We start from the raw sequence: 112,677 nt of genomic DNA, 5'->3' as shown, positions 1-112,677 counted from the left end.
GGCTTCGACTCGTTCTGCCCCATCGGCCCCTGGATCACCACCGGACTGGACGTCTCCGACCTGGAGATCCGCTGCGAGGTGGGTCGCAACCCGGAGGAGATGGAGGTACGCCAGCTGGGCCGGACGAAGGACATGGTCTTCGACGTACCGGCCCTGGTGTCCTACATCTCGCACGTGATGACGCTGCTTCCCGGCGACGTGGTGCTGACCGGCACGCCGGCGGGGGTTAGCCCGCTCACGGAGGGGGATACGGTCAGCGTGCGGATCGAGGGGATCGGCGAGCTCACCAATCCGGTGGTGCCCGTCGCCTGATGCGTCCGACGCCCCGTTTTCGCAGGCCACAGGCGTTTCGGGGGGTTGGATTTGGCCCGCTGGTGCGGGGAGGGTAAAGTTCATTCCCGGCACCGCAAGGGGCCAATGGGGTATGGGGTAATTGGCAGCCCAACTGATTCTGGTTCAGTTAGTCTAGGTTCGAGTCCTGGTACCCCAGCGCAACCGCGGATTCGCGAGAATCCCGGACGCTGGATTCTGGCGGAGTTCCGCTCCGCCCCTCGCGGGGGGCGGCAGATGATCTCTGATGGAGTGCAGCTTCCCCGCCCGCCAGGGTGGGGAAGCAAATGAAGTTCTGGCCCCGTCGTCTAGTGGCCCAGGACGCCGCCCTCTCAAGGCGGTAGCGCCGGTTCGAATCCGGTCGGGGCTACAGTGCTGACAGCCCGTCCCACTCCGGTGGGGCGGGCTGTTTCGTGTGCCCGGTGCCTCCGCAAGGCCGTCTCCGCCGCTGCGGACCTCGAGCCCCGGACCCCCTCGTCGCTCACCGTGGGCGGTGCCGCTAGACTACAGCGGCACCGCCCACCCATGGCGGTGAAGCAGGAAAAGTGCCTGGCCCCGTCGTCTAGTGGCCCAGGACGCCGCCCTCTCAAGGCGGTAGCGCCGGTTCGAATCCGGTCGGGGCTACAACACAGAACGGCCCGTCTCGCGCGAGCGAGGCGGGCCGTCCGCTTTCTCCGCAGTCCCGACTCGGGCTCCTGCTCCCCGTGCTGCTGCCCGGCCCGAAGAGCGGTGATGCCCCAGGCGTGGCCCCGGAGAGCGTGATTCGTGAGGCGCGGCCCCGGGAGAGGGTGTGATTCCGAGGCGTCGGCCCGGCGAGCGGTGGTTCCTGGCCAGGCGTCGGCCGGCGAGCGAAGGGGCTCCGTGAGCCTCGGCCCGCCGAGCGGGAGTCCTGAGGTGTGTCGCAGACGCTTTGGAGCTGATGTCGTAAACGACTCATGGGTGCGGTCCGGCGGCCGGCGGCGGGCGGGCCTTCGCCCGTGATCCGTTCACGACATCAGCTCCAAAGTGGGCCGCCACCGGTCCCAGCAGTCGACCAGGCCCGTTGAGCTCGCCCGCCCCGGCCTGCCCCATCTCGGTGATCAAGAGGTTTGCGTCACGTCCGAGGATGGATCCGTACGCAGATCTCCTGGTCGATTTCGGCAGCCGGGTGGGCCAGGCCAGACGCCGGGTGGGTCGGGTGCCGGGTGGGGTGAGGCTGTTCAGGGCCGGGCAGAGCAGGCAGGGCAGGGCAGGGCAGGCAGGGCAGGACGGGCGGGCGGGCGGGGCGGGTGAAGGCAGGGCGGGCGAGCGCGAGGGCCTGGTGGGCGGGCAGGGGTGGGGCTGGCGAGGGGAGAGGCCGGGGGAGGGGGAGGGGCCGGGGGAGGGAGAGAGGCCGGGGGAGGGAGAGAGGCCGGGGGAGGGGGTCAGAGGCCGGAGAGGCGTTGGCCGGCTCGGACGACGGCCATGGCGTGGCGTTCGCCGGGGCGGCGGCCCAGGCGTTCGATGGGGCCGGAGATGCTGATCGCGGCGATCACCCGGCCGGTGCGGTCGCGAATCGGGGCGGAGACGCTCGCCACGCCCGCCTCCCGTTCGGCGACGCTCTGCGCCCAGCCGCGGCGGCGTACCTCGGCGAGGGTGCGGCCGGTGAACTTGGCGCGCGGCAGCAGCGGCATGACCGCCTCCGGGGGCTCCCAGGCGAGCAGGATCTGCGCGGCCGAACCGGCCGTCATCGGCAGTACCGAGCCGACCGGCACGGTGTCCCGCAGACCGCTGGCCCGCTCGGCGGCGGCCACGCAGACCCGCTCGTCGGCGCGGCGCAGGTAGAGCTGGGCGCTTTCTCCGGTGGCATCCCGCAGCGCGGCCAGCAACGGCTGGGCGGCCGTCAGCAGCACGTCCGGCGCGGCGTTGGCCAGCTCGCCGAGCCGGGGCCCCGGACGCCAGCGCCCCTGGGTGTCCCGGACCAGCATCCGGTGGATCTCCAGAGCCTGCGCCAGCCGGTGCGCGGTGGCCCGGGGCAGCTTGGTGCGTTCAACGAGTTCGGCCAGGCTGGCGCCGTCGACACAGGCGGCCAGGATGACCACCGCCTTGTCGAGGACGCCGACACCGCTCATACTGTGTCCCACAAGCCGAAACTTACCTCCCAGAATTTAGGATGTCCAGATGGTGGGAGTCACTCAACCGAGGACCCTGGCCGAGAAGGTCTGGGACGCGCACGTCGTACGGACCGCCGTGGGCGAGCCGGACCTGCTCTATATCGACCTGCACCTGTTGCACGAGGTGACCAGCCCGCAGGCGTTCGACGGGCTGCGCCTGGCCGGCCGCCGGGTCCGCCGTCCCGACCTCACGCTCGCGACCGAGGACCACAACACCCCGACCGGGTACGACGACCCCAGCTTCCGGTCACGCCGCGGTGACCTGCTCACCATCGCGGACCCCACCTCGCGTACGCAGATCGAGACGTTGCGCCGCAACTGCGCCGAGTTCGGCCTGCGGCTGCACCCGCTCGGCGACGAGAACCAGGGCATCGTGCACGTCATCGGCCCGCAGCTGGGGGTCACCCAGCCCGGCATGACCATTGTCTGCGGCGACTCGCACACCGCCACCCACGGCGCCTTCGGCGCGCTCGCCTTCGGCATCGGCACCAGTGAGGTCGAACACGTGCTGGCCACCCAGACGCTGCCGCAGGCCCGCCCGCGCACCATGGCGGTCAACGTCACCGGCCAGCTCGGCCCCGGCGTCACCGCCAAGGACCTGGTCCTCGCGCTGATCGCCCAGGTGGGCACCGGCGGCGGGCGCGGCCACATCGTCGAGTACCGGGGCGAGTCGATCCGCGCGTTGTCCATGGAGGGGCGGATGACCGTCGCCAACATGTCCATCGAGTGGGGCGCCAAGGCCGGTCTGATCGCGCCGGACGAGACGACCTTCGCGTACCTCAAGGGGCGGGCGCACGCGCCGCAGGGCGCGGAGTGGGACGCGGCGGTCGAGTACTGGAAGACGCTCCCCACCGACGAGGGCGCGACCTTCGACGCCGAGGTGACCCTCGACGCCAGCCGGATCACCCCGTTCGTCACCTGGGGCACCAACCCGGGCCAGGGCGCGCCGCTCGGCTCGGCCGTGCCGGACCCGGAGGACTTCGGCACCGACGCGGAGCGGACCGCCGCCCGCCGGGCGCTGGAGTACATGGCCCTGACAGCGGGCACACCGCTGCGCGACCTCGCGGTCGACGTGGTCTTCGTCGGCTCCTGCACCAACGGGCGGCTGGAGGACCTGCGCGCCGCCGCCGACGTGCTGCGCGGGCACCAGGTCGCCGACGGCGTACGCATGCTCGTGGTACCCGGCTCCGCGGCCGTGCGCGAGGCGGCCGAGGCGGAGGGGCTGGACAAGGTCTTCGTCGACGCGGGCGCCGAGTGGCGTTTCGCCGGCTGCTCGATGTGCCTGGGCATGAACCCGGACACCCTCTCCCCGGGTCAGCGCTCGGCCTCGACCTCCAACCGCAACTTCGAGGGCCGTCAGGGCCGGGGAGGGCGCACCCACCTGGTGTCCCCGCCGGTCGCCGCCGCCACCGCCGTGGTCGGCCGGCTCGCCGCCCCCGCCGACCTGTAGAAGGGCAGCCGAGAGATGGACAAGTTCACCACCCACACCGGCACCGCCGTGCCGCTGCGCCGCTCCAACGTGGACACCGACCAGATCATCCCGGCCGTGTACCTCAAGCGGGTGACCCGAACCGGTTTCGCGGACGGACTCTTCAGCGCGTGGCGGGAAGATCCGGCATTCGTGTTCAACGATCCGGTCCATTCCGGGGCGTCGATTCTCGTGGCCGGTCCTGAGTTCGGCACCGGATCATCGCGGGAGCACGCCGTCTGGGCGCTGCGCGACTGGGGCTTCCGCGCGGTGATCTCGCCGCGATTCGGTGACATCTTCCGGGGCAACGCGCTCAAGGAAGGGCTCCTTCCGGTGGAGCTGGAATTGAAAGCCGTCGAGGAGATCTGGGACCGGGTCGAGTCCGACCCGACCACCGAGGTCACCGTCGACCTGGTCGCCCGCGAGGTCCGGGTCGGTCCGGCCAGTTGGTCGTTTCCGCTGGACGACCACAGCCGCTGGCGGCTGATGGAAGGCTTGGATGACATTGGACTCACCCTTCGACACGCCGTGGAGATCAGCGCGTACGAGGCGTCCCGACCGTCGTTCAAGCCCGCCGTGGCATAGCCGTACGCCCGAACGCTCATCGGTTTTCGCCCCCACCGGTCCGCCCGGCGGGGGCGAATCCGTTACGACACAAGGGCTTTTTTCCACCGAATGTTTGTGTCCAGGCAGCACAGGGCATACCGTGCGCGCAGAATGGCTCGCGTCGAGTCAGTTGCACAATCGGGAGGAAGTCGTGAACAAGGCCGAGCTCATCGAGGCGCTCGCCGCTCGCCTGGGGGACCGGAAGACGGCGATGGCGGCGCTCGACGCGGTCATCGCCGAGGTCCAGACGGCGGTCACCAAGGGCGAGAAGGTGGCGATCACCGGATTCGGAGCGTTCGAAAAGCGTGTCCGGGGTGCCCGAACAGCGCGCAACCCGCGTACCGGGGAGGCGGTGAAGGTCAAGAAGACAGCCGTCCCGACCTTCCGCCCCGGCACCGGATTCAAGGAGATGGTGGCCAGCGGCAAGGTGCCCAAGGCCGCCGCGCCGGCGAAGAAGACCACCACGGCCGCCGCCAAGACCACCGGCGCGAAGGCGACGGGGGCCAAGGCAGCCGGTGCCAAGGCAGCCACCGCGAAGAAGACGACCGCCGCGGCCGCCAAGAAGACCACCGCGGCAAAGGCCACCGCGGCCAAGGCTGCCACCACCAAGAAGGCCGCCCCGGCGAAGAAGACCGCCGCGGCCACCAAGACCGCCGCGGCCACGAAGACCACGACGGCGGCGAAGAAGACCACGGCCGCCAAGAAGGCCCCGGCGAAGAAGGCTCCGGCCAAGACCACGGCCGCCAAGAGCACGGCGGCCAAGAAGGCCCCGGCGAAGAAGGCTCCGGCCAAGAAGGCCGCCGCCCGGCGCTGACCTGCGCACGTACGCCCGCGAGGGGCGCCCACCGCACGGTGGGCGCCCCTCGCGCCGTCCCCGGGCCGGTGGGTGCCCCCCCGTTGACCGGAAGCCCGCCACGTGCGCAGAAGTCGCCGGCTCAGAGCTGTTCGGCGGCGACCAGCCGGTCGGCGGCGAAGGCGAGCAGCCAGCCACCGCCCTTCGGGGTGGTGAAGTCGTCGGGCCGCCCGGTCAACCGCTCCAGCGCGCCCGGGATCACCTTGCCCTGGCTGCACACCGCGACCGGCTCGCCGGCGGCGGCCAGTTCCGCCAGCCGGCCCGCGGCGGCCAGCGCGCACTCGTCGCCCAGCTGGCCCGGCCGCGGCTCGTCCAGGTCGCCGTGCACCTCGATCGGCAGGTCGAGCAGGGCGGCCGCCGGGTCGAGGGTCTGCACGCAGCGGCGCGCCGAGGCCGACAGCAACCGGGTGGGGCGGACCAGTGCCACCAGCGGGGCCAGCGCCTCGGCCTGGGCCCGGCCGGTCGCGTCCAGCGGACGCCCGTCGTCCGGGCCGGACCAGGTGGTCCGCTTGCCGGCCTGTGCGTGCCGGACCAGTGCGATCGTCGCGGTGATGCGGGGCAGCGCGGCGAACGCGGCCAGCACCTCCGCGTCGTGCGGGTAGCTGACCAGGCGGACCGCCTCGTCGACGGCGAGCCAGCGCACCTCGTCGACCTCGGTGCCGGGCTGGAAGCCGCCCTCGCCCACCGCCCGCATCGACCAGTGGTCCACCGTCTTCGGCCGGCCCTCGCTGCGGTAACGCACGGTGGGGAGCCGGACCTGCGGGACGGCCCGGACGTCGGTCTCCTCGGCCACCTCGCGGACGGCGGCCAGCAGCGGGTGCTCGCCGTGCTCGAGCTTGCCCTTCGGCAGCGACCAGTCGCCGTAGCGGGGCCGGTGCACCAGGCAGACCCGTACGCCACCGTCGGTGTCCGGCCGCCAGGCCACCCCGCCGGCCGCCCGGATGCCGACTGGTTGCTCCTGCACCATCTGGTCACCCTACGTCCGGGCGACCGCCGCACGGGCCGCTGAGGTTCCTCCGGTGGCACCTCGACGGGGCCCGGACGCGCCCCGGCCGGCCGCCCCGGTCAGCCGGCGGTCCCGCCGACCCGGCGCAGCAACAGTTCCTGCAGGCGCGTCAGCGGCTCCTCGGCAGTGCCGGTACGGCGGGTCCAGGTGCCGTCGCCGGCCAGCTCGAACGCGTCCACGTCGGGGCTGAACGCGGCGGTCAGCACGTGGTCGAGTTCGGCCCGGGCGACCGGGTCGCTCACCTGAACCAGGGCCTCCACCCGCCGGTCCAGGTTGCGGTGCATCAGGTCGGCCGAGCCCATCCAGAACTCCGCGTCGCCGTTGTTGCCGAACCGGAAGATCCGCGAGTGCTCCAGGAACCGGCCGAGGATGGAGCGGACCCGGATGTTCTCCGACAGCCCCGGCACCCCCGGCCGCAGCGTGCACATGCCCCGGATCAGCAGGTCGACGTGGACGCCGGCCCGGGACGCCCGGTAGAGCGCGTCGGTGATCTCCTCGTCGACCAGCGCGTTCACCTTGAACTGCACCAGCCCCGGCATGCCGAGGCGGACGTGCGCGATCTCCCGGTCGATCCGTTCGATCAGGCCGCTGCGGATGCCCTGCGGTGCCACCAGCAGCCGCCGGTACGCCGTCTGCCGGCTGTAGCCGGTGAGCACGTTGAACAGGTCGGTCAGGTCGGCGCCGATCTCCGGGTCGGCGGTGAGTACCCCGAAGTCCTCGTAGAGCCGGGCGGTCTTCGGGTGGTAGTTGCCGGTGCCGATGTGGCAGTAGCGGCGGATCTGGTTGCCCTCCTGGCGTACCACCAGGGCGGTCTTGCAGTGCGTCTTCAGGCCCACCAGGCCGTACACGACGTGGCAGCCGGCGCGCTCCAGGGTGCGTGCCCAGCCGATGTTGGCCACTTCGTCGAAGCGCGCCTTCAGCTCCACCAGCACCACCACCTGCTTGCCGGCGGCGGCCGCGTCGACCAGCGCGTCGACGATCGGGGAGTCGCCGCTGGTGCGGTAGAGGGTCTGCTTGATGGCGAGCACGTCCGGGTCGGCGGCGGCCTGCTCGATGAAGCGCTGCACGCTGGTGGCGAACGAGTGGTACGGGTGGTGCACCAGCACGTCCCCGTCCCGCAGGGTGGCGAAGACGCTGCGCGGCACCTCGCCCTCGGTGAGCCGGGGGTGGGTGGCCGGCACGAACGGCGGGTCCTTCAGGTCCGGCCGGTCGGCCTCGGCGTAGAGCTGCCAGAGCGCGGACAGGTCGAGCAGACCGGGCACCCGCAGCACCTCCTGGTCGTGCATGTCCAGCTCCCGGACGAGCAGCTCCAGCATGTGGTCGGAGATCGAGGCGTCCACCTCCAACCGGACCGGCGGGCCGAAGCGGCGCCGGGCCAGTTCCCGTTCGAGGGCCTGGAGCAGGTCCTCGTCGCGGTCCTCGTCGACCTCCACCTCGGCGTTGCGGGTGACCCGGAACAGGTGGCACTCGACCATCTGCATGCCGGAGAAGAGCTGCCCCAGGTGCACCGAGATCAGGTCCTCCACCGGCACCATCCGCACCCCGGGCTGGTCCCCGGTGACCCGGACGAACCGGGGCACGTTGTTCGGCACCTTGACCCGGGCGAAGAGCTCCGAGCCGCCGTCCGGGTCGCGGACCGTCACCGCCAGGTTGAGCGACCGCCCCGAGATGTACGGGAACGGGTGGGCCGGGTCGACCGCGAGGGGGGTCAGCACCGGGAAGATCTGTTCCCGGAAGTACGCGCGGAGCCGTTCCCGTTCGGGGTCGTCCAGGTCGGCCCAGCGCAGGACGCGGATGTCCTCGGCGGCCAGCTTCGGCAGCACGTCCTCGACGAAGCACGTGGCGTGCCGGGCGACCAGCGCCGCGGCCTTCTCGGCGACCAGCTCCAGCTGGGTGCGCAGCGGCATCCGGTCGCCGCCGCGCACCGGCAGGCCGGCCTGGAGTCGCCGCTTCAGCCCGGCGACCCGCACCATGTAGAACTCGTCCAGGTTGCTGGCGAAGATGGCCAGGAACTTGACCCGCTCCAGCAGCGGGGTGCGCGGGTCCTCGGCGAGCGCCAGCACCCGGGCGTTGAAGTCCAGCCAGGAGAGCTCCCGGTTGAGGAAGCGGTCCTCCGGCAGCGGCGCGGCGGCCCGCGGCTCGCCGTCCGGTCCGGTCGGCGGGGTGGGCCGATCGCCCGGGTCGAGCACCTCGTCCAGCCCGGCCGAGGCCCCGGCGGCGCTGGCGCCGGGGGAGTCGGGCGCGGTAGCGGCGGCACGGGTGCCGCCGCGGCGGCGGGCGCCGTTGCGGGAGCCGGTCGGGTCGGCGGCGTGGGACTGGCCGGCGGGGTGCTCGCGAGGGGTGCTCACCCGCTCATAATCACCCGATCCCGGTTAACGCAAAATGAACTCGGGCCGGTCGGCTTCAGGTCATCGTCGGCAATGTCACCCGGACGACCCCGCCGTCCGGACCGAGGTCCACCCGCAGCCGCTGCCCGAGGCGGAGCAGCCGCAGCCCGGAGGCGTCGAAGGCGTGCGCCGGGAAGGCCAGCTCGGTGCCGTCGTCCAGGAGCAGCACGCCGGTGCGGGTCCGCGCGTCGAAGGTTGCCACCGTGCCCTGCATGCCAGCACCGTACCCTGGGGCGCTCGTCAGCGGGCCGCGGCGAGTGCCGCCGTGCGCGGCCCCAGCCCGAGCCGCCGCGCCGCCGCCAGGTCGGCCGCGGTGTCCACGTCGCGGCGCAGCGAGGGCCACGGCCCGGCCAGCGGCAGCGCCCCGCTCGCGGCGTGCGCCGCCGCGGAGCCGACCCCGAACCGGGGATCCAGGGGCATCCCGGGTGGTGTGGTGAGCAGCACGGTGCCGCTGCCCGGGGAGTCGGCCACGAAGCGGCGTACCCCCGGGTCGTCGGCGGCGGCCCGCAGCGCCGCCGCCAGCTCCGCCGGGCGCAGCGCCGGCAGGTCGGCGGTGAGCCCCGCCACCCAGGCGCCCGCGGCGGCGGCCGCGGCACCGTGGCGGAGCGCGGCGTTCAGCCCGGCCTCCGGCTCGTCCGGCACGATCCGGGCACCGGCGCCGAGCAGCGCCGCCGCCTGCTCGTCGCCGGTCACCACCAGGACCTCGGCGACCGCGGGGCAGGCCCGCACCGCGCGGACCGTGTCGGCCGCCAGAGCCAGCGCCAGCTCCTCGTGGGGTACGGCCGGCAGCGCGCCCCGCAGCCGGCTCTTGGCCGCGCCCAGGCGCTTCACCGGCACCACCACGGTCCACCTCGGCTGACGCACGCGACAATCCTGCCAGCGCCGGCGGCGGTACCCTCACTGGCCGTACCCGGGACGAGCAGGCATGATTTCCGCTGCGGGCCGCACCGGCGGGTGCGGCGCGTGGGTCGGGGCGACGAGGAGGCAGGGTGACACGGCGCAGGAGGCTGGGTTTCTGGCGACGTTTCGCCGTGGCGCTGGTCAAGCCCCTGATGCTGGCCTGGACCCGGCGCACCGGGCGCGGCGCCGAGCAGCTGCGCCGTGACGGCGGCATCATCATCGTGCCCAACCACATCTCGCACGCCGACCCGCTGGTCTCCGCGCACTTCATCTACGATGCCGGCCGCTGGCCGCAGTACCTCGGCAAGGCCAGCGTGTTCCGGGTGCCGGTGATCGGCTGGATCCTGCACCGCTGCAAGCAGATCCCGGTGGAACGCGGCACCGCCGACGCGGTCAAGTCGCTGGACAAGCTGATCGCCGCGCTCGACTCCGGCGGCGCGGTGGTGATCTACCCGGAGGGCACCACCACCCGGGAGCCGCAGTTGTGGCCGATGAAGGGCAAGACCGGGGCGGCCCGGCTGGCGCTGGCCACCGGCGCGCCGGTCATCCCGATCGCGATGTGGGGCCCGGAGAAGCTGTTCGATCCGCGGACCAGCCGCTTCGGTCTGCGGCCCCGCATCCCGGTGACCGTGGTCGCCGGCGAGCCGGTCGACCTGAGCCGGTGGGCGGGCGCCACCCCGACCCGGGTGGTGCTGGAAGAGATGACCGACGAGATCATGTTGAGCCTGCGCGACCTGCTCGCCGGCATCCGGGGTGGCACGCCGCCCCCGCTGTGGGAACGTCCCGCCCGTCCGCGTACTCCCGAGGTGACCGAATGAGCGAGCGGATCGACCAGCGTAGTGCGTCGGTGCCTCATGGTGTTGCCGACCGAAGGGAGGCGACGGCATGAGCGGCCACGTGGCGGTGCTGGGAGCCGGTTCCTGGGGGACCGCCTTCGCCAAGATCCTCGCTGACGCCGGCCGGGACGTGACGATCTGGGCCCGGCGGGAGTCGGTGGCCGAGGCCATCCGGGCCCACCGGCGCAACCCGGACTACCTGCCCGACCTGCGGCTCCCCGAACGGGTCACCGCGACCGGCGAGGCCGCCAAGGCGATCTCCGGCGCCGAGCTGGTGGTGCTCTCGGTGCCCTCGCAGACGCTGCGCGGCAACCTCGCCGACTGGGCCGGCCACCTCGCCCCGGACTCGACCCTGGTCTCCCTGATGAAGGGGATCGAGTTGGGCACCACCAAGCGGATGAGCGAGGTGATCGTGGAGACCGCCGGGGTCAGCCCGGACCGGGTGGTGGTGGTCTCCGGCCCCAACCTGGCCCCCGAGATCGCCGCCGAGCAGCCCGCCGCGACCGTGGTCGCCGGCACCGACGCGCGCCGCGCCGCGCTGGTGCAGTCCTCGATCCGGACGCCGTACTTCCGCCCGTACACCAACGACGACGTGATCGGCTGCGAGCTGGGCGGGGCGGTCAAGAACGTGATCGCCCTGGCGTACGGGATCGCCACCGCGATGGGGTTCGGCGACAACACCCGGGCGATGCTGATGACCCGCGGGCTCGCCGAGACCGCCCGGCTGGGCGTGGCACTCGGTGCCGACCCGATCACCTTCGCCGGCCTGGCCGGCATGGGTGACCTGGTCGCCTCCTGTTCCTCGCCGCTGGCCCGCAACCGCACCTTCGGCGAGCACCTCGGCCGGGGGGAGACGCTGGAGCAGGCGCAGGCGGCGACCCGGCAGACCGCCGAGGGCGTGAAGAGCTGCCTGGCCATCCGGGACCTGGCCCGGGCGCACGGGGTGGAGATGCCGATCACCGAGCAGATCGAGCGGATCTGCCACGAGGGCATGGACCCCCGGCTCGCCGTGGACGCCCTGATGAGCCGCACCGCCAAGCCGGAGTCGTACGAGTGAGCGCTGCCGCGCCGCAGTGGCGGGACGGCACCCGCTGCGTCCGCGCCGGACTGCCGGAGCCTGCGCCGGGGGACCCGTTTCTGCCCGGGCCGGTCTTCGCCGCGCCCTACCACCTCGACCCCTGGGAGGGGCCGGCCGCCGCGGCGAACGGCTACGGCCGGCCGGACAACCCGACCCGCCGGCTGCTGGAATCGGCCATCGGCGAGCTGGAGGGGGGCGACTGCCGCGTCTTCGCCTCCGGGCAGGCGGCCATCACCGGGCTGCTGCTGGCCGTGCTGCGGCCCGGTGACACCGTGCTCCTTCCCGCCGACGGGTACTTCCCGGTGCGCGCCTTCGCCACCGCCACCCTGGAACAGCTGGGGGTACGGGTCGGGTTCGTGCCGACCGTCGGGCCGTACCCGTCGTTCGAGGGCGTCCGTCTGCTGATGCTGGAGACCCCGGCGAACCCCGGCCTGGACGTGGCCGACGTCGCCGCGCTCGCGGGGCGGGCGCACGCCGCGGGCACCCTGCTCGTGGTCGACAACACCACCGCCACCCCGCTCGGGCAGCGCCCGCTGGACCTCGGCGCCGACCTGGTGGTCGCCTCCGGCACCAAGGCGCTGACCGGGCACTCCGACCTGCTCCTCGGCTACGTCGCGGCCCGCTCGGCGGAGCTGCTGGAGACGCTGACCGCCTGGCGCACCACCACCGGTGCGGTCCCCGGGGCCTTCGACGCCTGGCTGGCGCACCGGTCACTGGCCACCCTCGACCTGCGGCTGGCCCGGCAGTCCGCCAACGCGGCGGCGGTCGCCGAGCTGCTCGCCGGGCGGGACGACGTGACCGGGTTGCGCTGGCCGGGGCGGCCGGAGGACCCGGCGTACCCGGTGGCGTCGGCGCAGATGCGGCGGATGCCCGGGGTGGTCTCCTTCGACCTCGGCGACGCCGACCGGGTGGGCCGGTTCGTCGCCGCCGCCCGGCTGGTCGCCGCCGCGACCTCCTTCGGTGGCCTGCACACCACCGCCGACCGGCGGGCGCAGTGGGGCGACGACACGGCGCCGGGCTTCGTGCGGCTCTCCTGCGGGGTCGAGGACACCGCCGACCTGGTCTCCGACATCGCCGCCGCGCTGGACGCCGCCGGGGCGGTCCGTCCGCTATCGTGATGCCGGCCCGCAGGAGGCCCCGACCCGAGGAGGTGAGTCCGATCCGCCCGACAGCAGGAACGGCGCTCCCCTCCGAGTCCCCGTCGCACCGCTAGGCGACGGCCGGGAGCGCCGACGAGCGTTCCCGAAAGGCACCCCATGGCACCGACCACGTTCCACTCCGACCGTACCGCCCTCGTCTCGCGGCTGCGCGCCGCCGGCTGCGTCTACGCCGAGGACGAGGCGGAACTGCTCCTCGCCGCCGCCGACTCCGCCGAGGCGCTGACCGCGCTCGTCGACCGCCGGGTCGCGGGCGTTCCCCTGGAACACCTGCTCGGGTGGGCCGAGTTCTGCGGGCTTCGGGTCGCCGTCGACCCCGGCGTCTTCGTGCCCCGCGCGCGTACCGCCCTGCTGGTGGAGGCCGCGGCCCAGGTTGCCGGGCCGGCGCCGGTGGTGGTCGACCTCTGCTGCGGCTCCGGGGCCACCACCCTGGCGCTCGCCGGGCGGCTCGCCCCCCGCTGGCTCGCCGCCGTCGACGTGGACTCGGCCGCGGTGGCCTGCGCCTGCCGCAACCTCGCTGGCCGGGATGTGCCGGTCCTGCGGGGCGACCTGTACGACCCGCTCCCGCCGGCCTGGCGGGGCCGCCTCGACCTGGTGGTGGCCAACGCCCCGTACGTGCCGACGGAGGCGGTGGCGCTGCTGCCGGCCGAGGCGCGGCTGCATGAGGCGCCGGTGGCCCTGGACGGCGGGGCGGACGGGCTGGCCGTGCTGCGCCGGGTGGCGGCCGGCGCGGTGGACTGGCTGGCGCCCGGTGGCCACCTGGTGGTCGAGATCAGCGACGGCCAGGCGGACGCGCTCTGCGCGTCGATGAGCGCGCTGGGTCTGCTGCCGACGGTGGTGCGCGCGCCGGAGTGGGAGGCCACCGCGGTCACCGCCTGCCGGCCGGGCTGACCGGGCCCACCGGCCGGGCCCACCGGTTTCGCGCGTCGGCCGGTGGGCGGCCCGGCGCGTCGCCGGGTCGTCGCGGTGGATGACCGTTCGCGGCCTGGCGGGTGCGGGAAACGGGAACTAGCCTCGCATCAGGTGCGGGCGGGAGGCGGTGGCGGTGGGCGGCGTGGACGTGCCGGTGGTGGTCGGTCTGGACAATGGCGGCACGAGCGACAACGCCACCGTGCTCACTGTGGACGGCCGTTTCCTGGTCGACGGGCTGCTGGAGATCCCCAGCGAGGTCGAGGCCGGCCCGGAGGCGGCGATCGAGGCGCTGGCCCGCGCGCTGGACGGCGTCCTCGCGCACACCGGCGTGCCCCGCGAGCTGGTGCGGGCGGTGGGGCTGGACACGCCGGGGCCGGCCAGCGCCACCGGGGTGATCTCCTCCCGGGGGTCGACCAACTTCGCCCAGCCGGCCTGGCACGGGTACGACGTGCGCGGCGCCCTGGAACGGCGGCTCGGCCTGCCGGTGGTCTACCACAACGACGGCAACGCCGCCGCGCTCTACGCCCATCACGTCCACTTCGGACCGTACGCGATGGCCCGGTCCTCGGTGTCGGCCATCGTGGGCACCGGGCTGGGCGGCGGCGTGGTGGAGAACGGCCGGGTGGTGACCGGGGCGGCGGGGATGGCCGGCGAGTTCGGGCACGTGCACATCCCGCTGACCGGCCTGCTCGCCCCCGGCCAGCCGGAGCCGACCTGCGCCTGCGGCTTCGTCGGGGATGCGGAGAGCATCGCCTCGCTGACCGGGATCCGGCGCAGCCTGCTGCCGTACTGGCTGGCCCGCCACCCCGGCCATCCGCTCGCGGCCGAGCCGGCCGCCCGGGCCGCCAAGCTGCTGCGGGGGTACGCCGAGCGCGGCGACGAGCTGGCCCGGGAGGTCTTCGCCCAGCAGGCGGCGGCACTCGGCCGGCTGTTCACCATCGCGGCCAACTTCACCGACCCGCACGCGTACTTCGTCGGGGGCGGCGTGGTGGAGGCGGCGCCGGAGTTCCGGGACTGGTTCCTCGCGACCGTGCGCGAGCACACCGTGCTCCGCGCGGAGCAGGCCGCGGTGGCCACCTTCGCGCTGGTCCCCGACCGTGACATGGCCGGCGCGCGGGGCGTGGCCATCGCCGCCCTGGAGACCCTGCGCGCCGCCCCCACCCCCCACCCCACCCTCGCCACCTGACCCCCTGACACCCATCGGGTTGATCAAGAAGTTTGCGTACCGGAACGCGCCGGGCGACAGCGGGTGAAGGTCGTCGCCGTCGGCCGCCGACACGGCGCCGTCCCCGCCGGTGCTGACTGAGCCGACCACGCACCGTATCGGTACGGGTGACTGTTTGCGAGGCAGCTACGCGTCCTCCCGGGTATCACCATCGGCGCGCCGCCACCCACAGTAAGGTCGACCGGGTGAGCGCCGCTGGCGGCTCCGCAGCCGCGTACCGAGAGGTGACCCAGTGACCACCCCAGGCAAGACCCGCGTGGCGATCGTCTTCGGCGGCCGCAGCCCCGAGCACGGCATCTCCTGCGTCAGCGCCGGCAGCGTGCTCGGCGCGCTGGACCCCGACGAGTTCGAGGTGGTGCCGGTCGGCATCACCCGCCAGGGGCAGTGGGTGCTGGCCAGCGGTGACCCGAGCCGGCTCGCCATCGCCGACCGGAAGCTCCCGGAGGTCACCGCCGGTTCCGGCACCGAGGTGGTGCTCCGCGCCGACCCGACCGCGGGCGGCCTGATGGTGCTCGACCCGGCCGAAGGTCCGCGGGCGCTCGCCGACGTGGACGTGGTCTTCCCGGTGCTGCACGGGGCGTACGGCGAGGACGGCACCATCCAGGGCATGCTGGAGATGGCCGACATCCCGTACGTGGGCGCGAACGTCTTCGCCTCGGCCGCGGCGATGGACAAGGAGTTCACCAAGAAGCTCTGCGCCGTCGAGGGCATCCCCGTCGGCCCGTACGCGGTGCTGCGCAACGGGATGACGCTCAGCGAGCGGGACAAGGAGCGGCTCGGCCTGCCGGTCTTCGTCAAGCCGTCCCGGGCCGGCTCGTCGTTCGGCATCACCAAGGTCGACGACTGGGCGCAGCTCGATGCGGCGGTCGCAGGAGCCCGCGAGATCGACACGAAGGTGCTGGTCGAGGGCGCGATCGCCGGCCGGGAGATCGAGTGCGGCGTGCTGGAGGGTGAGGCCGGCGGGGCGCCCGAGGCGTCCGTGCTGGCCGAGGTGCGGGTGGTCTCCGGCCACGACTGGTACGACTTCGAGGCCAAGTACATCGACGACGCCTGCGAGTACGACATCCCCGCCGGGCTGCCGGACGAGGTGACCCGGCAGGTGCGGGAGTACGCCACCCGGGCCTTCACCGCGCTGGACTGCTCCGGCCTGGCCCGGGTCGACTTCTTCGTCACCCCGGAGCTGGACGTCTACCTCAACGAGATCAACACGATGCCCGGCTTCACCCCGACGTCGATGTTCCCCCGGATGTGGGCGGCCTCCGGCCTGGAGTACCCCAAGCTGGTCAACCGCCTGATCCGCACCGCCCTGCACCGCGATACCGGCCCCCGCTGACCCCGCCCCGGCACCCGTACCCCAAAATCGGCCCTCTTTCACGGAGAGAGTGGCCTCCCGTGCGTGGAAGTTCACTCTTTCCGTGAAAGTGTGCCCGGGGTGGGGTGAGTCAGGCGGTGCAGCCGGCGGGGGCGGGGCCGGCGGACGGGACGGAGGCGACGACCACGTCGGAGATCGGGGCGATCCACTGCAACGGCTGGTCGTACGCGCGGGGCACGGTCACCCGGATCGCGGTCTCCCGGTCGACGGTGGTGAGCACGGTGGCGTCGGCCTCCTCGGCCGCGTACCAGCAGACCTTGTTGACCGTCCAGACATCGGCGGTGGCGGGGAAGGACGGCTCCGCGCCGCCGCAGGCCACGGTGAGCGCCGGGTCGCCGTACGCGGCGTTCTGCTCGGCGCCGGCGGTCACCGGACGCTGCGCCAGGTCCCGTACCGACGGCGGCAGCTGCGACATCAGCGCCCGGCAGACGGTGGCCGGGCGGGCGTCCAGCGCCGGGGCGGCCATCTCGACCGGGGCGGTGGACTGCGCGCGGGCGGTGCTGGCGGTCGGGCTGGGCTCGGCGGCCGGGGAGTCCGGTGCCAGCTTGGCGAAGGTGAACCCGGCCACGGCCACCGTCACCGGCACCGCGACCAGGGTGGCGAACAGCGCGGCCCGGCGGGTCGACCGGTCCCGGCCCGGCCTGCGGGCGGCGGTCGGCTCGGCCGGCTTCGCGCCGGCGGTCTGGGAGGAAGTGATCTCGTCCACTTACAGGCGCACCACCGAACATGTGAGGGTGCGGGTGATGCCGGGCACCATCTGCACCTTGCTGACGATGAGTTTGCCGAGCTCGTCGACGGTGTTCGCCTCGGTGAGCACCACCACGTCGTACGGCCCGGTGACGGCGTCGACCCGTACCACGCCGGCAAGGTCCGCGATCAGGCCGGCCACGTCACGCGCCCGGCCGACCTCGGTCTGGATGAGGATGTACGCCTGTACCACGACTCGACCTCCGTCCGTCGCCGCCCGTGGGCGGCCCGAAGGGTGAAACTACCTTACGGAGCAGGCGTGATCCCTATCGGTGGTCGAGGGGAAGCAGTGAGCGAGCGCGGCGAGGGAGTGACATGAGTGTCGCGGGTGTCGGGGAGTTCGGCCTGATCGATCGGGTCACCGCCCGGCTGACGTACGGATCGGGCTGCCTGCTCGGCCCGGGGGACGACGCCGCGGTGGTGGCCGCCCCGGACGCGCGGGTCGCCGCGTCGACCGACGTGTTGGTCGAGGGGCGGCACTTCCGGCGGGACTGGTCCGGGGCGCGGGACATCGGCCACCGGGCGGCGGCGGCCAACCTGGCCGACATCGCCGCGATGGGCGCCACCCCCACCGCGCTGCTGGTCGCCCTCTGCATGCCGGCGGACCTGGAGACGAGCTGGGCGGAGGAGCTGGCCGACGGGCTGGCCGCGGAGGCGGCCACGGTGGGGGCGAGCGTGGTGGGCGGGGACATGTCCGCCAGCCCGACCCTGACCATCGCCGTCACCGCCCTCGGCGACCTCGGCGGCCGGCCGCCGGTGGTCCGCTCCGGGGCGCGGCCGGGGGACGTGGTCGCGGTGGCCGGACGCAGCGGCTGGGCGGCGGCCGGGCTGACCGTGCTCTCCCGCGGGTTCCGCACCCCCCGGCTGCTGGTCGAGGCGTACCGGCGGCCGGAGGTGCCGTACGCCGCCGGGCCGCACGCCGCCCGGCTCGGCGCCACCGCCATGATCGACATTTCGGACGGGCTCCTGGCCGACCTGGGGCACGTGGCGAAGGCCAGCGGTGTCGGCGTCGACGTGCACCGGGACGCCTTCGAGGTGCCCCAGCAGATGCGCGACGCCGCGCAGGCGCTCGGCGTCGACCCGTACTCGTGGATCCTCGGCGGTGGCGACGACCACGCGCTGGCCGCGACCTTCCCCCGGTCGGTGGCCCTGCCGGCGCAGTGGCGGCCGGTCGGCCGGGTGGTGGAGGGCTCGGGCGTCACCGTCGACGGTGAGAAATATGACGGCCCGGCCGGCTGGGATCACTTCCGGTAACGGCCGCTGCCGGTCGTACCCTTTACCGGTGAGTGAGATCGAGATTCGCGCGCTGGGCTTCGACTCGCCGGTGGCGCAGGCGCTGATCCGGGCGGCGCTGGCCGACCTGGGCCAGCGGTACGGCGGCAGCGGCGACGACACGCCGGTCGACGCGGCCGAGTTCGTCCCCCCGCAGGGTGCCTTCCTCATCGCCCACCTGGATGGCGAGCCGGTCGGCTGCGGCGGCTGGCGCAGCCACGGCGACGACACCGCCGAGCTGAAGCGGATGTACACCGCGCCGGCGGCCCGGGGGCGCGGCGTGGCCCGCGCGGTGCTGGCCGCGGTCGAGGAGTCCGCCCGGTACCACGGGCGCAAGCGGATGATCCTGGAGTGCGGCGACAGGCAGCCCGAGGCGATCGCCATGTACACCTCGGCCGGGTACGAGCCGATCCCCAACTTCGGCTTCTACCGGGACGCGCCGGGCTGCCTCTCCTTCGGCCGTACCCTCTGACCCGCGGCCCGGGCCGCTGACGGCCCGGCCGGGGCCCGGCTCAGCCGGGCCGAGCCGGTCGGCCAGGCGGGCGGCGGCCGGGACGGCGTACTGGCCCGCATCCCGGTAGTCGGGCGTCCGGGGCGGGCCAGCGGGACGTCGGTGACCTGTCACCGGGCCGGAGCGGGCGGACCCGGACACGCCAGTACCGACGGACCGTGACGGCCCGCCGGTACTGGCGGATGTTCGAGCTGGGGGCGTTACCGCGTCAGGCGCGGGTGACCTTGCCGGCCTTGATGCACGAGGTGCAGACCTGCATCTTCTTGGTGTTACCGCCACCGGCCGGGGTACGCACCGACTGGATGTTCGGGTTCCAGCGGCGGTTGGTCCGCCGGTGCGAGTGGGACACGTTGTGGCCGAAGCCCGGCCCCTTGCCACAGACGTCGCACACGCTAGCCACGGGATACTCCTGGGATTGAAACGTTCATGAGGTCGCCGGCAGGCGCTGCCCGGGCAACCTGGCCAGGTTACCCGATGGCCCGGGCGCCGGACCAACCGGCCCGGGCGGGCCGGTTCCGATGTGCGGCGGGCCACCGGCCCGGACATCCCGCCCGGCACGCCCGGCGATGGAAGCCGGCCCGGACGTCCCGCCCGGCGATGGAAGCCTGACGAAGGGACGCCGCCATGAGGGTAGTGCTCGCCGGGGCCTCGTGCTGCGCCGGCCGGCGGGGTGGGGGACACGCCGGGGGAGGACGGCCGACCCCGGCGGGTGTCGGTGCGCGACAGTAGGCTTCTGGCCGTGCTGGACACCCTCGACGCCGCCGCGGTGCGCCGGTGGTGCGCGAGTGGGCTCGCCGCGCTGCGACGCCACCAGGGCGAGATCGACGACCTGAACGTCTACCCTGTTCCCGACGGCGACACCGGCACCAACATGGTGCTCACCCTGACCTCCGCCCAGCAGGCGCTGGCGATGGACCTCGAAACGCTTCCCGGGGACGGGCCCACCGCGCACGGGCACGCGCTGCGGCTGATGGCGCGGGGGGCGCTGCTCGGCGCCCGGGGCAACTCCGGGGTGATCCTGTCGCAGATCCTGCGCGGCCTGGCCGACGCGCTCGCCGCCGTCCCCGCCGTCGGCGGCCGGGAGTTGGCCGCCGCGCTGCGCGACGCCGCCACCGCGGCCTACGCGGCGGTCGCCCGCCCGGTGGAGGGGACGCTGCTCACCGTCGTGGCCGCTGCCGCGGCGGCCGCCGAGCAGGCCGACAGCGACGACCTGCGCACGGTGGCCCGGGCGGCGGCGGGAGAGGCGGCCCGCGCCCTGGTCCGCACCCCGGAGCAGCTGCCCGAGCTGGCCCGGGCCGGCGTCGTCGACGCCGGCGGCCGGGGGCTGTGCCTCCTGCTCGACGCGCTGGTCGAGGTGATCACCGGGGAGAGCCCACCCCGGCCGGCGCCGGTGACCCGGGTGGTTCGACCGCCGCTCACCACCATCCGCGAGGCAGGCTCCGAGGAGTACGCGTACGAGGTGCAGTTCCTGCTCGACGCCGACCACGGGGCGGTGGCCCGGATGCGGGCCGAGCTGGCCGCGCTGGGCGACTCGCTGGTGGTGGTCGGTGACGGCGCCTCACCGGCGGCCTCCACCACCTGGAACGTGCACGTGCACGTCAACGACGTGGGCGCCGCGGTCGAGGCGGGGGTGGTCGCCGGCCGGCCGTACCGGATCTCGGTGACCCGCTTCGCCGACCAGACCGCGCCGGCCCCCCGGCCCGGCGCGGCCGCCGACGGCCGGGCGGCGGTGGTGGTCGCGGCCGGCGCGGGCATCGCGCAGCTCTTCGCCGGCGAGGGCGCCATGGTGGTGCCGGGCAACCCGTCCACCGGCGAGCTGGTGGACGCGATCCGCGCCACCGCCGCGGCCCGGGTGGTGGTGCTTCCCAACGACCCGAACACCCAGGCCGTGGCGAGCGCCGCCGCCATGGAGGCGCACCGGCTGGGGGTCAAGGTCAGCGTGGTGCCGACCCGCTCGCCGGTGCAGGCGCTGGCCGCGCTCGCCGTGCGCGACCCGAAGCGGCGCTTCGAGGACGACGTCATCGCGATGGCCGAGGCCGCCGGGGCCTGCCGGTACGCCGAGGTCTGCCACGCCCGCCGCGAGGCGCTGACCGTGGCCGGCCCCTGCCGCCCCGGTGACGTGCTGGCGCTGGTGGAGGGGGAGGTGCACCTGATCGGTGCCGACCTGGTCGACACCTGCGCCGCGGTGGTCGACCGGATGCTGGGCGGCGGTGGCGAGCTGGTCACCCTGCTCATCGGCGCGGACGCCCCCGACGGCCTCGCCGAGGCGGTCCGCGCGCATGTCGGCCGGCGCTGGCCGTTCGTCGAGGTGCAGGCGTACCCGGGCGGCCAGCCGCACTATCCGCTCCTGGTGGGGGTCGAATGACGTCCGAGCCGTCCATGGTGGACACGCCGCTGAAGAAGCTGGTCGGGGAGAAGACGGCCAAGGCCCTGGCCAGCCACCTCGACCTGCACACCGCCGGTGACCTGGTCTACCACTTCCCCCGCCGGTACGACGAGCGCGGCGAGCACACCGACATCCGCTCCCTGGACGTGGGCGAGCAGGTCACCGTGCTGGCCCAGGTGCAGCGCACGGCGGTGCGGCCGATGCGCCAGCGCCGGGGCAACCTGCTGGAGGTGACCGTCGGCGACGGCTCCGGCGGCGTGCTCACCCTGACCTTCTTCGGCAACCAGGCGTGGCGGGAGCGGGAGCTGCGCCCCGGTCGCTGGGGGCTCTTCGCCGGCAAGGTCACCGAGTTCCGGGGCAAGCGGCAGCTCAACGGCCCGGAGTACGTCCTGCTCGGCGAGGGCGGCGACGCCGAGGCGGCGGCGAACGAGGAGATCGAGGAGTTCGCCGGGGCCCTGATCCCGGTCTACCCGGCCGCCGCGGCCGTGCCGACCTGGGTGATCGCCCGCTGCGTCCGGGTGGTGCTGGACACCTTCACCCCGCCCGACGACCCGCTGCCGGTGCCCGTGCGGGCCAGCCGCAACCTGGTCGGCATCGGCACCGCGCTGCGGGAGATCCACCGCCCGTCCAGCAAGGAGGAGCTGTACCGGGCGCGACGCCGACTCAAGTGGGACGAGGCGTTCGCCGTGCAGCTCACCCTGGTGCAGCGCAAACACCGTGCCGCCTGCTGGCCGGCCCGGCCCCGGCCGTCGAAGCGCGGCGGGCTGCTCGACGCGTTCGACGCCCGGTTGCCGTACGAGCTGACGACCGGCCAGCGGGACGTGGGCGTCGAGATCGCCGCCGACCTGGCCACCCCGCACCCCATGCACCGGCTGCTGCAGGGCGAGGTGGGTTCCGGCAAGACGGTGGTGGCGCTGCGGGCCATGCTCCAGGTGGTCGACGCCGGGGGGCAGGCGGCGCTGCTCGCCCCGACCGAGGTGCTCGCCGCGCAGCACCACCGGGGCATGCTCGACCTGCTCGGCCCGCTGGCCATGGCTGGTGAGCTGGGCGCGGCCGACGACGCGACCCGGGTGGAGCTGGTCACCGGCTCGCTGGGGGCGGCGGCCCGGCGGCGAGCCCTGACCGAGGTCGCCGAGGGGCGGGCCGGCATCGTGCTCGGCACCCACGCCCTGCTCTACGAGGGGGTGGACTTCGCGGATCTCGGCCTGGTGGTCGTCGACGAGCAGCACCGGTTCGGCGTCGAGCAGCGGGACGCGCTGCGCGCCAAGGCCGACCAGCCGCCGCACGTGCTGGTGATGACCGCGACTCCGATCCCGCGCACGGTGGCGATGACGGTCTACGGCGACCTGGAGACCTCCACCCTGTCCCAGCTGCCGCAGGGCCGCTCGCCGATCGCCTCGCACGTGGTGCCGGCCGCGGAGAAGCCGGCCTTCCTGGACCGGGCCTGGCGCCGGCTGCGCGAGGAGGTGGCCGCCGGCCACCAGGCGTACGTGGTGTGCCCGCGAATCGGTGACGGACCGGCAACGGAGGAGGAGCCGCCGCGGGAGGACGACAACGGGCGGCGGCCCCCGCTGGCCGTGACCGAGGTGGCGCCGCTGCTCGCCGAGGGGCCGCTGCACGGGCTGCGGATCGGCGTCCTGCACGGCCGGCTGCCGGCCGACGAGAAGGACGCGGTGATGCGCTCCTTCGCCGACGGCGACCTGGACGTGCTGGTCGCCACCACCGTGGTCGAGGTCGGCGTCAATGTGCCCAACGCCACCGTGATGATCGTGCTGGACGCCGACCGGTTCGGCGTCTCCCAGTTGCACCAGCTGCGCGGCCGGGTGGGTCGGGGCACCGCCCCCGGGATCTGCCTGTTGGTGACCGAGGCGGCCGAGGGGTCCTCGGCCCGGGACCGCCTCGACGCCGTGGCTTCCACGACGGACGGTTTCAAGCTGGCCGAACTGGACCTGGAACAGCGCCGGGAGGGCGACGTGCTCGGCGCCACCCAGTCCGGGCGCCGCTCCCACCTGCGGCTGCTGTCGCTGCTGCGCGATGCCGATCTGATCCGCGACGCCCGCGCCGAGGCGATCGCCCTGGTCGAGGAGGACCCGGAGCTGGAGCGGCACCCGGCGCTGGCCGTCTCGGTCGCCGTGCTGGTGGACGAGGAACGGGCGGAATACCTGGAGAAGGGGTGACCGGCGGGTCAGGCTGCCGGTCCTGTCCGAGGGGCGCCGGCCACCCCGAACCACTGTCGAGCTCCCTTTGGAGCTGATGACGTCAACGATTCAGGCCGTGCCGCCTGGTCCCCGATCGGCTCGGCCCCGGCTTGCTCCGTGACGGAGCCCCCGAGGCCGACGGCGCCGACGTCCCGTGCCCGCCTTGGCGCATTCGCCCCGGCGAATCGTTCACGTCATCAGCTCCAAAGGGCGTGCGAGTGGTGTCTGGCCCGGCCTCTGCGGGCGCGCTCAGCGAGACGCTCACCGACCGGGCCCGCCAACGGCGTCGCGCCGACATCCACCCCCCGGGGAACGGCGCGAGGGCGCGCCGACCGGTCGGTCGACGCGCCCTCGGCTTCAGGCAGGTGGTGCTCAGGCGGTGAAGCGCACCCGGCGGCGGCGGGCCACCACGAACAGGATCGCGCCCGCGGCCAGCAGCACGACGGCGCCGGCGGCGATGCCACCGGTGGCGGCGCCGGTGAGCGGGAGGCTGCCACCCTCACCCTTGTCGCAGTTCTTCGGCTGGGTGTACTCGATGGTCTCGGAGCCCTCGACCACGTCGTAGGAGACGGTGACCTTCAGGCCCTGGTACGCGTCGAAGCTGACCGAGCTGGTCTTGCCCGGGGTCGACTCGAGCTTCTTGGTGACGCCCTTCTCCGTGGTGAGCGTGGCGGTGAAGGGGATGCCCTTCGCCGGGTTCTCCACGATGAAGGTCATCTCGTCGCAGGTCTCCTCGAGCCGGAACACCGGCTCCTCCGGCTCGCTCGGCGGCGTGGTGGTGGCCGGGCTGGACGGCGACGCGGTCGGGCTGCCGCTGGTCGACGGCGACGGGGTGGCCTCGGGGGTCTTGGTCGGCTCCGGGGTCTTGGTCGGCTCCGGGGTCGGCGACTCGGCCGGGGCGCAGTCGCCAGCGGGCTTCGCGGTGACGGTGCGCTCCTCGGTGATGATGCGGTCGCCCCGCTCCCACCGGGCCTCGACGGTCAGCTTGAGCTCCGGCAGCTCGCCGGTGAAGGTGTGCGACTGGGTGCCGGTCAGCGGGCCGTCGCCCTTCTTGGGGAGCTTGGCGTTCAGCGCCAGGGCACCGGTGAAGTCGCCCGGGACGGTCGACTCGAGCTTGGTGATGGTGCCCTCGAGGTCGGTCTCGCTGTTGCCGACGGTCCAGTTGACGGTGACCTTGCCGTCCGGCTGGGCGCAGTACGTGCCCGAGGGCTCGGGGTGGTGGGCCATGGCGGGACCGGCGACCGTCGCGACGCCGGCGAGGCCGATCAGCGTGCCGGCGGCGATCGCCGCGACGCGCCGGAACTTCAGGCGGTTCACGTGTACTCCTGACGGGGGGAGGTTCGCGGGGTGTGCGGCTGGGAGGCGGGAGTCGGCGCGACCGAGCGGTCGTGGCTCAGCGGGGCCTCCCTGGGGCCGCGGGCGCGCTCGAGCGAGCACGTGCGCGCCGAACGACCATACCGACGGGTAGCGGACCGCCCCGAACCCGGACGAGTTCGTTGCCGTTTCGAGATTATCGATCTACCAAGCGTCACCGGACGGTTGCACATCTCCATCGTGGACGACCGGTACGCGTGCGGGCGCGCCGACCGGTCGGTCGGCGCGCCGGCAAGGGACCACAGTGGATCAGGCGGTGAAGCGGATCCGTCGGCGTCGCGCCACGACGAAGAGCACCGCGCCGGCCGCCAGCAGGGCAAGTGCCACCGCGGCGATGCCGCCGGAAAGTGATCGTCGGGCCACCCGGCCGGGACGCACGGTGTCGACCGGGTCGGCCCGCCCGTCGCGTAGCGTCATCTCCATGAGCAGGGGGAGACCGTGACCCGGATCGTGGCCGGCACGCTCGGCGGCCGGCGGATCGCCGCGCCGCCCGGCGCCGGCACCCGACCCACCTCCGACCGGGTCCGCGAGGCGTTGTTCAGCGCGGTGCAGGCCGAGATCGACCTGGTCGGCGCCCGCTTCGCCGACCTGTACGCCGGGTCCGGCGCGGTCGGGTTGGAGGCGCTCTCCCGGGGCGCCGAGCACGTGCTGCTGGTCGAGTCCGACCCGCGTGCCGCCCGGGTGATCAGGGAGAACGTCGCCGTGCTCCGGGCCGCGCCGGCCGCCCGGCTGGTCGCCGGCAAGGTGACCGGCGTGCTCGCGGCCGGTCCCGGCGACGAGCCCTACGACGTGGTCTTCGCCGACCCGCCGTACGCGGTGTCCGACGCCGAGATCACCGCGATGCTGGCCGCCCTGGTCGCGCACGACTGGCTCGCCCCCGACGCCCTGGTGGTGGTGGAGCGCTCCGGCCGTACCGGCCCCGTCGCCTGGGTGGAGGGCATCACCGGCGAGCGCAGTCGCCGTTACGGCGAGACCACGCTTTGGTACGGTCGCCGATCATGAGACGTGCGGTATGTCCCGGCTCGTTCGACCCGGTCACCAACGGACACCTCGACATCATCGGACGGGCCAGCCGGCTCTTCGACGAGGTGATCGTCGGCGTGCTGGTGAACCAGTCGAAGAGCGGCCTGTTCACCGTCGAGGAGCGGATCGCCATGCTCCGCGAGGTGACCTCCTCGTACGACAACGTCCGGGTGGAGTCCTTCCGCGGCCTGCTGGTCGACTTCTGCCGGGCGCAGGAGGCCAGCGTGCTGATCAAGGGCCTGCGGGCGGTCAGCGACTTCGACTACGAGTTGCAGATGGCCCAGATGAACATCGGCCTCGCCGGGGTCGAGACGCTGTTCATGCCGACCAACCCGCTCTACTCGTTCCTCTCCTCCAGCCTGGTCAAGGACGTGGCGAAGTGGGGCGGCGACATCTCGGCGCACGTGCCCGACCGGGTCCGCGCGGAGCTCCAGGCCCGCCTCGGTCCGTCCGCCCGCGGCTGACCGCCCCCCGCGCGACACGACGCGCCGGGGTGGATGGGGCGAGGCTCGCCCGCACACGACATCATGAGTGGAGCGGGAATCCGGCCGTAGCCCGCATCATGGAGGTCGGCCGACGAACGACAGGAGTGAGGGCCCGTGGACCCGCTCGATCGCATCGACGAACTGATCGCCCTGGTGGAGCAGGCCCGTTCCGTCCCGATGTCGCGGAACAACTGCATGGTCGACCGGGGCGAGATGATCGAGGCCCTGGACGAGCTGCGCGTCGAACTCCCCGCCGACCTGCGCCGGGCCGCCGCGCTGCTGGAGGAGCGGGACAAGATCATGGAGGCCGGCAAGCGGGAGGCCGACCGGATCATCAGCGAGGGTGAGGCGGAACACGCCCGCCTGGTCTCGGTGAACGAGATCACCGTGTCGGCGGAGCACGAGGGGGCCCGGATCATCGCCGAGACCCGGGCCGAGGCGCAGCGGCTGCGTGAGGAGGTCGACGACTACGTCGACACCGCGCTGGCCAACTTCGAGCAGTTCCTCACCCGGGCGCTGGCCTCGATCGAGCGTGGCCGGGACAAGATGCACGCGCTGCGGGAGATCGGCACCTTCGGTGGGGACGAGGCGGAACGCCCGCTACCCTTCTGAGCGGCACCTCACCAGCCGACATGCTCAGGTGGGCGTCGCCCCCGGTTCGACGGTCCGGTGGTCGCCCAGGTAACCTTTTTTGTCGGCCTCTCACCGGCCGGAGTCTGACTATGCCCAAACGCTCGCCATCGACACTCAACCCCAGGTCGCCGCTGGTCCTCGACACGAGGGACCTGCCGCGCCGGCCTGGCGCGTTGCGTACGGTCAAGCGGGTCGCCCCGGCACCGGCGGACCTCGGCGTGGAGTTGATCGGCGTGCCGGAGGGCGCGGACCTCGACCTCGACCTGAGGTTGCAGTCGGTGTCCGAGGGCGTGCTCGTCTCCGGGACCATCAGCGGTCCCGTCCGGGGCGAGTGCGGGCGGTGCCTGCGCGAGATCAACGACTCGGTGGTCGTGAATGTCCAGGAGCTGTACGCGTACGAGAACAGCACCACGGACGACACGACCGACGAGGACGAGGTGGGCCGGATGCAGGGCGATCTGATCGACCTGGAGCCGGCGCTGCGGGACGCGGTGGTGCTGACGCTGCCGACCAACCCGCTCTGCCGGGAGGACTGCCCAGGGTTGTGCCCCGAGTGCGGGGTGCACTGGGACGATCTGCCGGCCGATCACAGCCACCAGCAGATCGACCCGCGTTGGGCGGGCCTGTCGCAACTGAACCGTACAGAGGAGTAGGAACCGTGGCCGTCCCGAAGCGCAAGATGTCGCGCAGCAACACCCGGTCCCGCCGGGCGAACTGGAAGGCGGCCGTGGTTGCGACCGTGGCCTGCCCGCAGTGCAAGTCGGCCAAGCTGCCGCACACCGCGTGCTCCGTCTGCGGCACGTACAACGGCCGCCAGGTCCTGGACGTCTGAGACCTGGACGCCGAGTGACGCCCCCGACCACGGGTCGGGTGGCGCGCGCACCCTGGCGATCGCCCGGTACCCCGGCTCGCTCCGACGCCGGCCGGCCTGCTCCGGCCGGCGTTGCGGCGGAGCCGGGCACCGCGCGGATCGCCGTTGACCTCCTCGGCGGGGACGATGCCCCCGCCGTCGTGGTTGACGGCGCTCTGCGAGCCGTGCGCGCCGATCCGGACCTGCACCTGCTGCTCGTCGGCCCGACCGAGGTCGCGGCCGCGGTGACCGACGCCCTCACCCCGGCGCAGCGCGCCCGGACCTCGGTCCGTCCGGTGCGGGCCGCCGCCGGTCCCGCGCACCACGAGCCGCGCGCCGACAGCACCGTCCACGCGGCCGTCGCCGCCGTCCGCGACGGCGCCGCCGACGCGCTGGTCTCCGCCGGTTCGACCGGCGCCACCGTCACCGCCGCCGCGCTCGGCTTCGGCCGCTGGACCGACGTCCGCCGGCCGGCCCTGGTGGCCACCCTGCCGGCCGTCGCCGGACCGGTGGTCCTGCTCGACGTCGGCGGCTCCCTGGAACCCCGCCCGGTCACCCTCGCCCGGCACGCCGTGCTCGGCGCCGCCTACGCCGCGGTCGCGCACGCCGTCGACCGGCCCCGGGTCGGCCTGCTGTCGGTCGGCACGGAGGCCGGCAAGGGCGACCGCCCCCGTCGGGCCGCCGACGCCCTGCTCGTCGCCGCGCCGCTGCCCTGCGGGGCGCGCTACGTCGGTCTCGTCGAGGGGTACGACGTCTCCCTCGGCGCGCGCGCTGACGTGGTGGTCACCGACGGGTTCACCGGTAACGTGCTGCTCAAGGCGATCGAGGGCGCGTACGCGATGGCCGGCGGCCCGCCCGCCAGCGGCGGCGCCCCCCGCGCGGCGGCCCTGCTCGGGGTGGCCGGGACGGTGGTGGTGTGCCACGGCGCCGCCGGGGCCGACGACGTCGCCTCCGGGATCGCCCTCGCCGCCCACCTGTGGCGGCGTGGCGCCAGCGACCGGGTCCGCGCGCTGCTCGACGGCACCGCCGTCCCGTCGCCGGCCGGTGACCGCACCAACGAGGTACGCCCGTGAGCGCGCGGACGGGGTTCGCGCCCCCGGCAGTCCCAACGAAGAGGTAAGCCCATGACGAACGACAAGCGACGGCGTGCTCCCGTCGGTCACCTCGAGGCGGCGTTCGGGGTGACGCTCGACCCCGAACTGCTGGAGCGCGCGCTCACCCACCGCTCGTACGCGTACGAGAACGGCGGCCTGCCCACCAACGAGCGGCTGGAGTTCCTCGGCGACTCGGTGCTCGGTGTGGTGATCACCACCGCGCTCTTCCGCAACCACCCGGACCTGCCCGAGGGGCAGCTCGCCAAGCTGCGGGCCAGCGTGGTGAACATGCGCGCCCTGGCCGACGTGGCGCGTGGCCTGGGGCCGGACGGGCTCGGCGCGTACCTGCTGCTGGGCAAGGGCGAGGAGAGCACCGGCGGCCGGGACAAGGCGAGCATCCTCGCCGACACCCTGGAGGCGCTGCTCGGTGCGATCTACCTCCAGTACGGCCTGGACACCGCCGCCATCGTCATCCACCGGCTCTTCGACCCGCTGATGGCGGAGTCGGCCGGCCGGGGCGCCGCGCTGGACTGGAAGACCAGCCTCCAGGAGCTCACCGCCGCGCTGGGGCTGGGCGTCCCGGAGTACCGCATCGAGGGCACCGGGCCGGACCACCTCAAGACCTTCACCGCCTGGGTGGTGGTGGCCGGCAACCGCTACGGCGGGGCCGAGGGGCGGAGCAAGAAGGAGGCTGAGCAGCGGGCGGCCGACGCGGCCTGGCGGGAGCTGACCGAGCAGGCCGAGCGGGAGCAGGCCGAGCGGGCGGCGGCGGAGACCGGTGCGGCCACCGACCCCGCTGAGGCGGGGCTGGGTCGTGCCTGAGCTGCCGGAGGTCGAGACGGTCCGGCAGGGCCTGGCCCAGTGGGTCACCGGCCGGCGGATCACCTCGGTCCAGGTGCGCCACCCGCGCGCCGTCCGCCGGCACGTCCCCGGCGCGGCCCACTTCGCCGACGTGCTGGCCGGCCGCACCGTCACCGACGTACGCCGGCGCGGCAAGTACCTCTGGCTGCCGCTGGACAGCGGCGACGCCCTGGTCGGTCACCTGGGGATGTCCGGCCAGCTGCTGCTCCAGCCGGTCGGGGCGGCCGACGAGCTGCACCTGCGGGTCCGGTTCCGGTTCGCCGACGACGGTCCGGAGCTGCGCTTCGTCGACCAGCGCACCTTCGGCGGCCTCTCGGTCAGTGAGGGCGGCGCCGAGCTGCCCACGGAGATCGCGCACATCGCGCGGGACCCGATGGACGAGGAGTTCTCCGACGCCGGGTTCGTGGCGGCGCTGCGCCGGCGGCGTACCGAGGTGAAGCGGGCACTGCTGGACCAGACGCTGATCTCCGGGGTGGGCAACATCTACGCCGACGAGGCGCTCTGGCGGGCGAAGTTGCACGGCGCCCGCCCGACCGACGCGCTGACCGGGCCGGCGGCCACCCGGCTGCTGGGCCACGTCCGGGACGTGCTCGGCGAGGCGATCATCCAGGGCGGCACCAGCTTCGACGAGCTCTACGTCGACGTCAACGGCGAGAGCGGCTACTTCGACCGGTCGCTCAACGCGTACGGGCGCGAGGGTGAGCCCTGCCGGCGGTGCGGCGCGCCGATCCGTCGTGAGTCGTTCATGAACCGGTCCTCGTACAGCTGCCCGCGCTGCCAGCCGAGGCCCCGGGGCGCCCTGAAGGGGTGACCCCGAGCCGGCTCGGGGTTGCGCCGGTGTGCCGCTCCCGGCGTGCCCCCGATTCCGGTCCGATTTGCCCGTCCGTCCCCTCCGGCTGACCCGCAGGGACAGGGTCGGCCGCGTCCGGGACGAGCCGGGGCCGATCCCTGATGTTCCGAACGCCCTTTTTCCCTAGCGTCAGCACCGTCGGCAGGGGGCCGGCGTGTGGAGGGGGGCCCGGGAAATGGGCAGGAGACCGGTGACGGTGCGGTTGGCGCGGTGGAGCGCCGAGCACCCGTGGCGCGCGATCGCAATCTGGGTGGTGTTCGTGGCGGTGTGCTTCGTCGGTGGCAACGCCGCCGGCCTGAAGGAGGCGACGAACGCCGACCAGGCGGTCGGGGAGTCCGGCCGCGCCGCCGTGATCGTCACCGACGGCAACTTCCACGACCCGGCGGTGGAGAACGTCCTGATCACCCCGCGGGCGGGGACGCTGGACCAGGCCGCAGCGAAGAGCGCGGCGGCCGACGCCGCCGAGAAGCTCCGCCAGGTGACCGGGGTCGCGTCGGTGGGGACGCCGGTGCCGTCCCGGGACGGCGGCGCGCTGCTGCTGCCGATCACCATGTCCGGCGAGCCGGAGGACGCGGCCGACCGGGTGCAGCCGCTGCGCGACGCCACCGCCGGAGTCCAGGACGCGTACCCGCAACTGCGGGTCGAGCAGGTCGGCGGGCCGTCGATCAACCAGGCGCTGAACGAGACCCTCGGCGAGGACTTCAAGCGGGCCGAGCTGCTCAGCCTGCCGGTCACCCTGGCCATCCTGATCATCGCGTTCGGCGCGCTGATCGCCGCCGGCGTGCCGGTGCTGCTGGCGCTCTCCTCGGTGGCCGCCGCGATGGGCCTGTCCACCCTCGCCTCGCACCTGGTGCCGGCCACCGACACCACGGCCAGCGTGATCCTGCTGATCGGCATGGCCGTCGGTGTCGACTACTCGCTGTTCTACGTCCGGCGGGAACGGGAGGAACGGGCCAAGGGGCGCTCCGGGCTCGACGCCGTGGAGATCGCGGCGGAGACCTCCGGGCACGCGGTGGTCGTCTCCGGCTTCGCCGTGATGATCTCGATGGCCGGCCTGCTGCTCGTCAACGACGCGGTCTTCTCCTCCCTCGCGGTCGGCTCGATTCTGGTGGTCGCGGTCGCGGTGGCCGGCTCGCTGACCGTCCTGCCAGCGCTGCTGGCCAAGCTCGGCCGCTGGGTCGACCGGCCCCGGGTGCCGCTGCTCTGGCGACTCACCGCCGCTCGCACCGGGCGGGACGGCAAGCCGGCGAGGCCGCGCTTCTGGCCGGCCGTGCTGCGCCCCGCGCTGCGGGCGCCGCTGGCCACCCTGGTCGCCTCGGTCGGGCTGCTGCTCGCCCTGGCCGCGCCTGCGCTCGGCATGAAGCTGCAGTTCCCCGACATGGCGGACCTGCCCCGCACCACGCCGGCCATGCAGGCGTACGACCGGCTCACCGCCGCCTTCCCGAGCACCGGCACCAGTCACCAGGTGGCCGTACGGGCGCCGGCCGAGCAGGCCGACCGGGTGCGCGCCGCGCTGACCGACCTCGCCGGACGGGCCGGGGCTGACCCGCTGTTCGCCCCGGTCGAGGCGGACGGCCCGAAGATCGAGGTGTCGGCCGACCGGCGGGTGTCGGTGCTGGACCTCGCCACCCCGTACGCCGGCCGCTCCGACGAGGCGGCGCGCTCGCTCGACGAGCTCCGTGACGACCTGCTGCCGGCGGCGATGACGGGCATCCCCGGCGTCGAGTACGCGGTCGGCGGCGAGGTCGCCGGCAGCCAGGACTACTCGAAGCACATCGAGGAGAAGCTGCCGATCGTGATGGCCTTCGTGCTGGCGCTGACCTTCGTGGTGATGGTGCTGACGTTCCGCTCGGTGGTGATCGCGCTCACCTCGATCGTGCTCAACCTGCTCTCCGCCGGCGCCGCGTACGGCCTGCTGGTGCTGGTCTTCCAGAACACCTGGGCGGAGGGGCTGCTCGGCTTCACCTCGATGGGGGCGATCGTCACCTGGCTGCCGCTCTTCCTGTTCGTGGTGCTCTTCGGGCTCTCCATGGACTACCACGTCTTCGTGGTCAGCCGGATCCGTGAGGGGGTCCGGGCCGGCCTGTCGAACCGGGAGGCGGTGGCGTACGGAATCACCTCGTCGGCGGGCGTGGTGACCAGCGCGGCGATCGTCATGGTCGGGGTGTTCGGGATCTTCGCCTCGCTCAGCACGATCGACATGAAGCAGCTCGGCGTCGGGCTGGCCGCCGCGATCCTGCTGGACGCCACGATCATCCGGGCGGTGGTGCTGCCGTCGCTGATGACGCTGCTCGGGAAGGCCAACTGGTGGGCCCCGCGCTTCCTGCGGGAGAAGCCGGTGACCTCGCCGGCCGACCCGCCGGCCCCGAGCCCGGAGCTGGTCGCCGTCCGCTGACCGGACGCGTCGAGGGCCCGGACCACCGCGGTCCGGGCCCTCGGCGTGCCTCCACCGCCAGACTGTTCCGGGCGGACTACGGGGCCGGCGGCGCTGGTCAGGGGAGCTGGCAGGGGTCGCGCCAGGCGTCCAGGGACCGCGTCTTGCGGATGGAGGCGAAGCCGTACCCGACGGTGGTCAGGCAGAACGTCGCGGTGTCGCCGGTGTACTCGACGTGGAAGACCGGTTTGTCCGCGTCGGCGAACGGCAGCAGCTTGGCGCAGGCCTTCAGCCGGACGCACTCCTCGTTGACCGCGAAGTCGAAGTCGGGTGCGAGCGCCGCGACCTGGCCCAAATCGTTCATCAGCCCGGGGGAGAGGTCGAGGGAACGGGCCAGCACGGCCAACTGGCGGTTGAACGTCAGCTGGTCGTCGAAGCCGAGCGGGAAACCGGAGCGGTGGGCGTACCCGTCGGCGTCGGCCAGCGCCACCGCGCCGAACCCCTTGCCCCGGCAGAGCCGGAACCGGTCGGCCAGCACCGGCTTCAGCACGTCCCACCGGCGTACGTCGAGCCAGCGGCGCTGCGCCCGGCCGGTGGCGGCGCCCCGGACCGCCGCCGGGAAGCGGGTGACGTCCGGGTCGGTGTCGGCGTACGACCCGACGTGCACCTGGCAGACCAGCCGGCGGTCCCGCCGACGTAGGGCGGTGGTGTCGGCGGAGGTGGTCCGTACCGGGTCGAGCAGGAAGACGTCCGCCGCGACGTCGGTGTCGACCGGACCGTCGAGCTGCCACTGCCACTGCCACCGGTGGGCGTACTCGGCCGGCCACTGGGTCGGCGCGCCCGGCGGGACCAGCGGGGCTTGGCAGGCGTACACCGGGGTGAGCAGGGTGAGCGCGACGGCGGCCGGCAGCGCCCGGCGGATCCCGCGCCGGGTGGGCGGTCGCCGGCCCGCGGCGGCCGGCAGCGGCCCGCCCCGCCTCGCGGGCGCTGGCAGCCGGATCCGCATCGGCAGCTCCCGGGTCGTCGGGCGGCACTGCGCCGCCCGCGCGCCGTGCCATTCCGCGCGGCGCGCCTCACCCGGTCAAACGAAGCGCCCCCGCCGACGACGCGGTCGCGTCGTCGGCGGGGGCGCCCGCGGTACGCCTCACCGCGGTGCGGCGAAGACCTGGGTCCAGTACGGCCCGTTGCTGCTCGCCACGCCCACGCCGATCTCGGTGAACGCGCAGTTGAGGATGTTGGCCCGGTGCCCGGGGCTGGTCATCCAGGCGTCCATCACCGCGGCCGGGGTCTTCTGGTTCCAGGCGACGTTCTCGCCGTAGGTGCGCCAGGTGTAGCCGACCCGGTCGATGCGGTCGCCGGCGTCGCTGCCGTCGCTGCCGGTGTGCGACATCTCCTGGTGGTCGGCCTGGTCCTGGCTGTGCCGCTGGGCGGCGAGCATCAGCTTGTCGTCGACGCCCAGCTTCCCGCAGCCGGCCTTGGCCCGTTCGGCGTTGACCAGGTCGACGACCTGCTGGGCCTGGCTGCTGACGCCGGGGCTGACGGAGTTCGCGGTGCCGCCGCCGGTCCGCGCGGCGCTCTGCCGGGACGGGGCCGTGGTCCGCGTCGGCGCGGGCGTCGGCTTGGCCGTCCTGCTCGCCGACGGGGTCGGGCGGGCCGTGGCCGGCGTGCCGGTCGGCGAGGTGGTGGCGGTGGCGGTGGCCGCCAGGGCGTCGGCGGGGGCGCCGGTGTCGGTGTCGGGCGCCAGCGGGGCGGCGGCCACGGTGTCGTCGACGGAGGCCGGGTCGGCCTCCCCGCCGTTCCCACCGGGCAGCGCCAGGGCACCCACGCCGAGGCTCACCACCAGCGTGGCGGCCGCGGCGGCGCCCCCGATGACCAGCGTGCGCGGGAAGCGGCTCCGCTGCCGGTGCCGGCCCTGTCCCGCGACGGGCGGATCCGCGTCCACGGCCCGCAGGCCGCCCGTGCCGTGCCGCCAGTCGCCGGGGGGCAGGAACGGGGCGCCGGGCGCGCCCGGGTGCGCCGCCGGGTCGAGGCGACCGGTCGGCGGGGCGGCCGGGGTCGGGTCGGGCCCGGCGTACGGCGGGCCGGCCGGCCCGGTGGGCCACTGCGCGGTCGGGGCGTCCGCCAGGTCGTCGCCGGGCCGCTCCGGCTCGTCTCCGAAGAGGTACGCCGAGCGTGGCTCGGGACGGTCGGTCAGCCAGGCCGGCGGCTCGTCGGTCGGCGGGTGCGGGCGCCGGCGAGCGCCGTCCGGGTCGATCGGGTCGGTCCAGCCGTACACGCCTGTCGCCTCCACGGAGTCGGTTGTGGGCCGGGATGACGCTATGGGCGCGCCCTGAACTGCGGCAATGTGGCTAAGGAAGAGTTAAGGCGATGCCGACTCACGTAGTGACCGTACGCACATTTCCCGGCGTACAGTTAAGGAGTCCGGACAGAGCGTGTCCGAGCCTTGCGGCCCCCGGCAAGTGGACAGGGTAGACGTGGAGATGATCTACGGCCTGCGGGAACTTGACGAAGAGGGGGGTGTCGGCTCAATATGTAGGTGTCGCCAGTCGCGCCCAGTCATGCCCGGATTATGCCGGCGTGGCAGTCGCGGACAGTTATTGGGCGCGCGTTGGCCGGCCTTCCGGCAGCGCATATCAAGGAGTCAGCATGGCGAAAGCCCTCTACGGCCACGTAGGTGCAGCGTCCGACCGACGTCTGCTCGACGAGGTCACCCATCTGCGGGCCAGGGTTCAGGCACTCGAGTTCGAGATCACGCGGCTGCGTGCCGACAACGATCGGCTCGCTGCGGCCGCCGCGGAGGCTGACGACCTCCTCCGGCTGGCCGAGCCGGCCCTGACCTGATCCACGGGATCTGGAAAATCCACGGGGTCTGGAAAAACTGAATCGCACCACCGCAAAAACGCGCGCCGACACTTATGTGCCGGCGCGCAGCTCTGTCTCCCGTGTTTTTCCGCCCGCAAATTCCGCGATCTTGTCTGGGACGCCGTCGTCATTCGCCGGCCGATCCGCCCGCCGTCGCCGCCGTCCGGGGCGGGTCGCGTGCCGACGGGCCGCCGCCGAGGGGTTAGTCTGCGGGTTCACCAGGTCCGCGTAGCCGGCGACGGTACGGCGGCCACCGGACGAGGATCGAGAAGGTGCATCTCAAGAGCCTGACGGTGAAGGGGTTCAAGTCCTTCGCCTCCGCGACGACGCTCAAGCTGGAGCCCGGGATCACCTGCGTGGTCGGCCCGAACGGCTCCGGCAAGTCCAACGTCGTCGACGCCATCGCCTGGGTGCTGGGCGAGCAGGGCGCCAAGGCGCTGCGCGGCGGCAAGATGGAGGACGTCATCTTCGCCGGCACCGCCGGGCGGGCGCCGCTGGGCCGGGCCGAGGTCACTCTCACCATCGACAACACCGACGGCGCCCTGCCGATCGAATACACCGAGGTCTCCATCACCCGCCGGATGTTCCGCTCCGGCGAGAGCGAGTACGAGATCAACGGCGACTCCTGCCGCCTGCTGGACATCCAGGAGCTGTTGTCGGACTCCGGCATCGGCCGGGAGATGCACATCATCGTCGGTCAGGGCCGGCTCGACGGCATGCTGCACGCCAAGCCGGAGGACCGGCGGGCGTTCATCGAGGAGGCGGCCGGCGTCCTCAAGCACCGCAAGCGCAAGGAGAAGGCGCTGCGGAAGCTCGACGCGATGCAAGTGAATCTCAACCGCGTGACCGACCTCACCGCCGAGCTGCGCCGCCAGCTCAAGCCGCTGGGCCGGCAGGCCGAGGTGGCCCGCCGGGCCGCTGCCATCCAGGCCAACCTGCGCGACGCCCGGCTGCGGCTGCTCGCCGACGACCTCGCCACCCTGCGTACCACCCTGGACCGGGAGATCGCCGACGAGACCGCGCTGCGCGAGCGCCGCGAGCAGGTCGAGGCCGAACACACCGAGGTGCAGGCCCGCCTGGGCGAGCTGGAGGCGGCCCTGGCCGAGGACGCGCCGCTGCTCGCCGCCGCCCAGGACACCTGGTACAAGCTCTCCGCCCTCCAGGAGCGGTTCCGCTCCATCGAGCAGCTCGCCCGGGAACGGCTGCGCCACCTGAGCGCCACCGGCGACGATGAGCGGCCCGGCCGCGACCCGGACCAGTTGGAGGCCGAGTCGCAGCGGGTCCGCGAGCAGGAGGAGGAGCTGCGCGCGGCGCTCACCGAGGACCAGATCCGGCTGGCCGAGGCGGTGGAGCACCGGCAGGAGCTGGAGCGGCAGTTGGCCGCCGCCGAGCGGGAGCTGGTCGCCGCCGCCAAGGCGATCGCCGACCGCCGGGAGGGCCTGGCCCGGCTCACCGGCCAGGTCAACTCGGCACGGGCCCGCACCACCAGCGCCGGCGAGGAGATCGAGCGGCTCTCCGCCGCCCACGCCGACGCGCTGGCCCGCGCCGAGAAGGCCCAGGCCGAGCTGGACGCGGTGGCCGAACAGTCCACCGAGGCGGACCGGGACAACGCCGAACTCGACGAGCGGCACGCCGAGGCGGTCGCCGTGCACGAGAAGGCCCAGGCCGCCGTGCGCTCCCTCGCCGACGCCGAGCGGGCCGCCGAGAAGGACGCCGCCACCTGGAAGGCCCGCGAGGAGGCGCTCGCCCTGGGGCTGCGCCGCAAGGACGGCGCCGGTGCGCTGCTCGCCCGTGCCGGCGAGGTGCCCGGCCTGCTGGGCAGCCTGGCCGGCCTGCTCACCGTCGCCCCCGGGCACGAGGCCGCCCTCGCCGCCGCGCTCGGCGGGCTCGCCGACGCGGTCGCGGTCAGCGGGGTGGACGAGGCCGTCGAGGCGATGCGGCTGCTCAAGATCTCCGACGCCGGGCGGGCCGGCCTGCTGGTCGGCAGCCCCGCCGGCCCCGGCATGGACGGCCCGGCCGACGCCCTGCGCCCGAAGCTGCCGGACACCGCCCGCTGGGCGCCCGACCTGGTCGAGTGCGCCGCCGAGATCCGCCCGGCCGTGCACCGGGCGCTGCGCGACGTGGTGCTCGTCGACGACCTCGCCGCCGCGGCCGAGCTGGTCGCCGACAACCCGGAACTGCGCGCGGTCACCCCGGACGGCGACGTGGTCGGGGCGTACGCGGCGGCCGGCGGGTCGGCCAAGGCGCCCAGCTACATCGAGGTGCAGGCCGCCGCCGAGGAGGCCCGCGCCAACCGGCTCACCGCCGAGCGGACCAGCGCCGAGCTGCGCGGGCAGCTGGTCGACGCGCGGGCCGAGGTGGCCGCCGCCAAGGAGGCGGGACAGCACGCCGCCGCCGCCAAGCGGGAGGCGGAGAGCCACCGCAACGCCGCCGCCCGCCGGCTCGCCGAACTGGGCGCCGCCGCCCGCTCCGCGAAGGCGGAGACCGACCGGCTCGGTGAGTCCCGGTCCCGCGCCGAAGCGGCCCGCGAACGCGACCTGCTCGCCCTGGCCGAGCTGGAGGAGCGGCTGCGGCTGGCCGAGGACACCCCGCTCGACGTCGAACCGTCCACCGAGGAGCGCGACCAGCTCGCCGCGATGGTGCCCCGGGCCCGGCAGAACGAGATGGAGGTCCGGCTCGCGGTGCGTACCGCCGAGGAGCGTGTCTCCTCGATCGCCGGCCGGGCCGACTCGCTGGCCCGGCAGGCCACCGCCGAGCGGGCGGCGCGGGAACGCGCCGCGGCCCGGCGGGCGGCGCGGACCCGCGGCGCGGCCATCGCCCGGGCGGTGGTGGGCGGCGCCCGCGAGGCGCTCACCCGGCTCACCGCCTCGATCGCCGCCGCCGAGGAGCACCGCGACGCGGTGGCGCGCGAACGCGCCGCCCGCGAGGCCGAGCTCCACGAGGTACGCGGCGCGGCCAAGCGCTTCGGCGCGGAGCTGGAACGGCTGACCAGCCAGGTGCACCGTGACGAGGTGGCCCGCGCCGAGCAGCGGCTGCGCATCGAGCAGCTGGAGGCGAAGGCGGCCGAGGACTTCGGCCTGGACGTGGAGACCCTGGTCGCCGAGTACGGCCCGACCCAGCTCGTCCCGCCCACCCAGGTGGACGTCGCGGTGGCCGAACGCGACGCCCTGCCGGTGCCCGAGCCGGTCCGCTACGAGCGGCCGGTGCAGGAGAAGCGGGCCGCCAAGGCGGAACGGGAGCTGGCCCTGCTCGGCAAGGTCAACCCGCTCGCGCTGGAGGAGTTCGCCGCGCTGGAGGAGCGCTACAAGTTCCTCTCCGAGCAGCTGGAGGACCTGAAGGCCACCCGGCGGGACCTGCTCACCGTGGTCAAGGACGTCGACGACCGGATCCTGGAGGTCTTCGCCAGCGCCTTCGCCGACACCGCCCGGGAGTTCGAGCAGGTCTTCACCGTGCTCTTCCCCGGCGGCGAGGGCCGGCTGATCCTCACCGACCCGGAGGATCTGCTCGCCACGGGCGTCGAGGTGGAGGCCCGCCCGCCGGGCAAGAGGATCAAGCGGCTGTCGCTGCTGTCCGGCGGCGAGCGGTCGCTGACCGCGGTGGCGATGCTGGTGGCGATCTTCCGCGCCCGGCCCAGCCCGTTCTACATCATGGACGAGGTGGAGGCGGCCCTCGACGACGTGAACCTGGGCAGACTGATCACGCTGCTGGCACAGTTGCGGGAGAAGAGTCAGCTGATCGTCATCACGCACCAGAAGCGGACGATGGAGATCGCCGACGCGCTCTACGGCGTGACCATGCGCAGTGGGGTCACCCAGGTGATCAGCCAACGGCTCAACCGGGCCGACGAGGACGAGCGGCCTGGCCGCGGCGAGGAGAACGGGTAGTGGCTCGGGAACGCGCGACGGCGCTCCTGCTGGACTTCGATGGCGTGCTGCGCCGCTGGGACCCGGCGGTGGCTGCCGGTGTCGAGCGGGAGTACGGCCTCTCCCAGGGGGTGCTCGGCGAGATCGCCATGCAGTGGGGGCGGCTCCAGCCGGTGTTGACCGGCCGGGTAAGCCACGCCGAGTGGATGACCAGCGTGGCGGACTCGCTGACCGAGTCGGTGGGCAGCCCGGAGCGGGCCCGTGCCGCGGTCCAGCGGTGGCAGCGCTACCGGGGCGAGGTCGACCCGGAGGTGCTGGTGTTCGTCCGGGAGGTCCGCGCGGCGGGCGTCCGGGTCGGGCTGGCCACCAACGCCACCGACCTGCTCGACGCCGACCTGGCCGGGCTCGGCCTGGTCGGCGAGCTGGACGTGGTGGTCAACTCCTCGGTGATCGGCGTGCACAAGCCGGCGAAGGAATACTTCCAGGCGGCCTGCGAGGCGCTGGAGACCCCGCCGGCGCGGGTGCTCTTCGTCGACGACGAGGACTGGGCGGTCCGCGGCGCCCGCGCCGCCGGCCTGTCGGCGCACCGGTGGAGCGGCCCGGCCGACCTGCGCTACCTGCGGGCGGCGCTGGCGTACTGAGGCCGCTGACCCCGCTCGGGGAGCACCTGCTGCGGGCCGGGTGCGGCAGCTGACCGGCGCCCGGCGGCGGGAGAGGTCAGTCGCCGGTGACGCCGTCGATGCGCTCGCGGACCAGGTCGGCGTGGCCGTTGTGCCGGGCGTACTCCTCGATCATGTGGACGTAGACCCAGCGCAGGTTGAAGATGCGCTTCTTCGGGCCCACCTCGGTGAAGGTCTCGTCGAGGGAGCGGCCGGCCGCGGCGGCGCGGGCCAGTGCGACCTCCCGGTGCCAGGTGGCGAAGTCGGCCTCGGCGTCGGCGTTGCTGACGTCGTGGTCGGCGTCCGGGTCGTCCGGGGTGAAGTAGGGGTAGTCGACCTTCTCGCCGGCGAAGTTCTCCCGGAACCACCAGGCCTCCACCTCGGCGAGGTGGCGGACCAGCCCCAGCAGGGTCAGCCCGGACGGCTCCACGCTGGGTGTGCGCAACTGCTCGGCGGTCAGCCCGGCGCACTTGAACAGCAGGGTCTGCCGGTGGTAGTCCAGCCAGCCCTCCAGCATGGTGCGCTCGTCGCCGACGGTGGGTTCGGGGGTCCGGTCGATCTGCGGTGCTCTCCAGGTCATCCCGACATCCTGGTCGTCGGGTGCGACGCCGGCGAGTGGTTATCAGGGCACCACGACGACCGGCCACCGGCCGGTGCGGACCAGCCGGGTGGCGACCGAACCGACCAGGCGGTGGCCCGCCTGCTCCGACGCCCCGACCACCACCAGGTCCGCCCGGGTCTCGTCGGCCGCCTCGCACAGTTCGGTGTACGCGTCGCCCCGCCGGCAGAGGAAGGTGATCGGCAGGCCGAACTCCTGCGCGCCCTGCCGGCACTCCCGGCGCAGCTCGGCGACCAGCTCGTCGTGGGTGCGCTGCATCGCGCCGGCGTCCACGCCGGGGATCAGCGTGGTGAAGCCGGGCGGTGAGCTGACGAAAACGACGACCAGTGCGGAGCCCTGCCGGCGGGCCAGGCCGCTCGCGTACCAGGCGGCCCGTTCGGAGGTGCGGCTCCCGTCCACCCCGACGAGCACCACTCGGGGCCCGTCGGTGCCGCGCTCATAGGGCAGCGGGCGGGTCTGCGGGCCGTACTCCTCGCGGTCCACGGAGGTCCTCACGGTGTCACTCCTTGATGCCGGTCCGGACCATGGAGGCCCCGCCACCGGCCGCGACGGTCGACTCCCGCTCGACCTCGTCGGCCGGCGCGTCGCCGGTGTGCCGGCGCAGCGGCACTTCCTTGATGAAGCAGACCGCGATCAGCGCGATCAGCCCGAACGGTGCGGCGACCAGGAAGATGTCCCCGGCGCCGTGGCCGTACGCCGACTCCACCACCGCGCGGATCGGGGCGGGCAGGGTGTGCACGTTGGGCAGGGCGCCACCGCTGCCGGAGCCGGAGGCCGGGATGCCCAGGTGGGCCAGGCCGTCGGCGATGTAGCCGGTGACCTTGTGGCCGAGCACCGCGCCGAGCACCGAGACGCCGATCGCGCCGCCGAGGCTGCGGAAGAAGGCGACGGCCGAGCTGGCCGCGCCGAGCTCGTGCGCGCCGACGGTGTTCTGCACGGCCAGGACGAGGTTCTGCATGGTCATGCCGACCCCGATGCCGATCAGCGCCATGTAGCTGCTGAGCAGCCAGTAGTTGGTGTCCGCCCGGAGCGTGCCCATCAGCGCGAAGCCGAGGGTGAGCAGGGCCGACCCGGCGACCAGGTAGCGCTTCCAGTGCCCGGTGTTGGTGATGATCCGGCCGGTGAGCGTGGAGGAGATCAGCAGGCCGACGATCATCGGCAGGGTCATCAGGCCGGACATGGTCGGGCTCTGGCCGCGGCTGATCTGGAAGTACTGGCCGAGGAAGACCGAGGCGCCGAACATGCCGACGCCGACCGCGATGCTGGCGACCACGGCGAGGGTGATGGTGCGGTTGCGGAACAGGTGCGGCGGGATCATCGGCTCGCTGGCCCGGTTCTCCACCCGGACGGCGAGCACGCCGAGCAGCACCGCGCCGGCCACCATGACGGCGGACTGCCAGGAGATCCAGTCGTACCGGCTGCCGGCGAGGGTGATCCAGATCAGCAGCAGCGAGACGGCGGCGGTGATCAGGGTGGCACCCCACCAGTCGATCTTCGCCTTCCGCTTGACCACCGGCAGGTGCAGGGTCTTCTGGAGGACGACCAGGGCGAGGATGGCGAACGGCACGCCGACGTAGAAGCACCAGCGCCAGCCGAGCCAGGAGGTGTCCACGATCACGCCGCCGATCAGCGGGCCACCGATGGTGCCGACGGCCATCACCGCGCCGAGGTAGCCGCTGTAGCGGCCCCGCTCGCGGGGCGCGATCATCGTTGCCATGATCACCTGCGCCAGCGCGGTGAGGCCGCCGGCGCCCACGCCCTGGAGCACCCGGCAGGCGATCAGTTGCCCGGTGGACTGTGAGAGGCCGGCCAGCACGGAGCCCAGCACGAAGATGGCCAGGGAGAGCTGGACCAGGACCTTCTTGCTGGTCAGGTCGGCGAGCTTGCCCCAGATCGGGGTGGTCGCGGTGGTCGCCAGCAGCGTCGAGGTGACCACCCAGGTGTACGCGGACTGGCCACCCTTCAGCTCGGTGATGATCCGCGGTAGCGCGTTCGAGACGACCGTCGAGGAGAGGATGGCGACGAACATGCCCAGCAAGAGGCCGGAGAGGGCCTCCAGGATCTGCCGGTGGGTCATGTCGACGGCGGTCGCCCGGGTGGGCGCTGGCGCCTGGGTCATCGTGGCTGCCTCCGGTGGGAGTAGAGAAAGAGTTGCTTCGGGCAACCGTACGGCTTAGTTGCCTCGAGCAACAACTTGAGAAGCGGCGGCCTTGTTCCCGGTCCGACGGCTCAGCCCAGGCCCTCGTTGAACCGGCGCAGCAGTTTGGCGAACTCCGTCACATCCCGTTCGGACCAGTTGTCGAGCTTTTCCCGAAACTGCCCGAGGCGCGCGGACCGGGCCGCGTCGAACCGGTGCTGCCCCTCCTCGGTGAGCCGGAGCAGGGACGCCCGCCGGTCGGTCGGGTCGGGGTCACGACGGACCAGCCCCAGCCCCTCCAGCCCCTGGATCTGCCGGCTCAGCGTGCCCTTGCCGATGCCCAGCCGGGCGGCGAGGTCGGTCAGCCGGATCGAGTCGCACCGGCGCAGCCAGAGCAGCAGCCCGTACGCGTTCGGCTCCAGGTCGGGGTGCACTCCCCGGGCGATCTCCCAGGAGATCACCCGCCCACGGCGCAGCAGCGCGGTCACCTCGTGCTCCACCGCGCGTAGGATCTCCGGCTGCTGCTCGTCCACGGCACAGAGCGTACGGCGGCCGGCTCAGTTCCCGCCGGCCAGTCGCTGCCGGGCGACCTCGCGCAGGTGGCCGTCGCCGGTGGTGCCCTCGATCAGCACCTCGGCGGCGCGGCCGGTGTGCGTCAGGGTCGCCACCGCGTTGCCGAAGTACGGCCCGGCCAGCTTCCGCCAGCGCACGGTGGGCCGGCGTACCCCGGCGGAGCGCGCGAGGGCCCGGGTGGCCGCGGCCGGCCCGGGAGACCAGCCCAGCTTCATCAGCGGGCGCATTCCGGCCGGCACCTGGTTGTGGATCGGGGAGCAGGTCAGCTGGTGCACCGGGGTGCGCACCGAGGGGTCGTCGAACCGGGCCCGTGCCACGTACGAGTGATGCACGTCTCCGGAGAGCACGCTGATCGAGGCCGGCGGCGCGTACGCCGGGCCGGCGCCGACCCGCTCGCCCGTCCCGCCCGGGGCGCCGCTGCCGAGCCGGGCGAAGAGCGCGCCGAGCGCCTCGAAGGAACGGCTGAACGCGCCCCAGTGTTCCAGGTCACTGGCCCGGCGGAGCTGCTCGGACAGCTTCGCCAGCCACGGCCGGCGGGAGTCGGCGAGCCGCTCGTTCCATGCCTCGACGTGGTGGATGCCCGGGGGCAGCAACCAGGGCAGCGAGGCACCGACCACCAGATGGTCGTAGACCCCGTGCGCCCGGTCCAGGAACCAGGCCCACTCGCCGGGCGGCAGCATGGCCCGGTTGCCGGGTTGCAGCACCCGGCTGCACCGGTTGTCCAGCATCACCAGGCGGGTCCGCCCCAGGTCGAGGGCGTAGCTCCACTGGTAACTGCGGACGCGCCCGGGCGAGCGCGTCCAGTGAGCGGAGCGAGCCCCGCAGTCGGGAGCCGAAGACCAGCTCTGTTCGGTGTCGTGCACCTCGTCGGCCTCGGCGTCCACCCGCTCGCCGAACTCGCGCAGCACGTCGGTGGCGTCCTCGGCGGTGACCACCTTGGCGTAGAGCGGGTCGTCGGCGATCTCGTCCGGGGAGAGGTTGCCCAGGTGCTGGTAGACCCAGTACGAGGCGAGGCCACTGCGGATCCGCTCGGCCCACCAGGGCTGCCGGCGCATGTCCGCCCGCCAGGACGCGGAGGTGTTCCAGTCGTCGATGACCTCGTGGTCGTCGAAGATCATCACGCTCGGCACGGTGGAGAGCAGCCAGCGGATCTCCGGGTCGCGCCAGGACTCCAGATAGAGCTTGGTGTACTCGTCGAAGCTCACCACCTGCGTCGCCGGGGCGTCCTTCGGCCGCCGCCGGCGCCGCTTGAGCAGCTTGCGTACCGTGGGCGAGGTCACGTCGGCGTAGACCTGGTCGCCGAGCAGCATCAGCAGGTCGGGCCGGCCGGCCGGGTCCGGGTCGGCCATCAACCGCCGGGCGTACGCGTCGAGCGCGTCCGGGGGCAGCCGCCGGGTGGTGGCGTGCTGGGTCGCCTCCCGGCAGGAGCCGAAGATCAGCCTGACCGGCTGGTCCCGATCGTCCGCCGCCCGGGTGCGGATCACGCTGGCCGGGAAGCCGCTCTCCCGTACCGGCCAGGCGACCTCGCCGTCGAGCAGCACCTCGTAGCTGGTGGCGCTGTCCGGGGTGAGCCCTTCGACCACCACCAGCGCGTAGTGGTGGTCGTACGCGGAGAAGGTCGGCGCGGAGCCGGCGGCTCCGCCGGCCGTGCGAACGGTGACCACGGCGGGCGCATTGGTCTCGACCCAGACGGTGGCCCGCGTGCCGACGACCCGCCGCAGCAGGGGGCCGATGAGCAGGCGTGGGGCGGGCATGGCGAGACCTCCGAGGTGGGCGGACTTCAGCTTTACTACCCCGCCGGCGGTCGCCCCACTGCTGGCTGTGGCCGAGCCTACCGCCGGCGACGGCCGACGCCACGGGGTGCGGTCGATGAGACGCGGTCGCCGGCATCTGACAGGATTTCGGCATGACGGAATACCTCCTCGTCGCACTCGCCCTGCTCGGTGTGCTGATCCTCGGCGGCCTCAGCCTGGTGGTGCCCCGGCTGCGCCGGCGCCCCGAGCCGCCGCTGCCCGAGACCGAGGTCGAGACCCGGGCCGAGGAGGACCTCGCCGGTCCGCCCGTCGAGGCGCCCGAGGCCGAACTCTCCACCGGCGTCCTGGTCGAGCCGCCGCTGGTCGAGGTGCCCCCGGCGCCGCTGGAGGTGCCCGAGCCGACCGCCGGCCGGCTGGTCCGGCTGCGCTCCCGGCTGTCCCGCTCGCAGAACGCCCTCGGCAAGGGCCTGCTCGGCCTGCTCAGCCGCGACCACCTCGACGAGGACGCCTGGGAGGAGATCGAGGACAGCCTGATCACCGCCGACGTCGGCATCGACGCCACCCGCGAGATCGTCGACCGGCTGCGCGAGCGGACCCGGGTGCTCGGCACCCGGTCGGCCACCGAGCTGCGCGCGCTGCTCGCCGCCGAGCTGGTCAACGCCCTCGACCCGAGCCTGGACCGCTCCCTGCGGACCACCCCCAAGGACGGCCTGCCGGCGGTGCTGCTGGTGGTCGGCGTCAACGGCGCGGGCAAGACCACCACCTGCGGCAAGATCGCCCGGGTGCTGATCGCCGACGGCTGGACCGTCACCCTCGGCGCGGCCGACACCTTCCGGGCCGCCGCCGCCGACCAGCTGCAGACCTGGGGCGGCCGGGTGGGCGCGGAGACCGTCCGCGGCCCGGAGGGCGCCGACCCGGCCAGCGTCGCCTTCGACGCGGTCCGCCGGGGCATCGATGCCAGCACCGACACCGTGCTGATCGACACCGCCGGCCGCCTGCAGAACAAGATCGGCCTGATGGACGAGCTGGGCAAGGTCAAGCGGGTGGTGGAGAAGCACGGCCCGATCGACGAGACGCTGCTCGTCCTGGACGCCACCACCGGCCAGAACGGCCTGGAACAGGCCCGGGTCTTCACCGAGGTGGTCAATGTGACCGGGGTCGTGCTGACCAAGCTCGACGGCACCGCCAAGGGCGGCATCGTGATCGCCGTGCAGCGTAAGTTCGGCATCCCGGTCAAGCTGGTCGGGCTGGGCGAGGGCGCGGACGACCTGGCCCCGTTCGACCCGGCGCAGTTCGTCGACGCGCTGCTCGGCACCGAGCCGCTCGCCCGGGACGCGTAATCTCGCAGTGACGACTGACGATCGCGCGTTCGCCGGGTGGCGTGACCCTCGCCACGCGCCGCCGGCCCTGGGGAGACCGTACGTGACCTCGCAGGAGATCCCGCTGCACGGCGGGAACGTGAGCACCGTGGTCCGGGTCGGCGACACCGTCCGGCGCAACGCCGGCCCGTGGACGCCCTCCGTGCACGCCCTGCTGCGCCACCTGGAGTACGTCGGGTTCACCGGCGCCCCCCGTGCCCTCGGCATGGACGAGCGCAACCGGGAGGTCCTGTCGTACCTGGAGGGGGAGTGCGGGGAGTACCCGCTGGCCCCGCACTGGGTCACCGACGAGGCGCTGGTGACGGTGGCGACCATGCTGCGGATGTTCCACGACGCGCAGTACGGCTTCGCCCCGCCGCCCAGCGCGGTCTGGCGCTCGTTCGGCCCGCCCCCGCCGGACACCGAGGTCATCTGCCACCACGACGCCGCCCCGCACAACGTCATCTGGCGGCCGGACGGCACCCTCGGGCTGATCGACTTCGACCTCGCCTCGCCCGGCGCCCGGATCTACGACGTGGCGTACGCGGCTTGGACCTGGGTGCCGATCTTCTCCGACCGGGACTCGATCACGCTCGGCTGGAAGCACCCCGACCGGCCGCGCCGGCTGCGGCTCTTCGCCGACGCGTACGGGCTGATCCCGCGGGACCGGCACCGGCTGATCCGGACCATCCGCAAGCGGATCGTCGACCACGTCGAGGGGATCCGCCGGATGGCTGCGGCCGGTGAGCCGGCGTTCGTGCGGATCGTGCACAAGGGCCACCTCCGTCGCCCCCTGCGCGACCTGCGGCTGCTCGACTACGAGCGCCACGCCCTGGAGTACGCCCTCCGCTGAGGCTCTCTCCCCGCCCCTGCACGCACTTTCACGGAAAGAGTGGCTATTTCACCTGAAATAGCCACTCTTTCCGTGAACGAGGGCGGCTTGGCGGCGGTGCGGGGTTCTTCACACGCCGGAAACAACCCGTCACGCGCCGGAAATCGAGCGGTGTCGGTGAAGGAAACAGGGGGCGACCAAGCTTCCGCGCAACCGGCGTACGGGCGACGCTGCCCCGAAAGCCGCGAAGGAGGGAACTTCACCTTTAGGAGGCCAGCGTGCCTGAAGCACCGACGATCGACGGCGGCAACACCGTTTGGCTGCTGGTTTCGACCGCGCTCGTGCTGCTCATGACCCCGGGACTGGCGCTGTTCTACGGCGGGCTCAACCGGGCCAAGGGCGTGCTCAACATGATGATGATGAGCTTCTCCGCCATCGGGCTCATCTCGGTTCTGTGGTGGTTCTACGGTTTCAGCGTCGCCTTCGGGACCGACGTGAACGGCTTCTGGGGCGACCCCGGCGCGTACCTCGGCACCAGGACCTTCCTGGCCGAGACCGACCTGTGGGGCGCGACCGCGGAGAACCCCAGCGGCATCGGGGTCCCGCTCTACGTGTTCATGGCGTTCCAGATGGTCTTCGCCGTGATCACCGTGGCGTTGATCAGCGGCGCCATCTCCGACCGGGCCAAGTTCGCCGGCTGGCTGCTGTTCGCCTTCGGCTGGGCCACCCTGGTCTACTTCCCGGTCGCCCACTGGGTGTGGGGCGGCGGCATCATCGGCGGGAAGATCCACGCGTTGGACTTCGCCGGTGGCACGGCGGTGCACATCAACGCCGGCGCTGCGGCGCTCGCCCTGGCCCTGGTGCTCGGCAAGCGGCTCGGCTGGCCCCGGGAGGGCATGAAGCCGCACAACATCCCGCTGGTCGCGCTCGGCGCCGGTCTGCTCTGGTTCGGCTGGTTCGGCTTCAACGCCGGCTCGGAGCTGACCGTCGACTCGGTCGCCGGTCTCGCGTTCATCAACACCCAGCTCGCCACCGCCGCGGCGGTGCTCGGCTGGCTCGCGGTCGAATGGATCAAGGACAAGAAGCCGACCATGGTCGGCGCCTCCTCCGGCGCCGTGGCCGGTCTGGTCGCCATCACCCCGGCCTGCGGCTTCATCGCCCCGTGGGCGTCGGTCCTGCTCGGCATCGTCGCCGGTGTGGTCTGCGCCCTCGCCATCAGCCTGAAGTACAGGCTCGGCTACGACGACTCCCTCGACGTGGTCGGCGTGCACTTCGTCGGCGGCTGGATCGGCTCGCTGTGGCTCGGCCTCTTCGCCACCAACTCGGTCAACGGCGCGATCAGCGACGTGATCGGCGCCTCGGACGGCCTGTTCTACGGCGGCGGCCTGACCCAGCTCGGTCGGCAGGCGCTCGCCGGTCTGATCGTCACCGTCTGGTCGTTCGGCATCGCCTGGGTGCTCGCCTTCGCCATCGAGAAGACCATCGGCTTCCGGGTCCAGGCCGAGGACGAGGTCGCCGGCATCGACGTGGCTGAGCACGCCGAGAGCGGGTACGACCTGTCGTCGACCACCGGCAGTGCCGGCGGTGGGGCGTTCGCGATGGCCGGGCTGACCCCGGGCGCCCCGAAGCCGGCGCCGGACGAGGCCGACCAACCGGCCACCGAGCCGGTCAGCGAGAAGGTCGCCGGTTAACGTTCCTGGAATGGAGGGGTTGGACATGAAACTGGTGACCGCGGTCATCAAGCCGTACCAGCTGGACGCGGTGAAGGAGGCCCTGCACGCCCTCGGCGTGGCCGGCCTGACCGTCAGCGAGGTCCAGGGGTACGGGCGGCAGAAGGGGCACACCGAGGTCTACCGGGGTGCCGAGTACACGGTCGAGTTCCTGCCCAAGATCCGGGTCGAGGTGCTCACCGACGAGATGGACGTCGACAAGATCGTGGACGCGATCGTCGCCGCCGCCCGGACCGGCAAGATCGGCGACGGCAAGGTCTGGGTCACCGGGGTCGAGGAGGTCGTCCGGGTCCGTACCGGCGAGCGCGGCCTCGACGCCCTGTAACCGGAAGGGCCCCGCTGATGACCTCGTCGACCAGGAGCACCGCGTCGGACACCCCCGGATCCACTGACGCCAGCCTCCCGGTCGATGAGGTCGACGGCATCGGCGAAGCGGCCCGGGTCAGGCGCGCGGAAGGGTTCGACGCCTGGCTCGGGTCGCTGCTGCCGTCCCGGGACGGGATCGCGCTGGTCGCCGTCGGCGGCCTCGGGCGGCGGCAGTGCGCCCCGCACGGCGACCTCGACCTGGTGCTCCTGCACGCCGGGGTGCCCGGCGTCGACGAGCTCGCCGCGTCGCTGTGGTACCCCATCTGGGACGCCGGGGTGCGGCTCGACCACTCGGTGCGCACCCTCGCCGAGGCGCTCTCGGTGGCCCAGGACGACGTCAAGGTCGCCCTCGCGCTGCTCGACGCGCGCTTCGTCGCCGGCGACCGGGCGCTCGCCGACTCGCTCACCCGCACCGCCGTCGACCACTGGCGGCGCACCGCCGTCCGCCGGCTCCCCGCCCTGCGGGAGATCACCGAGAGTCGCTGGCGTACCCACGGCGAACTGGCCTTCCTGCTCGAAGGGGACCTCAAGGAGGCCGCCGGCGGGCTGCGCGACGTGGGCCTGCTGCGGGCAATCGCCGCCGCCGGCATCACCGACGCGCTGCGCCCCGCCGTGCGCGCCGCGCACCGGCGGCTGCTGGACACCCGCGACGCCCTGCACCAGCAGGTCGGCCGCCGGGTCGACCGGCTGGTCGCCCAGGAACGCGACGGGGTGGCCGGGCTGCTCGGCCTGCGACAACTCCAGCTCGGCGCGGCTGACGCCGGGCAGCGACCGGGAGTCGTCGTGGACGACGGCGACGCCCTGCTGCGCCGGATCGCCGGGGACGCCCGCACGGTCAGCCACGCCCTCGACGACGCCTGGCGGGCCGCCGACCGGCTGCGCTCCGGCCGCCGCCGCGGCGGCGACGGCCGCCCGGTGCGCCGGCCCGTCGCCCGGGACGTCGTCGAGCACGACGGGGAACTGGTGCTCGCCCGCACCGCCATCGGCGCCCGCCCCGACCCGAGCCTGGCGCTGCGGATCGCTGCCGCCGCGGCCACCACCCGGCTGCCGATCGCCCGGGCCACCTGCGAGTGGTTGGCCGCGTACTGCCCGCCGCTGCCCGCGCCCTGGCCGCCGGCCGCCCGCGCCGCGCTGATCACCCTGCTCGGGGCCGGTCCCGGCCTGGTGCCCGCCTGGGAGACCTGCGACCGGTACGGCCTGATCGACCGCTGGCTGCCCGAGTGGACCCGGCTGCGCAGCCTGCCCCAGCACAACCCGGTGCACCGGTTCACCCTCGACCGGCACCTGGTGCAGACCGCGTACGAGGCGAGCCGGCACACCCGCGCGGTGGACCGCCCCGACCTGCTGCTGCTCGGCGCGTTCCTGCACGACATCGGCAAGGGGCTGCCGGGCGAAGGCGCCGCCGGGCAGGTCGGCCGGCACGAGCCCGCCGTCGCGGACCACAGCGTCGTCGGGGCGCCGCTGGCCGAGGCGATCGCGGCCCGGATCGGGCTGCCCGAGGCCGAGGCGACGCTGATCGGCACACTGGTCCGGCTGCACCTGCTCCTGCCCGAGGTGGCCACCCGCCGCGACCTGTCCGACCCGAAGACCGTCGCCGGGGTCGCCGAGCAGGTCGGCGACCCCACCACCCTGGACCTGCTGCACGCCCTGGTCCGGGCCGACGCGGCGGCCACCGGGCCGGCCGCCTGGTCGGACTGGAAGGGGCGGCTGGTCGCCGAGCTGGTCGCCCGGGTGCGTACCGCGCTGGACACCGGCGCCCTGCCCGCGCCCCCGGCCCCGGACCCGGCGCTGGTGGCGGGGCCGCTGCCGGTCGTACACCTGGCGGAGGACCGGGTGGCGGTGGCCGCGGCGGACCGGCGCGGCCTGCTCGCGACGGTGGCTGGCTGCCTGGCCCTGCACCGGCTGGAGGTGCTCTCCGCGGACGCCTCCACGGTCGACGGCCGGGCCCTGGTCGAGTGCCGGGTGCAGCCGCGCTACGGCCTGGCGCCCGACCCGATCGCGCTCAGTGCCGACCTGCGGCGCGCCGTCAACGGGGATGTCTCGGTCACCCAGCGGCTGCGGGGCCGGGCCCTCGCGCCGCGGGGTGGGGGGGCCGCGCCGCGGGTGGTCTGGCACCGGGAGGCGGCCACCGACGCGGTGCTGCTGGAGCTGCGCGCCGCCGATGCGGCCGGCCTGCTCTACCGGGTCACCTGCGCCCTCGACGAGGCCGGGGCCCAGGTCCGGGCGGCCCGGATCTCCACCCTCGGCGGCGACGTGGTGGACGCGTTCTACCTCGTCGGCGGCTGGCCCTCCGACACCGACCGGGCCCGGCTCGAAGCCGCCGTCCTGGCCGCCGTCTGAGACCTTCCGCGCCGGCCGGAAGCGGTCGAGCGGCGGGCCGGCTACGCCCGCTGGCGTAGTCGCGGAGCCGCCCGCCGGGCGACGCCCGGGAGGCCGCCGGCCGGCACTCTGGTGGCTCGTCGCGACGATGTGGGCCATGCTCGGCGCTGGTGGTGGTGGCCTATCTCGTCGCGTTCGCCGTGGCGGGCGGGTGGTTGCTGCACCGCCGGGACATCGGTTGGACGCGGGGGAGGGACGACATGGACCGGAAGCGCCGCCGCTGGCGGGTGGGGGTCGGCGACAGCGCCCTTGCCCTGGGGATGCTCGCCTTCGGGCTGGTCGGCACCCGCGGCGCCGCCGCGAACGAGGGCGTCGCCGCAGGCGGCGGGACGTACGCGCTGGTGGCGGTCGCCGCGCTGGCGCTGGCCGTACGACGGCGGTGGCCGCTGGTGACGCTGGCGGTCGGCACGCTGGCCGCCACGGCGTACCTGCTGCTCGGCTACCCCTACGGTCCGATCCTGATCTCGTTCTTCGTCGCGGTCTACACGGTCGCCGCGCATCGGCCGCTCCGGCCCGCCGGGGCAGCCTGCGGGGTGGCGCTGCTGGTGCTGCTGAGCTGCGTGTTCGTCGGCGTCCGGCCGTGGGGTCCGATCGGGGCCATGCCGGCCGCGGCCTGGGTGGTGGTGCCGTTCGCGGTCGGTACCACCGTGCGGCTGCTCCGGGAGAGCGCCGCCCGGGACCGTACGGACGAGGCGCGCCGGCTGGCCGACGGCGAGCGGCTGCGGGTCGCCCGCGAGGTGCATGACGTGGTGGGGCACGGCCTGGCGGCGATCCACATGCAGGCGGAGATCGCGCTGCACCTGCTGGCGAAGCGGCCGGAGCAGGCCGAGACCGCGTTGCGGGCGATCAGCCGGACCAGCAAGGAGGCCCTGGACGAGCTGCGGGTGACGCTCACCGTGGTCCGCCGGGACGAGGCGGACGCGCAGCGGGCCCCGGCCCCGGGGCTGGACCAGGTGCCGCAGCTGCGCGACCGGCTGGCCGGCGCCGGGGTCCCGGTCACCGTGACGGTCGACGGGGAGCCCCGCCCGCTGCCGGTGGCGGTCGACCTGGCGGCGTACCGGGTGGTGCAGGAGTCGTTGACCAACGTGCTGCGCCACGCCGGGCAGGCCACCGCCGCGGTCCGGCTCCGGTACTCACCCGCCGAGGTCGCGGTGGAGGTGACCGACACCGGCCGGGGCGCGTCGACCGGGCCCGGGGCGGGCGGCGGGTTCGGGCTGGCCGGGATGCGGGAGCGGGTCACCGCGCTCGGTGGCGTGTTCAGCGCCGGGCCGGTCGCCGGCGGCGGTTTCCGGGTGTACGCGACGTTGCCGGTGGAGGAGGCTTCATGATCAAGGTGTTGCTCGCCGACGACCAGGACCTGATCCGGATCGGGCTGCGGGCCCTGGTGGAGAGCGAGGAGGACCTGAGCGTGGTCGGCGAGGCCGCCGACGGACTGCGCGCCGTCGAGCTGGCCCGCGCCGAGCGCCCGGACGTGGTGCTGATGGATGTCCGGATGCCGGGCGTGGACGGGATCGAGGCGACCCGGCGGATCGTTGCCGACCCGTCGCTGGCCGGCACCCGGGTGGTCGTGCTGACCACCTTCGAGCTCGACGAGTACGTCTTCGACGCGCTGCGGCACGGGGCCAGCGGCTTCCTGACCAAGGACACCCCGCCGGCCGAACTGCTGCGGGCGATCCGCGTCGTGGCCGAGGGGGAGGCGCTGCTGTCGCCCTCGGTGACCCGCCGGGTGGTCCGGGAGTACGCCGCCCGGCCGGCCCGGGTGCTCCGCCCGCACCCCCGGCTGGACACCCTCACCGAGCGGGAGCGGGAGGTGGTGGGCCTGGTCGGCGAGGGGCTGAGCAACGCCGAGATCGCCGATCGGCTGGTGGTCAGCCCGGCGACCGCGCGGACCCACGTCAGCCGGGCGATGGTCAAGCTGGCCGCCCGGGACCGGGCCCAGCTGGTGGTCTTCGCGTACCAGTCGGGGCTGGTCGACTCCTGATCGTCTGGCTGAACGGGGCGTTCGGGGCGGGCAAGACCACCGTGCCCACCGGCGACTACCAGGACCTGGCCGCGTGGCGGCGCCGGGTGGTCCGTTTCGGTGGGCTGGCGGCGAGGAGTGCCCTGGGCGGGTCCGGTGGCCCGGGCCGCACCGCCGCCGGCAATGGGTGGGGTGTCTGGGAGACGCTTTGGAACTGATGACGTAAACGATCGCAGCCGCAGCCGCAGCCGCAGCCGCAGCCGCAGCCGCAGAGGCGGGGCAGAGGACACCGGCGCGGGCGCGGAGGCGGACGGGCGCGCCAGCGCGGGCCTGGGCGCCGGACCGGGCGAGATCGTGGCGGGCTGACCGGCCGGGGCTCGGCCGTGGGATAGGGGTGATTCGTTCACGTCATCAGCTCCAAAGCGTATGAGGCGCTCTCGCCTCCGCGGCAGGACGCGCCCGGCACCCGGCTGTGCGTGCCCGCGGGCTGAGCCGCCGGGCGCCGGTCGTCCCGGCTTCCGCGGCGCGGGATGCGCCGTCCCGTTCCCGGTCGGACGTGTGGCGGGCCGCCGCCTCTCGGCCGGGAGTCCCGAGGTGGCCGAGGCGCTCTCCGGGCGCGTCGAGGTGGAACCGCTGCCGGATCCGGTGGTGGGGTGGCGGCCGGAAGGTGTCGACGCCCTGACCCGCGTGCCGGGCGCGCGGGCGGCCGGGCGGCCGGGCGGCCGGGCCGGAGCGTGGGTGCGGGCGGCGGGCTACCCTAGCTGTGGCCGGTTCCTGCACCCCGGCCGCGTTGTGCCCGCCGTAACACTGACAAACGGGATGTTCGCGTGTTTGACACCTTGAGTGACCGCCTGTCCGGGATCTTCACCAAGCTCCGCGGCAAGGGTCGGCTCACCGACGCCGACATCGACGCCACCGCGCGCGAGATCCGCATGGCGTTGCTGGAGGCGGATGTCGCGCTGCCGGTGGTCAAGGGCTTCATCGCCAACCTCAAGGAACGGGCGCGCGGCGCGGAGGTCTCCCAGGCGCTCAACCCGGCGCAGCAGATCGTCAAGATCGTCAACGAAGAACTGGTCAACGTGCTCGGCGGCGAGGGGCGGCGGCTCCAGTTCGCCAAGCAGCCGCCGACCGTGATCATGCTGGCCGGTCTCCAGGGCTCCGGTAAGACCACCCTCGCCGGCAAGCTGGCCCGCTGGCTCAAGGCCCAGGGGCACCAGCCACTGCTGGTCGCCGCCGACCTCCAGCGCCCCAACGCCGTCGGGCAGCTCCAGGTGCTCGGTGGCCGCGCCGGCGTCGAGGTGTACGCCCCCGAGCCCGGGAACGGCACCGGCGACCCGGTGCAGGTCGCGCGCGCCTCGATCGAGCACGCCAAGCGGGCCGCCCGGGACATCGTCATCGTCGACACCGCCGGCCGCCTCGGCATCGACGCCGAGATGATGCAGCAGGCCGCCGACATCCGCGACGCGGTCGACCCGGACGAGGTCATCTTCGTCATCGACGCGATGGTCGGTCAGGACGCGGTGCGCACCGCCGAGGCGTTCCGCGATGGCGTCGGCATCACCGGTGTCGTGCTGTCGAAGCTCGACGGCGACGCCCGCGGTGGCGCCGCGCTGTCGGTCCGGGAGGTCACCGGGCAGCCGATCCTCTTCGCCTCCACCGGCGAGAAGCTGGAGGACTTCGACGTCTTCCACCCCGACCGGATGGCCAGCCGGATCCTCGGCATGGGCGACGTCCTCACTCTGATCGAGCAGGCCGAGCAGGCCTTCGACTCCGATCAGAAGGAGAAGATGACCGCCAAGCTGATGGGCGGCGAGCAGTTCACCCTGGAGGACTTCCTCGACCAGCTCATCGCGGTCCGCCGGATGGGCCCGATCGCCAACGTGCTGGCCATGATGCCCGGCATGGGGCAGATGAAGGACCAGCTCGCCGAGCTGGACGACAAGCACTTCGACCGGGTCACCGCGATCATTCGGTCGATGACCCCGGCCGAGCGCACCAACCCGAAGATCATCAACGGCTCCCGCCGGGCCCGCATCGCCACCGGTTCGGGCGTCACCGTGATGGACGTCAACCAGCTGCTCAACCGCTTCGCCGACGCGCAGAAGATGATGAAGCAGATGGGCGGCATGATGGGCCTGCCCGGCGCGGGCCGGCGCAAGGCGACCAAGTCGCCGAAGAACAAGCGCAAGGGCACCAAGGGCGGCGGAAGGCCGCGTACCGGGGCGGGCGCCGGGCTGCCGGGCGGCTTCCCGGGCGGCATGCCGCAGCTGCCGCCGGGGCTGGACCCGGGCGACCTGGCCGGTGGTCAGGGCCTGCCGCCGGGCTTCAAGCTCCCGAAGATCGACTTCAACAAGCTCGGCAAGGGCGACGGCAAGCGCTGACCTCGGGCGGCCGGTGCCCGTCGCAGCCACCCAGGGTTGTCCCAGGTCGGCCGGGTGGCGGCCGTGACCGCCACCCGGCGGCGGGTCACCGGTTCGGTGCCGGCTTCGGGGCATTCCGACCCGTCACGGCGTCCAGCCGCGCCTTCTTGTGTTCGGCGCGGCGCCGCTGCCGCGGCGTCAACTCCGGCCGGCCACTCTGCCGCAGGTAGTTGGGCACCCGTCGGTCGTTCGGAATCGACATGCTCATCGGCGGACCTCCTCTTCGGCGCGGCTTCCCACCACCGTTCAACGTGACCGGGTGAGGCGACCCCACCCGGTCCGGGTGAGCGCCGCCCCGGGCGGCGGCGGCCCGCCGAGGCGCGGCGGGGAGTGATCCGGTAGGACTGTGCTCATGGCTCTGCATGTGCGCGGTGTGCTCCTGCCGGACGACGAGGTCCGGGATCTCTGGCTGGTCGGCGACCGGGTCACCTTCGAACCGGTGCCCGACGCGGAGACCGTGGTGGACGGCGGGTTCGTGTTGCCCGGCCTGGTCGACGCGCACTGCCACGTCGGCATCGCCCGGGGCGGTGCCCCGATCACCTCGCTCGACGAGGCCCGCGAGCTGGCCCGCACCGACCGGGACGCCGGGGTGCTGGCCATCCGGGACGCCGGCTCGCCGTTCCCGTACCCCGAACTCGACGACGAGTCGGACCTGCCGCGACTGGCCCGCGCCGGGCGGCACGTCGCTCCGCCGAAGCGCTACCTGCGCGACATCGGCCTGGAGGTCGGCGCGGCGGAGGTGGCCGCGACGGTGGCGGCGCAGGCCGCCGCCGGCAACGGCTGGGTCAAGCTGGTCGGCGACTGGATCGACCGTGGCGTCGGCGACCTGGCCCCGTCATGGGACGCCGACACGATGACCGCGGCCGTCGCGGCCGCGCACGCGGCCGGGGCGCGCGCCGCCGTGCACACCTTCTCCGAGTCGGCCGTGGAGATCATGGTGCGCGCCGGGGTGGACTCGGTGGAGCACGGCACCGGCCTCAGCCCCGACCTGATCGACCTGATGGCCCGGCAGGGCACCGCGCTGATCCCCACGATGATCAACATTCGCACCTTCGGCGGCATCGCCGACCAGGCGCGGGCCAGGTTCCCCGGGTACGCCGACCACATGCTCGCCCTGCGCGACCGCTTCCCCGAGGTGGTCCGGGCGGCGTACGAGGCCGGTGTGCCGATCTACGTCGGCACCGACGCGGGCGGCGGCATCGACCACGGGCTGGCCGCCGAGGAGATGCTGCTCCTGCACGAGCGGGCCGGCATGTCGGCGGTCGACGTCCTCGCCGCCGCCTCCTGGCGTGCCCGCGAGTGGCTGGGCTTCTCCGGCCTGGTCGAGGGTGGCCTGGCCGACCTGGTCGTCTACCCCGAGGACCCGCGCCGCGACCTGCGGGTGGTCCGCGCCCCGTCCCGCATCGTCCTGCGCGGTCGCGTCATCCGCTGACCACAGCCGCCGGCGCGGCTCAGCTCACGACCAACAGGTACTTCGCCCGCACCGAGAACTCGCCGCCGTCGGTGCCGCCGAAGGTCAGCTCGTGCTCGCCCGGGGCCAGCGGCGGCACGCTCGCCCAGAGACCCCAGCAGGTGACCGGGTACGGCCGCGACCGGCCGGTGACGGCGTTTCGGACGGCACCCCGTACCTCGAAGGGGGTCGGCGTGCCGATGGTGTCGAGCGCCACCCGCTCGTCGTCGAGCTTGGCGTGCCCGGTGGCCCCGCCGACCACCGGCACCTCGCCCGGGGCGGAGCCGACCTGCCATATGTTGAAGGCGGGGAAGAAGAGCGGCCGCCCGGCGGGGATCACGCAGCGCCGCCGCACCGTCCCGCCGTACGTGCCGGCCAGGAACCAGACGTCGTCGGGCTGGTGGTGCCCGGCGTCCTCGCCGGTCGTGTCGTGGATCGGGTCCGTCATCGGCCCGTGCGCCGCCAGCCAGCGCACCCAGCGCGCGACGAGGCCCTCGGGCGAGGACGGCGGGTAGGGCAGCGGTGCCGGCTCGGCGGCACGGCGGGAGAACAGGGAGCGCAGCGGAGACATGGCCGCAGATGCTAGCGCGCTGGTCAACTGCCCCGCCCGGTCGGGATCCCGGTACCCGGCCGCGGTACGGGCGCGCCCGATCGCGGTGCCCACCGGGCGGAGCATAGGATGTGCCCTCATGGCACGCGTGCTCACTCCCCGTGCGGAGGACTTCCCCCGCTGGTACCAGGACCTGATCGCCAAGGCGAAGCTGGCCGACAACGGCCCGGTCCGCGGCACCATGGTCATCCGACCGGCCGGCTACGCCATCTGGGAGCGGATGCAGGCCGAGATGGACGCCCGGATCAAGGCGGCCGGCGCGGAGAACGCTTACTTCCCGCTCTTCATCCCGGAGAGCTACCTCAAGCGCGAGGCCGAGCACGTCGAGGGCTTCTCGCCGGAACTCGCCGTCGTCACCCACGGTGGCGGCAAGCAGCTCGCCGAGCCGGTGGTGGTGCGCCCCACCAGTGAGACGGTGATCGGCGAGTTCATGGCCAAGTGGGTCGACTCGTACCGGGACCTGCCGCTGCTGCTCAACCAGTGGGCGAACGTGGTCCGCTGGGAGCTGCGCCCCCGGATCTTCCTGCGCACCAGCGAGTTCCTCTGGCAGGAGGGGCACACCGCGCACGCCACGCGGTCCGACGCCCGGGCCTACGCGCGGCGGATCCTGCACGAGGCGTACGAGGACCTGATGGTCAACGTGCTGGGCATCCCGGTGGTGGTCGGCCTGAAGACCGCCCGGGAGCGGTTCGCCGGCGCGACGGCCACCTATACCTGCGAAGGCATGATGGGCGACGGCAAGGCGCTCCAGCTGGGCACCAGCCACGAGCTGGGGCAGAACTTCGCCAAGGCGTTCGACATCAGCTACACCTCCGCCGAGGGCGGCCGGGAGCACGCCTGGACGACCTCCTGGGGCACCTCGACCCGGATGCTCGGCGGCCTGATCATGTGCCACGGCGACGACAACGGCCTGCGGGTGCCGCCGAAGCTGGCCCCGGTCCAGGCGTACGTCATGGTCGTCAAGGACGGCGAGGGTGTAGGCGAGGCGGCGGCCAAGCTCCGCGACGCGCTGCGCGACGCCGGCGTCCGGGTCGCGCTCGACGACCGCACCGACACCCCGTTCGGCCGCCGGGCCGTCGACGCCGAGCTGCGCGGCTATCCGGTACGCGTCGAGGTCGGCCCCCGCGACCTGGCCGCCGGCAACGCGGTCGTGGTCCGGCGTACGGACGGCTCGAAGGCCCCGACGCCGGTTGCGGACGTGGTCGGCGCGGTGCTGGCCGCGTTGGAGGCCGACCAGCGGACGCTGCACGACCAGGCCCTCGCCCACCGCCAGTCGCGCACCGTCGAGGTGTCGACGCTGGCCGAGGCGATCGAGGCGGCGGCCACCGGCTGGGCCAAGGTGCCGTGGTCGGCGGTCGGCGTCCAGGGCGAGGCCGAGGCGAACGGTCAGGGCGTCACCGTGCGCTGCCTGCTCCGCGCCGACGGCTCGGTGCCCGACTCGGAGGACGAGCCGGACCTGGTCGCCATCCTCGCCCGCGCCTACTGAGGTGCGCCCGGGCGGTCCCGCCGACCGGTTCGCGCCGGGGCGGCTGATCCTGCACCGCAACGTGCGGCACGGCCGGATCGGCTGGGTCCGGCCGGGCCGGGTGGTCAGCGACGACGAGCGCGGGCTGCTGCTCTGGATCGCCCGGGACTCCCCGGTGGCCCACGAGGTCACCGAGGCCGGCCTGGGGATGCGGGCGATGCCGTTCGCCGAGTGGATCTCCTCGTCCTACCGGCTGGCGCGCGGTCGGTGGAACGGCCCGCCGCTGCTGAAGTTCCTGCCCACCGGGGCGGCCCACTCGGTCTGGTGGTTCCGGGACGCGCGGGGGCGCTTCGCCAGCTGGTACGTCAACCTGGAGGAGCCGGGCGTCCGCTGGGACGACGGCGCGGTCGCCGGGGTGGACGTGGTGGACCAGGACCTCGACGTGGTGGTGTACCCGGACCGCAGTTGGCGGTGGAAGGACGAGGACGAGTTCGCCGAGCGGCTCGCCTTCCCCGACGACTACTGGGTGGCCGACGAGGCGGCCGTGCGGGCCGAGGGGAAGCGGGTGATCGCCCTCGCCGAGGCGGGGGAGTTCCCGTTCGACGGCGCCTGGTGCGACTTCGTCCCGCCCGCCGACTGGGACGTACCGGACGAACTGCCCTTCGGCTGGGACCGCCCGCCGGTCCGCTGACCGTGTCCCTCGTCACCCGCCCGTCGGGCAGGGTGACCCGCCCGGGTCCGGTGTGAGAGATCGGCGCCGGATCTGGCAGAATGGGTCGCTGGTATCCGGCGCGCGTCCGGCGCCCTCTAACCCGGGCGCGTCGCCAGTCCACCGAGCAGTCTCCGGCCCAACCCCACTGTGCCGGTCGGCGCTCACCCGTGCACCGCCCGTACCGGGCCGGTGAGATCGCAACAGGAGCGAAACAACTGTGGCCGTAAAGATCCGGCTCCTGCGGATGGGCAAGATCCGCAACCCGCAGTACCGCATCGTCGTCGCCGACTCGCGCACCAAGCGCGACGGTCGCGCGATCGAGTTCGTCGGCGTGTACCAGCCGAAGGAAGACCCTTCGGTGATCGAGGTCAAGTCGGACCGGGTCCAGTACTGGCTCTCCGTCGGCGCGCAGCCGAGCGAGGCGGTGCAGCGCCTGCTGGAGCTGACCGGTGACTGGCAGAAGTACAAGGGCCTGCCGGCCCCGCCGCCGCTGAAGGTCGCCGCCGAGCGCGCCGACCGCAAGGCGGCGTACGAGGCCGAGGCGAAGGCCGCCGCCGGCCTGGCCGAGGCTCCGGCCAAGCCGGCCAAGAAGGCCGCCAAGGCCGAGGCGCCGAAGACCGAGGCGCCGGCCGAGGCCCCGGCCGCTGCTGCCGACGCCGGTGAGCAGGCCTGACATGCCGCTGCGTCCCGCGCTGGAGCACCTGGTCAAGGGCATCGTGGACCACCCGGACGACGTGCGTGTCCGCATGGTCGACTCCCGTCGGGGCAAGCGGCTGGAAGTCCGCGTGCACCCGGAGGACCTCGGTACCGTGATCGGGCGGTCCGGCCGGACCGCCAAGGCACTGCGCCAGGTGATCGGCTCCATCGGTGGACGCGGAGTACGCGTCGACATCGTCGACGCGTACTGATGCTGCTCATTGTCGGCAGGATCGGCAAACCGCACGGCATCCGCGGTGAGGTCACCGTGGAGGTGCGGACCGACGAGCCCGAAGCGCGTTTCGCCTCCGGCGCGGTGCTGCGCACCGAGCCGGGGGCGACCGCCCCGGCCAACCCCGCGCCCGGCCCGGGCGTGGCGTTCCGGGTTCCCGCGGAGCTGACCATCGAGTCGGCCCGCTGGCACCAGGGCCGGATGCTGGTCGCCTTCGAGGGCATTGGAGACCGGGAGGTCGCCGAGGCGCTGCGCGGCACCCTGATCGGCGTGGACAGCGCCGACGTCGCCCCGCCGGAGGACCCGGAGGAGTTCCACGACCACCAGCTGGTCGGCCTCGCCGTGGTCACCCCGGACGGTGAGCAGCTGGGCGAGGTGGCCCGGATCGACCACGCCCCCGCCTCGGACCTGCTGGTCGTGCGCCGCCCCGAGGGGCGTACCGCGCTGATCCCCTTCGTCACGGCGATGGTCCCCGAGGTGGACCTCGCCGGCGGTCGCGTCGTGGTCGACCCGCCGGCCGGGCTGCTCGACCTCTGAGACCGGAGCCACCCCCCATGCGCGTCGACGTCGTGTCGATCTTCCCGGAGTACTTCGCCCCGCTGGACCTGTCGCTGATCGGCCGAGCCCGGGAGAACGGCACGCTGCGGCTGGCCGTACACGACCTGCGGAGCTGGACCCACGACGTGCACCGCACGGTCGACGACACGCCCTACGGCGGCGGCCCGGGTATGGTCATGCGGCCGGAGCCCTGGGGTGCGGCGCTCGACGCCCTCGCCCCCGACGAGCTCGGTCCCGACGGCCACACCCTGCCCCGGCTGCTGGTGCCCTCGCCGGCCGGCGTCCCGTTCACCCAGGCCATGGCCCACGAGTTGGCCGCCGAGTCGCACCTGCTCTTTGCCTGCGGCCGGTACGAGGGCATCGACCAGCGGGTGCTCGACCACGCCGCGACCCGGATGCGGGTCACCGAGGTCTCCCTCGGCGACTACGTGCTCTTCGGCGGCGAGGTGGCGGTGCTGGTGATCCTGGAGGCGGTCACCCGGCTGCTGCCCGGGGTGCTCGGCAATGCCGGCTCGCTGGACGAGGAGTCGCACGCGCACGGGCTGCTGGAGGCCCCGATGTACACCAAGCCGGCGACCTGGTGCGGGCACGAGGTGCCGGAGGTGCTCCGCTCCGGCGACCACGGGCGGATCGCCCGGTGGCGGCGCGACGAGGCGCTGGCCCGCACCGCCGCCCGACGGCCCGACATGATCGCCGCACTGCCCCCGGAGTCCCTGGACAAACGGGACGTCGCCGCGTTGGGCCGGGCCGGATTTCAGCTGCCGCCGGGGGATGTGGCAAAGTAGGGGGGTTGCCGCATCCGCCCGCGCCCGCGGGGGGCTGCGAGGATCCCCGACCGGGGTCGGCCCGCCGACCACCACCCGGAGATCAGAATCACCCATCCGCGCACCGAGTGACGGTGCGCCGTGAGCCTCACGAGGACGCAGCGATGAACATCCTGGACGCCCTTGACGCCCAGTCGAAGCGGACCGACCTCCCCGACTTCCGTGCCGGTGACACCGTCAAGGTGCACGCGCGGGTCGTCGAGGGCAACCGGTCCCGTGTCCAGATCTTCCAGGGCGTCGTCATCCGCCGCCAGGGTGGCGGTCTGCGCGAGACCTTCTCGGTCCGCAAGGTCAGCTTCGGTGTGGGCGTGGAGCGGACGTACCCGATCAACGGCCCGGGCATCGACCGGATCGAGATCGTGACCCGCGGTGACGTCCGTCGCGCCAAGCTCTACTACCTGCGCGAGCTGCGCGGCAAGAAGGCCAAGATCAAGGAGAAGCGGGAGAAGCAGCCCAGCTGACTTCCCGCTCGCCACGCCACCTGAGCTGCGCCGATGTCGTATCGACCAGATCGCATTACCCTGGTCGTACGGGCGCAGCGGGGCAGCGACGCCGCGACACTGGTCACGGCATACGAATGTCCACTACCGCCCGTGGAGCCTCGACGAGGCTCCCGGGCGGTAGTGTCGTTTCTGCGGACCGGGGAGTGGCGTGGTGCAGGTGCTTGACTCAGACGGCACAGTCGATCCGTGGCACCGGCGGACCCGGCGCCCCCGCCGGCAGATGCCGCTCTGGCAGGAACTCCCACTGCTGCTGGTCGTCGCCTTCTGCCTCGCCGTGCTGATCCGCACCTTCCTGCTCCAGGCCTTCTTCATCCCCTCCGGCTCGATGGAGGACACCCTCCTCATCGGCGACCGGGTGCTGGTCAACAAGGTCGTCTACGACGTGCGCGACCCGGTGCGCGGCGAGGTCGTGGTCTTCCGCGGCACCGACCGGTGGGTCGCGCAGGAGGTCCAGGGGCCCGAGCCCGGTTTCGCCGGCAAGGTCGGGCGTACGCTCGGCGACCTGGTCGGGGTCAGCCGCCCCGGCGAGAAGGACTTCATCAAGCGGGTCATCGGCGTTCCCGGCGACCGGGTGAAGTGCTGCGACGACCAGGGGCGCGTGCTGGTCAACGGCATCCCACTCGACGAGCCGTACGTGATCCGCAACTCGCCGCTGGACGTGCCGCCCAACCCCCGCGAGTGCCGGTCCCGGCGCTTCGAGGAGGTGGTCGTCCCCGCCGGCCAGATCTTCGTGATGGGCGACCACCGGCTGGTCTCACAGGACGCCCGCTGCCAGGGCCCGGTGCCGATCGACAACCTGGTCGGCCGGGCGTTCATGGTGGTCTGGCCGTCCCAGCGGTGGACGTCGTTGCCAGTGCCGGCGACCTTCGACAAGCTCTCCCGGCCGGCCGCCGCCCCGGCCGGCCCGCCGGGGCCGGTCGAGCCGACCCCGGTGGGCGGTGTCGCTCTCCTCCTTCCGGTGGCGGCCCTGATGTCCGTTGTCGCGCGTTCCGGACGATCAGCCCGCGCCCGGGGACGTAGGCTCCACCCGTGATTGACGAGCAGACCGAGAAGCCCCGCAGTTCCTTCTGGAAGGAGCTGCCCATCCTCCTGGGCGTGGCGATCCTGGTGGCGGTGCTGGTCCGTGCCTTCGTGCTGCAGACCTTCTTCATCCCGTCCCCGTCCATGGAGAACACCCTCAAGATCGACGATCGGGTGCTGGTCAACAAGCTGGTCTACGACTTCCGGTCGCCGCACCGCGGCGAGGTGGTCGTCTTCAAGGCGCCGACCGAGTGGAGCGGCAACCCCGCGGGCGAGGACTTCATCAAGCGGGTGATCGGCGTCGGCGGCGACCACGTGGTCTGCTGCGACGACGACAAGCTGGTGATCAACGGCAAGCCGCTCGACGAGCCGTACATCTATTCCGCCGACGGCCAGCGGGACAAGCCGGCCGACCAGGAGTTCGACATCACCGTGCCGGAGGGGCGGCTCTGGGTGATGGGCGACCACCGCTCCGCCTCCGGCGACTCACTGGAGCACTGGCAGCGGTCCGATCGGAACATCGACAGCGCCACCATTCCCGAGGACCGGGTCGTCGGGCGGGCCTTCACCGTCTTCTGGCCGGTGAACCGGGCCACCTGGCTCACCGTCCCGAAGCAGTTCGACGGCATCCCCAACTCGTAGCGGCCGCGAGCCCGCCCCGGGCGTGGCCGTTCGTCACCGGCGTCTGGCAGGCTGGGGCGGTGACCGTCTACACCCCTCGCCGCGCGGCCCGGGTGCTGCTCGTCGACGCGGGCGGCCGGGTGCTGCTCTTCAGCGGCTGGGACCCGTCCCGCCCCGACCACCGGTACTGGTTCACCCCCGGCGGGGGGCTCGACCCGGGGGAGACCGCGGCCCAGGCCGCCGCCCGCGAGCTGGCCGAGGAGACCGGGCTGCAGCTGACTCCCGCCGAGCTGGGCGCGTCGGTCTGGTCGGAGACGGTCGAGTTCCCCTTCGACGGCGTCCGGTACCGGCAGGAGCAGGAGTTCTTCCTGGTCCGGGTGCCGGGCTGGGAGGTGGACACGGCGGGCTTCACCGACGTCGAGCGGGCCAGCGTCTCGGGGCACCGCTGGTGGTCGGTCGACGAGCTGACGGCGACCGGCCAGCGGTACTACCCGGCGGACCTGCCCGCCGTGCTGACCCGGGCCCTGGCCGGCGCGGGCGCCGCCGGCGGGGGTGCGCCGTGCTGACGCCTCCGCGCACGGTGGTGCGCCGCGACGGTGGGCTCTACGCGCTGGAACGGGCCCTGCAACGGCGGGGCTTCCGGCACGTGGCCGGCGCCGACGAGGCCGGCCGGGGCGCCTGCGCCGGGCCGCTGGTCGCCGCCGCCGCGGTGCTGCCCGAGGGGCGGCGCGGTGAGATCGAGGGGCTGGCCGACTCCAAGCTGCTCACCCCGGCCAGCCGGGAGCGGGTGTACGAGGAGGTCGTCACCCGGGCCCTGGCGTACGCGGTGGTGGTCATCCCGGCCGAGGAGGTCGACGCCCGGGGCCTGCACGTGTGCAACCTGGCCGCGATGCGGCGGGCCCTGGCGTCGCTGACCACCCGACCGGAGTACGTGCTGACCGACGGCTTCGGCGTGGACGGGCTGGACGTCCCGGGGCTGGCCGTGTGGAAGGGCGACCGGGTGGCCGCCTGCGTGGCGGCGGCTAGCGTGCTGGCCAAGGTCACCCGGGACCGGATCATGGTGGAGCTGGACGGGCGGTACCCGGGCTACGGCTTCGCCGAGCACAAGGGGTACATCACGGCCGAGCACACCGAGGCGCTGCGCGAGCGCGGCCCCTGCGTCGAACACCGGTTCTCGTACGTCAACGTGGCCGCCGTGTCCGGCCGCGCCGGCCAGCCGCCCCGGTCCCGGCGCCCGGTCGGCGGGGCCGTGACCGAGCCGATGGAGCGCTTCGAGGCGTCAGGGGGTACCGTCGGCGTGGCGTTGGGCGAGCAGCCTCGGCCTTCGGCGCCGGTGGGGGAAGATGTGGTCATGGAAGGCGGAGTGCGATGAGCGCGGAAGATCTCGAGAAGTACGAGACCGAGATGGAGCTACAGCTCTACCGGGAGTACCGCGACATTGTCCGCCAGTTCTCCTACGTGGTGGAGACGGAACGCCGCTTCTACCTCGCCAACCAGGTCGACCTGCACGTCCGCAACTCCGACGGCGAGGTCTACTTCGAGGTCGAGATGCACGACGCCTGGGTGTGGGACATGTACCGCCCTGCCCGGTTCGTCAAGAACGTCCGGGTGATGACCTTCAAGGACGTCAACGTCGAGGAGTTGGAGAAGCCCGACATCTCCCTCCCCGCCGACTCCGGCTTCGGCGGCTGACGACCGCCCAAGCCCCACCGGCGCCCCACCCGCCGGCCCGCGTGACCCCTCTCCCGACTGCCGCCGTGCGCGCATCCGGCACGGCGCCCCGCGTCCACCCCGCGCGAGACGGGCGCGCCGTGCGGCGGTGCGCCGCCGCTGTCAGTCGGCGAGGACCACGACCTCGACCCGCTGGACGAGGTTGTTGGCGAACCCGCCCCGGTTCCACGGCTGCTCGACCGGCTGGGTCCGCCCCGACGCGTCGGTCGCCCGGGCGCCGAGAACATACCGGCCCGGGCGCGGCGACCACTCGTACCGCCAGCGCCGCCAGGACCAGTCCCCGCCGCGGGGCGGGTCCACCGTGGCCGGTGCCCAGGTCGTCCCGCCGTCGGTGGTCACCTCCACCGAGGTGACCGGCGCGTGCCCGGACCAGGCCCGACCGTCCACCGTGCACGGGCCGGGACGCAGCACCCGGGTACGGGACATGAAGTCCGGGAACCCCGGCGGTCGGACCAGGGCCCGCGGCTCGATCCGGGTCACCGGCTCGCCCGGGTCGTCGGCGTCCCGGCGCAGCCGGTAGGCCACGGCGTTCTGGTAGCCGTCGAACTCCCCGGGCAGCACGGTGATGCTCCGCAGCCACTTCACGTGCGCCATGCCGTACCAGCCCGGCACGATCAGCCGCAGCGGCGCGCCGTGCTGCGGCAGCAGGGGAGCGCCGTTCATCTCGTACGCCAGCAGCACCTCCTCCCGCAACGCGTCGGCGACCGGGAGGGCGCGCTGGTAGTCCTGCTCGACACCGCGCTCGACGCCGTGGTCGGCCCCGGTGAAGACGACGTCCACCGCCGCTGCGGCGATGCCGGCCTCACGCAGCAGCGGCGCCAGCGGCGTGCCGGTCCACTCGGCGTTGCCGACGGCCTCCACCAGCCAGGGCTGGCTCACCGGGCGCGGGTGCAGCAGCGCCCGGCCGTTGCCGGCGCACTCCAGCGTGACCTGCCGGGTCACCCGGGGACGCGAGCGCAACTCGTCCAGCCCGAGGATGAGCGGCACGCGTACCGCACCGTCGACGGTCAGCGCGTGGGTGGCCGGGTCGACATCCGGGATGTCGTAGTGGATGAGCAGGTAGTGCAGGCCGGCCGGGGTGACGTCGTAGCGCAACGCCTCCAGCGGGATGCCGTGGTTGCGGGCGGCCAGTTGCAGCTCCTCGGCGCTGAACGCCTCGTCCGGCCCGGCCACCCGGGAGGGCCGGCTCACATCGTCCACGGTGGTCACGGTGGCCTCCCCGCTCTCTGCCCTCGGCATGTGGGCTCAGCCTAGTGGCCGCCCCGGTCCAGGGTCCGGCGCCGGCGCCGGCGCGGCTCGTCCCGTCGACGGCAGGGCATTCGTGGGTGGGGGTCCCTGCCGTCGGCGACACGGACCCCCACCGCATAGCAGATCGACCCGCTCGCCGGGCGTCATCCACAGGGCGGGCCGTTGTCCACAGCGGACGTGCTGTCGGGGTCGCTCGACGGCCGGTGCGGGCATGCTGCGGGTATGCGGAGAGCACTGCGGGCGGCGACGGTGTGGTTGGCGGTCCTGCTGGTCCTCGGCCCGCCCGGCGGCGCCGTCGCGTCGGATGTCACCCGGGCCCGGCTCGACGCTCCCGGCGCGCTGGTCGTGGGCGCGCGGACCGGTGCCGGTGCCCTGTCGCCCGGCACCCCTGGGCAGCGGGTCGACCGCCGGCCGTCGGCGCTCGGCGCGGCACGGACCCTGGGCGCGGCGGCCGGCTCCCCGGCGTTCCGGTGGCCGCTCGACGGCACGCCACGCCCGGTGCGGCCCTTCGATCCGCCACCACGGCCGTGGCTGCCCGGCCACCGCGGGGTCGACCTGGCCGGCGCCACGGGGGCCACCGTCCGCGCGGCCGGGGCCGGGACGGTGCTCTTCGCGGGCATGGTCGCCGGCCGGCCGGTGGTCACCGTGGGACACGCGGCGGGCCTGCGGACCACCTACGAGCCGGTCCGACCCGACGTACGCCCCGGCGACCCGGTCCGGCCCGGTGCGCCGCTCGGCGTCCTGCTGGCCGGGCACCCGGGCTGCCCCGCCCCGGCCTGCCTGCACTGGGGGCTGCGGCGGGGCGTCGACTACCTCGACCCGCTGGCCCTGCTCGGCCTCGGTCCGGTCCGGCTGCTTCCGGTGCACGACCCGACCGGCCCGGCTGCCGGTCGGACGGCACGGGCCGCCTGCCGATGTGGCCGGCGCGGGCAGTCGCCGGGATCAGCGCCGGGCGAGCAGCGGGGGCAGCCGGACGGCCAGCCGTTCGTACTCCTCGGCGGAGTTGTAGACCTGCGCGCAGAGCCGTAGCCAGCCCCGACCGTCCCAGGCCATCACCGCCACCTCGGTGGCGAGCCGCTCGGCGATCCGGCCCTGCAGGGCCCTGGCGGTGTCGAGGGTGGTGGCGACGCCCGGCGGCAGCGGCACTATCCGCATGGCGACCGCCGGCCCGCCCGGGTTGGGCAGGTCGGTCGGCGCCACCCCGAGCGCGTCCCCGACCACCCGTTGCCCGTACGCGGCCAGCGCCGCGTTGTGTGCGCGTACCCGGTCCAGCCCGAGGCTGCGCAGCGTGTAGAGCCCGGCCGGGGCGCTGAGCCAGCTCGTGTAGTCGAGGGTCGCCTGCCACTCCACGTTGCCGGGGAAGCCGGCCCCCTGCTCCCAGGAGACCACCAGCGGCTCGATCCGCTCCCGCCACGGCGAGGCGACCACCAGCACGCCGGTGCCCCGCGGGGCGAACGCCCACTTGTGCAGGTTGCCCACCCAGAAGTCGGCGCCGACGCTGCTGACGTCGACCGGGAGCATGCCGGGCGCGTGCGCCGCGTCCACCAGCACCGGTACGCCCCGCTCGCGGGCCACCTGCGCGACGGCCGCGACCGGGAAGAGCCGGGCGGTGGGGGAGGTGAGCTGGTCGACGACGAGCAGTCGGGTCCGCCCGGGCCGCAGGCCGGCGCGGACGATCTCGACGACCTCCTCGTCGGTGGCAGTCAGCGGCACCCGCAGCGCGCGGGTCTGCGCGCCGGTGCGGCGGCACTCCCGCTCGATGCTGAAGCCGACCGCGCCGTACCCGTGGTCGGTGGTGAGCACCTCGTCGCCGGCACCCAGGCCGAGGGACTGGAGGACCACCGCGACCCCGGTGGTGGCGTTGCCGACCAGCGCGGTGCCGTCCGGATCGGCGCCGAGGAAGGTGGCCAGGTGCCGCCGGGTGTGGGTGAGCCGGTCGACCAGCCCCTGGGTGAAGAAGCGCAGCGGGTTGGACTCCATCTCGTCGCGCAGCCGCTGCTGCGCTCGCTGCACGCTGACCGGCACCGCGCCGAACGCGCCGTGGTTGAGGTAGCTGACCGCCGGGTCGAGCGAGAAGAGCAGTCGGGCCCCGGGGATCGGCTCGGGCGGCCGGGCGACGGTCACGCCGTGATCATATCCGTCGACGGATCAACCGTCGTCGGTTCGCGGTCCTCCCTCGCCGGTCAACGGCACCGGTGGCGGCCCTCCTCGCGCCGTACGCTGGTCAGGCCGGCCCGGCCGGGCGGGCGCGCCGTGGGTCAGGCGCGCGGATGTGCCTGCCGGTACGCGGCCCGCAGCCGCTCGACCGAGACGTGCGTGTAGATCTGCGTGCTGCCGAGCGAGGAGTGCCCCAGCAGTTCCTGCACGGCGCGCAGGTCCGCGCCACCCTCCAGCAGGTGGGTCGCCGCCGAGTGCCGCAGCCCGTGCGGGCTGACCCGGGGCAGTCCGAGGGACTCCGCGTACCCGGCGACGATCCGGCGCGCCGTCGTCGGGTTCAGCCGTCCGCCGCGCGCGCCGAGCAGCAGCGCGTCCCCGGAGCCCGGCACCGCCACCGCCGGCCGCCCCGATCGCAGCCAGTCGTCGATCGCCCGTTGCGCCGGCACCCCGTACGGCACCGACCGCTCCCGGTCGCCCTTGCCGAGGACGCGGATCACCCGGCGGCCGTGGTCGACGTCGCCGACGTCCAGCCCGCACGCCTCGCTGACCCGCACCCCGGTGCCGTAGAGCAGTTCCAGCAGGACCCGGTCGCGCAGCCGCACCGGGTCGTCGGCGGGGGTCGCACCGTCGGCGTGCCCTGGATCGTCCTGCCGGGTGGGCCCGGTCGGATCGGTGGGCTGGGTCGGGTCGTCGCGTCGCGTCGCCGAGCGGGGGGCGGTCGCGCCGTGCCGGGCTCCGTCGGTGGGCTCGGTGGCCTCGGTGGGCTCGGTGGGCCGGGTGGAAGCCGGGCGGGGGCCGGGGGCCTCGACCAGCGCGGCGGCCTGGTCGGCCCGCAGCACGGTGGGCAGGTCGCGGTGCGCCCGTGGACTGGACAGCGGAGCGGCCACGTCGGTGGGAAGCACGCCCGCGCGGTGCCCCCAGGCGCTGAAGGTCCGTGCCGCCGCCGCCCGGCGGGCCAGCGACGTCCGGGCCGCGCCCAGGGTCCGCTGCTTGGCCAGCCAGCTGCGCAGCACCGTCAGGTCCAGCTCAGCCGGCTGGGAGCAGCCCATCCGTACGGCGTGGTCGAGCAGCGAGACCAGGTCGGCGACGTACGCCCGCACGGTGTGCGCCGAGCGGTTGTGCACCCGGGCCAGGTGGTCGGCGAAATCGTCCACGGCCTCCCGCATCGCTGGCGGCAGCGCCTGGTGCGCCGCCCGGGTGGCCCGTCCGCCGCCCGTCATCGCCGGTCCCGCGCCGCCCGGGAGCCGGCCGCGACACCGCGGAACCTCGGCACCGTATGACGTCCACCTGGCACGGGCTCAGCGTAGGCGCGCGCCGCCCGTTCGGCACACCGCCGTCGGTGCTGGCCGGTGGTGGCGTGGACGGGGAGACTGGAGGCAGGGACGGTGCGTGCCCCGTCGCCCGGTGGCGTCGGCGGGGGACACCGACGGGAGGAGGGGACCGCTCATGGGCCTGGACGTCGTCCTCTACCGGCTGGTACGTGGCGGCCCCGGCCGTCGGCCTTCCTCCGTCGCCGCGCAGGTGGTGCCCGATCCCGACGACCTGCTGCTCGACCTGCTCAGGCGGGGCCGGGGCGGCGGACGCACCCCGACGCTGGACCGGATCGACCCGCTCGGTGAGCTCGTGGTCGGGGCGGAGCGGGCACCGCAGCTGCTGGCCGAACTGGACCGCCTGGTCGAGGCCGCCCGCACCCCGGCCGAGACCGCACAGGTGCGCCGGGTCGCGGTGCTGGTCAGCCGGTGCGTACCCGGACGCGACCTGGAGATCCGTTTCGAGGCGGACTGAACCCGGTCACCGCCCGGCATCCCGCGCCGGATCGGCGGGGGTGCGCGCCGACTTCGGGGGCCGCGCCAGGGCGTACCCGCCGTCCCGGCGGAGCACCATCGACAGCTCCTCCAGCAGGGAGAGCTTGCGCATCGCCGTACGCACGTCGACCCCGGCCCGCGCGGCGAGCGCGTCGAGCCCGACCACCCCGCGCCGGGGCAGCGACTCCAGCACCATGGTCGCCTCGTCGTCGAGCAGGTCACCCGGGCGCTCCGGTCCCCGCGCCAGCGGGGCGAGGTCGGCCCCGATCCGGCCGACCTCCTCCAGCACGTGCGGCACCCCGGTCACCAGCCGGGCGTGCGGCTGCTCCCGCAGCACCTCGTGCGCTCCGACCGACATCGCCGAGGTGACCGGGCCCGGCACCACCATCGCCCGCCGATCCATGGCGATCGCCCGGTTCACCGTCTGGGTCGCGCCGCTGCGGGCCGCCGCCTCCACCAGCACCGTGCCCCGGGTCGCGGCGGCGATCACCCGGTTGCGGATCAGGAACCTCGGCCGCAGCGGTTCGGCGCCGGGCATCCACTCGCTCACCAGCAGCCCGGTCTCGGCGATCCGGTCGAACAGGGCGGCGTTGCCCATCGGGTAGGGCCGGTCGACGCCGCAGGCCAGCACGGCCACCGTCAGCCCGCCGGCGGTCAACGCGCCCCGGTGCGCCGCCGCGTCGATGCCGTACGCCCCGCCGGAGACCACCGTCCAGTCCCGCTCGGCCAGCCCGTACCCGATTTCGGTGGCGACGTGGAGGCCGTACCCGGTGGCGGCCCGCGCGCCGACCACCGCGACCGAGCGGTCCAGCGCCTCGCCGAGCGGCCAGCCGCCGCGTACCCAGAAGCAGAGCGGCGGAGCGGTCTCCAGGTCGACCCGCCGGCTCACGCCGGACAGCACCAGCCGGTGCAGGTCGTCCAGGCGGGCGGGCCACTCCTCGTCCTCCGGGGTGAGGACGCGGGCGCCGATCCGCTCGGTGCAGGCGAGCGCGTCGGCGGCGACGGCGCGGGCGTCCCCGGCGGCCGTGCGCGCCGCCACCGCCGTGCGCAGGCTCGTCTCCGGCGCGCCTCCGTCGAGGAGCAGGTCCAGCGCCGCCACCGGGCCGAGCTGCTGGACCAGCCGGTGCACCCACCGGGTACCCGGCTCGGCGAGCCAGGTCAGTGCCACCCGCGCCAGCAACCGGTCCTCGCTGGTGCTCATGCTCCCTCTCCCGTCCTCAGTTGGATGGCCTCCAGCACGTCCTCGCGCTGCGGCCGGGCCCGGCCGTCCAGGTCGGCGATGGTCCAGGCCAGGCGGATGATCCGGTCGAAGCCACGGGCGGACACGGCCCCGGAGTCCAGGCGGCCGCGCAGCTCGGCGGTGTCCCGGGCGGGCAGCCGCCAGGGCGGCCGGCGCAGGTACGGGCCGGGGATCTCGGCGTTGAGCTTGCGGCCCACCGGCGCCCAGCGGACGGCCGCCGCCCGCCGGGCCGTGGCGACCCGGGCCGCCACGGTCGCCGACGACTCGCAGGCGGCGGCCGCCTCCATCAGCTCCGCCGCCCGCACCGGCAGCAGCTTCACCTGCACGTCGATCCGGTCCAGCAACGGCCCGGAGAGCCGGCCCAGGTACCGCCGCCGGGCCAGCGGGCTGCACTCGCAGTACGCGTCCCCGCCGGGCTTCGCACAGGGGCAGGGATTGGCGGCCAGGACCAGTTGGCTGCGGGCCGGGTACTCGGTGCCGCCCCCGCTGCGGGCGAGCTGGATCCGGCCGTGCTCCAGCGGCTGCCGCAGCGCCTCCAGCGCCCCCTTGCTGAACTCGGGCGCCTCGTCGAGGAAGAGCACGCCGCGGTGGGACAGCGAGACCGCCCCCGGCCGGGCGAGCCCGGACCCGCCGCCGACCAGGGAGGGGACGGTCGCCGTGTGGTGCGGCGCCTGGAACGGCGGCCGGCGCAGCAGTCGGCCGCCCGGCGGGAGCAGCCCGGCGATCGAGTGCAGCGCGGTGACCTCCAGCGCCGCGTCGTCGTCCAGTTCCGGCAGGATCGAGGGGAGCCGCTCGGCGAGCATGGTCTTGCCCGCGCCGGGCGGCCCCAGCAGGGCGAGGTGGTGCCCGCCGGCGGCGGCCACCTCCAGCGCCCGCCGGCCCAGCGCCTGCCCGGCCACCTCGGCCAGATCCGGGCCGTCGGCAGGGGGCAGCGCCGGCGTGGCGGGTGGCTCGATCAGCGGGCTGCCGTCGCGGACGAAGCTGACCAGCCGGTGCAGCGTGTCGACCGCCCGAACCCGGATCCCGGGGATGACCGCCGCCTCGGCGGCGTTCTCCACCGGGACGACCACCCGGTCCCGCCCGGCACGCGCCGCGGCCGCCACCATCGGCAGCACCCCGCGCACCGGCCGGACCGTACCGTCCAGGCCCAGCTCGCCGAGGACCACCACGCCGTCCAGCGGCACCAGCGGCAGCTCTCCCGAGCCGCCCAGCACCGCCGCAGCGATGGCCAGGTCGAACGCGGAGCCGTACTTGGGCATCGTCGCGGGCAGCAGGTTGAGGGTGATCCGCCGGTTGGGCCAGCGCTGACCCGAGTTGACGATCGCGGCCCGCACCCGGTCGCGCGCCTCGTGCAGGGCGGTGTCGGGCAGCCCGGAGATGACCACCGCCGGCAGGCCCGGAGCCAGGTCGGCCTCCACCTCGACCAGGTGGCCGGTGACCCCGACCAGGCCCACGCTGAACACCTTGGCGTAGCTCACGCCGTCACCCCGCGCGGCAGGACCGACGTCCGCATCAGAACGCCCCCTTGAGATGTTCGACGTGGGCCGCGCCGGCGGGTGGCAGCCGGACCGCCAGCACGTCGAAGCGCACCTCGTCGGCGCTGACCCCGGTCTCGGCCAGCCAGCGGGCGGCGAGCCCGCGCAGTCGGCGGGCCTTGGTCGGCACGACCGCCTCGGCCGGGGTGCCGTAGTCGTCGGTGCGTCTGGTCTTCACCTCGCAGAAGGCGAGCACCGGGCCGTCCCAGGCGATGATGTCGATCTCCCCGTCCGGGCAGCGCCAGTTGCGGGCGACCGGGCGCAGCCCGGCCCCGATCAGGTGCCGGACGGCGCACCGCTCGCCGTACGCGCCGACCGCCTGGTTCCGCTTCGTCATGCCGGTCAGGGTGGTCCGCCCGGTGCCCGTGCCGTGGCCTCCGGGGCGCTGTCTGTGGACGACGAGGCGACCTGTGGACGAGCGGACGATCATGGGTGCCACGTGGTATGGGCCACGTGCGGGCGGCTGGCCGGGACACCGAAACGCGTCCGCCGGGCGGTCCGGCCCCGGGAGGGACGAATGGCGCTGGTGGGATGGGTCGCATACGGTGCCGGACGTGGACGCACGACGGAGCTATCCCGAAGATCAGGAGCAACGCTGGTACCCCGCCGGGGCTGAGCGCGGCTACGGCGAGCCGGACTGGCGCAGCGCGGGCGAGTCCCACCTGCGCGACGACGAGTTCCCGGCCCCGGAGCAGCGCGGCGCGGAGGAGGACCGGTTCGCCGAGCAGGGCGGCGCGGGACGGTACGGCCAGACCGGGCGTTACGGCGCGGCCGACCCGCTCGGTGACCCCCGGGGCGAGTCCGAGGGATACCGCCCGACCCGCTCCCGGCGGGCGGACGACCCGGACGTCTCCGGTGAGCTGCCCGGCGACCGCCCCGGCCGGCGGGCCGCCCGGGAGAACCCCGACCCGCTCTCCACCACCGGCGCCGGCCCGCTGAGCGGCGTGGAGGCGGGGGACCGGCCGGATCCGGTGCGGTCGGCCCCGCTGGGCGGGTACCCGATCGTCGAGCCGGGCCGCCCCGCCGAGCCGCCCCATCCGCTGGAGATGCCGACCGGTCCGATGCCCTCGGTCACGCCCCGCCTGGACGGCCCGGTGGGCCCCGAGGCTGCGTACCGTCCGGGAGGCGTGCCCTCCGACGGCGTCTACCGGACCCGCCGGCCGGCGCTGGCGGTCCTCCTCGGCGCGTTGGTGGTGGTCTTCGAGCTCCCCGCGCTGCGGGTGCTGCTGCACGGCCTGACCCGCGAGCCGGTCTCCGCGTCCCACGTCGTTGTCGGCACGTTCCTGGTCACCGGGCTGCCGATCTTCGCCGCCGGCCTGTACGGGCTGCGCACCGGCGGCCTGGCGATGGCCGACGGCGCGCGGGGCTGGCTGCGCCCGCCGACCGCCTACCTGACCGTCGGGCTGGTGCTCTTCCTGGCCGCCGCGCTCGCCGCCCGCTGACCCGGCGGGGCGCCGTTGGAGACTCCACGGGCCGGGCCAGCGGGGGGCGAATCAGGCTCCGGTCCCGGTCCCGGTGGCGGACAGGTCGGTCGGCGTGTCGGGTCCGGATCAGCGACCGGATCATGGGCCCGGTGGTGCGCACCCGGCGAGCGACGGTCGGGTGGGTTCGCGCACCCGCCAGCCCGGCGGCGGGACAGGGGCGTACACTGGTCGACTGGCGACCGCCTCGCGCGGTCGACCTCGCGCGCCCTCTCCACTGATCTGTGGGGCGACGGCCTCCCTGGTCCCGATCCTGATCGGGCCCACCAGGGCCGGCGACCAGGCGCCAGGACGCCCGGCCACCGGCCGGGCGTGACAACCAGGGATCTTGAGGAGTACCCACCATGGCCGTCGTGACCATGCGTCAGCTGCTGGAAAGCGGTGTCCACTTCGGGCACCAGACCCGGCGCTGGAACCCGAAGATGAAGCGCTTCATCATGACGGAGCGCAACGGCATCTACATCATCGACCTGCGCCAGACCCTCGACTACATCGAGAAGGCGTACGACTTCGTGCGGGGGACCGTCGCCGAGGGTGGCAGCATCCTCTTCGTCGGCACCAAGAAGCAGGCCCAGGAGGCCATCGCCGAGCAGGCGACCCGGGTCGGCCAGCCGTACGTCAACCACCGCTGGCTCGGCGGCATGCTGACCAACTTCCAGACGGTGTACAAGCGCCTTCAGCGGATGAAGGAGCTGGAGGCCCTGGGTGACCTGAGCGGCACCGCCGCCGGTTACACCAAGAAGGAGACCCTGCAGCTCTCCCGCGAGAAGATCAAGCTGACCCGCACCCTGGGTGGTCTGCGGGACATGCAGAAGCTCCCGGCCGCGATCTGGGTGGTCGACACCAAGAAGGAGCACATCGCCGTCGACGAGGCCCGCAAGCTGGGCATCCCGGTGATCGCGGTGCTGGACACCAACTGCGACCCGGACGAGGTCGACTTCCCGATCCCGGGCAACGACGACGCGATCCGCTCGGCCGAACTGCTGACCAAGGTCGTCGCTGCCGCCGTCGCCGATGGCCTGATCGCCCGCTCCGGCCGTCGTCGGGGCACCGACGAGAAGCCCGAGCCGGGCCAGGTCGGCGCCGACGAGCCGCTGGCCGAGTGGGAGCGCGAGCTGCTCGAGGAGCCGAAGAAGGCCGACGAGCAGCAGCCGGCTGAGCAGCCGGCCGAGCAGCCGGCCGAGCAGCCGGCGACCGCCACCGCGGAGTGACCGCACCGTCGTTTCCCCACCGTCCGTTTTCCCGGACGGTGGGGAGCGGCGGGTACGCCGGGCACATCCGGCTCGGATCCGGGTAACCGGCACCCAGACCATCCCACCGCAGTTCCGACATCGAAGAGAGAGTCATGTCCAACTTCACCGCCGCGGACGTCAAGAAGCTCCGCGACCTCACCGGCGCCGGCATGATGGACTGCAAGAAGGCGCTGACCGAGGCCGAGGGCGACTTCGACAAGGCCGTCGAGATCCTGCGTGTCAAGGGCGCCAAGGACGTCGGCAAGCGGGCCGGCCGCACCGCCGCCAACGGCCTTATCGCCCACTCCGGCCAGGCGCTGCTGGAGCTCAACTGCGAGACCGACTTCGTCGCCAAGAACGACGCCTTCATCGAGCTGGCCCAGCGCCTGGTCGAGCACGGCGAGCGCAGCGGCGTCGGCACCGCCGAGGAGCTGCTCGCCTCCGAGCTGGACGGCAAGACCGTCGCCGACCTGATCCAGGAGCAGTCCGCCAAGATCGGCGAGAAGCTGGTGCTCAACCGCTTCGCCAAGCTCGACGGCACCACCGCCGTCTACCTGCACCGCAAGAGCCAGGACCTGCCGCCGGCGGTCGGCGTGCTCGTGCAGTACGCCGGCAAGACCGACGAGGCCGGTGACGCCGACGCCCGCGCGGTCGCCATGCAGATCGCCGCGATGCGGCCGAAGTACCTCACCCGGGACGAGGTGCCGGCCGAGGTCGTCGAGTCCGAGCGGCGCATCGCCGAGCAGACCGCCCGCGAGGAGAACAAGCCCGAGGCGGCGCTGCCGAAGATCGTCGAGGGCCGGGTCAACGCCTTCTACAAGGACTACGTCCTGGTCGAGCAGTCGTCGGTCGCCGACAACAAGAAGACCGTGAAGCAGGTGTTGGCCGACGCCGGCATCGAGGTGAACCGTTTCCTGCGGTTCGAGGTCGGTCAGGCCTGAGCCGCCGAATCGGGCGTGTGACGCGCCCGTGGGCAGGGAACGTCAACGAGGAGGCCGCTGGTGTACGTGACAGGCACCGCGGCCTCCTCGTCACATAGGGTCTGCGGTACGCGGCGCGCAGGACGTGCGCGCGGGGAAGGGCGGGGCGGATGACGCAGGTTGTGAGTGAGCGGAGCCTGGGAGCGGACGACCCGACGGCGCCGCCGCCCGGGCGGGCCCGCCGGGTGGTGCTGAAGCTTTCCGGTGAGGTCTTCGGCGGCGGGGCGATCGGCGTCGACCCGGACGTCGTACAGGCCATCGCCCGGCAGATCGCCACCGTGGTCCGCCGCGGCGTGCAGGTCTCGGTGGTGGTCGGCGGTGGCAACTTCTTCCGTGGCGCCGAGCTGCAGAAGCGCGGCATGGACCGGGCCCGGGCCGACTACATGGGCATGCTCGGCACCGTGATGAACTGCCTCGCCCTCCAGGACTTCCTGGAGAAGGAGGGCATCGAGACCCGCGTGCAGAGCGCGATCACGATGGCCCAGGTCGCCGAGCCGTACATCCCGCTGCGCGCCATCCGGCACCTGGAGAAGGGCCGAGTGGTGATCTTCGGCGCGGGCGCCGGGATGCCGTACTTCTCCACCGACACGGTCGCCGCGCAGCGCGCGCTGGAGATCCGCGCCGACGTGGTGCTGATGAGCAAGAACGGCGTGGACGGCGTCTACACCGCCGACCCTCGGATCGACCCCTCCGCCAGCAAGTTCGACTCGATCACCTTCTCCGAGGTGCTGCGCCGCAACCTGCGGGTGGCCGACGCCGCCGCGTTCAGCCTCTGTATGGAGAACGGCCTGCCGATGCTGGTCTTCGGCGCCCAGGGCGACGACACGATCATTCGCGCCGTCGGCGGCGACAAGATCGGTACCCTGATCACCGCCTGAACTCCCCCGGCCGACCGCTGCGGCGGTCCTCCGACAGACACCAGCAGAGCCCACCACGAGTAACAGAAGGAGGCGAGGAGACCGGTGATCGACGACACCCTCCTCGAGGCCGAGGAGAAGATGGAGCGTGCCATCGAGCACGCCAAGGAAGAGTTCGGCGCCATCCGCACCGGCCGCGCCAACGCCGCCATGTTCTCCAAGGTCGTCATCGACTACTACGGCACCCCCACCCCGCTGCCCCAGATGGCGTCCATCGGGGTTCCCGAGCCGCGCATGGTCATCATCAAGCCGTACGACAACTCGCAGATCAACGCCATGGAGAAGGCGATCCGCGACTCGGACCTCGGCGTCAACCCGAACAACGAGGGCAACCAGCTGCGCATCCTGCTCCCGCAGATGACCGAGGAGCGCCGCCGCGAGATGATCAAGGTGGCCCGGCACAAGGGTGAGGAGGCCAAGGTGGCCATCCGCAACATCCGTCGGAAGGGCAAGGAGGAGCTGGACCGCCTCGTCAAGGACGGCGAGGTCGGCGAGGACGACGGCCGCCGCGCGGAGAAGGAACTCGACGACCTGACCCAGCGGTACGTCGCCAGCGTCGACGACCTGGTCAAGCACAAGGAGACCGAGCTGCTCGAGGTCTGAGCGGCGCCGGCCCCCAGTCAGACGCGACCTGCCACGGCACCGGTGGGCCGCCGCCGGCACCGGCGGTGGCACACCGGTGCCGCGTCGTTGCAGACGGGCAGCGGCCCGGGTCGCGCCAACGACCGGCCAGCCGGCAACGACCGGCCATCCCGCCGGCAACGATCGGGCAGCCGGCAACGACCGGTCACCCCGCCGGTAACCGGCCAGCTCCGTCGGCCGGCGTCGGCGCGCCTGCGCCGGCCTGCGCCCGGCGGCCGGCCACCTCGGCTGGGCCGGGCCGAGCGCGGGGGCGCGTGCCGGAGCCCGGCGGTCCATCGTCCGCCGTGCCGGGGCGGCCCGTGCAGTAGGCTCGGCACGATTCCCGGGCCACCGCGCGGTGAACGGCGGGAATCGGCCGGCCGTCGGGCCGGTCAACCGGACGAACAGTCACGCGTGTAGGGGATGGTCTTGGTCTTGCGTCATGTGGTGGAACTCGTACCGTCTCCGCTCGGTGCGTGATGTCCCACCTCGACCCCTACGGCGGCACCGAGCCTCGCGGCTGGGACCGGCCGGAGCGTCCCCCGGCGCTGCCCTGGCCCGAGCGCGACGTCGAGCCGTGGACCCGGCAGGCCCGGCCCGACCTGTACGCCGGCCCGCAGGCCCGCCCCGGCCGGTACGACGAACCGGACGTCGACCCGGGTGACGACCGGTACGACCCCGGCTATGACCGGCGTCCGGGCCATCCGACCGGTGCCCGTGGCCCCGCTCGCCGGCTGCCCGACGACGACATGCCCACCTCGCAGCTTCCCCCGGTCCGGGACGACGACCTGCCCACCGCCCAGTTCGCCGTGGTGGGCGTCGACGAGGCGGCGACGGAGCCGCAGCGGCCGTCGGGGCGGCGACAGCGCGGCCGGCGCCGGGCCGGCGCGGACCGGCCGGCGACCCAGCAGCCCGCGCCGAGCCGGGCCGGCCGGAACCTCCCGGCCGCCATCGCGGTCGGCGTCGGGCTCGGCGCCGCCATCCTGGTGCCGCTCTTCTTCTACCCTCCGGCGTTCCTCGCCGTGGTGGCCGCCGCGATCGGCGTGGGCAGCTGGGAGATGGCCCGGGCGGTACGCCGCAGCGGCGCGCACCCGCCGCTGGTGCCGCTGATCGCCGGCGGGGTGCTGATGATCGGGCTGGCCTGGTACGCCGGGCCGGACGCGCTCAGCCTGGGTCTGCTGGTCACCGTGCTCGGCACGATGATCTGGCGACTCGGCGACGGCCCGGCGGGCTTCCAGCGGGACCTCACGGCGGCCACCCTGATCGCGGTCTACGTGCCGTTCCTCGGCGGTTTCGCGGCGCTGCTCGCGGCGACCCCCGACGACGGGCACCTGCGGGTGCTGGCGACCCTGGTCGCCGTGGTGCTCTCCGACACCGGCGGGTACGCCGCCGGGGTGTCCTTCGGCAAGCACCCGATGGCGCCCTCGATCAGCCCGAAGAAGTCCTGGGAGGGCTTCGCCGGGTCGGTCTGCGCGGCGGCGGTCGGCAGTGCCGTGCTGATCTGGCTGTTCTTCGACGTGCCGCCCTGGTGGGGTGCGCTGTTCGGGGTCGCGGTCTCCGGCGCGGCGGTCCTTGGCGATCTCGCCGAGTCCATGATCAAGCGTGACCTGGGCGTGAAGGACATGAGCAACCTGCTGCCCGGGCACGGCGGCCTGATGGACCGGCTCGACTCGATCCTCTTCGCCGTCCCCACCGCGTACCTGCTGTTGGCGGTCCTCGTGCCGGTGGCGGGTTGAGGCGTGAATCACGCCCGGCAGACCGCGTCGGCCGCCCGGCGAGGGTCGATTCGGCACCTCCGGACGGGTGTGTTCCGCGGCCGGCGTGACAGACTGGACCGGCCATGACGAGCCTGCCTGTGATCCCCGTAGACCCCGACGCTCCCGGGCGCCGGCCCGCGATGCCGCCCCGCCACCTCGCCGACCTGGACCTGCCGGGCCGGCAGGCGCTGGTGACCGAGTTGGGCGAGCCGGCCTTCCGCGCCAGGCAGGTCTCCAACCACTACTTCGGCCGGCTGGTGCGCGACCCGGAGTTGATGACCGACCTGCCGGCGGCCACCCGGGAACGGCTGGCCGGTGCGCTGCTGCCCAAGCTGCTCAACCCGGTCCGCGAGCTGGCCTGCGACGACGGCGCCACCCGCAAGGCGCTGTGGCGGCTGCACGACGGCTCGCTGGTGGAGAGCGTGCTGATGGGTTACCCGGACCGGGTGACCGTCTGCATCTCCAGCCAGGCCGGCTGCGGCATGGCGTGCCCGTTCTGCGCCACCGGCCAGGCCGGGCTGACCCGTAACCTCTCCACCGCCGAGATCGTCGACCAGGCGGTCTACCTCGCCGGCGTCGCGGCCTCCGGCGCGGTGGCGGGGTCGCCGCCGCGGCTGTCGCACGTCGTATTCATGGGCATGGGCGAGCCGCTGGCGAACTACTCCCGGGTGGTCGCGGCGATCCGTCGGCTGGTCGCGCCGGCCCCCGAGGGGCTCGGGCTGTCGCAGCGGCACGTCACCGTGTCCACGGTCGGCCTGGTTCCGGCCATCCGCCGACTGGCCGGCGAAGACCTCTCAGTGACTCTTGCGCTGTCGCTGCACGCGCCCGATGATGATCTGCGCGACGAACTCGTGCCGGTCAACCAGCGCTGGAAGGTAGCCGAGGTGCTGGACGCAGCGTGGGACTACGTGGCCCGGACGGGGCGGCGCGTGTCGATCGAGTACGCGATGATCAAGGACGTGAACGACCAGCCGTGGCGGGCGGACCTGCTCGGGCGGTTGCTGGCCGGCAGGTTGGCCCACGTGAACCTCATCCCACTCAACCCGACACCCGGCAGTCGCTGGGACGCGAGCTCGAAGCCGGTCGAGCGGGAGTTCGTCCGGCGTCTCCGCGAGGCCGGGGTGTCCACGACGGTGCGGGACACCCGGGGGCGCGAGATCGACGGCGCGTGCGGGCAGTTGGCTGCCGCCGAGGACAGGGACACCGACGCGCCGCGCGGGCGTGACCGGGCGTAGCGAACGAGACCAGGAGACATAGTGGCGAGTCAGGGTCAGCGTTTCCGGCGTAAGGCGCTTCGCCGGGGATACAAGGTTGACGAGGTGGACGCCTTCCTGGACCGGGTCGAGGCGACGCTCGCCGGCCAGCCGATTGGCGCGCCCGTGGCCTCCCAGGAGGTCCACGACGTCGTCTTCCGGGTCCGCTTCAACGGCTACGACGAGTGGCAGGTCGACCTGCACCTTGACCGGGTCGAGCGGCAGCTGGCCGAGCTGGAGGAGCGCAGCGGCCGCGGCGCCGACCCGCGGGGCGCCGACCGCCTCGGCCCGCCGATGCGCGACGATCACCGGGGCCTGTCGCCGGTGCCGCAGCCGATGCCGCCGCGCCCCATGCCGACCCAGGCCGGCCCGGGGGACCGCTACGGCAACCGGTACGACGAGCCCACCGGCGCCTTCGCCGGCGGGTACGACGCTCCCCGGGGCGGGTACGACGCTCCGCGCGGCCCGGCCGGGCCCGGCCCGGGCGGCCCGATGGGTCCGGGTGCCCCGATGGGGCATGGCGGCCCGCCGCAGCGCGGTCTGCCCGCCGGTCCGGGCGGCTACGGTGCGCCGGAGGAGCCGCGGTTCGACGGTTTCGAGGCGGGCCGGCACGGCCGCGCCGACATGACCGCCGAGATGCGGATGTCGGAGCGCGACATGCGCGACATGCGCGGACGTGGCCCGGCCGGCCCGCCGATGCAGCAGCCGGCGCTGGGTGGCCCGCCGATGGCCGGCCCGCCGATGCAGCAGCCGGCGCTGGGTGGCCCGCCGATGGCTGGCCCGCCGCCGATGGCCGGCCCGCCGGTGGGCGGCCCCCCTATGGTGGGCCCGCCGATGGCCGGTCCGCCCGGCAGCGACCTCTACCGGGTCGACCAGATCCGGCGCAGCTTCCAGGTGCGGCGTTTCGGCAGCGGGTACGACCCGGACCAGGTGGACCGCTTCTTCGAGGCCCTGCTCGGCGGCATGCAGGGCCGCAACCCGATGCCGGTGAACCCGAAGGACCTGGACACCCTGCGCTTCGGGCTGGTCCCGGGCGGCTACTTCGAGGCCGAGGTCGACGCCGCGCTCAAGGACGTGCAGGACATCCTCTTCGGCCGCTGACCGCCGCGCGACGAGAACCGACCGCGACGAAGGGCCTGCCGCGACGAGAACCGACCGCGACGAAGGGCCCGCCCCCGGCCGGGGGCGGGCCCTTACGCGTGTCTGGTCCGGCGCGTCGGTCGGGTCAGGACCGCAGGCCGTTGCGGCGCAGCACGACGTCGCCGACGACGATTGCCAGCAGCAACAGGGCCAGGCCGATCAGCCAGATGTCCTCGACCCTGCCCTCGTGGTTGCCGCACAACATCGCCAGCAGCGCCAACGCGGAGAGCACCGCGCCGATCCGTCCGGCTTTGCGGTGCCCGGGCTTGTGCTGATCTGGCGCGGTTACCGGCTCGCTTCCTGCCACTGTCGGTCCTTCCCTCGCGATCGGATCTCCGGTTAGTCTGGCACGCCCCGTGCTGGGCCCGGCGCAGGGTCCGGCCTGATGGGGGTACGCGGACGGGGACACCGCCGGGCGGCCCGGGCCGATGGACCCCACCGCGGGTGGGGCGGAAGGCTCTACCGGCGTCGCGGGTCGTCGACCACACTGCCTCCGGTAGCGTTCTGACGTACACCTTGATTGTCGTTTTGAGGGGGACTGCGGTGCGAGTGACCGGTACGGGACATGCCAGCATGCGGATCGACACGGCCGCGGGCAGCATCCTGTGCGACCCGTGGGTCAATCCCGCCTACTTCGCCTCGTGGTTCCCCTTCCCCGACAACTCCCAGCTCGACTGGGCGGCCCTGGGCCAGGTCGACTACCTGTACGTGTCGCACCTGCACCGCGACCACTTCGACGCGAAGCACCTGCGTGACTTCGTCTCGAAGGACGCCACCGTCCTGCTCCCCGAGTTCCCCACCTCGGAGATGGAGGACGAGCTGCGGGCGCTGGGCTTCACGAAGTTCCTCAAGGCCCCGAACGAGCAGGTCGTGGAGCTCGACGGCGGGCTCAAGGTCATGATCCAGGCGCTGACCAGCCCGACCGACGGCCCGATCGGCGACTCCTCGCTCTGGGTGGAGTACGACGGGGTGCGGCTGCTCAACCAGAACGACGCCCGGCCGACCGACCTGAGCGTCTTCGCCGAGCTGGGTCACGTGCACGCGCACCTGCTGCAGTTCTCCGGCGCGATCTGGTACCCGATGGTCTACGAGCTGCCGCAGGCGGCGAAGACCGCGTTCGGCAAGCAGAAGCGGGACCGGCAGTTCGACCGCACCTGGCGCTACATCGACGACGTGAAGGCCGACCACGTCTTCCCGATCGCCGGCCCGCCATGCTTCCTCGACGACGCCCTGTGGCAGTTCAACGACATCCACGGCGACGAGGGCAACATCTTCCCCGACCAGTCGGTCTTCCTCGCCGAGTACGCCAAGGTCGGCGGCACCAACGGCATCGTGCTGCTGCCGGGCAGCGTCGCCGAGGTGACCACGGAGGGCGCGACCACCACCCACCCGGTCCCGGTGGAGGAGTTCTTCGCGAACAAGGTGGCGCACCTGGCGGAGATGCGGGAGCGCAAGCGCCCGATCATCGAGGCGGAGAAGGCGTCCTGGCGGCACCCCGAGGTCGACGTGCTCGGCGAGATGAAGCGCCGGATCGAGCCGCTGCTGGACGAGTCGATCTACCTGGCCAAGGGGGTCGGCGGCCCGGTCCGCTTCGACCTGGTGGGCTACGACGGTGACAGCGTCGAGTCGATCGTGGTGGACTTCCCGGGCAAGGAGGTCCGCCCGTACGCCGACGAGAAGGTTCGCTACCGTTTCCGCACCGACCGGGCGCTGATCGAGCACCTGCTGCACATCGGCGAGGTGGACTGGGTCAACTCCCTCTTCCTCTCCTGCCGCTTCTCGGCGGCCCGGATCGGCCAGTACAACGAGTTCGTCTACGCCTTCTTCAAGTGCCTGTCGGAGGAGCGCCTCCAGTACGCCGAGGGCTGGTACGACGAGCACGAGCGCACCACCGACGCCGAGGACATCACCCTCGGCGACTGGGTGGTGCAGCGGCGCTGCCCGCACCTGAAGGCGGACCTGACCCGGTTCGGCATCGTCGAGGGCGACCAGCTCACCTGCCAGCTGCACGGCTGGAAGTTCGACCTGGCCAGCGGCCGCTGCCTGACCAGCGTCGGCCACAAGGTCCGCGCCCACCGGGTGGACGCCGAAACCCCCGTCCCCGCCGCCGAGCCGCTCACCTAACCCCACCCCCCACACCGCTCCCACGCTCTGCACTTTCAGAGAAAGAGTGGCTATCGGCCGACGAATAGCCACCCTTTCTCTGAAAGAGGCGGGCGCGAAGGGGGGTGGTGGGGCGCGGTCAGCGGTTGAGGTCGGCGAGGATGCGGCGGGCGGCGTTGTGGCCCGCGGCGCCGATGACGCTGCCGGCCGGGTGGCAGCCGGCGCTGCCCGCGTAGACGCCGTCGACGCCGGTGGCGTACGGCATGCGGTCGGTGAACGAGACGGTGTTGTCGACGTGGTGGATGTGACCGCCGGTGATGCCGAAGTGGGCCTCGATGCCGGGCGGGGGCAGCGGCACCGCGTCGGCGATCAGGTCGGCGGTGCCGGGGGCGTACCGCTCGCAGATGTCGACCAGCCGGGAGACGTAGCCGGGCAGGGCCTCGTCCCAGGTGGTGCCGGCCAGCTCGTACGGCACGGACTGGACGAAGAGCGCCGACGAGTGGTGGCCGGCGTCGTCGGAGAGCGACGGGTCGACGGTGGTGTGCAGGTACCACTCGATGGTCGGCTCCTCGGGCAGCCGCCCGGCCTGCACGTCCGCCCACATCGCGCGCAGCGCGGCCATCGGCGCCTCACCGCCCCCGCCGACCAGCGAGGCCGAGCCGGGCAGCAGGTGGATGGTGGAGCCGAACGGGCTCGGCGCGCCCTCGGGCAGGCAGGAGAAGCGGGGCAGCCCGGTCAGCGCCAGGTTGAGCTTGAGCGTGGTGCCGGGGCGGCGGACGGCCGCCATCCGCGCGCCGAGCGGCGCCGGCAGCGCGCCGTCGGGCAGCAGGTCCATCAGGCGGTACGGGTCGCAGGCGCCGAGCACCACGGGGGCGGCGACGTGCCGGCCGTCGGCGAGCCTCACCCCGCTGGCCGCGCCGCCCTCCAGGGTCACCCCCGTCACCGGCGTACCCGTGACGATCGTGGCCCCGGCGGCGCGGGCGGCCTCGGCGAAGGTCCGCGAGACGGTGCCCATGCCGCCCCGGGCGATCATCCAGGTGCCGCCCGCGCCGGGCAACCGGCACATGTTGTGCACCAGGAAGTTGTGCCCCGTGCCGGGGTCGTCCGGGCCGGCGTTGAGGCCGGACAGGCCGTCGGTGACCGCGTACATGCTGACCAGCAGCTCGGAGCGGAACTCGAAGCGGGCCAGGTGGTCGGCGACCGAGCCGCGCACCAGGTCGACGAAGACCTGCCGCAGGGCCGGGCGGACGTACCGCTCGGCGGTCTCCTCCACCGGCAGCGGCTCGGCCAGCCAGGCCGGTGCCAGGTCCTCGCGCAGCTGGGCCAGTTCGGCCTGCATCGCGTCGTCGGCGGCCACGTCGGCGGGGGAGAAGAACTCCGTGAGCTGCCGGCGGGTCGTCGCCGTGTCGCTGCCGAAGAGCAGGTACGGCGAGCCGAGCCCGCCCGGCGTGGGCAGGAAGTAGTGCGGGTCGCGGCGCAGCACCGGGATCCGCACGTCGAGCGTGGCGAGCAGTTCCGGCGGCATCAACCCGAGCAGGTACGACCCGGTGGAGTGGCGCAGTCCGGGCACCTTCGGGAACGGGTTCTCGGTGCGGGTGGCCCCACCGATCACCTCCGCCGCCTCCAGCACCAGCACGTCCAGCCCGGCGCGGGCCAGCAGGACGGCCGACACCAGCCCGTTGTGCCCGGATCCGACGATCACGACGTCGGCGCGGGCCGGCAGCTCATTCGCTTCGCTCATGCCCGGGCAGCCTAGTGCGGCGGGGCCCGCAGCGGGAGGGCTTCAGGCGCGGCTGGCGCGCCAGCGGCTCAGGGCCAGGGTGGCGGAGTAGCCGGCCAGCACGATCACGTGGAACAGGTAGAGCCAGAGCAGCACCGCGACGCAGGCGCCGATCTCGTCGAAGCCGCCGAAGGGCGCCCCCAGGTCGAGCGGGAGCGAGGCGAACAGGACGAAGCCGTGCAGGAAGCCGGAGAGGTTCGCCGCGGTGAACGAGCCGAGGGCGAGGGTGGACAGCCAGTCCGGGGAGTCGGGCCCGACCACCCGGAACACCCACATCAGCACCGGCGTGAGCACCAGCCACACCGCCAGGAACGACAGCACCACGCCGAGCGCGCCGATCCAGCCGCCCTGGCGGACCAGGCGGGTGGTGGTGGGCAGGGCGATCAGGATCGACAGCAGCAGCGCCGGGGCCGGGGCGAGCAGCGGCAGCAGCAGCAGGCGGCCCCGCCAGCCGACCAGAGACTCCTCGGTGTGCGAGGCGGCCACCGAGACGAACGCGCGGCGTAGCCCCTCACCGTAGAGCGACGCCGGCAGCAGGGAGGCCAGCGCGAGCAGCGGGGTCAACTCCACCCCGGCCGCGACCAGCGCGTCCACCGCCCGGGGCGCGCCGATCGCGTTCGGCAGCGTCTCCACCGCGTACGAGGTGAGCCGGCGGACCCGGTCCCCGCCCACCAGCAGCGAGGTCAACCAGATCGCCAGCAGTGCCACCGGAACCACGGCGATCCCGCCGTAGAAGGTGATCGCGGCGGCGTGCAGCGAGAGGTCCCGGCCGCGTACCGGCCGGAACGCGGCGCTGGTGATCCGCTTTGTGCGCTGCCATGCGTCGCCCATCGCGACCTCCTTCCCGCTCGCGGGCCCGGGCACGCATTACGATCCGGCGGCATGACGGTGCTCACCACGGAACGTTTGGTGTTGCGGGGCTGGACCGACGCCCGGGCGGATCTGGATCGGATCTTCGACATCTACTCGCGTACCGAGATCACCCGCTGGCTGCCGCGGACGGCGTGACGGAGACCGATGACATCGAGGTGGGCTGGCACCTGCACCCGGACTCCTGGGGGCACGGGTACGCCACCGAGGCGGCCCGCGCGGCGCTGGCCCGCGAGTTTGCCGCCGGTGCCCGGGAGGTGTACGCGGTGGTCTCGCCCGGCAACGACCCGTCGATGGCGGTCGCCCGTCGGCTCGGCATGACCCACCTGGGCCGCCGCACCGGCTGGTACGGCGGCGAGGTGCTGGAGACCTTCGTCCGCCGCGCCGACGCCTGACGCCAGCGGGGTAGCGACGGTGCCGCGCGGACCGTATCGGCCCTCGCCGTGATGATCCGTTTCGACACCCAGCCGGACCGGCAGCGGCTCGCCGCCGCCCTGGGTCGCCGCGGCGGTGGTCGCGGCGCTGCCGTCCCCGCTGGTCCTGCGGGCCCTGGTCCGCGCTGGAAGCCGGTACCAGGTGTTCCCGGTGCCGATCGACGGCCTGGATCCGGGGCAGCGGGCCGAGCTGTACGCCTTCCTGCGCGGCCGGGGGCTGCTCACCGTGGAGCCGACCGTGGAGGGCCCCTCGGTCGCGCCGGCCGGGCCCGGTGGCCCTGATCGGGCTGACCACGGAGGGTAGCGACCGCCGGCCCGGACATGCCCGTGAGTGCGATGACTGTGAGGCATAAAGATGCCTCTCAGGTATATCGCTCACCAGGCATACGTCGTCCTTCGTGCGACACGCACCGCGGGGGCAGCGGAGGCGGACCGGCTCCCGCCGTGATCATCAAGTTCGACGCCGTCTGCGACCGGGACCGGCTCGCCGTCGCGCTGCGGCCGGCCATGCAGCCCGTGCTCGTGCGTGTTCGGTTGCGGTTCCCCGGGAGTGCGGCCTTCTTCGTACGACTGGTGCGGGAGCGTCGACCGCCGGAACTGAGCGCGACCTGAGTGCCGGCCGGCTCTGCCGTCCAGGTGACAACGGGGCCTGAGCAGTCACCTGCTCAGGCCCCGTGGCTGTATGCGGGGAACGAGGGCTCAGCCGAAGGACTTGACCGCTCTCCAGTCGTCTCCCAGGACGATCTTCGCCGGAGCCCACATGCTGGTGGTGGACGGGTGGTAGATACGGATCTGCCCGTCCGACCCGAACCGAGCCCAGAGGTCGGGTACCCGGTTCACCGCGATCCGCGAGCGTTCGGTAGGCATCGAGGAGCGGCAGTGCTTCACGCACGACGCACTCGGCCAGCTGACGACGGCGTGGACGGCGAAGGACCAGGATTCCTGCGGTATCGGCCCGGTCGGCACGGACGACACCCGCAACGTGGCGGCCGGACGTGACGGTTCCGGCTACTGGCAGGAGTACGAGTACGACCTGCTCGGCAACCGTACGAAGCTGGTGGAGAAGGACCTCACCGGTAACACCGCCAAGGACGCCGCCACCACCAGCTACACCTACGGCGAGGCCGACGGCAGCCAGCCCCGCACGCTGACCAAGGTCAGCAAAAACTACGTCACCCCGGCCGGCACGGCGGTCACCGCCGAGGCGGAGCGGCTCTACGAGCTGACCGGTGAGACGAAGTCGGTACGTCCACACGTACTATGTAATCGCCGGCAACACCCCGGTCCTCGTCCACAACTGCGGCGAGGCGGCCGATGATTTGCTTGACTTTGCGGATGATGCTCTGAACATGGCTCCAGAAGTGCGCCCGAACGTTGCGACTAAGATTACCTCCGCAGGCGGAGCGCAAGTCCGGTTCGCCTATGCGACGGATACGCGGACAGGAGTTATGCCTCCGCAAACCGCGCGAGCTGTGGCCAATTCAAGTCATCATGGCGGGTGTGGGGAAGTTGGATGCGCTATTCAGTTCGAGGAAGCGGGCATTCCTTTTGACGGATCGACATTTCAGTCGGTCAGGATTGGTGGAGGCGGCAGGGGGAACGCCTACCCGCTTGAGGACCATGGCAGCCTGATTGGCCCGTGTCCAGCCTGCCAGCGGTTCTTGCCCCTCGTAGGCGGAAGAGGGTAGGCAATGTCTCTTCCGCCAGAGCTGCGGGCAGCGCTACAGAACTTGCGCAAGATCCGTTCCGAAAGGCCGGTTGGCGATTACGATCCAGAATCCTGTGCTGTCTGGCGAGACCGGATTGCGGATGCCCTGGAATCGCTGTCAAATGTTCTGTTGTATGACGAAGATCGTCGCAAAGCCGTTGCCGAATCGATAGCAGCGCGCGATGAGGCGGCGAATATTCGCGCCGAAATGAATAAGCCAACCTGACTTGTAGGTGATTTATTGTGAGTCGTCATTTCAGGCTCATCGAGCGCAAGCCGGGGCGATTACGTATGGTAGCGAACGGCTATCGCGGGATGCCGCCGTGTGCTCGGGTTGCCGTCACGGTTGCCGTCACAGGCTTGCGCAACATGTGCATGTATCGATGACCCGGCCCGGCGGCAGGATCGTTGCCGGCGGGACTTCCGTTGGCGCGCCGCGTAGCGGTGCGGCGTCGATCGCCGGCGACGCCTCGTTGGCTGCCTGGTTCGGCGATCGTTGCGGCCTCGGCCTGGTGGATCGGCCCCCGCTTCTGGTCGCTGGTTCGTGTTGATGGGCGTGCGCGTGGGGCCGTAGGCCGTAGCGCGTGCGCGCGGCCCGGCGCAAGCCGGGCCGCCTTGATACCTGTAGAGCCAGTTTTGAGCCAGCCGGATCTTGGCGTGCCGGTTGAGCTATGCGATGGCGGAGATGTCCCCGTCGTCGAAGTAGATCGCTTGGTGGAGGCGCCCGCCGAGGGCGGCGGCGTATCGGGCGAGCACGTCCTGCCCGGAGATCTTGCCTTGCTCGATCTGTGATACGCGGCCCTTGGTGACGCCCATGCGGTCGGCAACCTGCTGCTGGGTCAGCCCCCGGGTGCGGCGCACCTCGGCAAGGCGGTGTCCAACGACGGTGGTGAGTAGTTCCTGCTTGCCGGCTTCGACGGCCTGCTCACCCCCGGCGCGCTCGACGTGGGCGGGGCGGATGTCCTTCCAGCGGACGTAGCTGCTCATGGCTGGCGGCCCTCCTCCTCGGCGCGTTCTTTCAGGTAGATCTCGTAGCGTTGCTCCGCCAAGGGGACGGCTTCGCGGTACCAGTCGTTCCACCGCCCGGTTTTGTCTCCGGCGACCAGCAGGATGCTGGAGCGCCACGGGTCGAAGACGAACAAGATCCGTACGGTGCCGGGGCGTAGCTCTTTGAGGTTGGCGATGGTCGAGCCATGGATCGTGTCGACCAACGGCCGGCCAAGCCCAGGTCCGGCCTCGGCGAGGGTGTCGATGGCTTGCACGACGCGGGCGTGCGCGGTCGGGTCGAGGGCGTCGAGCCAGTCGCGTACCTCGTTGACGAGGTAAATCTCCCACTCTTCGCCGCGCACTCGCTGAGTATAGCGGACGGTAAACCCGGGCGGCCTGGCCGAGAGGCGGATGCCGCACCGAAGGTTGGCGACCTGTCGACATCTTGGGGGCGCTGGTCCCCGCTTGTCTGCCCAGGTTGCCGTCAGCGTCGCCGTCAACATCGAGGAACGTGGAAACGATGCGCTTCTGCCCGAACAGGAAGACCAGGTGAGGCGCATGACTACGTAGCGTTACCCGGGAGAGATCCCACACGTGCTATGTGATCGCCGGGGAAACCCCCGTGCCCGTGGCGAACAGGACCGCGCGGCCCGATGTGTTGAGCGCGAGGACGGCCGACCGCTCCGGGTCCAGCCCCGACTGCAGGCCGCGGCGGTACCTGGTCACGACGAACAGGGCGTAGTCGACCCCAACGCCAAGGCCGATCAGCGCACCGAGAACCGGCGCGAGGCCGGTCACGGACATCAGGTGGCTGAGCGGCGCCATGAGCATCAGGCCGCTGCCCACGCCTGCCACCGCGGTCACGATCGGCAGCGCCATCGCGACCAGCGACCCGAACGCGACGAGCAAGATGACCGCAGCCGCGACGATGCCGATCAACGACGCGATCGACGTCGGCGCCGTCTCGGTGTTCGAGATGGCCCAGCCGCCAAGCTCAACCGCAAGGCCCGGCTCCCGGGCAGCCGTCGCCACCGCGATCACCTGGTTGATGTCGGCCTTGTCCAGGTCGTCTGCCGCCTTGGTGAAGTTCACCGTGGCGTACGCGGTGCGCCCGTCCGGGATTATCTGGATCTCGCCGCCTGGCAGGTATGGGCTGGCGACCGAGGCCACCTCGGGCAGGTGCGACACCCGCGCGAGCATCGCCGACATCCGCTGCTCGATGGCGGAATCTTCGACGCTGCCGTGGCTCACCTGCCAGACGATCCGGTCGGAGTCGCCCGCGTGGGCCGGCGCCGATCGCAGCAGCAGTTCCTGGGCGCTGCCGGAACCGGTGCCCGGCAGTGTGAGCGAGTTGTCATACGACGTCTTCACCGCCTGCGACATCACCGCCAAGCCGATGACCAGACCTATCCATGCAGTGATCACCATGAAGCGGTGTCGGTAGCACCAGCGCGCAAGAGCTGGCAGAATCGTCCATTCCTTTCGATTCGGCTCTCATCGTCTGGGTCGCAGTCGCCCCAGTCGCCGGCCAGCCGCAGCGATTGCGCAAGGCGTTACCGCGCCATCGGCTGCGCTTCCGGCTTCGCCTACTGCGTTGGCAGCAGATCGGTCGTGGATGGTGAGGGCGGCTGCTTACCGTCCCGGTATCTGGGCGGGGTGAACTGTCCGCCTACCCAGGAGTCTCACGTCTGCGCTGGCAGGCATTGCGGCTTGCCGGACATGGCGAAATAGATGCGCTGCGCCGCGTCGCTACTGGGCTCCGAGCACGGAACTGGTGAAGCTGAGCAGAAGCGCGGCGGTCCGCGGCGGATCCTCGATCATGGGTGTGTGTCCAGCACCCGGCACCAACTCGACTCTCGTGCCCGCGACGGCGCGGTATTGGTCGGCGGATGAGGATGGAAACCTCTGGTCCTGCTCGCCGAAGATCACCAGCAGTGGCTTGCCGAATCCCGTGAGCCGATCCGGGAGCGGACGCTGGTTCAGATAGTCGTCGGACGCGTTCGATGTCGCGGTGAGCGCGTGGTAGGTCAAGCGGCGCGTATCGTCGACAAGCTCCTGCGGGATGTTCTTGAAACCTGGCGCGAACCCGGAGCTCATACCCCGGCGGACGATCCCGTCGGTCCGAATTCGCCACAGTAGTTGCCCCAGCACGGGGGTGAAGACGAGATTGCCGACGGCCCCGGAGGAGACGAATGCGTCCAAGCTGGGTCCGGTGTCGATGAGTGCTATCGCGGTCACCAGGTCGCCTCGTTGCTCGGCGAGGACGGTGGCGACGTAGCCGCCTGTGGAATGGCCGACGACGATGGCGTGCTTGACGCCGAGCTGGTCCAGTGCCTGGCCGACCCGGTGTCCTTGCTGTTCCATCGCGTAGACGTCGCCGGCCGGTTTGGCGGACCGGCCGTGCCCGAGCAGGTCGATCCGGATGACGCGATAGGAGGTGGCCAACATCGGCACCACCGGATCCCACGAGCGGAGTGAGCTGCCGGTCCCGTGGATCAGTACGAGGGCCGGGGCGTCGTGGGGGCCATCCTGGCTCACGTAGATGTTCCCACCGTCGACGGGCAGGGTCGAGTTCCCGGCGGCGTCGGCCTCCTGCCTATCCACAATCACCGTGTTTCCCAGGAGCAGCCCGACGACGGCGAGGAGGACTGCCGAGGCAACGATGCGGCGCCGTCGGCGCTTAGCCGTAGGTCTCGGGTGCGTTCGGGCAAGAGATCGCATGATCCAGCATTCCTTTCGGTTCGGCTCCCCATCGTCCGGGTCTCAACCGGCCGGGGTCGTCGGCCAGCCGCAGCGATTGCCCAGGACGTACCGCGCCATCCGGTGCGGCTTGCAGGCCTCGCCTACTGCGTTCGCAGTAGATCGGTTATGGGCGGCGAGGGCGGTTGCTTACAGTCCTGGTATGTGGGCGAATGTGTGGAGCAGGCTGATGGCCAGGCAGCAGCTGCTGCTGTTCTCGGCGATCATGTCGATGGTGCTGTTCGCGGTGGTGACGATCCCCGCCGATGTCCGGCATGCGCTGAATTCTCACCAGCCGCTGATCTGGGCGGTGTCCGTCGTGGTCTACGCGGTCTTGGTGGCGTGCCGGCGGTTCCCGATCGGCATCGTGGCGGTCGCCGTCATCGGGTCAGTTGTGCTGATGGCGGACGGTATGGCCTACCCGCTGACCTTGCCAGCGGTCTTCTACGCGCTGTACTCGATTGCGCTGGGTTCCGGTCAGGTGCGGACGCTCGCGGTCGGCGTCGCCGTCAAGGTGGTCCTGGTCTCCGCCTCGCTCATCACCCATCCCGGCATCACGGGCTTCGTCGTGCTGCTGTGGGCGGCGCTGGCGGTGACCACCGGCTTCGCCGCCCGTAGCCACCATGCCTACGTCGCCGAAGCCGACGAGCGCGCCAGGCGCGCCGAGCAGGCCAGGGAGGACGAGGCGAAGCGCCGCGTTGCCGAGGAACGGCTGCGGATCGCCCGGGAACTGCACGACGCCGTCGGGCATCATGTCGCCCTGATCAACGTGCAGGCCGGCGCGCTGGCCTGCCTGCTCGATGACGAGGACCGGTCGCAAGCCAGGGAGTCGGTCGCGCACATCCAGCGGGCCAGCGAGGAAGCCCTCGAGGACCTGCGGCTGACCGTCGGGCTGCTACGCGAGCCCGGCCTGGAGCCGGCGGAGCCGGCGGAGCCGGTGCCGGGACTTGACCAACTCGAGGAGCTGATCTGCTCATTCGCCGGCGCGGGCCTGCGGGTCACCCGCGAGGTGACCGGCCAGGCCAGGCCGTTGCCCGAGGCGGTGGAGCTGACCGCCTACCGGGTCATACAAGAGTCGCTGACCAACACCCGCAAGCACGCGGACTGCGATACTGCGATGGTGCGGCTCGGGTACGCGCCAGGGGCGCTCACGCTGACGGTCGAGGACGAGGGAAAGGCGGTCACCCAGGGCGGCCGGCGCATGCCCGAAGGGCACGGCATCGTGGGCATGCGAGAGCGGGTGGCTGCCCTGGGCGGACGGCTGTCGGCAGGGCCGGGGCCCGAGGCAGGCTACCGCGTCATCGTCGAGCTTCCGCTGCGAGCGGCCGGGATCGAGGGCTCGTGACTGGGGCCGCGCCCGCCTCGCCGGCGTCCGCCGCCACGGCGCCGACCCGAGTGGTCCTCGCCGACGACCAGGAACTTATCCGCGCGGGCCTGCGGCTGGTGATCGACCGTGCGCCAGGGCTGACAGTAGTGGGCGAGGCGGCCACCGGCCACGACGCGGTCCGGGTCGCCCGCGAGGCACGTGCCGACGTCGTCTTGATGGACATCCGGATGCCGGACCTTGACGGGCTGGCCGCTACCCGGCGGATCGCCGCTGACGACAGCCTCGCCCGGGTACGGGTGCTGATCCTGACGACGTTCGAGATCGACGAGTACGTCTTCGAGGCGCTGCGGTCGGGGGCCAGCGGGTTCCTTGGCAAGGGCGCGCGCCCGGACGCCCTGATCGACGCGATCCGCACGGTCGCCCGCGGCGACGCGCTGCTTTCGCCGTCCGCCACCCGGGGCCTCATCACCAGGTACCTCACGCTGCACGACAGCGAACCGGCCCACCCCTCGCCGCTGCTTGCCACCCTCACCGACCGCGAGCGCGAGGTGGTAGCCCTGGCCGCCGACGGGATGTCCAACACGGACATCGCCCACCAGCTCACGCTCAGCCCGCTCACCGTCAAGACCCACGCCAACCACGCCATGACCAAGCTCGGGGCGCGCGACCGCGCGCAACTCGTCGTGCTCGCCTACCAGACCGGCCTGGCCCGCGCCCCACGCCCCCGGCCGTGAACTACCGCGTCGCCGCGAGGCCGACCCCGAGCACCGTGCCAGGGTACCGCGGCGGGGGAAGCGCGGCACCGCCGATAATCAACAGCAATATCCCGAGCGATTCCCGCCGTCGCGGTTGTTGCCGTCATCGCAGTCCGACCGCCCGTTGTCGCGGCGGTGTGCATGCCCACCTACACCGCTGGGCTGCCCAGGACACAGACCGTGGACGCCACCACCTTCGACTACGACCCAGCCGGACGCCTCACCTCCACAATCCTGCCGACCACCAACGGATACACCGAAACCCGCAGCTACGACCGCGCCGGGCGTCTCGCATCGGTGGCCAGCGTCCACCCCACCAACGGCGCCCTCGCCCACTAATGCGTCTACGAGGCCGGCGGTCCGCAGACGATTATGTGTCTCAAGGCCGGATGGGCAGGGTGGTGACTCGGGCTTCGTCACCGGCGGCGCGTCCAGCCGATGAACCGGGTGAAGTAATCGGCCGGGTCGACGTCGCCGGCCCGGACACGCAGCGCGTCGGCGATCGCGTCGTGCATGAGCAGGCACAGGTAGACGGCCAGCGCCGGACGGTCGTGGGCGTACTCCTGCCGGAGGCGCAGCTTGGCGGGTGGGCAGGGCCAGGCGGCGGCGCACGCCCGGCAGCGCCAGCTGGGCCGGGCGGCGACGTGCCGGTCGAGTTCGGCGGGAGACACCGACGCGCTGGTCACCGTCGGCCGCCGCGCGTCGGTGAGCGGAGCGCGGCCACCCGGACCAGCGCCGTGCGGGGCTGGCTACCACGGGCCTCGCTCCCGTCGGGCCGAATCTCCACGCCAGTCAGCTCGATCCATTCCAGCCCCGGGTGGTCGACGCCGGCCGGCGCCTCGGTGATCCGCAGCCGCAGCGGCCCGGTGCCGTAGCAGTAGTCGGCCTCGCCGATCGGGACCACCTGGCCGACCGACACGAGGGAGGCGCGCTCCGGCCGCGTCACCGGCGACCTGCGTCCGCCCGGTACGCCTGTCCCCGGGTGATCAGACCCGCCGCGCCGACCCAGTGCACGGCCGTGGGGCCGTTCCACAGGCGGTTACGCGGCGTGGGCAGCGCCGGCCGCGCCGGTGGTGGTGCCTCCTCCGGTACGACCGTGTGCCGGTCGGGGCAGGGCCACCGCAGCCCGCAGGTGCAGTACCGGCCCCAGCGGGACCAGTCGCGGCGGTGCCGGGGTGCCAGCGGCACAGGTCTGATCGGTTTGCCCATTTGCTGATTCCTTCCTCGCGCCTGTTCACACTCTGCTGTGGACACGACTACGGTCGGAAGGTGGCGCAGGGCCTCAGCGCCGGTTGTGCCGGCTGGCCGGAAGCGCGTGGCGGGCGTGTGGCGCTCGGTGAGCGGCGTGTGGTGGAGGTGTGATGGGCGACAGCCCGATGTCGACGCTGGAGTTCCTCGGTGCGGAGCTGCGGCGGGCGCGCAAGGAGCGCGGGCTGAGCCAGGAGGAGCTGGCCCAGCGGATCAGCTACTCGTCCTCGCTGGTGGGGATGGTGGAGATCGGCCACCGCACGCCGTCCCAGGACTTCATCGCCCGGGTCGACGCGACGCTGGAGGCCGGTGGCCTCTTCGAGCGGCTACTTACCCTGGTCAGGGCCGACGCCGCGCCACCGTGGCTGCGCGAGTGGATCAGCGTGGAGCGGGAGGCGACGCTGATCCGCTGGTTCGAACCGTCCCTCATCCCCGGCCTGTTGCAGACCGAAGGCTACGCCCGCGCGGTGCTCGAATGGGGTGGGTTGCTTCGGGTGCCAGAGATCGAGCAACGGCTCACGTCGCGACTGGACCGGCAAGCGGTGCTGACGGCAGAGAATGCGCCCCAGTTCATCGCATTGGTGGACGAGGTCGTCCTGCGCCGGCGAGTCGGAGAGCCAGCCCTCATGATCGAGCAGTTCGAGCACCTGTTGAGGGTCACCGAGTTGCCGCACGTCCACCTGCATATTGTGCCGACAGGAACAGGGGCCCATGCAGGTTTGGCCGGCCCGTTCATCCTCGCGAGGACTCCAGAAGGGTCGGAGGTTGCGCACCTTGACAACCAGCTCCGGGCACACGTGACGGACAACCCGGAAGACGTTGATACCCTTCAGCGCAAGTGGGAGGCCGTGCGTGGCGAGGCGCTGCCCCGCCGGGCCTCCCAGGAACTGATTCGGGAGCTGACGAAGTCATGGACCTGACCGGCGCGGTGTGGCGCAAGTCGACCCGTAGCGGTAACGGTGGCTCCACCTGTGTCGAAGTGGCGACCAATCTGCCCGCGGTGGTGGGGGTTCGGGACAGCAAGGATCTGCATGGTCCGGTGCTTACGTTCGCGCCAGCCGCCTGGGCCGTCTTTGCTCACGCCGCCGCCACCGGCAGCTTCAACGCTCACAAGGCGTAGGCACCAGCCTCAGCGGGCTGGGTGGACAACTCCGAGGCAGGGTGAGGTATGGACGTGCTTGGTGCGATCTGGCGCAAGTCCACCCGCAGCGACAACGGTGGCTCCACCTGTGTCGAGGTGGCGACCAACCTGCCGTACGTGGTGGGGGTGCGCGACAGCAAGGACCGGCAAGGACCTGTTCTCACCTTCGCGACCGAGGCGTGGGCTGCCTTCGCCCACGCCGCTGCCCACGACAATCTCACCATCCAATCCTGACCAACAGGTTCCATGCCCGCCGGGTTGCCCTTCTTCCTCCGCGTCGACCTCCGGAACCGGGTCCCCATCATCGCCCTGTTCGCGCTGATCGAGGGCGAGTACCGGCCGGTGTCCGCCGCCGGGGCGGGCACTCCGTTCGTCATGCGGGAGCCATTCGACCTCACCATCGATCCGGCAGTCCTGCTAGGCGAGGAGGCGCCCCCGGAGCATGCCGACGGGGAGGGCTGAGGCTCCCAGCGGGCGCACAGTGACGCCGGGGCAGAATGGCCGCGTGACAACTCCCCGAGACCTGGTCCTGCTCGGCTCCACCGGTTCGATCGGCACCCAGGCCATCGACATCGTCAAGCGCAACCCGGACCGGTTCCGGGTGGTGGCGCTCGGCGCCGGTGGCGGCAACGTCGAACTGCTCGCCGCGCAGGCCCTGGAGCTGGGCGTGGACGCGGTCGGGGTGGCGAAATCCTCCGCCGCGCAGGACCTCCAGCTGGCCTTCTATGCCGAGGCGAGCCGGCGCGGCTGGGCCACCGGGGACTTCCGGCTGCCGAAGATCGTCGCCGGCCCGGACGCCATGACCGAACTGGCGCAGTGGCCCTGCGACGTGGTCCTCAACGGGGTGGTCGGCTCGCTCGGGCTCGCGCCGACGCTGGCGGCGCTGCGCGCGGGTCGTACCCTCGCCCTGGCCAACAAGGAGTCGCTGGTGGCCGGCGGCCCCCTCGTGCGGGCCGCGGTGACGCGGCCGGGGCAGATCGTGCCGGTGGATTCGGAGCACTCGGCCCTCGCCCAGTGCCTGCGCGGCGGGACGCGCGGCGAGGTGCGGCGGCTGGTCGTCACCGCCAGCGGCGGCCCCTTCCGGGGGAAGCGGCGCGACGAGTTGACGCAGGTCACACCCGCGCAGGCGCTTGCGCACCCCACCTGGAACATGGGGCCGGTCGTCACCATCAACTCCGCCACCATGGTCAACAAGGCGCTGGAGGTGATCGAGGCGCACGAGCTCTTCGACGTGCCCTACGCCGACATCACCGTGATGGTCCACCCACAGTCGGTGATCCACTCGATGGTCGAGTTCGTGGACGGCTCCACCCTCGCCCAGGCCAGCCCGCCGGACATGCGGCTGCCGATCGCGCTCGGCCTCGGCTGGCCGAACCGGGTGGGTGACGCCGCCGCCGCGGTCGACTGGACGAAGGCACACACCTGGGAGTTTGCCCCGCTGGACGACGAGGCGTTCCCGGCGGTCGCCCTGGCCAAGGCCGCCGGCGAGACCGGCCGCTGCCGCCCGGCGATCTACAACGCGGCGAACGAGGAGTCCGTCGCGGCGTTCGTCGCCGGCCGGCTGCCCTTCCTCGGCATCGTCGACACCCTCCGGCGAGTGCTGGAGGAGGCTCCCGATTTCGGTGAACCAGGTACCGTCGGGGACGTGCTCGCGGCCGAATCGTGGGCGCGCGCGCATGCGCAGGAGATCATCGTGGGGTCGGGGAAGGAAGCCTGATGCTCTATCTGCTCGGGGTGGTGGCGATCGCCCTGGCGATCCTCATCTCGGTGAGCCTGCATGAGGCGGGTCACATGCTGACTGCCAAGGCGTTCGGGATGAAGGTCACCCGCTACTTCGTCGGCTTCGGCCCGACCCTCTGGTCCTTCAAGCGCGGTGAGACCGAGTACGGCCTGAAGGCCATCCCGCTCGGCGGCTTCTGCAAGATCGTCGGCATGACGCCGCAGGACGACGACGTCGAGCCGGGCGACGAGCACCGGGCGATGTGGCGCTACCCGGTGTGGAAGCGGACGATCGTGATGTCCGCCGGCTCGGTCATCCACTTCGCCCTCGCCGTGATCGCCATCTGGCTCGCCGCGATGTTCATGGGCCTGCCGAACAAGGACATCCCCAACCCGCTGCCCGCGCACATCAAGGTCGTGGACTGCGTCATCCCCACCGACGCCCCGCGCGAGTGCGCCCCCGGCGACCCGGTGAGCCCCGCCAAGCAGGCCGGGCTGCGCGACGACGACAGGATCCTCGCGGTGAACGGCACCGCAGTCGCCGACTACACCGCCCTGGTCAAGGCCGTCCGCGACCTTCCGCCGGGCAAGCCGGCCACCATCCGGTACGAGCGCGACGGCGTGCCGGGCGAGGTCCAGGCCAACCTGGCCGCGGTGCAGCGCAAGCCGCTGGACAACCCGGAGGGCGCCCTGGTCACCGTCTCCGCGCTCGGCGTCGCCGGTCCCGCGCTGCCGCCGGGCGTCCCGGCCACCGTCACGTACGGGCCGGTCGAGGCGATCCCGGCCACCGCCGGCTACACCAAGGACCTCGCCGTCGGCACGTACGAGGCGATGAAGCGGATCCCGGAGAAGGTCCCCGCCCTCTGGACCGCCGTCACCGGTGGCGAGCGGGACAAGGACACCCCGATCAGCGTGGTCGGCGCCAGCCGGCTCGGCGGCGAGGCGCTGGCGAACGGCTTCTGGGAGATGCTGCCCCACCTGTTCATCTCGCTGAACTTCTTCGTCGGCGTGTTCAACCTGCTGCCGCTGCTGCCGCTGGACGGCGGGCACATCGCCATCGCCTGGTTCGAGCGGGTCCGCTCCTGGCTGTACGCCCGGATCGGCCGCCGCGACCCGGGCCGGGTGGACTACATGAAGCTCATGCCGCTCACGTACGCGGTGATCCTGGTCGGTGGCGCGTTTACGCTGCTCACCGCCACCGCGGACATCATCAACCCGATCACGCTCTTCTCAAGGTGAGTGCCTGAAGTGACCGCTGTCAGTCTCGGTATGCCCGCCGTGCCGCCCCCGTCGCTCGCCCCGCGCCGGGCCAGCCGCCAGATCATGGTCGGCTCGGTGCCGGTCGGTGGGAGTGCGCCGGTCTCGGTGCAGTCGATGACCACCACCCTCACCTCCGACGTCAACGCCACCCTCCAGCAGATCGCCGAGCTGACCGCGTCCGGCTGCCAGATCGTCCGGGTCGCCGTGCCCAGCCAGGACGACGTCGAGGCGCTGCCGGCGATCGCGCGCAAGTCGCAGATCCCGGTGATCGCCGACATCCACTTCCAGCCGAAGTACGTCTTCGCCGCGATCGACGCCGGCTGTGCCGCGGTCCGGGTCAACCCGGGCAACATCCGGCAGTTCGACGACAAGGTCAAGGAGATCGCCAAGGCGGCCGGTGACGCGGGCGTGCCGATCCGGATCGGCGTGAACGCCGGCTCGCTGGACAAGCGGCTGCTCGCCAAGTACGGCAAGGCCACCGCCGAGGCGCTGGTCGAGTCGGCGCTCTGGGAGTGCTCGCTCTTCGAGGAGCACGGGTTCCAGGACATCAAGATCTCGGTCAAGCACAACGACCCGGTGGTCATGATCCGGGCGTACCGGCAGCTCGCCGAGCAGTGCGACTACCCGCTGCACCTGGGGGTGACCGAGGCGGGGCCGGCGTTCCAGGGCACCATCAAGTCGGCGGTCGCCTTCGGCGCGCTGCTGGCCGAGGGGATCGGCGACACGATCCGGGTCTCCCTCTCCGCGCCGCCGGTCGAGGAGATCAAGGTCGGCAACCAGATCCTGGAGTCGCTGGGCCTGCGCGAGCGCGGCCTGGAGATCGTGTCCTGCCCGTCCTGCGGCCGGGCCCAGGTCGACGTCTACAAGCTCGCCGAGGAGGTCACCGCCGGCCTGGAGGGGCTGCCGGTGCCGCTGCGCGTCGCCGTGATGGGCTGCGTGGTGAACGGCCCGGGTGAGGCCCGCGAGGCCGACCTCGGTGTCGCCTCCGGCAACGGCAAGGGCCAGATCTTCGTCAAGGGCCAGGTCATCAAGACCGTGCCCGAGGGGCAGATCGTCGAGACGCTGATCGAGGAGGCGCTCCGCCTCGCCGACGAGATGGGCGCGGAGATCCCCGAGGAACTGCGCGACCTCGTCCCCGGCGCCACCGTAACCGTCCACTGACCGACCCCGTCCCCGGCGCCGCCCCGACGCACGACGCGAACGCACCTACAGCGACGGAGTGGCCATTCCGAGAGGAATGGCCACTCTTTCTCTGTACGAGGGCGTCCCGTGCCCCGGAGGGCGGCGGCGGTCACTCGGATTCGGCGAGGATGGCGTAGAGCTTGCGGCGGGTCTCGTCGAGGACCTGGGCCGCCCGTTCGCGCTGGTCGTCGGTGCCGGTCATCATCACCTGGCGCAGCGCGTTCATCGCCTGCGCCCCGGCGTCGCGGATGTCGTGCCAGCTGTTGACGGTGTTCTCGGCGAACTCCGCCCAGGGCGGGGTCTGCGCCGCGGTGGCGGCCTCCTCGCGGCCGGCGTCGGTGACGGCGAACCGCTTCCGACCCCCGGTGGAGGAGTCCGTGCTGGCGGCGATGACCCCCTCGTCCTCCAGCAGTTGGAGGGTCGGGTAGATCGAGCCCGGGCTGGGTCGCCAGGCCCCGCCGGTGCGGGAGTCGATCTCCTGGATCATCTCGTACCCGTGCATCGGCCGCTCGGTGAGCAGGGCCAGCACGGCGCCGCGGACGTTCGGTCGGCGTCCGCGGCCCCGACCCCGGCCGCCCCGGCCGCCGCCCCAGCCGCCGTGCCCGTGCGGGCCGGGCGGGAAGCCGAACCCGCGTCGACGGGCCTCGTGCATCGCGTGGAAGTGCTGATGGAATGTCATGCCATGATCCCTTCTCGGACTGTCGTTGATGCATCGACGATATATCGGCAATGTGTCATCGACAAGGCCGGGGATGCAAACCGTACGTACGTCTTGTTAGAGTGTCGGGCGTGCGACTGCTCCCCGAACCGGGCCCGGCCCGGACCCTCGCCCTCTCCGCCCTGGTCAACACCGTCGGCCGGGGCACCTGGCTGACCGTCAGCGCGCTCTTCCTCACCCGTTCGGTCGGCCTGTCGGTGAGTCAGGTCGGCCTCGGCCTCACCGTCACCGCACTGGTCGGCCTGGTCGCCAGCACCCCGATGGGCTACCTGGCCGACCGGCACGGCCCGCGCGGCATCCAGCTCGCCGCGCTGGTCGCCTCCGGCGCCTGCACCGCCGCCCTGGTGGCCGTCCGGTCGTTCCCGGCGTTCCTGGTGGTCGGCGTGCTGATGGCGGTCGCCGACGCCGCCAGCCGGGGCGCCCGGGGCGCGCTGATCGCCGGGGCGGTCCCCGCCGACCAGCGGGTCCGTACCCGGGCCTGGCTGCGTGCCGTCACCAACGTCGGGATCTCGGTCGGCGCCGTGGTCGCCGGCGTCGGGCTCGCCGCCGACACCCGGGCCGCGTACGTCGCGCTGATCCTGCTCAACTGCGTCACCTACCTGCTGGCGGCGGCGATCCTGCTCCGACTGACGCCGGTCCCGCCCGTTCCGGCACCCGCGCACGGGCCGCGGCTGATCGCGCTGCGGGACCGCCCGTTCCTGGCCTTCACGATGCTCGACGGGCTGATGTCGATGCACTTCGGGCTGCTCAACATCGCCCTGCCGCTGTGGATCGCCGACCACACCACGGCCCCGCACTGGCTCATCTCGGCCTGCATGCTGGTCAACACAGTGACGGTGGTGCTCTTCCAGGTCCGCGCCTCGCGCGGCACCGAGGAGCTACCCGGGGCCGCGCGGGCCGCCCGGCGGGCCGGCGTGGTCATCGCGGTGGCCTGCGCGATCTTCGCTGCCAGCGCCGGCGTGCCGACCCCGGCCGCCGTGGCGCTGCTGCTGGCCGGGGCGCTGGTGCACGTGGTCGGCGAGCTGTGGCACGCGGCGGCGGGCTGGGGCATCTCCTTCGGCCTCGCCCCGGCCCGGGCGCAGGGTCAGTATCAGGGCGCGTACGGGATGGGCATGCAGCTCGGCGGGATGGCGGCCCCGGTGGTGGTGACCAGCCTCGCGGTCGGCTGGGGCGCGCCCGGCTGGCTGCTGCTCGGCGGGTTGTTCCTGCTGCTCGGCGCGCTGGTGCCGCCGGTCGTGCGGTGGGCGGCGCGGAGCCGGCCGGCCGAGCCGGTGACCGAGCCGGTCACCGTCTGACCCGGTCGGCCGGCGCGCTGCCGCCCCCATCTGGCAGGCTGGTAGCCGTGCTGACGGTGCCGGTACGCCAACTGGGGGAGTCGGAGCGCCGCGCGGTCGAGCGGCTGCTCGACCTCGACCCGTTCGCGGGCGCGCAGGTCGCCGAGCGGATCGCTGCCCGTGGCCTGGCCTGGTGGCGGGCCGAGGGGCGGATCCTGGGGTACGGAACCCGGCGCAACCTGGAGTCGATCTGCTGGCTGGGCGGCAACCTCACCCCGGTGCTCGCCTCGGAGCCGGCGGTCGCGGCCTTCGCCGAGCAGCTCGCCGCCGAGGAGCGCCTCTGCTCCTCGATCGTGGGGCGGGCCGACGCGGTGCTCGGCCTCTGGGACCGGCTCTCGGTGCACTGGGGCCCGGCCCGGGACGTACGCCCCAACCAGCCGCTGCTGGCCACCGACGCGCTGCCCCCGGTGCCCGCCGATCCGCAGGTGCGCCAGGTGCGCGGCGGTGAGATCGACCGGCTCTTCCCGGCGGCGGTGGCCATGTACACCGAGGAGGTCGGCGTATCGCCGCTGGCCGAGGACGGCGGGCGGACCTACCGGCGGCGGGTGACCGACCTGGTACGGGCCGATCGGGCGTACGCCCGCTTCGTCGACGGCCGGGTGGTCTTCAAGGCCGAGTTGGCGGTGGTGACCCGGCGTACGGCCCAGGTGCAGGGGGTCTGGGTCGCGCCCGAGTGGCGGGGGCGGGGGATCGCCACGGCGGCGATGGCGGCGGTGGTGCGCGACGCGCTGCTCCGGGTGGCCCCGACCGTGAGCCTCTACGTCAACGACTTCAACCTGCCCGCCCGCCGGGTGTACGAGCGCTGCGGCTTCCGGCCGGTCGGCACCCTGGCCACCGTGCTGTTCTGACGCGACCCCTCCCGCCGGGCATGGCGGGGATCACGCACTCGGACCGCCTCCCCGGCGCTGCTCGGCATCGTCCGGCGGGTCGCCCAGACCTGAGCGGGGCGGGCCGCGTCGCAGGCCGGGGGCGGTCGGGGGCGCGGTAAATGCGTTTGAATAGTCGCGGCCGGAGGACCAGGCTGGGCGTACCGCCACCCCGAGTCCGGAGGGACCCTCCCATGCGCCTGCTCCGTGATCTCTGGGCCACCGCGCCCCGCCGCATGGCGGTCGTGGTCGTGCTGATCGTGCTCGGCGCCGCCGGCCAGGCGGCCGCGTCGGCCCTCGCCGGCCCGGTCCTGGTGCACCGCTCGGCCGCCTTCTTCGCCGCGCTGGTGCTGGCGCTGGTCGCCGCCGTCGTCAGCGATCTCGTCATCGGCCTGCTGATGGCGGGGCTCACCGCCGACTGGTCCGCCGACGTGCGCCGCCGGCTGTGCCGGGTGGCGCTCGGACAGGACCTGACCACCCTGGAGACCACCCCGGTCGGCGAGCTGCTGGACCGCATCGACAACGACGTCTACCAGGTCGCCTCCGAGCTGCGGAACACCGGCGTACGACTCGTCCAGGGGCTGGCCGTGTGCCTGCTGGCCACGGTGAGCGCCCTGTTCGTCTGGTGGCCGGCCGGTGTCGGCATGGTCGTGCTCACCGCGCTGCTCGCCGTCGTGCTGCGCCGCCCCACCGCGCGCATCGCCCCCGCCCGGATGGCCGAGGAGGAGGCCTGGTCGGACCTCGCCGCGGTGATGGAGGAGGCGGTGCACGGCCAGGACGACGTCCGGACCAGCCTGGCCCGGCCGTACGTGCTGCGCCTCTATGCCCGGCGCGCCGCCGAGGTGCTCGCCCGGTGCCGGCGGGTGTTCCTGATGTCCGCCCGGGTCACCACGATCGCCGCCGGCGTGATCCGCGCCGGCATCGCCGCCGTGGTCCTCGGCGGGGCCTGGGCGCTGGCCACCGGCCGCATCGACGGCGCCCGGCTGACCGCGATCTGGCTGCTGGTCATCGCCTTCGGGGCCACCGTCGAGCACCTCGCCCGCTGGGTGCCCCACCTCCAGTACGCGCTCGGCGCGTGGGCCCGGGTGCAACTGCTCTCCGACGCCCGCCAGGAACCCGCCGGCGGCACGGCCCCGGCCGACGGCGACCTGACCGTCCGCGGGCTCACCTTCCACTACTCGAACACCGGCGACGGCGAGCGGGGGCCGGCGCTGCGCGACATCCGGCTCACCTTCGCCCGCGGCCGGTCGTACGCGCTGGTCGGGCGGACCGGGTCGGGCAAGTCCACGCTGGCCAAGGTGCTCACCCGCGCGGTCGACGTGCCGCGCGGCACGGTCTTCCTCGGCGACACCGACCTGGTCGATCTGGACGTCGAGCAGCTACGCCGGTGGGTCGCCGTGGTGCCGCAGCGCACCGAGATCCTGGCCGGGACGCTCGCCGAGAACGTCGCGCTCTTCGACCCCGACCTGCTCGACGACGCCACCCGGGCCCTAGAGGAACTGGGGCTGGCCGGCTGGATCGCCGAGCTGCCCGACGGGATGGGCACGAAGCTGGGCGAGGGCGGGCACGTCCTCTCCGCCGGGCAGGAACAGCTGGTGGCGTTCGCCCGGATCCTGGTCCGTGACCCGCACGTGGTGATCCTCGACGAGGCCACCGCCCGGCTGGACCCGGTCACCGAGACCCGGGTACGCCAGGCCACCGAGCGGTTGCTCACCGACCGGATCGGCATCGTCATCGCCCACCGCCTCTCCTCGGTGCGCCGCTGCGACGAGGTGGTGGTGATGGCCGACGGGGCGGTGCTGGAGGCCGGCCCGCTGCGCGAGTCGGAACGCTTCGCCGAGCTGCTGGCCAGCAGCCACGCCGCCGCGTACGCCCCGGCCGGCGCGGGCCGGGGCGGGGTGGACCTGCTGCCCGGGCCGCGCGACCCGTGGGAGGCCGCCGAGTCGGGCCCCACGCCCGCGGCGGTGACAGCCGACCGGCCGGCCCGGGTGGCCGTGCCGAAGACCGACCCGCCGCCGCTGCCCCCGGCGCCGCCCGCGCGGACCATGCGGGAGATCCTGCGCCTGGCCCTGAACGACCCGCGGTACGGCCTGGTCTCGGTCGGCATGTTCGTCGTCATGTTGCTGCTCGGCCTGGACGGCGCGGTGCTGCCCTGGCTCTGGGCCGACGTGGTGGACGGCGGCAGCCCCTGGCTGCCGGCGCTCGGCATCGCCGCGGCGCTGCTGGTCGTCCTGCCGCTGCCCTTCTACACCAACCTGTGGTTCCCCCAGTGGTGGGTACGCCAGATGCTGCGAATCAGCCTGCGGCTGGTGCACGGGCAGACCGGGGCGCGTCGGGTCAGCGGGCACACCCCAGCCGAGGTGGTGGCCCAGAGCGGCGACACCGAGCGGGTGGTGCAGCTCGCCGACAACCTGGTGGACCAGTTCATCTCGCTGGTGCTCCTGGTGAGCATGACGGTGGTGACCGGCAGCCTCGTGCCGGGACTGTTCTTCGTCGGCACGATGGTGGTGTCCGGGCTGGCCGCGACGCTCTTCGGCCCCCGGTTGGAACGCTCCGCCCGGGGCACGGTCAAGGCCCGGGCCGCGTTCGCCACCGCGCTGGTCTCCTCGCTCTCCGCGGCCCGGACGGTGAAGCTCGCCGGTGCCACCCGCCCCGTGCTCGACCACCTGGCCCTGCTGGACACCGTGCGCAGCGACCGGCAGCGCCGGGAGATCTCGATGCAGGTGTGGGCCCGCTCCACCCCGTCGGTGGCCAGCGGACTGCTGCCGATCGGGGCGTGGGCGCTCTACCTGACCGGTGGGCTCTCCGCGGGCGCTGCGCTGGTGGCGGTCTCCACGCTCGGCGCGGCCCGCTGGTTCGCCTGGACCACGGCGTCGCTGGTCTCGCACTACCCGTCGGCGCGGGTGTGGACCCGGCGCACGGTCGCGATGTCCGGGGTGGGGGCGTACTCGGCGGCGGTGCCCGGGGTGGACCTGGCCGCCGGCACCGCGCCCGCGCCCGTGCCGCCGGCCCGGCGTCCGCTGCGCCGGCTGGAGCTGGCCGGCTTCGGCGCGCTGCACTCCGACGGCACCCTCGCCGTGCGGGAGGTCGACCTGACCGTCGACCGCGGCCAGTTGGTGCTCGTGGTCGGGCCGGTCGGCTCCGGAAAGTCCTCGCTGCTGCGCGCCCTGGCCGGGATCGTGCACCACACCGGCACGCTGCGCTGGAACGGCGAAGCGGTGACCGAGCCGGAGCTGTTCCTCCGCCCGCAGCAGGTGGGGTACGTCGGGCAGCTGCCCCGGGTGCTCTCCGGCACGGTCGCCGACAACATCGCGCTCGGCCACGAGGTCGACGCCGCCGGGGCGGTGGCCACCGCGCAGCTCGACCACGACCTGGCCGCGGCCGGGGGCGGGCTCGGGCTGCTCATCGGCCACAAGGGGACCCGACTCTCCGGCGGCCAGTTGCAGCGCCTGGCGCTGGCCCGGGCGTTGGCGCCGCGTACCGAGCTGCTGGTCGCCGACGACGTCTCGTCGGCGCTGGACGTCACCACCGAGCTGGCACTCTGGGCGGCGCTGCGCGAGCACGGGGTGACCGTGGTCGGTTCGACGTCGAAACGGGCGGCGCTGGTGCGGGCCGACCACGTGGTGGTGCTGCGCGACGGGGCGGTGGCCGCGCAGGGCCCCTGGCGGGAACTGGAGGACGACTGGGGCCACCTGGCCGGCTGACCTAGGGCCCGCTTCCCCCTCGCCGGGTGCCGGCGCGGGGTCGGCACGGGGCGGGGTGGGTCAGAAGGCGCGGGCGTACTGGTCGGGCCAGGCGGGGTGGGCGCCGAGCTTGGCGGCGGCGCGGCGGGGCCAGTACGGGTCCCGCAGCAGTTCCCGGCCGAGCAGCACCAGGTCGGCCTCGCCGCCGGCGACGATCTGCTCGGCCTGCTCCGGCTCGACGATCAGGCCGACCGCGCCGGTGAGCACCCCGGCGTCGCGCCGGATCCGGGCGGCCAGGGGCACCTGGTAGCCGGGCCCGACCGGGATGCCCGCATGGGCGGACGCGCCGCCGGAGGAGGCGTCGACCAGGTCGACCCCGGCGGCGGCCAGCTCACCGGCGAGCACGACGCTGTCCTCGACGGTCCAGCCACCCTCGACCCAGTCGGTGGCGGAGATCCGGGTCAGCACCGGCACCTGTTCGCCGACGGCGGCGCGGACCGCGCGGGCCACCTCCAGGGCGAGCCGCATCCGGGCGGCCCGGTCGCCGCCGTAGCCGTCCGTGCGGTGGTTGGTCAGCGGGGACAGGAACTCGTGCAGCAGGTAGCCGTGCGCGGCGTGGATCTCCACCGCGCCGAAGCCGGCGTCCACCGCCCGGCCGGCGGCGGTGGCGAAGGCGGACACCACGCGGGCGATCCCGGCCTCGTCGAGCGCCGTCGGCTCGCGGTAGTGGGGGAGGAACGGCACGGCGCCGGGACCGACCGGCGTCCAGCCGCCCTCGGTGTCCGGCACGCCGCCGGGCCGCTCCGCCCACGGCCGGTACGTCGACGCCTTGAACCCGGCGTGCGCGAGCTGCACCGCCGGCACCGCGCCCTGCGCGGAGACGAAACCGGTGACCGGCCGCCAGGCGTCGACGTGGGCGTCGGACCAGAGCCCGGTGTCCTGCGGGCTGATCCGCCCCTCGGGGACGACCGCGGTGGCCTCGGTGAGGATCAGGCCGGCGCCGCCGACGGCCCGGGAGCCGAGGTGGATCCGGTGCCAGTCGGTGGGCAGGCCGTCCGGTCCGGCGCTGTACTGGCACATCGGGGCGAGGGCGACCCGGTTGGGCAGGGTGACCGCGCGCAGGGCCAGCGGGGTGAACAGGGAACTCATGTCGTGATCCTCCGTCAGGGGAGTCGGGGAGGGCCCTGCGGGCAGGGCCCTCCCCGATCAACGGTCCGTGCGGAGCCGGGCCGGCCGCGGCCCGGGGCTCAGGCGGGGACGGGGCTCAGCCCGTCCTGCCGGGCCGGCCGCTCGGTCTCCTCGGCGTCGACCAGCTCACGCTTGCCGGCGGAGTCGTACGCGGCCCGGTCCAGGGTGCCCTCCCGGGCGGCGACGATGGTCGGCACCAGCGCCTGCCCGGCCACGTTGGTGGCGGTGCGGATCATGTCCAGGATCGGGTCGATCGCCAGCAGCAGGCCGGCGCCGGCCAGCGGCAGGCCCAGCGTGCTCAGGGTCAGGGTGAGCATCACGATCGCGCCGGTCAGGCCGGCGGTGGCCGCCGAGCCGACCACCGAGACGAAGGCGATCAGCAGGTAGTCGGTGACGCCCAGGTCCACCCCGAAGACCTGCGCGACGAAGATCGCCGCCAGGGCCGGGTAGATGGCCGCGCAGCCGTCCATCTTCGTGGTCGCGCCGAACGGCACCGCGAAGGAGGCGTACTCGCGGGGGACGCCCAGGCGCTCGACGGACCGCTGGGTCACCGGCATGGTGCCCACCGAGGAGCGGGAGACGAAGGCCAGCTCGATCGCCGGCCAGGCGCCGGCGAAGAACCGCAGCGGGTTGAGCCGGCCGGCCGCCACCAGCAGCAGCGGGTAGACCACGAACAGCACGATCGCGCAGCCGACGTAGACGGCGGTGGTGAACTTGGCCAGCGGGGCCAGCAGGTCCCAGCCGTACGAGGCGACGGCGTTGCCGATCAGGCCGAGGGTGCCGATCGGGGCGAGCCGGATCACCCACCAGAGCGCCTTCTGCACGATGGTCAGCACGGAGCGGTTGAACTCGACGAACGGCTCGGCGGCCTGGCCGACGAGCAGCGCGGCGGCGCCGACCACCAGGGCGAGGAAGACGATCTGGAGCACGTTGCCCTCGACGAACGCGCCGACCGGGTTGGTGGGCACGATGCCGGTGAGGAAGTCGATCCAGGAGCCGCTCTTCTTCGGCGCGGTGGCTCCGGCCACGTCGAGGGTGACCCCCTTGCCGGGGTCGGTCAGCAGGCCGATGCCGATGCCGATGCTCACCGCGATCAGCGCGGTGATGCCGAACCAGAGCAGCGTCTTCAGCGCCAGCCGGGCGGCGTTGGCCATGCCGCGCAGGCTGACCACGCTGACCACGATCGCGGTGAAGACGAGCGGCGGGACGGCCAGCTTGAGCAGCTGGATGAAGAGGTGGCCGACGGTGTCGAGGGTGCTGGTGAGCCAGCTCAGGTCGTTGGCGCGGGCGAGGAAGCCGAGCGCCACGCCGAGCACGAGGCCGAGCAGGATCTGCACGGAAAAGGGGATCTTGCGCAGGGCGGAAGCCATGAGGATGCGTCCAAGGTCTGTCAGCGGGTCGGTCGGGGCAGCGTC

General features: G+C 73.3%; 113 protein-coding genes, 3 tRNA genes and 3 pseudogenes (1 of these 119 running past the window's edge). 80 read left to right on the top strand and 39 right to left on the bottom strand.

Annotated features, from left to right (window positions below):
* The 4 genes from ABZ807_RS09230 to ABZ807_RS09215 all read left to right on the top strand — a co-directional run.
* A protein-coding gene (locus ABZ807_RS09230; protein WP_357154632.1) for a fumarylacetoacetate hydrolase family protein crosses the window boundary here: on the top strand, positions 1-312 show its final stretch. It extends 492 nt beyond the left edge of the window; only the last 312 of its 804 coding nucleotides appear in the window; its start codon lies beyond the left edge, outside the window; it ends in the stop codon at positions 310-312.
* 106 nt (positions 313-418) lie between these two features.
* A tRNA-Gln gene (locus tag ABZ807_RS09225) sits at positions 419-490 on the top strand.
* 137 nt (positions 491-627) lie between these two features.
* Positions 628-700, top strand: a tRNA-Glu gene (locus ABZ807_RS09220).
* 181 nt (positions 701-881) lie between these two features.
* Positions 882-954: transfer RNA gene (locus tag ABZ807_RS09215), tRNA-Glu, on the top strand.
* Positions 955-1,733: 779 nt separating this feature from the next.
* On the opposite strand, the gene ABZ807_RS09210 is transcribed toward ABZ807_RS09215, so the two are convergent.
* Positions 1,734-2,420 (bottom strand): IclR family transcriptional regulator, encoded by a 687-nt coding sequence (locus tag ABZ807_RS09210; RefSeq protein ID WP_357154630.1) that lies wholly within the window; start codon positions 2,418-2,420, stop codon positions 1,734-1,736.
* Positions 2,421-2,469: 49 nt separating this feature from the next.
* Here ABZ807_RS09210 and leuC point away from each other — a divergent pair, with 49 nt between their 5' ends.
* The 3 genes from leuC (at position 2,470) to ABZ807_RS09195 (ending at position 5,350) form a co-directional block, all read left to right on the top strand.
* Entirely contained in the window at positions 2,470-3,912 is a 1,443-nt protein-coding gene (gene leuC, locus ABZ807_RS09205) for a 3-isopropylmalate dehydratase large subunit (RefSeq protein ID WP_357154628.1), read from the top strand.
* A 15-nt stretch (positions 3,913-3,927) separates the two neighbouring features.
* Positions 3,928-4,515 carry a 3-isopropylmalate dehydratase small subunit gene (gene leuD, locus ABZ807_RS09200; protein ID WP_357154626.1) on the top strand — a complete coding sequence of 196 codons (588 nt, stop codon included), beginning with the start codon at positions 3,928-3,930 and terminating at the stop codon, positions 4,513-4,515.
* A gap of 172 nt (positions 4,516-4,687) precedes the next feature.
* Entirely contained in the window at positions 4,688-5,350 is a 663-nt protein-coding gene (locus tag ABZ807_RS09195) for an HU family DNA-binding protein (protein ID WP_357154624.1), read from the top strand.
* A gap of 121 nt (positions 5,351-5,471) precedes the next feature.
* On the opposite strand, the gene ABZ807_RS09190 is transcribed toward ABZ807_RS09195, so the two are convergent.
* The 4 genes from ABZ807_RS09190 to cofC all read right to left on the bottom strand — a co-directional run bounded on the left by ABZ807_RS09190 (position 5,472) and on the right by cofC (position 9,646).
* Positions 5,472-6,356 carry an NUDIX hydrolase gene (locus ABZ807_RS09190; protein WP_357154620.1) on the bottom strand — a complete coding sequence of 295 codons (885 nt, stop codon included), beginning with the start codon at positions 6,354-6,356 and terminating at the stop codon, positions 5,472-5,474.
* A 98-nt stretch (positions 6,357-6,454) separates the two neighbouring features.
* On the bottom strand, positions 6,455-8,743 hold the full coding sequence (locus ABZ807_RS09185; protein ID WP_357154618.1) for an RNA degradosome polyphosphate kinase: 2,289 nt from the start codon (positions 8,741-8,743) through the stop codon (positions 6,455-6,457).
* 55 nt (positions 8,744-8,798) lie between these two features.
* Entirely contained in the window at positions 8,799-8,996 is a 198-nt protein-coding gene (locus tag ABZ807_RS09180; protein ID WP_357154617.1) for a cold-shock protein, read from the bottom strand.
* Between the two features lie 26 nt (positions 8,997-9,022).
* Positions 9,023-9,646, bottom strand: a complete 624-nt coding sequence (cofC, locus tag ABZ807_RS09175) for a 2-phospho-L-lactate guanylyltransferase (RefSeq protein ID WP_357154616.1) — start codon at positions 9,644-9,646, stop codon at positions 9,023-9,025.
* A 188-nt stretch (positions 9,647-9,834) separates the two neighbouring features.
* On the opposite strand from cofC, the gene ABZ807_RS09170 reads away from it, so the two are divergent.
* The 6 genes from ABZ807_RS09170 to ABZ807_RS09145 all read left to right on the top strand — a co-directional run bounded on the left by ABZ807_RS09170 (position 9,835) and on the right by ABZ807_RS09145 (position 16,223).
* Entirely contained in the window at positions 9,835-10,500 is a 666-nt protein-coding gene (locus ABZ807_RS09170; RefSeq protein WP_357154803.1) for a lysophospholipid acyltransferase family protein, read from the top strand.
* Positions 10,501-10,567: 67 nt separating this feature from the next.
* On the top strand, positions 10,568-11,575 hold the full coding sequence (locus ABZ807_RS09165; protein WP_357154615.1) for an NAD(P)H-dependent glycerol-3-phosphate dehydrogenase: 1,008 nt from the start codon (positions 10,568-10,570) through the stop codon (positions 11,573-11,575).
* Positions 11,572-12,714: a cystathionine gamma-lyase gene (locus ABZ807_RS09160; RefSeq protein WP_357154613.1), complete on the top strand. Its 1,143-nt coding sequence runs from the start codon at positions 11,572-11,574 to the stop codon at positions 12,712-12,714. Before ABZ807_RS09165 ends, ABZ807_RS09160 begins: the two co-directional genes overlap by 4 nt.
* A gap of 138 nt (positions 12,715-12,852) precedes the next feature.
* Positions 12,853-13,644: a putative protein N(5)-glutamine methyltransferase gene (locus tag ABZ807_RS09155; RefSeq protein ID WP_357154611.1), complete on the top strand. Its 792-nt coding sequence runs from the start codon at positions 12,853-12,855 to the stop codon at positions 13,642-13,644.
* 154 nt (positions 13,645-13,798) lie between these two features.
* Positions 13,799-14,851: an ROK family protein gene (locus ABZ807_RS09150; RefSeq protein WP_357154609.1), complete on the top strand. Its 1,053-nt coding sequence runs from the start codon at positions 13,799-13,801 to the stop codon at positions 14,849-14,851.
* Between the two features lie 271 nt (positions 14,852-15,122).
* Positions 15,123-16,223, top strand: coding sequence for a D-alanine--D-alanine ligase family protein (locus ABZ807_RS09145; protein WP_357154607.1), 1,101 nt, complete (start codon positions 15,123-15,125; stop codon positions 16,221-16,223).
* A 109-nt stretch (positions 16,224-16,332) separates the two neighbouring features.
* Here the strand turns inward: ABZ807_RS09145 and ABZ807_RS09140 are convergent, their stop codons facing one another.
* Positions 16,333-16,959, bottom strand: a complete 627-nt coding sequence (locus ABZ807_RS09140) for a DUF3515 family protein (RefSeq protein WP_357154801.1) — start codon at positions 16,957-16,959, stop codon at positions 16,333-16,335.
* Positions 16,960-16,968: 9 nt separating this feature from the next.
* The gene (locus tag ABZ807_RS09135; RefSeq protein ID WP_013284547.1) at positions 16,969-17,202 is read right to left on the bottom strand and encodes an Lrp/AsnC ligand binding domain-containing protein; all 234 of its coding nucleotides are present in this window, start codon (positions 17,200-17,202) and stop codon (positions 16,969-16,971) included.
* A 122-nt stretch (positions 17,203-17,324) separates the two neighbouring features.
* On the opposite strand from ABZ807_RS09135, the gene ABZ807_RS09130 reads away from it, so the two are divergent.
* Positions 17,325-18,263, top strand: a complete 939-nt coding sequence (locus ABZ807_RS09130; protein WP_357154606.1) for a thiamine-phosphate kinase — start codon at positions 17,325-17,327, stop codon at positions 18,261-18,263.
* Positions 18,264-18,291: 28 nt separating this feature from the next.
* Complete coding sequence (locus ABZ807_RS09125; RefSeq protein ID WP_357154604.1) at positions 18,292-18,753, top strand: GNAT family N-acetyltransferase; 462 nt, start codon at positions 18,292-18,294, stop codon at positions 18,751-18,753.
* Positions 18,754-19,000: 247 nt separating this feature from the next.
* Here the strand turns inward: ABZ807_RS09125 and rpmB are convergent, their stop codons facing one another.
* Positions 19,001-19,192, bottom strand: coding sequence for a 50S ribosomal protein L28 (gene rpmB, locus ABZ807_RS09120; RefSeq protein WP_088963534.1), 192 nt, complete (start codon positions 19,190-19,192; stop codon positions 19,001-19,003).
* Positions 19,193-19,531: 339 nt separating this feature from the next.
* On the opposite strand from rpmB, the gene ABZ807_RS09115 reads away from it, so the two are divergent.
* On the top strand, positions 19,532-21,157 hold the full coding sequence (locus ABZ807_RS09115; RefSeq protein ID WP_357154602.1) for a DAK2 domain-containing protein: 1,626 nt from the start codon (positions 19,532-19,534) through the stop codon (positions 21,155-21,157).
* Complete coding sequence (gene recG, locus ABZ807_RS09110) at positions 21,154-23,355, top strand: ATP-dependent DNA helicase RecG (RefSeq protein ID WP_357154600.1); 2,202 nt, start codon at positions 21,154-21,156, stop codon at positions 23,353-23,355. Before ABZ807_RS09115 ends, recG begins: the two co-directional genes overlap by 4 nt.
* 393 nt (positions 23,356-23,748) lie before the next feature.
* On the opposite strand, the gene ABZ807_RS09105 is transcribed toward recG, so the two are convergent.
* Together ABZ807_RS09105 and ABZ807_RS09100 are read right to left on the bottom strand one after the other, a co-directional pair.
* Positions 23,749-24,693 carry an LPXTG cell wall anchor domain-containing protein gene (locus ABZ807_RS09105; protein WP_357154599.1) on the bottom strand — a complete coding sequence of 315 codons (945 nt, stop codon included), beginning with the start codon at positions 24,691-24,693 and terminating at the stop codon, positions 23,749-23,751.
* A 306-nt stretch (positions 24,694-24,999) separates the two neighbouring features.
* Entirely contained in the window at positions 25,000-25,173 is a 174-nt protein-coding gene (locus tag ABZ807_RS09100; protein ID WP_357154597.1) for a hypothetical protein, read from the bottom strand.
* Between the two features lie 15 nt (positions 25,174-25,188).
* Here ABZ807_RS09100 and rsmD point away from each other — a divergent pair, with 15 nt between their 5' ends.
* The 9 genes from rsmD to ABZ807_RS09055 all read left to right on the top strand — a co-directional run bounded on the left by rsmD (position 25,189) and on the right by ABZ807_RS09055 (position 32,941).
* Positions 25,189-25,752, top strand: coding sequence for a 16S rRNA (guanine(966)-N(2))-methyltransferase RsmD (gene rsmD / locus ABZ807_RS09095; protein WP_357154595.1), 564 nt, complete (start codon positions 25,189-25,191; stop codon positions 25,750-25,752).
* The gene (gene coaD / locus ABZ807_RS09090) at positions 25,749-26,237 is read left to right on the top strand and encodes a pantetheine-phosphate adenylyltransferase (protein ID WP_357154593.1); all 489 of its coding nucleotides are present in this window, start codon (positions 25,749-25,751) and stop codon (positions 26,235-26,237) included. The genes rsmD and coaD overlap by 4 nt, the downstream gene beginning before the upstream one ends.
* A gap of 135 nt (positions 26,238-26,372) precedes the next feature.
* On the top strand, positions 26,373-26,870 hold the full coding sequence (locus ABZ807_RS09085; RefSeq protein WP_357154591.1) for a hypothetical protein: 498 nt from the start codon (positions 26,373-26,375) through the stop codon (positions 26,868-26,870).
* Between the two features lie 110 nt (positions 26,871-26,980).
* Positions 26,981-27,544 (top strand): YceD family protein, encoded by a 564-nt coding sequence (locus ABZ807_RS09080; RefSeq protein WP_357154589.1) that lies wholly within the window; start codon positions 26,981-26,983, stop codon positions 27,542-27,544.
* A gap of 5 nt (positions 27,545-27,549) precedes the next feature.
* Complete coding sequence (gene rpmF / locus ABZ807_RS09075) at positions 27,550-27,723, top strand: 50S ribosomal protein L32 (RefSeq protein ID WP_357154587.1); 174 nt, start codon at positions 27,550-27,552, stop codon at positions 27,721-27,723.
* A gap of 137 nt (positions 27,724-27,860) precedes the next feature.
* Positions 27,861-28,814, top strand: coding sequence for a phosphate acyltransferase PlsX (locus ABZ807_RS09070; protein ID WP_357154799.1), 954 nt, complete (start codon positions 27,861-27,863; stop codon positions 28,812-28,814).
* Positions 28,815-28,865: 51 nt separating this feature from the next.
* On the top strand, positions 28,866-29,657 hold the full coding sequence (gene rnc / locus ABZ807_RS09065) for a ribonuclease III (RefSeq protein WP_357154585.1): 792 nt from the start codon (positions 28,866-28,868) through the stop codon (positions 29,655-29,657).
* Positions 29,650-30,507, top strand: coding sequence for a bifunctional DNA-formamidopyrimidine glycosylase/DNA-(apurinic or apyrimidinic site) lyase (mutM, locus tag ABZ807_RS09060; RefSeq protein WP_357154582.1), 858 nt, complete (start codon positions 29,650-29,652; stop codon positions 30,505-30,507). Before rnc ends, mutM begins: the two co-directional genes overlap by 8 nt.
* A gap of 214 nt (positions 30,508-30,721) precedes the next feature.
* Entirely contained in the window at positions 30,722-32,941 is a 2,220-nt protein-coding gene (locus ABZ807_RS09055) for an MMPL family transporter (protein WP_357154580.1), read from the top strand.
* A gap of 97 nt (positions 32,942-33,038) precedes the next feature.
* On the opposite strand, the gene ABZ807_RS09050 is transcribed toward ABZ807_RS09055, so the two are convergent.
* The gene (locus ABZ807_RS09050; RefSeq protein WP_357154578.1) at positions 33,039-33,926 is read right to left on the bottom strand and encodes an endo alpha-1,4 polygalactosaminidase; all 888 of its coding nucleotides are present in this window, start codon (positions 33,924-33,926) and stop codon (positions 33,039-33,041) included.
* 138 nt (positions 33,927-34,064) lie between these two features.
* Entirely contained in the window at positions 34,065-35,210 is a 1,146-nt protein-coding gene (locus tag ABZ807_RS09045; RefSeq protein WP_357154576.1) for a CAP domain-containing protein, read from the bottom strand.
* Between the two features lie 356 nt (positions 35,211-35,566).
* On the opposite strand from ABZ807_RS09045, the gene ABZ807_RS09040 reads away from it, so the two are divergent.
* From ABZ807_RS09040 to ABZ807_RS09030, 3 genes are all read left to right on the top strand, one after another.
* Positions 35,567-35,761 carry a hypothetical protein gene (locus ABZ807_RS09040; protein ID WP_357154574.1) on the top strand — a complete coding sequence of 65 codons (195 nt, stop codon included), beginning with the start codon at positions 35,567-35,569 and terminating at the stop codon, positions 35,759-35,761.
* Between the two features lie 293 nt (positions 35,762-36,054).
* Positions 36,055-39,666 carry a chromosome segregation protein SMC gene (gene smc, locus ABZ807_RS09035; protein ID WP_357154572.1) on the top strand — a complete coding sequence of 1,204 codons (3,612 nt, stop codon included), beginning with the start codon at positions 36,055-36,057 and terminating at the stop codon, positions 39,664-39,666.
* Entirely contained in the window at positions 39,666-40,286 is a 621-nt protein-coding gene (locus ABZ807_RS09030) for an HAD-IA family hydrolase (RefSeq protein WP_357154571.1), read from the top strand. Before smc ends, ABZ807_RS09030 begins: the two co-directional genes overlap by 1 nt.
* 76 nt (positions 40,287-40,362) lie before the next feature.
* Here the strand turns inward: ABZ807_RS09030 and ABZ807_RS09025 are convergent, their stop codons facing one another.
* The 5 genes from ABZ807_RS09025 to ABZ807_RS09005 all read right to left on the bottom strand — a co-directional run bounded on the left by ABZ807_RS09025 (position 40,363) and on the right by ABZ807_RS09005 (position 45,387).
* The gene (locus ABZ807_RS09025) at positions 40,363-40,884 is read right to left on the bottom strand and encodes a DinB family protein (protein WP_357154569.1); all 522 of its coding nucleotides are present in this window, start codon (positions 40,882-40,884) and stop codon (positions 40,363-40,365) included.
* A gap of 42 nt (positions 40,885-40,926) precedes the next feature.
* Positions 40,927-41,418, bottom strand: a complete 492-nt coding sequence (locus ABZ807_RS09020) for a universal stress protein (protein ID WP_357154568.1) — start codon at positions 41,416-41,418, stop codon at positions 40,927-40,929.
* A 4-nt stretch (positions 41,419-41,422) separates the two neighbouring features.
* Positions 41,423-43,042 carry an MDR family MFS transporter gene (locus tag ABZ807_RS09015; protein ID WP_357154567.1) on the bottom strand — a complete coding sequence of 540 codons (1,620 nt, stop codon included), beginning with the start codon at positions 43,040-43,042 and terminating at the stop codon, positions 41,423-41,425.
* 110 nt (positions 43,043-43,152) lie between these two features.
* Positions 43,153-43,593 (bottom strand): MarR family transcriptional regulator, encoded by a 441-nt coding sequence (locus ABZ807_RS09010; RefSeq protein WP_357154565.1) that lies wholly within the window; start codon positions 43,591-43,593, stop codon positions 43,153-43,155.
* 24 nt (positions 43,594-43,617) lie between these two features.
* Positions 43,618-45,387 (bottom strand): alkaline phosphatase D family protein, encoded by a 1,770-nt coding sequence (locus ABZ807_RS09005; protein WP_357154563.1) that lies wholly within the window; start codon positions 45,385-45,387, stop codon positions 43,618-43,620.
* 152 nt (positions 45,388-45,539) lie between these two features.
* On the opposite strand from ABZ807_RS09005, the gene ftsY reads away from it, so the two are divergent.
* The 8 genes from ftsY (at position 45,540) to ffh (ending at position 56,393) form a co-directional block, all read left to right on the top strand.
* Positions 45,540-46,727, top strand: a complete 1,188-nt coding sequence (ftsY, locus tag ABZ807_RS09000) for a signal recognition particle-docking protein FtsY (protein WP_357154560.1) — start codon at positions 45,540-45,542, stop codon at positions 46,725-46,727.
* A 7-nt stretch (positions 46,728-46,734) separates the two neighbouring features.
* Positions 46,735-47,598, top strand: coding sequence for an aminoglycoside phosphotransferase family protein (locus ABZ807_RS08995; RefSeq protein WP_357154558.1), 864 nt, complete (start codon positions 46,735-46,737; stop codon positions 47,596-47,598).
* 257 nt (positions 47,599-47,855) lie between these two features.
* Positions 47,856-49,268: an ammonium transporter gene (locus ABZ807_RS08990; protein WP_357154556.1), complete on the top strand. Its 1,413-nt coding sequence runs from the start codon at positions 47,856-47,858 to the stop codon at positions 49,266-49,268.
* Positions 49,269-49,293: 25 nt separating this feature from the next.
* Positions 49,294-49,632, top strand: a complete 339-nt coding sequence (locus ABZ807_RS08985) for a P-II family nitrogen regulator (RefSeq protein ID WP_170285500.1) — start codon at positions 49,294-49,296, stop codon at positions 49,630-49,632.
* 17 nt (positions 49,633-49,649) lie between these two features.
* Positions 49,650-52,013 (top strand): [protein-PII] uridylyltransferase, encoded by a 2,364-nt coding sequence (locus ABZ807_RS08980; protein ID WP_357154554.1) that lies wholly within the window; start codon positions 49,650-49,652, stop codon positions 52,011-52,013.
* Positions 52,014-52,162: 149 nt separating this feature from the next.
* Positions 52,163-53,380: a histidine kinase gene (locus ABZ807_RS08975; RefSeq protein ID WP_357154552.1), complete on the top strand. Its 1,218-nt coding sequence runs from the start codon at positions 52,163-52,165 to the stop codon at positions 53,378-53,380.
* Positions 53,377-54,033, top strand: a complete 657-nt coding sequence (locus ABZ807_RS08970; RefSeq protein ID WP_357154550.1) for a response regulator transcription factor — start codon at positions 53,377-53,379, stop codon at positions 54,031-54,033. The genes ABZ807_RS08975 and ABZ807_RS08970 overlap by 4 nt, the downstream gene beginning before the upstream one ends.
* Before the next feature lie 806 nt (positions 54,034-54,839).
* Positions 54,840-56,393, top strand: a complete 1,554-nt coding sequence (gene ffh / locus ABZ807_RS08965; protein WP_357154548.1) for a signal recognition particle protein — start codon at positions 54,840-54,842, stop codon at positions 56,391-56,393.
* Between the two features lie 85 nt (positions 56,394-56,478).
* Here ffh and ABZ807_RS08960 read toward each other — a convergent pair whose 3' ends face one another.
* On the bottom strand, positions 56,479-56,640 hold the full coding sequence (locus ABZ807_RS08960; RefSeq protein WP_357154546.1) for a hypothetical protein: 162 nt from the start codon (positions 56,638-56,640) through the stop codon (positions 56,479-56,481).
* 144 nt (positions 56,641-56,784) lie between these two features.
* Here ABZ807_RS08960 and ABZ807_RS08955 point away from each other — a divergent pair, with 144 nt between their 5' ends.
* The gene (locus ABZ807_RS08955; RefSeq protein ID WP_357154544.1) at positions 56,785-57,864 is read left to right on the top strand and encodes an amidohydrolase family protein; all 1,080 of its coding nucleotides are present in this window, start codon (positions 56,785-56,787) and stop codon (positions 57,862-57,864) included.
* Between the two features lie 19 nt (positions 57,865-57,883).
* Here the strand turns inward: ABZ807_RS08955 and ABZ807_RS08950 are convergent, their stop codons facing one another.
* The gene (locus tag ABZ807_RS08950) at positions 57,884-58,546 is read right to left on the bottom strand and encodes a hypothetical protein (RefSeq protein ID WP_357154542.1); all 663 of its coding nucleotides are present in this window, start codon (positions 58,544-58,546) and stop codon (positions 57,884-57,886) included.
* A gap of 25 nt (positions 58,547-58,571) precedes the next feature.
* Here ABZ807_RS08950 and proS point away from each other — a divergent pair, with 25 nt between their 5' ends.
* From proS to ABZ807_RS08890, 12 genes are all read left to right on the top strand, one after another.
* On the top strand, positions 58,572-59,978 hold the full coding sequence (gene proS, locus ABZ807_RS08945) for a proline--tRNA ligase (RefSeq protein ID WP_357154540.1): 1,407 nt from the start codon (positions 58,572-58,574) through the stop codon (positions 59,976-59,978).
* A gap of 1 nt (position 59,979) precedes the next feature.
* Positions 59,980-60,648, top strand: a complete 669-nt coding sequence (locus ABZ807_RS08940; protein WP_357154538.1) for a DUF402 domain-containing protein — start codon at positions 59,980-59,982, stop codon at positions 60,646-60,648.
* Positions 60,649-60,886: 238 nt separating this feature from the next.
* Positions 60,887-61,342 (top strand): 30S ribosomal protein S16, encoded by a 456-nt coding sequence (gene rpsP / locus ABZ807_RS08935; RefSeq protein ID WP_357154537.1) that lies wholly within the window; start codon positions 60,887-60,889, stop codon positions 61,340-61,342.
* Positions 61,317-61,577, top strand: coding sequence for an RNA-binding protein (locus ABZ807_RS08930; protein WP_357154797.1), 261 nt, complete (start codon positions 61,317-61,319; stop codon positions 61,575-61,577). Before rpsP ends, ABZ807_RS08930 begins: the two co-directional genes overlap by 26 nt.
* Before the next feature lie 2 nt (positions 61,578-61,579).
* Positions 61,580-62,134 (top strand): ribosome maturation factor RimM, encoded by a 555-nt coding sequence (gene rimM / locus ABZ807_RS08925; protein ID WP_357154795.1) that lies wholly within the window; start codon positions 61,580-61,582, stop codon positions 62,132-62,134.
* 17 nt (positions 62,135-62,151) lie between these two features.
* On the top strand, positions 62,152-62,940 hold the full coding sequence (gene trmD / locus ABZ807_RS08920) for a tRNA (guanosine(37)-N1)-methyltransferase TrmD (RefSeq protein ID WP_357154535.1): 789 nt from the start codon (positions 62,152-62,154) through the stop codon (positions 62,938-62,940).
* Between the two features lie 143 nt (positions 62,941-63,083).
* Positions 63,084-63,440, top strand: a complete 357-nt coding sequence (gene rplS / locus ABZ807_RS08915; RefSeq protein WP_357154533.1) for a 50S ribosomal protein L19 — start codon at positions 63,084-63,086, stop codon at positions 63,438-63,440.
* A gap of 190 nt (positions 63,441-63,630) precedes the next feature.
* Positions 63,631-64,515 (top strand): signal peptidase I, encoded by an 885-nt coding sequence (gene lepB, locus ABZ807_RS08910; RefSeq protein WP_357154531.1) that lies wholly within the window; start codon positions 63,631-63,633, stop codon positions 64,513-64,515.
* Entirely contained in the window at positions 64,512-65,144 is a 633-nt protein-coding gene (gene lepB, locus ABZ807_RS08905; protein ID WP_357154529.1) for a signal peptidase I, read from the top strand. Before lepB (ABZ807_RS08910) ends, lepB (ABZ807_RS08905) begins: the two co-directional genes overlap by 4 nt.
* Positions 65,145-65,203: 59 nt before the next feature.
* On the top strand, positions 65,204-65,689 hold the full coding sequence (locus tag ABZ807_RS08900; protein WP_357154527.1) for an NUDIX domain-containing protein: 486 nt from the start codon (positions 65,204-65,206) through the stop codon (positions 65,687-65,689).
* Entirely contained in the window at positions 65,683-66,495 is an 813-nt protein-coding gene (locus ABZ807_RS08895; protein WP_357154525.1) for a ribonuclease HII, read from the top strand. The genes ABZ807_RS08900 and ABZ807_RS08895 overlap by 7 nt, the downstream gene beginning before the upstream one ends.
* Positions 66,492-66,815, top strand: coding sequence for a DUF2469 domain-containing protein (locus tag ABZ807_RS08890; protein ID WP_007075222.1), 324 nt, complete (start codon positions 66,492-66,494; stop codon positions 66,813-66,815). The genes ABZ807_RS08895 and ABZ807_RS08890 overlap by 4 nt, the downstream gene beginning before the upstream one ends.
* A 141-nt stretch (positions 66,816-66,956) precedes the next feature.
* On the opposite strand, the gene ABZ807_RS08885 is transcribed toward ABZ807_RS08890, so the two are convergent.
* A complete protein-coding gene (locus ABZ807_RS08885; RefSeq protein ID WP_357154523.1) occupies positions 66,957-68,093 on the bottom strand; it encodes a sulfite oxidase in 1,137 nt (378 codons plus the stop codon).
* A gap of 231 nt (positions 68,094-68,324) precedes the next feature.
* Here ABZ807_RS08885 and ABZ807_RS08880 point away from each other — a divergent pair.
* Positions 68,325-68,966 (top strand): annotated as a pseudogene (locus ABZ807_RS08880) (M23 family metallopeptidase); the annotation flags it as partial.
* A 78-nt stretch (positions 68,967-69,044) separates the two neighbouring features.
* Here the strand turns inward: ABZ807_RS08880 and ABZ807_RS08875 are convergent.
* Both ABZ807_RS08875 and ABZ807_RS08870 read right to left on the bottom strand, forming a co-directional pair.
* Complete coding sequence (locus ABZ807_RS08875) at positions 69,045-70,226, bottom strand: aminotransferase class V-fold PLP-dependent enzyme (RefSeq protein ID WP_357154521.1); 1,182 nt, start codon at positions 70,224-70,226, stop codon at positions 69,045-69,047.
* Between the two features lie 134 nt (positions 70,227-70,360).
* A complete protein-coding gene (locus ABZ807_RS08870) occupies positions 70,361-71,479 on the bottom strand; it encodes a tyrosine recombinase XerC (RefSeq protein WP_357154520.1) in 1,119 nt (372 codons plus the stop codon).
* A 226-nt stretch (positions 71,480-71,705) separates the two neighbouring features.
* Between ABZ807_RS08870 and ABZ807_RS08865 the strand changes: the two genes are divergently transcribed.
* Entirely contained in the window at positions 71,706-72,044 is a 339-nt protein-coding gene (locus ABZ807_RS08865; protein ID WP_357154517.1) for a hypothetical protein, read from the top strand.
* 6 nt (positions 72,045-72,050) lie between these two features.
* On the opposite strand, the gene ABZ807_RS08860 is transcribed toward ABZ807_RS08865, so the two are convergent.
* Genes ABZ807_RS08860 through ABZ807_RS08850 form a run of 3 tightly spaced genes read right to left on the bottom strand, consistent with a single transcriptional unit; the run spans position 72,051 to position 75,176 of the window.
* On the bottom strand, positions 72,051-73,265 hold the full coding sequence (locus ABZ807_RS08860; RefSeq protein ID WP_357154515.1) for a DNA-processing protein DprA: 1,215 nt from the start codon (positions 73,263-73,265) through the stop codon (positions 72,051-72,053).
* The gene (locus tag ABZ807_RS08855) at positions 73,262-74,782 is read right to left on the bottom strand and encodes a YifB family Mg chelatase-like AAA ATPase (RefSeq protein WP_357154513.1); all 1,521 of its coding nucleotides are present in this window, start codon (positions 74,780-74,782) and stop codon (positions 73,262-73,264) included. Before ABZ807_RS08855 ends, ABZ807_RS08860 begins: the two co-directional genes overlap by 4 nt.
* Positions 74,783-74,816: 34 nt before the next feature.
* Positions 74,817-75,176 (bottom strand): YraN family protein, encoded by a 360-nt coding sequence (locus ABZ807_RS08850; RefSeq protein WP_357154512.1) that lies wholly within the window; start codon positions 75,174-75,176, stop codon positions 74,817-74,819.
* A 180-nt stretch (positions 75,177-75,356) separates the two neighbouring features.
* Here ABZ807_RS08850 and ABZ807_RS08845 point away from each other — a divergent pair.
* From ABZ807_RS08845 to ABZ807_RS08810, 8 genes and pseudogenes are all read left to right on the top strand, one after another.
* Positions 75,357-76,281 (top strand): annotated as a pseudogene (locus ABZ807_RS08845) (hypothetical protein).
* A 383-nt stretch (positions 76,282-76,664) separates the two neighbouring features.
* Positions 76,665-77,531: a 30S ribosomal protein S2 gene (gene rpsB, locus ABZ807_RS08840; RefSeq protein ID WP_357154510.1), complete on the top strand. Its 867-nt coding sequence runs from the start codon at positions 76,665-76,667 to the stop codon at positions 77,529-77,531.
* Between the two features lie 134 nt (positions 77,532-77,665).
* Entirely contained in the window at positions 77,666-78,493 is an 828-nt protein-coding gene (tsf, locus tag ABZ807_RS08835) for a translation elongation factor Ts (RefSeq protein ID WP_357154508.1), read from the top strand.
* A 149-nt stretch (positions 78,494-78,642) separates the two neighbouring features.
* Positions 78,643-79,410: a UMP kinase gene (pyrH, locus tag ABZ807_RS08830; RefSeq protein WP_357154506.1), complete on the top strand. Its 768-nt coding sequence runs from the start codon at positions 78,643-78,645 to the stop codon at positions 79,408-79,410.
* 84 nt (positions 79,411-79,494) lie between these two features.
* Positions 79,495-80,052: a ribosome recycling factor gene (gene frr, locus ABZ807_RS08825; RefSeq protein WP_357154504.1), complete on the top strand. Its 558-nt coding sequence runs from the start codon at positions 79,495-79,497 to the stop codon at positions 80,050-80,052.
* 497 nt (positions 80,053-80,549) lie between these two features.
* Positions 80,550-81,806, top strand: coding sequence for a phosphatidate cytidylyltransferase (locus ABZ807_RS08820; RefSeq protein WP_357154502.1), 1,257 nt, complete (start codon positions 80,550-80,552; stop codon positions 81,804-81,806).
* Between the two features lie 104 nt (positions 81,807-81,910).
* Positions 81,911-83,062 carry a 23S rRNA (adenine(2503)-C(2))-methyltransferase RlmN gene (gene rlmN, locus ABZ807_RS08815; protein ID WP_357154500.1) on the top strand — a complete coding sequence of 384 codons (1,152 nt, stop codon included), beginning with the start codon at positions 81,911-81,913 and terminating at the stop codon, positions 83,060-83,062.
* Between the two features lie 21 nt (positions 83,063-83,083).
* Entirely contained in the window at positions 83,084-84,181 is a 1,098-nt protein-coding gene (locus ABZ807_RS08810) for a DivIVA domain-containing protein (protein ID WP_357154498.1), read from the top strand.
* 124 nt (positions 84,182-84,305) lie between these two features.
* Here the strand turns inward: ABZ807_RS08810 and ABZ807_RS08805 are convergent, their stop codons facing one another.
* Positions 84,306-84,527: a DUF2631 domain-containing protein gene (locus tag ABZ807_RS08805; RefSeq protein ID WP_357154497.1), complete on the bottom strand. Its 222-nt coding sequence runs from the start codon at positions 84,525-84,527 to the stop codon at positions 84,306-84,308.
* 236 nt (positions 84,528-84,763) lie between these two features.
* On the opposite strand from ABZ807_RS08805, the gene ABZ807_RS08800 reads away from it, so the two are divergent.
* Complete coding sequence (locus ABZ807_RS08800) at positions 84,764-86,344, top strand: Rieske 2Fe-2S domain-containing protein (protein ID WP_357154496.1); 1,581 nt, start codon at positions 84,764-84,766, stop codon at positions 86,342-86,344.
* Positions 86,345-86,462: 118 nt separating this feature from the next.
* On the opposite strand, the gene ABZ807_RS08795 is transcribed toward ABZ807_RS08800, so the two are convergent.
* Positions 86,463-88,064, bottom strand: coding sequence for an NAD(P)/FAD-dependent oxidoreductase (locus tag ABZ807_RS08795; RefSeq protein WP_357154494.1), 1,602 nt, complete (start codon positions 88,062-88,064; stop codon positions 86,463-86,465).
* A 42-nt stretch (positions 88,065-88,106) separates the two neighbouring features.
* Entirely contained in the window at positions 88,107-88,934 is an 828-nt protein-coding gene (locus ABZ807_RS08790; protein ID WP_357154492.1) for a YhjD/YihY/BrkB family envelope integrity protein, read from the bottom strand.
* Between the two features lie 51 nt (positions 88,935-88,985).
* On the opposite strand from ABZ807_RS08790, the gene ABZ807_RS08785 reads away from it, so the two are divergent.
* From ABZ807_RS08785 to ABZ807_RS08770, 4 genes are all read left to right on the top strand, one after another.
* A complete protein-coding gene (locus ABZ807_RS08785) occupies positions 88,986-89,111 on the top strand; it encodes a hypothetical protein (RefSeq protein WP_357154490.1) in 126 nt (41 codons plus the stop codon).
* Positions 89,108-89,368, top strand: coding sequence for a GNAT family N-acetyltransferase (locus tag ABZ807_RS08780; protein WP_357154487.1), 261 nt, complete (start codon positions 89,108-89,110; stop codon positions 89,366-89,368). The genes ABZ807_RS08785 and ABZ807_RS08780 overlap by 4 nt, the downstream gene beginning before the upstream one ends.
* Positions 89,369-89,483: 115 nt before the next feature.
* Complete coding sequence (locus tag ABZ807_RS08775; protein WP_357154484.1) at positions 89,484-89,711, top strand: hypothetical protein; 228 nt, start codon at positions 89,484-89,486, stop codon at positions 89,709-89,711.
* 140 nt (positions 89,712-89,851) lie between these two features.
* Complete coding sequence (locus ABZ807_RS08770; protein ID WP_357154482.1) at positions 89,852-90,019, top strand: hypothetical protein; 168 nt, start codon at positions 89,852-89,854, stop codon at positions 90,017-90,019.
* Positions 90,020-90,106: 87 nt separating this feature from the next.
* On the opposite strand, the gene ABZ807_RS08765 is transcribed toward ABZ807_RS08770, so the two are convergent.
* Positions 90,107-90,274: a hypothetical protein gene (locus ABZ807_RS08765; protein ID WP_357154479.1), complete on the bottom strand. Its 168-nt coding sequence runs from the start codon at positions 90,272-90,274 to the stop codon at positions 90,107-90,109.
* Here ABZ807_RS08765 and ABZ807_RS08760 point away from each other — a divergent pair.
* Both ABZ807_RS08760 and ABZ807_RS08755 read left to right on the top strand, forming a co-directional pair.
* Positions 90,246-90,653, top strand: a pseudogene (locus ABZ807_RS08760) (hypothetical protein); the annotation flags it as partial. The gene ABZ807_RS08765 and the pseudogene ABZ807_RS08760 sit on opposite strands and share 29 nt — an antisense overlap.
* Positions 90,654-91,137: 484 nt before the next feature.
* The gene (locus ABZ807_RS08755) at positions 91,138-91,341 is read left to right on the top strand and encodes a hypothetical protein (protein ID WP_357154476.1); all 204 of its coding nucleotides are present in this window, start codon (positions 91,138-91,140) and stop codon (positions 91,339-91,341) included.
* Positions 91,342-91,784: 443 nt separating this feature from the next.
* Here the strand turns inward: ABZ807_RS08755 and ABZ807_RS08750 are convergent, their stop codons facing one another.
* The 4 genes from ABZ807_RS08750 to ABZ807_RS08735 all read right to left on the bottom strand — a co-directional run bounded on the left by ABZ807_RS08750 (position 91,785) and on the right by ABZ807_RS08735 (position 94,823).
* Positions 91,785-92,102, bottom strand: a complete 318-nt coding sequence (locus ABZ807_RS08750) for a helix-turn-helix transcriptional regulator (protein WP_357154473.1) — start codon at positions 92,100-92,102, stop codon at positions 91,785-91,787.
* Complete coding sequence (locus ABZ807_RS08745; RefSeq protein ID WP_357154470.1) at positions 92,099-92,464, bottom strand: type II toxin-antitoxin system RelE/ParE family toxin; 366 nt, start codon at positions 92,462-92,464, stop codon at positions 92,099-92,101. Before ABZ807_RS08745 ends, ABZ807_RS08750 begins: the two co-directional genes overlap by 4 nt.
* A gap of 235 nt (positions 92,465-92,699) precedes the next feature.
* On the bottom strand, positions 92,700-93,530 hold the full coding sequence (locus tag ABZ807_RS08740; protein WP_357154467.1) for an MMPL family transporter: 831 nt from the start codon (positions 93,528-93,530) through the stop codon (positions 92,700-92,702).
* A 321-nt stretch (positions 93,531-93,851) separates the two neighbouring features.
* Positions 93,852-94,823 carry an alpha/beta hydrolase gene (locus ABZ807_RS08735; protein ID WP_357154465.1) on the bottom strand — a complete coding sequence of 324 codons (972 nt, stop codon included), beginning with the start codon at positions 94,821-94,823 and terminating at the stop codon, positions 93,852-93,854.
* Between the two features lie 208 nt (positions 94,824-95,031).
* Between ABZ807_RS08735 and ABZ807_RS08730 the strand changes: the two genes are divergently transcribed.
* The 3 genes from ABZ807_RS08730 (at position 95,032) to ABZ807_RS08720 (ending at position 97,262) form a co-directional block, all read left to right on the top strand.
* Positions 95,032-96,186: a sensor histidine kinase gene (locus ABZ807_RS08730; protein WP_357154462.1), complete on the top strand. Its 1,155-nt coding sequence runs from the start codon at positions 95,032-95,034 to the stop codon at positions 96,184-96,186.
* Positions 96,183-96,902 (top strand): response regulator transcription factor, encoded by a 720-nt coding sequence (locus ABZ807_RS08725; protein WP_357154459.1) that lies wholly within the window; start codon positions 96,183-96,185, stop codon positions 96,900-96,902. The genes ABZ807_RS08730 and ABZ807_RS08725 overlap by 4 nt, the downstream gene beginning before the upstream one ends.
* A 162-nt stretch (positions 96,903-97,064) precedes the next feature.
* Entirely contained in the window at positions 97,065-97,262 is a 198-nt protein-coding gene (locus ABZ807_RS08720; protein WP_357154457.1) for a hypothetical protein, read from the top strand.
* Between the two features lie 77 nt (positions 97,263-97,339).
* On the opposite strand, the gene ABZ807_RS08715 is transcribed toward ABZ807_RS08720, so the two are convergent.
* Genes ABZ807_RS08715 through ABZ807_RS08705 form a run of 3 tightly spaced genes read right to left on the bottom strand, consistent with a single transcriptional unit; the run spans position 97,340 to position 98,132 of the window.
* Positions 97,340-97,609 carry a hypothetical protein gene (locus ABZ807_RS08715; RefSeq protein ID WP_357154454.1) on the bottom strand — a complete coding sequence of 90 codons (270 nt, stop codon included), beginning with the start codon at positions 97,607-97,609 and terminating at the stop codon, positions 97,340-97,342.
* Positions 97,606-97,869: a hypothetical protein gene (locus ABZ807_RS08710; RefSeq protein WP_357154451.1), complete on the bottom strand. Its 264-nt coding sequence runs from the start codon at positions 97,867-97,869 to the stop codon at positions 97,606-97,608. Before ABZ807_RS08710 ends, ABZ807_RS08715 begins: the two co-directional genes overlap by 4 nt.
* Complete coding sequence (locus ABZ807_RS08705; RefSeq protein WP_357154449.1) at positions 97,866-98,132, bottom strand: hypothetical protein; 267 nt, start codon at positions 98,130-98,132, stop codon at positions 97,866-97,868. Before ABZ807_RS08705 ends, ABZ807_RS08710 begins: the two co-directional genes overlap by 4 nt.
* 152 nt (positions 98,133-98,284) lie before the next feature.
* Between ABZ807_RS08705 and ABZ807_RS08700 the strand changes: the two genes are divergently transcribed.
* The 7 genes from ABZ807_RS08700 to ispG are packed head-to-tail and all read left to right on the top strand — an operon-like array spanning position 98,285 to position 103,452.
* On the top strand, positions 98,285-99,091 hold the full coding sequence (locus ABZ807_RS08700) for a helix-turn-helix transcriptional regulator (RefSeq protein ID WP_357154446.1): 807 nt from the start codon (positions 98,285-98,287) through the stop codon (positions 99,089-99,091).
* Positions 99,082-99,291 (top strand): DUF397 domain-containing protein, encoded by a 210-nt coding sequence (locus ABZ807_RS08695; protein ID WP_357154443.1) that lies wholly within the window; start codon positions 99,082-99,084, stop codon positions 99,289-99,291. Before ABZ807_RS08700 ends, ABZ807_RS08695 begins: the two co-directional genes overlap by 10 nt.
* A 48-nt stretch (positions 99,292-99,339) precedes the next feature.
* A complete protein-coding gene (locus ABZ807_RS08690) occupies positions 99,340-99,546 on the top strand; it encodes a DUF397 domain-containing protein (RefSeq protein WP_357154441.1) in 207 nt (68 codons plus the stop codon).
* A 12-nt stretch (positions 99,547-99,558) separates the two neighbouring features.
* A complete protein-coding gene (locus tag ABZ807_RS08685) occupies positions 99,559-99,774 on the top strand; it encodes a hypothetical protein (RefSeq protein WP_357154439.1) in 216 nt (71 codons plus the stop codon).
* 43 nt (positions 99,775-99,817) lie between these two features.
* Positions 99,818-101,029 carry a 1-deoxy-D-xylulose-5-phosphate reductoisomerase gene (gene dxr, locus ABZ807_RS08680; protein ID WP_357154436.1) on the top strand — a complete coding sequence of 404 codons (1,212 nt, stop codon included), beginning with the start codon at positions 99,818-99,820 and terminating at the stop codon, positions 101,027-101,029.
* Positions 101,029-102,270: a site-2 protease family protein gene (locus ABZ807_RS08675; protein ID WP_357154433.1), complete on the top strand. Its 1,242-nt coding sequence runs from the start codon at positions 101,029-101,031 to the stop codon at positions 102,268-102,270. Before dxr ends, ABZ807_RS08675 begins: the two co-directional genes overlap by 1 nt.
* A gap of 9 nt (positions 102,271-102,279) precedes the next feature.
* The gene (ispG, locus tag ABZ807_RS08670) at positions 102,280-103,452 is read left to right on the top strand and encodes a flavodoxin-dependent (E)-4-hydroxy-3-methylbut-2-enyl-diphosphate synthase (protein WP_357154430.1); all 1,173 of its coding nucleotides are present in this window, start codon (positions 102,280-102,282) and stop codon (positions 103,450-103,452) included.
* A 130-nt stretch (positions 103,453-103,582) separates the two neighbouring features.
* Here ispG and ABZ807_RS08665 read toward each other — a convergent pair whose 3' ends face one another.
* Positions 103,583-104,152 carry a PadR family transcriptional regulator gene (locus ABZ807_RS08665; RefSeq protein ID WP_357154428.1) on the bottom strand — a complete coding sequence of 190 codons (570 nt, stop codon included), beginning with the start codon at positions 104,150-104,152 and terminating at the stop codon, positions 103,583-103,585.
* A 110-nt stretch (positions 104,153-104,262) separates the two neighbouring features.
* Between ABZ807_RS08665 and ABZ807_RS08660 the strand changes: the two genes are divergently transcribed.
* From ABZ807_RS08660 to ABZ807_RS08650, 3 genes are all read left to right on the top strand, one after another.
* Entirely contained in the window at positions 104,263-105,486 is a 1,224-nt protein-coding gene (locus ABZ807_RS08660; RefSeq protein WP_357154426.1) for an MFS transporter, read from the top strand.
* A gap of 47 nt (positions 105,487-105,533) precedes the next feature.
* Entirely contained in the window at positions 105,534-106,373 is an 840-nt protein-coding gene (locus tag ABZ807_RS08655; protein WP_357154422.1) for a GNAT family N-acetyltransferase, read from the top strand.
* A 212-nt stretch (positions 106,374-106,585) separates the two neighbouring features.
* The gene (locus ABZ807_RS08650; protein WP_357154419.1) at positions 106,586-110,095 is read left to right on the top strand and encodes an ABC transporter ATP-binding protein; all 3,510 of its coding nucleotides are present in this window, start codon (positions 106,586-106,588) and stop codon (positions 110,093-110,095) included.
* Between the two features lie 60 nt (positions 110,096-110,155).
* Here ABZ807_RS08650 and ABZ807_RS08645 read toward each other — a convergent pair whose 3' ends face one another.
* Complete coding sequence (locus tag ABZ807_RS08645) at positions 110,156-111,223, bottom strand: NADH:flavin oxidoreductase/NADH oxidase (RefSeq protein WP_357154416.1); 1,068 nt, start codon at positions 111,221-111,223, stop codon at positions 110,156-110,158.
* A 98-nt stretch (positions 111,224-111,321) separates the two neighbouring features.
* A complete protein-coding gene (locus ABZ807_RS08640; RefSeq protein WP_357154793.1) occupies positions 111,322-112,620 on the bottom strand; it encodes a dicarboxylate/amino acid:cation symporter in 1,299 nt (432 codons plus the stop codon).
* Positions 112,621-112,677 lie beyond the last annotated feature (57 nt).

It is taken from the genome of Micromonospora sp. NPDC047548, assembly GCF_040642975.1.
Taxonomy (GTDB): Bacteria; Actinomycetota; Actinomycetes; order Mycobacteriales; family Micromonosporaceae; genus Micromonospora.
The sequence above is the reverse complement of the archived record's forward strand: the minus strand, read 5'-3'. Positions and strand labels throughout refer to the sequence as shown.

Coding starts and splice junctions, on each gene's coding strand:
- ABZ807_RS09210 (WP_357154630.1), bottom strand. CDS start 2,420: ATGAGCGGTGTCGGCGTCCTCGACAAGGCGGTGGTCATCCTGGCCGCC.
- leuC (WP_357154628.1), top strand. CDS start 2,470: ATGGTGGGAGTCACTCAACCGAGGACCCTGGCCGAGAAGGTCTGGGAC.
- leuD (WP_357154626.1), top strand. CDS start 3,928: ATGGACAAGTTCACCACCCACACCGGCACCGCCGTGCCGCTGCGCCGC.
- ABZ807_RS09190 (WP_357154620.1), bottom strand. CDS start 6,356: ATGGTGCAGGAGCAACCAGTCGGCATCCGGGCGGCCGGCGGGGTGGCC.
- ABZ807_RS09180 (WP_357154617.1), bottom strand. CDS start 8,996: ATGCAGGGCACGGTGGCAACCTTCGACGCGCGGACCCGCACCGGCGTG.
- ABZ807_RS09170 (WP_357154803.1), top strand. CDS start 9,835: ATGCTGGCCTGGACCCGGCGCACCGGGCGCGGCGCCGAGCAGCTGCGC.
- ABZ807_RS09165 (WP_357154615.1), top strand. CDS start 10,568: ATGAGCGGCCACGTGGCGGTGCTGGGAGCCGGTTCCTGGGGGACCGCC.
- ABZ807_RS09155 (WP_357154611.1), top strand. CDS start 12,853: ATGGCACCGACCACGTTCCACTCCGACCGTACCGCCCTCGTCTCGCGG.
- ABZ807_RS09130 (WP_357154606.1), top strand. CDS start 17,325: ATGAGTGTCGCGGGTGTCGGGGAGTTCGGCCTGATCGATCGGGTCACC.
- recG (WP_357154600.1), top strand. CDS start 21,154: ATGACGTCCGAGCCGTCCATGGTGGACACGCCGCTGAAGAAGCTGGTC.
- ABZ807_RS09100 (WP_357154597.1), bottom strand. CDS start 25,173: ATGGAGATGACGCTACGCGACGGGCGGGCCGACCCGGTCGACACCGTG.
- coaD (WP_357154593.1), top strand. CDS start 25,749: ATGAGACGTGCGGTATGTCCCGGCTCGTTCGACCCGGTCACCAACGGA.
- ABZ807_RS09080 (WP_357154589.1), top strand. CDS start 26,981: ATGCCCAAACGCTCGCCATCGACACTCAACCCCAGGTCGCCGCTGGTC.
- rnc (WP_357154585.1), top strand. CDS start 28,866: ATGACGAACGACAAGCGACGGCGTGCTCCCGTCGGTCACCTCGAGGCG.
- ABZ807_RS09055 (WP_357154580.1), top strand. CDS start 30,722: ATGGGCAGGAGACCGGTGACGGTGCGGTTGGCGCGGTGGAGCGCCGAG.
- ABZ807_RS09050 (WP_357154578.1), bottom strand. CDS start 33,926: ATGCGGATCCGGCTGCCAGCGCCCGCGAGGCGGGGCGGGCCGCTGCCG.
- ABZ807_RS09040 (WP_357154574.1), top strand. CDS start 35,567: ATGGCGAAAGCCCTCTACGGCCACGTAGGTGCAGCGTCCGACCGACGT.
- ABZ807_RS09025 (WP_357154569.1), bottom strand. CDS start 40,884: ATGACCTGGAGAGCACCGCAGATCGACCGGACCCCCGAACCCACCGTC.
- ABZ807_RS09015 (WP_357154567.1), bottom strand. CDS start 43,042: ATGACCCAGGCGCCAGCGCCCACCCGGGCGACCGCCGTCGACATGACC.
- ABZ807_RS09005 (WP_357154563.1), bottom strand. CDS start 45,387: ATGCCCGCCCCACGCCTGCTCATCGGCCCCCTGCTGCGGCGGGTCGTC.
- ftsY (WP_357154560.1), top strand. CDS start 45,540: ATGACGGAATACCTCCTCGTCGCACTCGCCCTGCTCGGTGTGCTGATC.
- ABZ807_RS08985 (WP_170285500.1), top strand. CDS start 49,294: ATGAAACTGGTGACCGCGGTCATCAAGCCGTACCAGCTGGACGCGGTG.
- ABZ807_RS08980 (WP_357154554.1), top strand. CDS start 49,650: ATGACCTCGTCGACCAGGAGCACCGCGTCGGACACCCCCGGATCCACT.
- ABZ807_RS08970 (WP_357154550.1), top strand. CDS start 53,377: ATGATCAAGGTGTTGCTCGCCGACGACCAGGACCTGATCCGGATCGGG.
- ABZ807_RS08960 (WP_357154546.1), bottom strand. CDS start 56,640: ATGAGCATGTCGATTCCGAACGACCGACGGGTGCCCAACTACCTGCGG.
- ABZ807_RS08955 (WP_357154544.1), top strand. CDS start 56,785: ATGGCTCTGCATGTGCGCGGTGTGCTCCTGCCGGACGACGAGGTCCGG.
- proS (WP_357154540.1), top strand. CDS start 58,572: ATGGCACGCGTGCTCACTCCCCGTGCGGAGGACTTCCCCCGCTGGTAC.
- trmD (WP_357154535.1), top strand. CDS start 62,152: ATGCGCGTCGACGTCGTGTCGATCTTCCCGGAGTACTTCGCCCCGCTG.
- rplS (WP_357154533.1), top strand. CDS start 63,084: ATGAACATCCTGGACGCCCTTGACGCCCAGTCGAAGCGGACCGACCTC.
- ABZ807_RS08890 (WP_007075222.1), top strand. CDS start 66,492: ATGAGCGCGGAAGATCTCGAGAAGTACGAGACCGAGATGGAGCTACAG.
- ABZ807_RS08885 (WP_357154523.1), bottom strand. CDS start 68,093: ATGCCGAGGGCAGAGAGCGGGGAGGCCACCGTGACCACCGTGGACGAT.
- ABZ807_RS08870 (WP_357154520.1), bottom strand. CDS start 71,479: ATGACGGGCGGCGGACGGGCCACCCGGGCGGCGCACCAGGCGCTGCCG.
- ABZ807_RS08865 (WP_357154517.1), top strand. CDS start 71,706: ATGGGCCTGGACGTCGTCCTCTACCGGCTGGTACGTGGCGGCCCCGGC.
- ABZ807_RS08860 (WP_357154515.1), bottom strand. CDS start 73,265: ATGAGCACCAGCGAGGACCGGTTGCTGGCGCGGGTGGCACTGACCTGG.
- ABZ807_RS08850 (WP_357154512.1), bottom strand. CDS start 75,176: ATGACGAAGCGGAACCAGGCGGTCGGCGCGTACGGCGAGCGGTGCGCC.
- rpsB (WP_357154510.1), top strand. CDS start 76,665: ATGGCCGTCGTGACCATGCGTCAGCTGCTGGAAAGCGGTGTCCACTTC.
- tsf (WP_357154508.1), top strand. CDS start 77,666: ATGTCCAACTTCACCGCCGCGGACGTCAAGAAGCTCCGCGACCTCACC.
- pyrH (WP_357154506.1), top strand. CDS start 78,643: ATGACGCAGGTTGTGAGTGAGCGGAGCCTGGGAGCGGACGACCCGACG.
- ABZ807_RS08820 (WP_357154502.1), top strand. CDS start 80,550: ATGTCCCACCTCGACCCCTACGGCGGCACCGAGCCTCGCGGCTGGGAC.
- rlmN (WP_357154500.1), top strand. CDS start 81,911: ATGACGAGCCTGCCTGTGATCCCCGTAGACCCCGACGCTCCCGGGCGC.
- ABZ807_RS08795 (WP_357154494.1), bottom strand. CDS start 88,064: ATGAGCGAAGCGAATGAGCTGCCGGCCCGCGCCGACGTCGTGATCGTC.
- ABZ807_RS08790 (WP_357154492.1), bottom strand. CDS start 88,934: ATGGGCGACGCATGGCAGCGCACAAAGCGGATCACCAGCGCCGCGTTC.
- ABZ807_RS08785 (WP_357154490.1), top strand. CDS start 88,986: ATGACGGTGCTCACCACGGAACGTTTGGTGTTGCGGGGCTGGACCGAC.
- ABZ807_RS08765 (WP_357154479.1), bottom strand. CDS start 90,274: ATGCCTACCGAACGCTCGCGGATCGCGGTGAACCGGGTACCCGACCTC.
- ABZ807_RS08750 (WP_357154473.1), bottom strand. CDS start 92,102: ATGAGCAGCTACGTCCGCTGGAAGGACATCCGCCCCGCCCACGTCGAG.
- ABZ807_RS08740 (WP_357154467.1), bottom strand. CDS start 93,530: ATGGTGATCACTGCATGGATAGGTCTGGTCATCGGCTTGGCGGTGATG.
- ABZ807_RS08735 (WP_357154465.1), bottom strand. CDS start 94,823: ATGCGATCTCTTGCCCGAACGCACCCGAGACCTACGGCTAAGCGCCGA.
- ABZ807_RS08730 (WP_357154462.1), top strand. CDS start 95,032: ATGGCCAGGCAGCAGCTGCTGCTGTTCTCGGCGATCATGTCGATGGTG.
- ABZ807_RS08720 (WP_357154457.1), top strand. CDS start 97,065: ATGCCCACCTACACCGCTGGGCTGCCCAGGACACAGACCGTGGACGCC.
- ABZ807_RS08705 (WP_357154449.1), bottom strand. CDS start 98,132: ATGGGCAAACCGATCAGACCTGTGCCGCTGGCACCCCGGCACCGCCGC.
- ABZ807_RS08700 (WP_357154446.1), top strand. CDS start 98,285: ATGGGCGACAGCCCGATGTCGACGCTGGAGTTCCTCGGTGCGGAGCTG.
- ABZ807_RS08695 (WP_357154443.1), top strand. CDS start 99,082: ATGGACCTGACCGGCGCGGTGTGGCGCAAGTCGACCCGTAGCGGTAAC.
- ABZ807_RS08690 (WP_357154441.1), top strand. CDS start 99,340: ATGGACGTGCTTGGTGCGATCTGGCGCAAGTCCACCCGCAGCGACAAC.
- ABZ807_RS08685 (WP_357154439.1), top strand. CDS start 99,559: ATGCCCGCCGGGTTGCCCTTCTTCCTCCGCGTCGACCTCCGGAACCGG.
- ABZ807_RS08675 (WP_357154433.1), top strand. CDS start 101,029: ATGCTCTATCTGCTCGGGGTGGTGGCGATCGCCCTGGCGATCCTCATC.
- ABZ807_RS08665 (WP_357154428.1), bottom strand. CDS start 104,152: ATGACATTCCATCAGCACTTCCACGCGATGCACGAGGCCCGTCGACGC.
- ABZ807_RS08650 (WP_357154419.1), top strand. CDS start 106,586: ATGCGCCTGCTCCGTGATCTCTGGGCCACCGCGCCCCGCCGCATGGCG.
- ABZ807_RS08645 (WP_357154416.1), bottom strand. CDS start 111,223: ATGAGTTCCCTGTTCACCCCGCTGGCCCTGCGCGCGGTCACCCTGCCC.